Origin of the sequence: Ancylobacter sp. FA202 (assembly GCF_000380205.1) — a bacterium.
Classification (GTDB): Bacteria; Pseudomonadota; Alphaproteobacteria; order Rhizobiales; family Xanthobacteraceae; genus Ancylobacter.
Genome location: NZ_KB904818.1, coordinates 3,051,318 through 3,165,316, shown reverse-complemented (window position 1 = coordinate 3,165,316; position 113,999 = coordinate 3,051,318). Strand labels below are relative to the sequence as shown.

Genomic DNA, 113,999 nt, shown 5'->3' with positions numbered 1-113,999 from the left:
GCGCCTCCAGCGTGGCGAAGGATTCCGCCTCGGCCTCAATGCGATCTGCCAGTTTCAGCAGCATGTAGGAGCGCTCGGCCGGCGTGGTGCGCGACCAGGTGCGGAACGCCTTGTCGGCCGCGTTCACGGCGGCGTCGATCTGGTCCGGCGACGCCTCAGGCAGTTCGATCAGCGTTTCCTCGGTCTTCGGATTCAGCACCGTTTCCGGCGTTTCCGTGCCGGCGACGAAGGAAGAGCCGATCAGCATTTCGGTATCGGAAAGGGCAGTCATGGGCGTCTCCTATTTTCCAGCGCCGGCCACCGCCTCGCCATGGCGGGTGAGGTAATAGGCGGCGAGGATGGGCAGGAAAGTCACGAGGATCACGAGCACGGCGACCACATTGGTGACGGGCCGCTGCCGCGGGCGGATGAGCTCGGACAGCATCCATATCGGCAGGGTCGATTGCTGGCCGGCGGTGAAGGTGGTGACGATGACCTCGTCGAAGCTGAGCGCGAAGGCGAGCATGCCGCCCGCCAGCAGCGCGGTGCCGATATTGGGCAGCACCACGAGGCGGAAGGTCTGGAAGGCATCGGCGCCCAGATCCATCGACGCCTCGATCAGCGAGGGCGAGAGCCGGCGCAGGCGCGCCACCGCATTATTGTAGACGACGACGATGCAGAAGGTGGCGTGGCCGAGCACGATGGTCCAGACGGAGAACGGGATCTCCATCAACCCGAAGGCCTGGCGCAGCGCGATGCCGGTGACGATGCCCGGCAGGGCGATGGGCAGCACGAACAGCAGCGAGATCGGCTCGCGGCCGAAGAACCGCGCCCGCGCCAGTGCCCCGGCCGCCAGCGTGCCGAGGATCAGCGCCAGCAGCGTGGCGATGCTCGCCACCTTCAGCGACAGCCCCACCGCCGCCCAGATATCGGCCCGCCCCCAGACCACGCCGAACCATTTCAGCGTGAAGCCGGGCGGGGGGAAGGCGTAGCTCTTCTCTTCCGTGGTGAAGCAGTAGAGCAGGATGAACAGCAGCGGGATGTGCAGGAAGGCGAGCCCGCCAAGGGCGGCGATCTTGAGCGAGAGCGGGGCGCGGGTCATGGAAGGATGCTCCCATCGAGATTGCCGATACGCCCGACCTCACAGCGCATCGAACGCCCCCGTGCGCTTGGCGAGGGTGAGGAACACCGCCATGACCAGGATCGGCACCAGCGAGAAGGCGGCCGCCAGCGGGATATTCCCGGCCGTGCCCTGCAGCGTGTACACCGCCTGCCCTAGCACCAGCGCCGAGGTACCGATGATCTGCGGCACGATGTAGTCGCCCAGCGTCAGCGAGAAGGTGAAGATCGCGCCGGCCACCACGCCCGGCATCGCCAGCGGCAGGATCACCGTGCGGAAGACGAGGCCGGGCGCCGCACCGAGATCGCCTGCCGCTTCAATGAGATGCGGCGGCACCCGCTCCAGCGCCGCCTGCACGGGCAGTATCATGAAGGGCAGCCAGAGATAGGTGAAGGTGAGCACCATGCCGGTGTAGCTGACCGAGAGCGAGGGCCCACCGACCAGCGGCAGGTCCAGCCACGCCTCCAGCGCGCCGCCGAGGCCGACCTGGCCGGCGAACCAGCCTATGGCGCCTTCCTTGGCCAGCAGCAGCTTCCAGCCATAGACCTTGACCAGATAGCTCGACCACAGCGGCATCATCACGGCGAGATAGAACGCCGCCTTCACCTTCGGCCCGGCATAGCGGGCGGCGTAATAGGCGATGGGGAAGGCGATGATGGCGCACAGCAGGGTGACGGCCCCGGCAATTCCGATGGTTCGCAGCAGGATGTCGAGATTGGCGGGGCGGAAAAGCTCCAGCAGCGTCGCGGTGGTCGGCTCTCGGACGATGGTGCCTGAAAACTCATCTATCGAAAAAACCGATTGCCCGAGGAACACGAACAGGCTGCCGAGATAGACCAGCCCCAGCCACAGCAGCGGCGGCAGCAGGAGCAGCAGCGTCAGCAGCCGCGCCCGGCGCACCAGCACGTCGGAGAGGCGGCGCAGCAGCCCCTCGCGCGGGGCCGGCAGATCGAGGCTGGCAAGGCTCATTGCTCGCCCTCCATCGGCCGCACCGCATACCTCGGCACCGCGAGCCGGACGGTGGCACCCGCCATCACCCCCGCAGCCGTGGCGGGGATGGCGGCCGTGAGCGCCAGCCCCTCGCCCGTGAGCACGCTGACGCGGCGCACCGGGCCCTGATAGGACACGTCGGTGACGCGCGCTTCCACCAGCGCCGCGCCTTCCGGCACCGGAGCGCCGGGCGCGAGGAGCGCGATCTTCTCCGGCCGCAGGCTGGAAGGTCGCGCCGGCCCGCCCAGCGCCTGCGCCTGCGGTGCCTCCAGCACATTGGCCGAGCCGACGAAGCGGGCGACGAAGCGGGTCGCCGGGCGCTCATAGACCTCTTCCGGCGGCCCGACCTGCACGATCCGCCCCTCATTGAACACGGCGACGCGGTCGGCCATGGACAGCGCCTCGCTCTGGTCATGGGTGACGAAGACGAAGGTGAGGCCGAGCGCCCGCTGCAAGCCCTTCAGTTCGCTCTGCATTTCCTCGCGCAGCTTGAGGTCGAGCGCGCCCAGCGGCTCGTCGAGCAGCAGCACTTTCGGCCGCACCACCAGCGCCCGGGCCAAGGCGACGCGCTGGCGCTGGCCGCCGGAGAGTTGCGCGGGGCGGCGGGTTTCCATGCCCGAGAGCTTGACCATGGCCAGCGCCTCGCGGGCCATCCGGTCGCGCTCGGCTCGGCCAATACCCCGCACGCGCAGCCCATAGGCGACATTGTCGCCGACCGAGAGGTGCGGGAACAGCGCGTAGTCCTGGAACACGGTGTTCACCGCCCGGCGATAGGGCGGCAGGCCTTCCACCGTCTCGCCGAAAATCTCGATATGGCCGGCATCGGGCTGCTCGAAGCCGGCGATCAGGCGCAGGCAGGTGGTCTTGCCCGAGCCGGACGGGCCGAGCATGGCGAAAAACTCACCCGGCGCGATGGAGAGATCGACGCCATCCACCGCCCGCACCACGCCGAAATGCCTGACAACGCTGGCGAATCGAACGGCGGGAAGTGCGATGGGGGCGGCGTGGGCATGCATGAGGAAGATCCAGGGGCCGTTAGGAAGACTGGAAACAGGGCGCTGCGCGCGTTCTGCCGTGGTCGGGCGTTGATGGCCCCTCATGGCCGGGCTTGACCCGGCCACCCAGAATATGACGGCAAGCCGACAGCGGGCCTGGGTCCCCGGGTCAAGCCCGGTGATGAGGGCATTCGGGAGTGGGCGAGCCGCGCGGCGCGCCGCGAAGATGCTCGACGATGGGCCCCAGAACGCCCCTCCCTCAAAGCCCGGGCCTTCGCCCGGGCACCTCAGGATGACGTCGCATGGAGGAAGTCCTACCGCCCGCCGAGGACGGCGATGTAGTCCGACACCCAGCGGTAATAAGGCACGCAGCCTTCGGCCTGGGTGGCGCATTTGGCCACCGGCGTGCGCCAGAAATGGATGCGCTCGAACTCCTCCATGCCATTGGTCTTGCAGCCTTCCGCGCCCAGCAGCTCATTGCCCTTGCAGGCGGCGGGGACGGCGGGCACCGAGCCGAACCAGGCGGCGAGATCGCCCTGCACCTTGGGGCTCAGCGAGTGCTCCATCCACATATAGGCGCAGTTCGGGTGCGCGGCGTCGGCGTGCATCATGGTGGTGTCGGCCCAGCCGGTGGCGCCCTCGCTCGGAATGGTCGAGGCGATCGGCTTCTTCTGGCTTTGCAGCAGGTTGACCTGGAACGGCCAGGAGGAGGAGGCGACGACGCCCTCATTGGTGAAGTCGTCGATCTGGATCATGGCGTCGTGCCAGTAGCGCTGCACGATCTTGCGCTGCTGGCGCAGCAAATCGAGCGCGGCCTTGTACTGCGTCTCGGTCAGCTCATAGGGGTCCTTGATGCCCAGCTCCGGCTTGTGGGTCATCAGGTAGAGCGCGGCGTCGGCGATGTAGATCGGGCCGTCAAAGGCCTGGATGCGACCCTTATTGGACTTGCCGTCCGGCAGGGTCTGCTCCTCGAACACCACATTCCAGCTCTTGGGCGCTTCGCCCTTGAACGCTTCCGTGTTGTACATCAACACGTTGGAGCCCCACTGATAGGGCGTGCCGTAATGCACGCCGTTCACCGTGTGCCAGGGCGCGTCCTGCAGGCGCGGGTCCACCGTTCCCCAGCTCGGGATCAGCTTGGTGTTGATGGGCGCGACCTTCTTGCCGGCGATGAGGCGGAGCGAGGCGTCGCCGGAGGCGGTGACGAGGTCGAAGCCGCCCTCATTCATCAGCGCGACCATCTCATCGGAAGTACCGGCGGTCTTCACATTGACCTTGCAGCCGGTCTTGGTCTCGAATTCCGTCACCCAGTCAAAGGCCTTGTCGGTGTCGCCGCGCTCGATATAGCCGGCCCAAGCGACGATATCGACCTGGCCTTCGCCCTTGCCGACCGAGGTCATTTCCGCAGCAAAAACAGGGTTTAAGGCGAGAGAGGCGCTGGCGGCGAGCGCCGGCAGACGCAGATAATGCGAGAGGCGCGGCATGGTCTGTTTCCCTCTGTTCTGCGGGCTATAGCGGCCCTTTGGAATGAGTGTGACGCTGCGTCGGGCCCAGCGCCACACCAAAGATCAGAAGGCTGCTATCGGATAAACCGATGAGTAGGGAATGGGCAGATAGTGGCCGTGTTCCCCGCATGCCAGCCCTCAGGCCGGGCGTGACCCGGCCCGCTCCCGGCACGGCTGGGTCCCCGGGGCACGCCTGGGGATGAGGGCGGGAATGGGGTGCACGGAGCGCATCCTCTCCCCCGTGTCCCGGCCAAGCGGAGGCGCAGCCGAAGCGCGGAGCCGGGACCCCGCGGAAGACGCTTCAGCAATGCTCTGAGAGGTGGCAGCGAGAAGCCGCCCGCCCGCGCCCGGCCCCCTGGGCCCCGGATCGGCGCCGCACCAGCGCGGCTTGTCCGGGGAACGCATCTGCGAATGGGACCGCAGGCTTGCCCGGGGAACGCGGGACGGGCGCGGCAAACAAGGCCCGCCCCCTCTACCGCCCGCGCCCGCCATGGCGCGTGGCGGCGATGGAGACGAAGCCGGCGGCGGCGGGGGAGAGCGGCGAGCCGCGCCGCCAGGCGGTCGCCACCTCCACCGCCGGCACATTGTCGATCAGCGTGCGCGCCTCGATCTTGTCGCCTTCCAGCGACCAGGGCCGGTAGGTGAGGTCCGGCAGCACCGCCACCCCGGCGCCGGTCGCCACCAGCGAGCGCACCGCCTCCACCGAGCGGGTGCGGAAGGCCACCGGCGGGCGGATGCCGAGCCGGCGCCAGACGATTTCCGACGCCTCGGCGATTTCGTCAATGGTGAGAAGCACATGCGGCTCCTCGGCGAGATCACGCAGGCTGACCCGCTCCGCCGCCAGCGCCGGATGGCCGAGCGGCAGCCACACGCGATAGGGCGAGATTTCCACCGCCTGCGTCTGCAGCGCCGCCGAGTGCCGGCCGGGCGGCAGCACCATGACCGCGACATCGAGTTCGCCACCGACCAGCAGATGTTCGAGATAATCGCCGGCATCCTCCACCGCCTCCACCGCAACGCCGGGAAAGGCGCGGCGGAAGCGGGCGATGAGGTCGGAATAGATGTAGCCGGCGACCAGCGGCGTCACCCCGACGGCGAGGCGCCCGGTGAGCGCCGCCATCTCCGGCCCCGCCAGCGCCCGCCGCGCATCGGCGACATCGCTGAGGATTTTGCGCGCATGGCGCAGGAAATGATGGCCCTTGAGGGTGAGGTCGACGCCGCGCGCATGGCGCTCCAGCAGTTTGATGCCGAGGTCCAGCTCCAGCTCGCGCAGGGCCTCGGTCACGGTCGACTGCGAGATCGACAGCGTGTGCGCCGCCGAGGAGACGGAACCGTTCTCCGCCACCGCGACGAGATATTGAAGCTGGCGCAGCGAAAAAGCCATCGGAAGTTCCGGGGGGAGAGGTTCCCGGCGAGTGTAAGCGCCCGATTTCCCGCCTGCTAGTCAGGCCGATGAGGTGGACGATCAGGCCGATGAGAGCAAACAGGCCAGCGACGCACCCGGCGCGCTATTTCGCCAGCAGGCTCTTCAGCTCGAAGCTCTCATCGGCGGCCTGCGCCGGCGTGATCGCCGGCGTGCCGGCGAGCAGCCGGCGGCCGAGCATGTGGTCGGCGGGGCGGTTGACGCTCTCAATGGCGGTGAGCACGCCGTCGCGGAAGCGGAACACCGAGAAGCGGCGCGAGGCGGGGTCGCCGCGCAGCACCGCGCTGTCGGTGGCGGCGGCGAGGCCGACCATCTGCAGCTTGAGGTCGGCCTGGTCGCTCCAGAACCACGGCACCGCGTCGAAGGGGGACACCCTGCCGGTGAGCCGATGGGCGAGGCTGCGGGCCTGGTCGGCGGCGTTCTGCACCGATTCCAGCCGGACATGGGTGGTGCCGTCTTTTGCGGCGAAGCGGCTGGGATAGGCCACCGCGTCGCCCAGCGCTGATATGGCGGGATCCATGGTGGCCAGATGCGCGTCGACGACGATGCCGTTCGCCACCTCCAGCCCGGCGGCGGCGGCCAGTTCGACATTCGGCACCACGCCGATGCCGACCAGCACGAAATCCGCCGGGTGCACCGTGCCATCACCGGTGGCGACGCCGGTGACGTGCCCGCCCTCGCCTTCCAGCCCGACCACGCCGGCGCCGAGCACGAGCTTCGTGCCCATGGCAGCGTGGGCGTGGGCGAAAAACGCCGACATCTCGGGCGAGACGGCGCGGGCCAGCACGCGGCCGGCGCCTTCCAGCACCGTCACTTCATGGCCGAGCGCGCGGGCGACGGCGGCGAATTCCAGCCCGATGAAGCCGGCGCCGATCACCACCACGCGGCGGGCGACAGCGAGCTTGCCCTTCAGCGCGTCGGCATCGGCCAGGGTGCGCAGATAGTACACGCCGGCGAGATCATGCCCCGGCACGGGCAGCGGCCGGTTGCGGGCGCCGGTGGCGAGGATGAGATGGGCATAGGGCAGCGCCGTGCCGTCTTCCAGCAGCAGGCGCTGGCCGGGCCGGTCGATGGCGGTGGCGCGGGCGTTGACCAGCTCGATGCGGTGGTCGGCGTAGAAGGCGCCGGCGCGCAGCTCGATCTGCTCGATGCCGGCCTCGCTTTTCATATAGGCCTTGGACAGCGGCGGGCGCTGATAGGGCAGGCCCGGCTCGTCGCCGACAAGCACCAGCCGGCCCGCATAGCCGCAATCGCGCAGCGAGGCGGCGGCCTGGAAACCGCCCTGCCCGGCGCCGAGGATAACGATGCCCGCCTCGCTCATGAAGCCTTCCCCTCCTGCGCGACCAGCCGGTCGCGTTCCGCATAGATCGCCTCGCTCAGCCTTGCCATGAACTCGCGGTCCGGCAGGCCGGGCGGAATGGGCGGCAGATAGGAGACGGTGATGGTGCCCGGCCGGATGGCAAAGCTGCGCGCCGGCCAGAACAGGCCGGCATTGTTGACGACAGGCACAACAGGCAGGTCCAGCGCCTTGTAGAGCAGCAGCACGCCGCGATGGAACTCGGCCCGCTCGTCGACCGCGCGTCGGGTGCCTTCGGGGAAGATCAGCAGGTTGCGCCCATGTTCGCTGGCCTCGCGGCCCTCGCGGAACATCTTCTTCACCGAGGAGGCGCCGCCGGCGCGGTCGATGGCGATCATCGGCGAGCGCTTGAGGAACCAGCCGAACACCGGGATGCGGTACAGCTCTTCCTTCAGCACGATGGCGACATCGGGGATGAGCACGGCGGCGGCGATGGTCTCGAAGGCGGATTGGTGGTTGCCGACATAGAGCGCCGGCTCGGGCGGGCGGTTTTCCTCGCCAATGGTGCGGTAGGAAAGCCCGACGAGGCGCAATATCGCCAGCACCCCGCCGGCCCAGAAGCGCGAAAAGCGGCGGGTGGCGTGCGGCCGGTCGAGCCACGCGAAATAGGGAATGGTCGCGGCGAGCAGCACCGTCCACAGGACGAGCAGCAGGAGGAAAACGGACGAGCGCAGGCGGGCCATGGGCGGGGGGTCTCTGACGGGACGCGCCGGGTCTAGCAGATCGGGCGGGCGGACGGGAGGGGTGCGGGGGAGTCCGTTCCCCGCACACGCCTTCCCCCATGCGCGACGCCCTCCCTTTACGCGCCGTCATCCCCGGGCTTGACCCGGGGATCCACGTCTTCCGCCCGAGCCAAAGGTAAGGCGTGGATGCCCGGGTCGGGCCCGGGCATGACGGTGTGAAGGCGGAGCCCCGGAAGGCGTGGGTGCCCGGGCCGGGCCGGGCATGACGGTGTGACGGCGAGGCCCCGGAAGGCGTGGATGCCCGGGCCACGCCCGGGCATGACGGTGTGAGAGCGGGGCACCGGAAGGCGTGGATGCCCGGGCCGGGCCCGGGCATGACGGTGTGAAGGCGGAGCCGGGGGGATGCCGGCGGCGGTTTCCCCTGGGTCCCGGCGCGGCGCTTCGGCTACGCCTCCGCTGGGCCGGGACACGGGGTGCGCACATCGCCGCAGCGCTCCCGCACGGGGCCGTGACGCGGGGGCGCGACAGGTTCACCCATTGCCGGCCGGCGGTGGGGCGGGTTCCAGCAGGGCGAAGGCGTTGACGTCGAACATGCCGAAATCGGTGATCTTCAGATGCGGAATGACCGGCAGCGGCAAAAACGCCACCTGCAGGAACGGTTCGGCCAGCACCACGCCCAGCGCCTTCGCCGCCGCGCGCAGCGGGATCAGCGCGTCGTGCACCTCCTCGAACGAGGTGTCCGCCATCAGCCCGGCGACGGGCAAAGCGAGCTCGGCCGTCACCTCCCCGCCATCGGCCACCGCGAAGCCGCCGCGCATTTCGATGAGCCGGTTCACCGCCAGCGCCATGTCGGCCTCGTCGACGCCGACCACGGTGATGTTGTGGCTGTCATGGCCGACCGAGGAGGCGATGGCGCCGCGCTTCATGCCGAAGCCATGCACGAAGCCGCGGCCGATATTGCCGTTGCGCCCGTGCCGCTCGACCACGCAGACCTTCACCGCGTCCTTCTCAAGGTCCACCCGCTTCTCGCCATCGAAGACGGCCAGGTCGAGCCGCACATCCTCGGTGATGATGCGGCCCGGTACCACGCCGATAACGCGGGTGGCGCTCTCCGTGGCCGGGATGCGGAAATCCGCCGCCGCGACCTTCCGCGCCTTCACCGAATCCATGCCGACCGGGGCGACATGCCCGCGCGCGGCGAACAGTTCCGGCGTCACCAGCCGGCCGGCGGAGATGACCTGGCGGACCGAGCAGGCTTCCAGATTATCCACCAGCACGATGTCCGCCCGCCTTCCGGGGGCGATGAGGCCGCGATCGGTGAGGCCGAAGGCATTGGCCGCCGACCAGCTCGCCACCCGGTAGACATGGTGCAGCGGCGCGCCATGGCGGATGGCCTCGGCGATCATGTAGTCGAGATGGCCTTCCTCGGCGATGTCCAGCGGGTTGCGGTCATCGGTGCAGAAGGCCAGGAACGCCGAGGTGTCGGCCGAGATCAGCGGAATCAGCGCGTGCAGGTCTTTCGAGACCGAGCCCTCGCGGATGAGCACCGTCATGCCCTTCATCAGCTTCTCGCGCGCCTCCTCCAGCCCCGTCGCCTCATGCTCGGTGCGGATGCCGGCGGCGATGTAGCCATTGAGGTCGCGCCCGCGCAGCAGCGGCGCGTGACCGTCAATATGCCCGTCGGAGAACAGCGACAGCTTGGCCAGGCACCCCTCATCGGCGAACAGCACGCCGGGGAAGTTCATGAATTCGGCGAGGCCGATGCCGGAGCCATGGCCGCGCAGCAGCGCGAGATCGGGCGCGGCGAGTTCCGCGCCGGCGGTTTCGAAGGTGGTGGCGGGCACGCAGGAGGAGAGCTGGACGCGCAGGTCCATGAGCGTGCGCTCGGCGCAGCGCTGGAAATAGGCGATGCCCTCCGCGCCCAGCACATTGGCGATTTCGTGCGGGTCGCAGATCGCCGTGGTGACGCCGTGCGGCAGCACGCAGCGGTCGAATTCCAGCGGCGTGACCAACGAGGATTCGACATGCAGATGCGTGTCGATGAAGCCCGGCACGGCGAACAGCCCGGCGCCGTCGATCTCCCGCGCGCCGTGATATTCGCCATAGGTGCCGACGATGCGCTCCCCCACCATGGCGATGTCGGTGCGGGTGATGGCGCCAGTGATGACATCCAGCAGCTGGACGCCCTTGATCACGAGGTCCGCCGGCGCGGTGCCGCGCCCGGCCTCGATGAAGCGCGCGATTTCGGCCGGGCTTTGCGTCGCCATTGTCAGTCCTTCCAGGCGCTGGCGCTGTCGAGCCGGGCCATGTCCGAGCCGGTGAGCGCGAGGTCGGCGCTGGCGATGAGGTCGCCGAGCTGTTCCACCCGCGAGGCGCTGGCGATGGGGGCGGTGATGCTGGGGCGGGCCATGACCCAGGCCAGCGCCACCTGGGTCGGCGTGGCGCCATGGGCGGCCGCCACCGTGTCGAGCGCGGCGAGAATGCGCTCGCCCCTCGGGTTGAGATATTTCTCCACCAGCGAGGCCCCGCGCACGCTTTTGCCGGCATCGGCGGCGCTGCGGTACTTGCCGGTGAGGAAGCCGGCGGCGAGCGAGAAATAGGGGATGACGCCAAGGCCGCTGGCGGCGCAGACCGCCTCGATATCGGCCTCATAGCCGGCGCGGGCGTAGAGATTATATTCCGGCTGCAGCGTCTCGTAGCGCGGCAGTTTTTCGCGGGTCGACACCGCCAGCGCTTCGAACAGCCGGGGCGCGGTGAGGTTGGACGCGCCGATGATCCGCACCTTGCCGGCCCGGATCAATTCGTCATAGGCGCCCAGCACCTCCTCGAACGGGGTGTCCGGGTCGTCGAAATGCGACTGGTAGAGGTCGATATAGTCGGTCTGCAGTCGGGAGAGCGAAGCCTCGGCGGCGGCGCGGATATGGTCCGGGGCGAGGCTCACCTTGCCCTGCCCCATATCGGCGCCGACCTTGGTGGCGATGACGAGGCGGTCGCGATTGCCGCGCGCCTTCATCCATTTGCCGATGATGGCCTCGGATTCGCCGCCGGTGTGGCCCTCCGCCCAGCGCGAATACATGTCGGCGGTGTCGATGAAGCAGAAGCCGGCGTCGAACAGCGCGTCGAGCAGGCGGAAGGAGGTGGGCTCGTCGGCGGTCCAGCCGAACACATTGCCGCCGATGCACAGCGGCGGCACCAGAATATCCGAGCGTCCGAGGCGGCGCAGTTCCATTCGTCTCTCCTCCGGCGGTCGATGAAGCGGGACGTGGCGGACGCCGCAGGCAGTCAGGCCCCGGCGCGCGCCGCCCCGATGTTGCAATGCGGGATCTCTAGAGTGCGATCCGATCAGATTGAACCAATCTGATCGGATCGCACTCTAACTCTAAGATAGAGAACGCGTTATCCGATCAGCTTGCGATGCAAGCTGATCGGCGCGTGCTCTAGAACCCGTCCTCGTCAAGCGAACCGACCTCGATCAGTTCCACCTGTTCGCGCTGGCACACATGGCGCAGCTCGGGGGAGGATACGGTGTCGGTGACGAAGGTGTCGACCTCCGACATCGAGCCGATGCGCACCGGCGCGGTGCGCTCCAGCTTGGAACGATCCGCCACCAGGATGATCTGGCGGGCATTGTCGATGATGGCGCGGGCGACCTGCACCTCGCGATAGTCGAAATCCAGCAGCGTGCCGTCCTCCTCGATCGCCGAGGCGCCGATGACGGCGTAGTCGACGCGGAACTGGCGGACGAAATCCACCGCCGCCGAGCCGATCACCGCCCCGTCGGCATGGCGCACCGGCCCGCCGGCCATGATCAGCTCGATGCGGGGATGGCGGTAGAGCAGCGTCGCCACATTGAGGTTGTTGGTGATGACCAGCAGATCCTCATGGTCGGACAGGGCGCGGGCGACCTCTTCCGTGGTGGTGCCGATATTGATGAACAGCGAGGCGCGGTTCGGCACCATGCTGGCGGCGGCCTCGGCGATGGCGCGCTTGGCGCCCTGCGCCATGGCGCGGCGGGCCTCATAGGCGAGGTTCTCCACCCCCGAGGCGACGACGGCGCCGCCATGCACACGCGACATCAGCCGGCGCACGCACAGATCGTTGAGATCCTTGCGGATGGTCTGTGGCGAGACGACGAAACGGCTGGCGAGGTCCTCGACGCTCACCCGTCCCTGGGCGCGCGCGAGGCCGAGAATGTCCTGCTGGCGTGAGGAGATCGCGTTCATACGGCCAACGGCCTTTCTCCCGAAATGAACGATCGTCTTCTGCGGACGATTCGTGCTGCATCCTGCACAAGGAGGCCGGGCGCGGCAAACGCCTGTTTAGAGGCGCTGCAACATGAGCACGCTGGCGAGCCCGCCCGCCGCCGCGATGGCGGAAAGGCCGAGCGCCTGCGGCGCCTCGCGCGCCAGCTCGTGGAACTGGCGCACGGCGAGGATCGCGCCCGAGGCGCCGATGGGATGCCCGCGCGCCAGCGCCCCGCCGCCGCGATTGAGGGTGGTGGGGTCGAGCCCGCTGTTTCGGCAGTTCAGCAGCGCCTGCCCGGCCGAGGCTTCCATCAGCTCGACGACGGGAATGCGTGCCCAGTCCAGTTGCACACCTTGGTCGTGAAGAATGTCGAAATTCATAAGGCCGTTGTCATAGGCCGTGTCGATCAAGCCTTGATCGATCGCCTCCGGCGGGTTCTCCGGCGCGGCGCCGAAGGAGCGGGCATAAAACACCTTGCAGATCGGACGACCGGCCTGCCGGCGCCGCTGCGCCCATTCCCGCGAGGCCACCAGCACCATGGCGGCGGCGTCCGCCTCCACCGCGACGCCGGCCGCGTCCACCTCGCTCTCGCCGTCACGGTGCAGCACCGGCGCGCGGGCGCACAAGGCCGGGGTGAGCGCGCGGGTGAAGCTGTCGAAGGCAAGCCCCGCCACCGGCACGATTTCCGCTTCCAGCCGCGCCCGCGCTGCCAGCGCCTTGGCGTGGCTCTCGATGGCGAAGGCCGCCTGCCGCTCGCGGCTGTAGCCATTCGCCGCGCGGGCCAGAACCTCGATCATCTCAGGGTCGCGCGCCGGCCAGGGGGTGAAGGGCGGGCGGTCATAAAACACCGGCGCCTCGCCCTTCGCCTTCGGCCGGGTGGCGCGCAGGGGCGAGCGGCTGAAGCTCTCCACCCCGCCGGCGAGCACGAGCTGCGCCGCGCCCGATTCTACCAGCCGCGCCGCCAGCTGGATGGCGTCGAGCCCGGAACAGCATTGCGTGTCCAGCGTCAGCGCCGGCACGGTGGGCGGCAGGTTGGCCGCCAGCGCGGCGAGGCGGGCGACATTGCCGCCGCCCGACAGCGCATTGCCGAGGATGACGTGCTCGACGTCATCCGATGCCACGCCCGCATCGTCGAGGCAGGCGCGCAGCACCGGGGCGGCGAGGTCATACGCCTCGACCAGACGAAAGGCGCCGCCGCGCGGGGCCACCGCCGTGCGGCAGGCGGCGAGGATAAAGGCCCGGTTCATCGCGCGAACCTTTCCCGCGCGATCGCCTCCAGCGCCCTGAGATCCGCCTTGCCGCCCGAGGTGCGCGGCCAGTCCTCCAGGCTGAGGAAACGGCGCGGGATCTTCGCCGCCGGCAGCAGCCCCCGGCAGGCGGCGCGCAGGGCGGGCTCGTCCACCGCGCCGCGCAGCACGGCCACAAGCTCGACGCCGCGCAAATCGTCGGGCAGGCCGAACACGGCGGCTTCCGCGATGCCGGGCAGGCTGGCGAGCACGGTTTCCACCTCCTCGGGATAGACGTTCAGCCCCGAGGTGACGAGCATGCGCTTCTCGCGCCCATGCAGATAGAGAAAGCCGGCCTCGTCGAGCCTTCCATGGTCGCCAATGGTGAGAAAGCCACCCACGCGGCGGGTTTCCGGCGCGTCGCCGCAGGCATATCCCTCGAACAGCATCGTGCTCCTGACCCAGATCGCCCCCGCCTCGCCGGCCTTGAGGTCATGCCCCGCCGCGTCGCGGATGCGCAGGGTGACACCATAAGCGGGCCGGCCGACCGAGCCGGGCGGCACCGCCTCCCCCGGCCGGGCAATGGTGATGAAGCTGGTTTCCGAGGCGCCATAGAATTCGGCGATGCCGGCCTTGGGGAACAGCGCCAGCGTGGCGGCCCGCGTTTCCGCCCGCCATTTGGCGCCTGAGATCATGAGGAGGCGAACCGTCGGAAAGCTCTCGCCCGCCCCGGCCTCAATGAGCATCTGCAGCTGGGTCGGGGTGGCATAGAGCGCGGTGACACCATGCCGGGCGATGAGGCGCAGCGCCCGGCGGGGGTGGAACTGGCGCATCATCACCGCCAGCGCGCCGATGTGCAGCGCGTGGACGACACCATAGAGATGCAGCGACGCCGCCAGCCCGCCGGGCGCCAGCACCACATCCGCTTCGCTGAGGCAGAATTCGGCCGCGCTGGCGGCGAAGCTGTCGATCCAGGAGCGGTGGGAACGCCGGTAGCCCTTGGGCAGGCCGGTGGAGCCGGAGGTGAAGCCGACATAGAACGGCGCGTCCGGCGCTGGCGTGGGCGGGAACGGGGCGGAGGCGAGGTTGGGCAGGGCCTCCAGCGCCGGGGATTCCAGCGTCAGGTTTGGGGCCAGCGCGGCATCGATGGCGGCGCGGTAGGGTGCGGGCCAGCCGGAATCATAGACCAGCGCCTGACGGCCGCTGATGGCGCAGGCGAAGAAGGCTTCCACCAGTTCCGGCCCGTTGCCCATGGCCAGCGCCACGCCCTGTCCCGGCGCGGTGCGCGTCTCCAGATGCGCCGCGAGCGCACTGATGCGGGACGCAAGCGCGGCGCGGCTCACCACCTCGTCGTCGCAGACCAGCCCGGCGCGGGTGGGTGCCGCCGCCGCGAGGGCGGGCAGGCCGGCGCCGATGGTGTGGGTCATCGCCTCAGGCGTTGCGCGAGAGCAGCGCTTCCGGCAGGCCGCGCGCCACGGTCTGCGCGATCAGCGCCACCAGCACCGCCTTGATCGCGTCGCCGGGAATGAAGATCAGGCAGGCCTTGGTGGCATCCATCACCGACAGCCCGCCGACCAGCGCCAGGCCGGCAATGCCGAAGGCGTACATCACCACGATGCCGCCAATGACGGCAGAGATGAGCGCGGCGGGGAAGACCGGCGCCTTGCGCAGCGCCTGCATGAGCCAGCCGGCCACAAAAGCCACCGCGATCCAGCCGAAGATGAAGCCGACGGAGGGGGTGAAGAACACGCCGAGCCCCCCGCGCCCGCCGGCCAGCAGCGGCGCGCCGAGCGCGACGACGAACAGCAGCAGCACCATGGCCAGCGCCCCGCGCCAGGCGCCGAGCATCACGCCGGCCAGCATCGCCCCCATGCTCTGGGCGGTGATCGGCACGCCGGCGGCGAAGGGCAGATCGAAGCGCGGCAGCAGGCCGAGCACGGCGAAGATGGCGGCGTAGAGCGCGACCTGAACGAGGTTACGGTCTTTCATCGGCGGGTTCCTCGCGGCGCACCGCCCCGCGCGGCCAGCGCCTCGGCGGTGTGATGGGACAGTCTCAATGTCTGGATACAGAAAGGCGCGAGCAGGCGCCAGCCGCCGCGCTTGCCGGTGCGGGCGCGCCAGGACTCGTTCAGCGCCTCCCACAGGGCAAAGAGCAGCGGCACAAAACGGATCATCATCGCCACCGCCAGCGCCACCGCGCGCGGCGAGCCGCCGAACCACGCCAGCGGGGCCAGCAGCGGCTCGACCGCGTCCATCATCGCGTCCATGCGGGTGGTCATCGTCACCGCATTGGCCAGCAGCACCATGGCGAGGATGCGGGCCAGCACGACGAGGCCGGCGGCGACGTCGCCATTCCACCAATGGAAGGCGAGCAGGATGGCAAAGAGCGGCCAAAGCGGGCGCAGCAGCGCGATCTGCGCCAGCGCCGCCTTGCCGAGCGAGGCATAGAGCAGCAGCACGGCGGCGAGCAGGCCGGCCATCACCGGCAGGCTGTCGAGCGGCGCGGCGATGAGGCTGAGCAGCGCCAGCGCCAGCAGCTTCCAGCCGGCGGGCACGCCATGCAGCCAGGTGCGCTGGGCGAGATAGAGCGAGATCATGTCAGACCCTCGGCGAAGGCGCGGTAGGCGGGGATGATCGCGGCGGGGGGGCCGTCGCCGCGCACCTGCCCCTCATGCAGCCAGATCACCCGCTCATATCTAGCGAAGGCGTCGAGCTCATGGGCGACGAGGATCACCTGTTGCTCCAGCCCGGCGACCAATGTTTCCAGACGCCGGCGGGTGGGCAGGTCGAGGCTGGAAAACGGCTCGTCGAGAATAAGCACCGACGGCGTCATCACCAGCACGGCGATGATGCACAGAAACTGCTTTTCCCCTTCCGAGAGCGCGTGCACCGGCCGCTCGGCCCAGTGCACGCGCTGGAAGCGAGCGAGCGCCGGCACCGCCTCGCGCGCGGCCTCCCGGCGCGGCAGGCCGGCCTGTTCCAGGCTGAAGGCAATCTCCTCGGCGACGGTGGGGAAGATGATCTGGTGGTCGGGGTTCTGGAAGATGAAGCCGACCTTGCGCGGCAGGTCGCCCGCCTGCTCCTTCGCGTCCAAACCGTGCACAGTGACGCGGCCCTTCTCCGCCGAGAGCAGGCCGTTGAGCAGGCGCACCAGCGAGCTCTTGCCCGAGCCATTGGTGCCGATCAGCCCGACCCGGCGCTCGGTGATGTCAAGCGAGATGTCGTCCAGCACCACCCGGCCGCCGCGCGAGAGGGTGACATTCTCCAGGCGGATCAGCGGGGCGTGCGGCACGGGCGGCGTTCCGGGGCGGGATAGGGGCGGGCGAAGATCAGCGACGTGCCGCTTATCGCGTCGCGACGGGGCGGCTGTCGAGAGGGGCAGCCTCACGCCCGTCTCACGCCCCTTCCGCGCCGGCCCCGCCCCGCAGCAGCGCCAGGGCGAATTTGCGCAGGCGCGCGAAGGCCGCCGGCCCATCGCCGGCCCGCGCCCGGATCACCGCGCCCTCATAGGTGTCGATGATGTGCGCCGCCACCTCCACCGGATCGAGCGCGCGATCGACCTCGCCGGCGCTCTGGGCTTCAGTGATCAGCGCGGCGAGATCCTGCTCCCAGCTGGCGAAGACGTCCGCCAGCTGGGAGCGCAGCCCGTCATCCAGCGCCGGGGCGGCCTGGGCGAGCACGCCATAGAGACAGCCCGCCACCTCCGCCTCCGCCACCGAATCGCGCTCCACCTGTTCCAGATGGCGCGCAATCCGCGCGAGCGGGCTCAGGCTGGCATCGGCGAAAAGCTCCTGCCGCTGCCGGCGGTACTGGCCGGCATAGGCGTCGAGCACCGCGCCGGCGAAATCCTGCTTGCTGGCGAAGAAATGGTAGAAGGAGCCCTTAGGCACCGCTACCGACGCCAGAAGCGGGCCGATGCCGGTGCCGTCATAGCCCTGCTCCAGCATCGCCTTGCGTCCCGCCGCGACGATCCTGTCGCGTGTGGATGGCTTTTCCGTCATACTAGACGACCGGTCTACTGTTGCCTATCATGCGTCGGATCGGAACACACAGAGGCCTTCATGTCCATCACGTCCCGTGCCTTGCTGACACCCCGCGCGGCCGGCCTTGCCGTGGTGCTGTTCTCCACCCTGCTGTGGAGCCTTGTCGGCCTGTTCGTGCGGATGGCCGATCTCGATGCCTGGACGATCATCCTCTGGCGCTCGGTGTTCGCGGTGCTGGCGCTCGCGCCGTTCTGGCTGCTGGCCACCGCCGACAGGGCGCAGGCGCTGCGGGCCGGCGCCTCCCGCGCCAGCCTGTTCGCCATCGGCCTCGCCGTGGTCGGCAACATCGCCTATATCGGCGCGCTGCAGCTGACCTCGGTCGCCACCGTCATGACGATCTACGCCACGCTGCCCTTCGTCACCGCCCTTTTGGCCCTGGTGGCGCTGCGTGAAAAGCTGAGCCGGCGCTTCGGCGCGGCGGCGCTGGTGGCGGCGGTGGGCATCACCATCACCGCCGGCGCGGCGATCTCAGTGGGCGACAGCGCCGGCATCCTGGTCGCGGCGCTGATGACGCTGAGCTGGGGCGGGCTGCTGGTGCAGGCCAAGCGCTACCCGAAACTCGACCTGACGCTGATCAGCCTCGTCTCCGCCGTGATCGCGGCGGTGATCGCCCTGCCGCTGGCGTCGCCCGGCCTGCCCTCGGCCTATGCGCTGTTCGTCTGCGCGCTGCTCGGCGTGCTGACCTCCGGCCTCGCCAATGTGCTGACCCTGATGGGCGGGCGGCACATAGGCTCGGGCGAAACCGGCCTGCTGCTGCTGCTCGACGTGGCGCTCTCCCCGCTCTGGGTGTGGCTGGCCTATGACGAGCGGGTCGGCCCGCCGGCGCTGTTCGGCGGCGCGCTGGTGGTGATCGCCGTCGCCGGCTACCTGTTCACCGATGCACGGCGCCGGAGCGTGCCCTGCCCGGCGCCGTGAGGGCAAGCCGCCACTCACCTTCCGTGCCCGCCCCATGCGGGATCAGGAAGGGGGCGGAAAGCGCAGCCCGCCGGCAATGCGGTTCCAGGCATTGATGGCGGCGATGGCGACGGTGAGGTGCACCACCTCGTCAGACGCGAAAACCTCGCCGAACTGCGCCACCGCGTCCTCCGGCACCGGGCCGCCCGCCATGCCGGCAAGCTGCTCCGCCCAGGCCAGCGCCGCTCGCTCGCGCGGGGTGAACAGGCCGGCGTCGCGCCAGACCGCCACCAGGTCGATCTTCGCCGCCTCCACGCCGAGCCGGCGGGCGAGCGCGATGTGGAACGCCGTGCAGAAGGCACAGCCATTGATCTGCGACACCCGGATCTTGACCAGTTCGACCAGCCCCTTGTCGAGGCCGGCATCCACCGACTGGCTCAGCGCGCGCAGCGCGGCGGTGGCGGCGGGAGCAACGGCCTGAAAGCCGGCATAGGAGAACGGCGCCGCCGGGGCGCTCTCAGGAATCGTCATGGTGGCGTGAACCTGCGCGAGGAGATATTATCAGAGCACGAATATGATATCAGGGCTCTGATAATGCGCAACTCCCCCGACGCCGTGCCGCCTGCCCCGGGCGAAGGCAGGCGCGGCGCCGACGGCCATCTCGGCTATCTGCTGCGTCAGGCGGCGCATGTGCACCGCCTGCGCGTGGAAGCCCTGCTGAGCGATCTCGGCCTCACCTCGGCGCAGTTCTCGGCCCTGGTGATGCTGGAAGCCTATCCCGCCGCGTCCGGGGCGGACCTCGCCCGCCTCGCTCTGCTGACGCCGCAGACGATGAGCACCATCATCGCCAATCTGCTGAAGGCCGGGCTGGTGGCCCGTCGTCCCCATGCGGTGCATGGACGAATCCAGCAGATCGCCCTGACACCGGAGGGCGAGGCCCGGCTTAGCGCGGCCAAGGCGCGGGTCTATGGGCTCGAATCCGGCCTCCTCGCGGGCCTCTCGACCGATGAGGAGACAATCATTCGTCGCTGGCTGGCCGGCCTCGCGGCCGGTGCGTAGACGTCGCTTAGAGCATTTCGAGCGAGCGCTTGCGCGACGGCGGCGGGAAGGCGGCGTCCAGCGCGGCGAGGTCTTCCGCATCGAGCGCGATGTCGCTTGCGCCGGCATTCTCGCGCATATGGGCGGCGCGCGAGGCCTTGGGGATGACGATGTTGCCCGGCATGCGCAGCGCCCAGGCGAGCGCGATCTGATAGGGCCGGGCATTGTGCTTGGCGGCGAGATCGGCCAGCACGCCGGTGCTCTTCAGCCGGCCGCGCTCGATCGGGCTGTAGGCCATCAGCGGCATTTCATGTTCCTGCAGCCAGGGCAGCAGGTCCCATTCCGGCCCGCGCCGGGTGAGATTGTACAGAACCTGATTGGTGGCGCAGGCCTCGCCGCCGGGGGTCTCGTACAATTCGTTCATGTCGTCCGTGTCGAAATTCGACACGCCCCAGTCGCGGATCTTGCCCTGGGTCTTCAGCTGCTCGAAGCCGATGATGGTTTCCGCCAGCGGCACGCTGCCGCGCCAGTGCAGCAGATAGAGGTCGAGATGGTCGGTCTTCAGCCGCCGGAGGCTGCGCTCGCAGGCTGAGACCACGCCGGCGCGGCTGGCATTGTGCGGGTAGACCTTGGAGACGAGAAAAACCTTGTCGCGCAGCCCGGCCAGCGCCTCGCCGAGAAAGCGCTCGCAGGCGCCCTCGCCATACATTTCCGCCGTGTCGATCAGCTTCAGGCCGAGCTCGACGCCGAGGCGCACCGATTCGGTCTCCTCGGCCCGCGCCTCGGGGCGCTCGCCCATCATCCAGGTGCCGATGCCAAGCGCCGAAACCTTGCTTCCGCCGGGTAGAACCACCTTGCCGCTCATCATCCGCCTCCGTTGCAACCTTTGCCGGAGTGCCACTCCCGCGCCGCCGGCGCAAGAGTTGCCGGCGCAGCGACGCCGCCGCTTCCATGCTAATGTGCGGCACGCCGAACCCACCGCCCGGAACCCGATGCCGACCACGCCGAGCCCAGACCCGCGCACGAGCGCCGCCCCTTCCCACGCGCCGGAACCGGCGTTGGCGATCGGCCTGTCGGCGGTGATCGTGGCCGTGACGGGCGACGACCCCAAGGTGCTGACGCTGCGCCATGGCGACGGGCGCGATTCGCTGCCCTCCGGCCCGCTGGAGCGCGGCCACCGCACGCTGGAAATGGGCCTGCGCAGCTGGGTGGAGCGGCAGACGCTGCAGGAACTCGGCTATGTCGAGCAGCTTTACACCTTCGGCGACCGCGACCGCGGCGAGGACGGCACCCGCGCGCTTTCCCTCGCCTATCTCGCCCTCGTGCGCGAGGCCCGGCCGGCCGGCGACACCGACGCGGCGTGGCAGAGCTGGTACCGCTATTTCCCCTGGGAGGACTGGCGCGGCGGGGGGCCCGCCCCGCCGTGCTCGACACGCTCGAACACGGCCTGCGCGCCTGGGCAGCGGGGGCGGCGCAGGGACGGCTGAGCGAACGGCGGGCCGAGCGCATCGCGCTGGGCTTCGGCGGCGCCGGCGGCCATGAGGCGGGCTGGAACGAGGAGCGGGTGCTGGAGCGCTATGAGCTGCTCTATGAGGCCGGGCTGGTGGGCGAGGCGCTGCGCGAGCGCGGCTCCGACCGCATCGCCATCCCGCCCTCCGGCACCGAAATGCGCGAGGACCACCGCCGCATGCTGGCGCTCGCCATCGCCCGTCTGCGCGGCAAGATCAAATACCGCCCCGTGGTGTTCGAGCTGATGCCGCCGAGTTTCTCGCTCGGCCAGCTGCAGCAGGCGGTGGAGGCGCTGTCCGGCTCGCGGCTGCACAAGCAGAATTTCCGCCGGCTGGTGGAGCAGCAGCGGCTGGTGGAAGAGACCGGCGAGAGCACGGCCGAGACCGGCGGCCGCCCCGCCCGGCTGGTGCGCTTCCGCCGCGAAGTGCTGCTGGAGCGCCCGGCGCCGGGGGTGAGGTTGCCGGGAGGGTTCGGGCGGCGGTGAGGGTTAATCCCGCCCGTCGATCCATTTCGACAGGACCACGCGCGGGGCGACCTCGAAGCCAAGCTTCTCGTAGAAGGCGACGACGGCGGTGTTGGTCTCGCGCACCAGAAGCTGCACCTTCGGCACGTCGCGCGCCTGCAGCCACGCCTCCGCCGCGCTCACGATCTCCGCGCCGACGCCCTGGCGCTGGAGGATGGGATCGACGGCGACATAGTAAATCCAGCCCCGGTGCCCGTCATGGCCGACCATGGCAGAGGCGCAGACGCGGCCGCCTTCACGGCGGGCCACCAGCACCTCCGAATTCGCGCCACCGCGCGCGAACCGGAAATCGGCCGCCGGGTCATTATAGGGAACCGTGAGCCCGCAGGCCTGCCAGAGAGCGACCACCGCGCCCTCGTCGTCCATGCCGGCGGAGTCGATTTCAAGTGTCATGCGTTGCCTCACCGATCCAAATCCCATATCGCCCGATTTGTGACGAAGTGTTGACAGCGACTTATACTCAGTCCTAGCATAATGACGATCCGCCGGGCCCTGCTGCCCGGTCTTCTTTGGCCTGAGTTATACTCAAAAAGAGCATAATGGAGGACGCGATGCTGGACTTCGACGTCGCTGCCCATGCCGACCGCCCCGAGGCGTTTGTCCCGGGCCTGCCCGACGAGCGGCCCGCCCTGCCCGCGCTGCCGCATCTCTATGCGCGGGTGGCCAAGCACATCACCCCGGCGGAATGGCCGCTGATCGCCCGCGAGGTCGAGGCGATCGAGCGGCTGAAGCGGGAGCGCAACGCCGTGGTGCTCGGCCACAACTACCAGGCGCCTGAAATCTTCAACACGGTGGCCGACATTGTCGGGGATTCGCTGGCCCTCGCCCGCGAGGCGGTGACGGTGGATGCCGATGTCATCGTCATGGCCGGCGTGCATTTCATGGCCGAGACCGCCAAGCTGCTGAACCCGTCCAAGACCGTGCTGATGCCTGATATGGGCGCGGGCTGCTCGCTGGCCGACAGCATCACCGCCGCCGACATCCGCCTGCTGAAGCAGCGTTATCCCGGCGTGCCCGTCGTTACCTATGTCAACACCTCGGCCGAGGTGAAGGCCGAGAGCGATTATTGCTGCACGTCAGGCAACGCGGTGAAGGTGGTGCGCGCGGTGGCGAAGGAATGGGGCGTCAATCGCATCCTCATGCTGCCCGACGAATTCCTCGCGCAGAATGTGCAGAAGCTGGTGCCCGAGCTGGAGCTGATCGCGTGGAAGGGCCATTGCGAGGTGCATGAGCGCTTCACCCCGCAGGATATTCGCGATCTGCGCGAGAACCATCCCGGCGTCGTGGTGCTGGCACATCCGGAATGCCCGCCCGAAGTGGTGGCGGAGGCCGATTATGCCGGCTCCACCGCCGGCATGGCGGATTATGTGCGCGACGAGAAGCCGGCGCGGGTGGTGCTGATCACCGAATGCTCGATGGCCGACAATGTGGCGGTGAACCACCCCGACATCGAGTTCGTGCGCCCGTGCAACCTGTGCCCACACATGCGCCGCATCACCCTGCCGAACATCCGCCGGGCGCTGGAGACGATGACGACGCAGGTCGAAATCGACCCCGCGATCGCCGGCCGGGCCCGCCTCGCCGTCGAGCGCATGCTGGCGATCAGCTGAACGCCATTCGCTGAACGCACTTCGCCCGCTTATCGCACCTCGGAAGGGTCCGCTTGTGAGCCATTCGCGTGAGAACATCGTTGTCGTCGGCGGCGGGGTGGCCGGCCTTGCCACCGCGCTGCGGCTGGCGCCGCTCCCGGTGACGCTGGTCGTCGCCGCGCCGCTGGGGGCGGAGGCCGCCACCGGCTGGGCGCAGGGCGGCATCGCCGCCGCGCTCGGCGCCGACGACCGGCCGGATCTGCACGCCATCGACACGCTGGCCGCCGGGGCCGGGCTGTCGCAGCCGCTGGTGGCGCGCCGCGTGGCCGGCGCCGCGCCGGGGGCGATCGACTGGCTGGTCGGGCTCGGCACCCCGTTCGACCGCAACCCCAATGGCAGCCTCGCTTTGGGGCTGGAAGCCGCGCATGCGCGCCGGCGCATCGTCCATGCGCAGGGCGACGGCACCGGCCGCGTGGTGCTGGAAACACTGACCCGCGCGGCGCGGGACTGCCCCTCGATCACTGTCATGGAAGGCTGGCGGGCGGGCGAGCTTCTGGCCGACGCCAATGGCCGCATCGCCGGCATTGCCGCCCGCGACCGCGAAGGGCGCACGCTCACCCTCGCCGCCCGTGCCGTGGTGCTCGCCACCGGCGGGCTCGGCGGCCTCTATGGCGCCACGACCAACCCGCTCGGGGCGGTCGGCTCCGGCCTCGCTCTGGCGGCGCGGGCGGGGGCGGTGCTGCGCGATCTTGAGTTCGTGCAGTTCCACCCCACCGCGATGGCGGTGGACGGAGACCCCGAACGGGCGGCCTCTGGCGGCCCTGCGCCAATGCCGCTCGCCACCGAGGCGCTGCGCGGCGAAGGGGCCCGGCTGTTCAACAGCCGCGGCGAGCGCTTCATGGCCGAGGTGCCGGGGCAGGAACTCGCCCCGCGCGACGTGGTGGCGCGCGCGATCTTCGCTCAGCTCGCCGCCGGGGAGACCGTGGTGCTGGACGCCCGGATGAAGAACATCGACACCCGCTTTCCCGGCGTGGTCGCGCTGTGCCGCGCCCATGGGCTGGACCCGGCGCGGGCGCCGATTCCGGTGCGGCCGGCGGCGCATTACCATATGGGCGGGATCCGGGTGGATGTCGCCGGGCGCAGCAGCGTGCCGGGCCTGTGGGCCTGCGGCGAGGTGGCCTCCACCGGGCTGCACGGCGCCAACCGGCTGGCCAGCAATTCGCTGCTGGAGGCGCTGGCCTATGCGCAATGGATCGCGCAGGACATTGCCGGCGAGGACGCCGCGCCCGGCCTGGCGCGCGCGCCCTCTCCCGCTCGCCCGCGCTCCCCGGCCCGGGCCGAGATCCGCGCGCTGATGGACCGGCAGGTGGGCGTGGTGCGCGAGGCCGTGGGGCTGGAGGCCGCCGCCGCCCGGCTCGGCGCGATCGCCGACCGGGAGGGCTGCGACCTCTCGCTGGTGGCGCTGGCGATCACCGAGGCGGCGCTGCGCCGCAGTGAGAGCCGCGGCGGGCATTTCCGCGCCGACCACCCCGCCCCGGCGGCGGCCGCGCGGCATTCCGAGACGCGGCTGGCGGACGCGGCCGACGCCGTCGAGACCCGCCAGGTAGCGTGAGGAGTGGGCGTGGGCCCTGACACGAAAACCACGTCATGCCCGGGCTTGGCCCGGGCATCCACGCCTTCGGCACCGATAGCTGACGGGCAAGACGTGGAGGACCGGGCCAAGCCCGGTCCTGACGTTCCTTTTGCTGAAACGAGAGCATCATGACCCCTCCCCCCCTCCCCCGCCTGATGGTCGAGCCGATCGTGCGCGCCGCGCTGCTGGAAGATCTCGGCCGCGCCGGCGACGTGACGACCGATGCCTGCATTCCCGCACAGGCGCGGTTTCAGGCGGTGATCGCCTCGCGCCAACCGGGGGTGATCGCCGGCATCGACGCGGCGGTGATCGCCTTCGACCTGATCGACCCCACGCTGAAGGTCAGCGTCGAGCGCGGCGACGGCACTGAAGTGGCGCCCGGCGACGTGGTGCTGCGGCTCGACGGTTCGGCCCGTGCCATCCTCACCGCCGAGCGGGTGGCGCTGAACATCGCCTGCCGCATGTCCGGCATCGCCACCGCCACGGCGGGGCTGGTGGCGATCGCCCGCCAGCATGGCAAGGCGCAGATCGTCTGCACCCGCAAGACCACCCCGGGCCTGCGGGCGCTGGAAAAGCACGCGGTGCGGGCGGGCGGCGGCTCCAATCACCGCTTCGGCCTCGACGACGCGGTGCTGATCAAGGACAACCACATCGCCGTTGCCGGCGGCGTGGTGCCGGCGATCCGCGCGGCGAAAGCCCATGCCGGGCACATGGTGAAGATCGAGGTCGAGGTCGACACGCTGGCCCAGCTCGACGCCGCCATGGCCGAAGGCGTCGACGCGGTGCTGCTCGACAACATGACCCCCGTCCTGCTGGCCGACGCGGTGGCGCTGGTGGGCGGGCGGGCGCTCACCGAGGCCTCGGGCCGGGTCTCGCGCGAGACGGTGGGCGCTATCGCCGCCAGCGGGGTGGATTTGATCTCGGTCGGCTGGATCACCCATTCCGCCCCGATCCTCGACCTCGGGCTCGACGCGGCGGGGGTGTGAGGGGGGGGATTTGGCCCAATGCTTTTGCGCCGTGTCCCGGATCGCCCTCCGCTGACGCTCCAGGCGTCCGGGACACGGCGGCACGCCCCTTCCCCGGACAAGCCGCGCCTGCGAAGCGCCGATCCGGGGCCCAGGGGAAACTCTTCGGCAGATCTCTTTCCCACCCGGCGCGGCGCGAGGCGGCGTCTTACCCTCCTCCCCCTCCCAAGGTCGCAGGCTCAACTCGGCGCGAGCACGCCCGCCTGCCCTTGAATGAGGCATGCATTTGTGCGATGCATATAGCCGTCTGCTAGTGATCATGCGGGAGAGATCGACAGTCCCTCCCGGACAATTGTCGGCGCCGACGGAGCAACCCCCCAGGAAACTCTCAGGCACCACGGACCGCATGATCAGGACAATCTGGAGAGAGGCGTCGCGCCGGGTTTCCCCGGGGTAGGACGCCCACCGAAGGGGAAGCCCGGGATGGTTTGACGGCGCCGCCGTCTGTCTCGGGGCGAGCTCTCAGGTACCGCGACAGATGGGGACAGCCGGCCGGACGCCAAGCGGGGCACCGCGCGTCGGGCCATGTCGTCCTCAAGCGCGGGAGCCTCCCATGCGCCACATCGCCGTTATCGGTGCCGGTATCACCGGCGTCACCACCGCCTATGCCCTCCACCAGAAGGGCTATGACGTCACCGTCATCGACCGCCAGCGCTATTCGGCGATGGAGACCTCGTTCGCCAATGGCGGGCAGCTCTCCGCCTCCAATGCCGAGGTGTGGAACTCCTGGGCCACCGTGCTCAAGGGCATCAAGTGGATGTTCACGCCGGACGCGCCGCTGCTGATGAACCCCATGCCTTCCTGGCACAAATATTCCTGGATGGCCGAGTTCCTCGCCAATATCCCGAACTATGAGGCCAACACGGTCGAGACCACCCGTCTCGCCCTGCAGGCCCGCAACTACATGTTCGACATCGCCAAGCGCGAAGGCATCGACTTCAACCACGAGACGCGCGGCATCCTGCACATCTACCGCGACAAGGAAGCCCAGGATAACGCCCGCAAGGTGTCGGCCCTCTATGCCAAGGGCGGGCTGGAGCGGCGCGAGGTGACGGGCGAGGAAATCCGCGCGCTGGAGCCGACGCTGAAGGGCCATTTCTATGGCGGCTTCTTCACTCCCTCCGATTCCACCGGCGACATTCACAAATTCACCTATGGGCTGGCGGAAGTGTGCCGGCGCAACGGCGTGCGCTTCATCAGCGAGGCCAGCGTCGAGCGCGTGACCCACACCGGCACCGGCGCCGGCGGCACCGGGGTGGACGTGACCTTCTCGGTCGCCCCCGACGCCGAGGACGCGCTGCCCCGCCGCGAGACGCTGTCCTTCGACGGCGCGGTGGTCTGCGCCGGCATCGGCTCGCGCGCCATCGCCGCCGGGCTCGGCGACCGGGTGAACATTTATCCCGTGAAGGGCTATTCCATCACCGTCATGCTCGACGACGAGGAGAGCCAGGCCTCGGCCCCCTGGGTGAGCCTGCTCGACGACAAGACCAAGATCGTCACCTCGCGCCTCGGCAAGGACCGCTTCCGCGTCGCCGGCACCGCCGAGTTCAATGGCGAGAATCGCGACATCCGCGCCGACCGCATCCGCCCGCTGGTCGACTGGACCCGCAAGCTGTTCCCCGGCGTCAACACCGCGCGCGTCGTGCCGTGGGCCGGGTTGCGGCCGATGATGCCCGACATGATGCCGCGCGTCGCCGCCGGCAAGCAGCCGGGCGTGTTCTACAACACCGGCCACGGGCATCTGGGCTGGACGCTCTCCTGCGCCACCGCCGAGATCATCGCCGCCAAGGTGGCGGACGCGCTGCCGGTGGAAGCGCCGGCCCCGCTGCTGCGCCTCGCGGCGGAGTGAACCTCCCGCCGCGCGGGGCAAGACTGCCGCGCGCGGTAAGCAAGACTGCCGCGCGCTGTAAGACTGCCGCGCGCTGTAAGACTGCCGCGCGGCCTCACGACCGATCCCGCCGCCGGCGCGGCGGGGTGCCAGCACCACCCGTTTTCCGCCCCCCGCCCCGGCCGGCGTTTCCGCTCCAACTATCTAGGGTATGGGGTCTTCCGGGAGCCGACCCTTCCGGCTCCCGCCCCGCCTCCGGACGAACGCCGGGGGCGGGTTTTTTTATGCCGGGGGAAAGCCAACCACCTATGCCGGCCGGCGCGATCCCGTCCCGCCGGCCCTAGCCCTCCCCCTGATGACCCGGGGCGGCCTGCACAAGCTGGGTCTCCGGCGAGTGGACAAGGTTCAGATAACGTTCGAACTGCACCAGCACATCGGTGATGATCTGGTCGGGCGCCATGCCCATCACATCATAGCCGCGCCCGCCGCTGGAAAAGTATGTCCGCGCCTCATAGCGGTATTCCGGCTTGCCGGCTCCCGCCGTGAGGACCGTCGGCAGGCGGTGGGCCACTGCACTGACTCCATAGACGAAATCGCGCACGTTCTCGGCCGGGGAGCGTAGCGCGACGGCACCCTTTTCCTCGTCATGCACCTCGGCGACCCGTCCGCGGCGCGTCAGTTCCTGCGCGACCTGCTCCAGCGCGGGGCGCACCTGGGCCGCGATGAATCGCTCGATCTCGGCCTGCGTCGGCGCATGGAGGATCAGCGCGAGCCGGCGCTGCCAGGTGACGCCGGCCGCCGGGGCGCTCGGCACGGCGAAGGGCTGGCCGGCATGCGCCCGCTGCTGGGCGATATCGGCCCGCATCCCTGCGAACAGCGCCCATACCAGCGCCAGCATGACGAAGGTGAAGGGCAGCGCGCTGGCAATGGTGGCCGATTGCAGCGCACCCAGCCCGCCCGCCAGCAGGAGCCCGGCGGCGACCGCCCCCTCCAGCGCGCACCAGAACACGCGCTGGCCGGTCGTCGTCTGCGTCTCGCCGCCGGCCGCGATGGAATCGACGACAAGCGAACCGGAATCCGACGAGGTGACGAAGAACACGGCGATCAGGAGGATGGCCAGCGTCGAGGTGACAACCGGCAGCGGAAGGTATTCGAAGAACTGGAACAGCCCGACCGAGACATCCGCCGCCACAGCCTGACCGAGCTCGCCCGCCGCCACGCCTGTATCAATGAAGATGGCGGTGTTGCCGAAGACGGTCATCCAGAAGAAGGTGAAACCGGCCGGAATGAAGAGCACCGCGACCACGAATTCGCGCACCGTGCGTCCACGCGAGATGCGGGCGATGAACATGCCGACGAAGGGCGACCAGGAAATCCACCAGGCCCAGTAGAACAGCGTCCAGCCGTCGATCCAGGGCGTCGGCTCATAGGCGTAGATGTTGAAGGTGCGAAGCACGAGCGTATCGAGATAGAGCCCGATATTCTGCACGAAGTCGCGGAACAGAAGCGTGGTCGGCCCCATCACCAGCACGAACAGCATGAGCAGGATCGCGACGACGAGGTTGAGCTCGGAGAGGATGCGCACGCCCTTGTCGAGGCCGGTGACGACGGAGACCGTCGCCAGGCCGGTGATGACAGCGATCAGCGGCAGTTGCACCTCGGGACCGACGGGCAGTCCGGTGAGATAGTTAAGCCCGGCATTGATCTGGCTCACCCCGAGGCCGAGCGAGGTGGCGATGCCGAACATCGTGCCGACAATCGCGAAGATGTCGACCGCATGGCCGATCGGCCCGTTGATGCGCTCCTTGAGCAGGGGGTAGAGGCCGGAGCGGATGGTCAGCGGCAGGTTGTAGCGATAGCCGAAATAGGCCAGCGAAAGACCGACCACGGCGTAGATCGCCCAGGCGTGGATCCCCCAGTGGAAGAACGTCACCGACATGGCCTCGCGCATCGCCGCGATCGAGCGCGGCTCGGCGGTGGGAGGCTGCATGAAGTGGGTCATGGGTTCGCCGACGGCGTAAAACATGAGGCCGATGCCCATGCCCGCCGCGAACAGCATCGCGATCCAGGACGAGAACCGGAAGTCCGGCGTCGAATCGTCCGGGCCCAGCTTGAGCCGGCCGAAGTCTCCAAGGCAGAGCAGCAGCACGGCCGCGAGGAAGATGCCAACCGACAGCAGGTAAAGCCAGCCGAACCCCGCCAATATCCGGCTCTGCAGCCCCCCGAAGATCGCGCTGGCCTGTTCCGGAACGATCACGCCGACGGCAAGAAACAGAGCGATTATGAGGACGGACCCGAAAAAGACGGGCGGATTGATGATGAAAGGTCTGAACATCTTAAGCCCCTTCCGCGCCCCGGCCGCTAACCTTGCGGCATCAAGGCGACCTCGATGAGCCTCCCATTTAAGCAAATGATGAGCCCGCGCACACATCGGGCCCGGCGCGAATGGGGAAAAGTCGGGCCGACGCGGCCGGCGAGGCCGGGCCGATGCTGGATTTTGCGCCAATCGAACCGCTCGATGCCGCCCCTCTGCCCGCCCGTGTCCCGGACGCCTGCAGCGTCAGCGGAAGGCGCACCGGGACCCCGCGCAAACCGCTTCGGCAACGCCTTGCGCGACGAGAGGGGCAAGGCGGCGCCGCCCGTCGCCCTGGGCCCCGGATCGGCGCGACGCTGGTCCGGGGAACGGAACGGGTGCGGCTTGTCCGGGAACGACAGGCGCGGCGCGCCGGGACCCAGGCAGGCGGGGCGGCGGCTCAGAACACCAGCGAGCGGTGCAGCTGCATGCCGGCCCAGGCGCCGTCGGCGATGGCGAGGGTGAGCGAGTGCGGCACGCGGGCGGCATCGCCGCAGGCGAAAGCGCCGGGGATGCTGGTTTCCTTCGCTTCATTGGTGCCGATCTGCGTGCCGAACGGCGTCTCTTCCAGCGCGCAGCCGAGGCTTTCGGCCACCGGGGAGGACGGCCGGTTGCGCGGGGCGGTGAACAGGCCGGCGAAAGCGAGCCGGCGGCCATCGGCCAGCACAACGTCCGCATGCCCCTCCAGCCGCGCCAGCGGCGTTTCCTCCAGCGCGATGCCCTCTTCGGCGAAGGTGGCGCGCGTCGCCGCGTCGGGGGTGAAGGCGCCGTTGGTGAACAGGGTGACGGCGCCCCATTCCTTCACCATAAGTGCCTGATGCACCGACATCGGCCCGGTGGCGATGACGCCGAGGCGACCGCGATCGAGCTCATAGCCGTCGCAATAGGGGCAGTGGAACACGCTGCGCCCCCAGCGCTCGGCGAGCCCCTCGATGGCGGGTAGCTCGTCGCTGACCCCGAGCGCGAACAGCAGGCGCCGGCCGCGATGGAGCGCACCGGACGCGGTGGTGACGGTGAAATCATCCTTCGCGCCGGCGGCGTCCTGCGCCGCGCCCTCGACCCAGTCCAGCGTCGGATAGGCCTCAAGCTGGCGGCGGGCGGTGCGGGCGATCTCGGCCGGGTCGACCCCGTCCTGGCCGAGCAGCCCGTGCGAGGCGTGGGAGAAGCGGTTGCGGCGCAAGCCGGCATCGATGACCAGCACGCTGCGCCGGGCGCGCAGCAGCTGGAGAGCGGCGGCCATGCCGGCATAGGCGCCGCCGACGACGATGACATCATGCATATCAACTGTTCCCTTCGCGCCGCGCGGCATAGCGGCGGCTGAAATCGGCGGCGAGATCCGCCAGGGTGATCTCGCCGAGACGGGTGAGCAGCAGCGCCTCGGCTTCCATGAAGGCCTCGTCCAGCGCGGCATTGACCGATTGTTCGACAAGGCAGCCCGGCATGTCCTGCCGGTTGCCGATGGCGAAGATGGTGGGCTCGCCCAGCGTTTCGTGCAGCTGGCGCAGCGTGACCGTGCCGAGATCGGCGCTGATCCGCCAGCCGCCCTGCGGCCCCCGCGCCGAGCGCACCAGCCCGGCTTCACGCAGCAGGCCCATGGTGCGGCGGACCACCACCGGATGGGTGTGCATGCAGGCGGCAAGCTCTTCGGAGGTGATCGGCCCGTCCCGCTCCGCCATATGCAGCAGGGCGTGCAGAACCGAGGAGAGGCGGCTATCCCTTTTCATGTAACTTCGTTTATTACGAATTGGGCGAAGCGGCAAGTGCGGACGCCGCGCGCCCGTGTCCCGGCCAAGCGCAGGCGCAGCCGGAGCGCCGCGCCGGGACCCAGCGCAAAACACTGCGGCGTAAATCTCTTCGGCGAACCTAACGACGCGCCCGGTCCCCCTGGGCCCCGGATCGGCGCCGCGCGGGCGCGGCTTGTCCGGGGAACGGGGCGGCGCGGCCCTACCCTACAGCTTCACCGCCCTGAGCCGCAGCGCGTTGCTGATGACGCTGACCGAGGACAGCGCCATGGCCAGCGCCGCCATCATCGGCGAGAGCAGCAGGCCGAAGATGGGATAGAGCACGCCCGCCGCGATGGGCACACCGGCGCCATTGTAGAGGAAGGCGAAGAACAGGTTCTGCCGGATGTTGCGCATGGTCGCCTGCGACAAATGCCGGGCGGTGACGATGCCGGCGAGATCGCCATGCAGCAGCGTCACCCCGGCGCTCTCGATGGCGACATCGGTGCCAGAGCCCATGGCGATGCCGACATCGGCCACCGCGAGCGCGGGCGCGTCGTTCACCCCGTCGCCGGCCATGGCGACGACGCGGCCCTGCGCCTTCAGCCTCGAAACCACCGCCGCCTTGTCCTCCGGCGCCACCTCGGCCTCGACCTCGGTGATGCCGAGCCGGCGGGCCACCGCCTGCGCCGTCACCCGATTGTCGCCGGTGAGCATGACGACGCGGATGCCCTCCTTGGCGAGCGCGGCGAGCGCGGCCGGCGTCGTCGCCTTCACCGGATCGGCTATCGCCAGCGCGGCGGCGAGCTTGCCATTGATGGCGAGCAGCACCACGCTGGCGCCCTCGCCGCGCAGCTCGTCCGCGCGCTCGTGCAGCGGCGCGGGGTCGATGCCGAGTTCGGAGAGGAACGCCGCGCTGCCGATGGCGACGCGCTTACCCTCGACAAGCCCATAAGCGCCCTTGCCCACGGGGCTGTCGAAGCCGCGCACCTTGGGGATGTCGAGCCCGCGCCCCTCTGCCGCCGTGACGATGGCGTGCGCCAGGGGGTGCTCGGAGGGGCGCTCGACGGCGGCGGCAAGGCGCAGCGCCTCATCCTGCGTGAAGCCTTCCAGGGTGACAATCGCGGTGACGCTGGGCCGGCCTTCGGTGAGCGTGCCTGTCTTGTCGACCACCAGCGTGTCGACCTTTTCCATCCGCTCCAGCACCTCGGCGTTCTTCACCAAGAGGCCCATCTGCGCCCCGCGCCCGACCCCGACCATGATCGACATCGGCGTCGCGAGGCCGAGCGCGCAGGGGCAGGCGATGATCAGCACCGCGACGGCGGCGATCAGCGCATGGGCGAGGCGCGGCTCCGGCCCCACCATCGCCCAGGCGGCGAAGGCCAACAGCGCGCTGGCGACCACCAGCGGCACGAACCAGCCGGCGATGCGGTCGGCAAGGCGCTGGATCGGGGCGCGCGAACGCTGCGCCTGCGCCACCATCTGCACGATGCGGGCGAGCAGCGTGTCGCGCCCCACCTTCTGCGCCGTGATGACCAGCCCGCCGGAACGGTTCAGCGTGCCGCCGATCACCCGATCGCCCTCCCCCTTGCTCACCGGCATAGATTCGCCCGTGACGAGGGATTCATCGAGCGCCGAGCGACCCTCAAGCACGGTACCGTCGACCGGCACCTTCTCGCCCGGGCGCACCCGCAGATGATCGCCCACGACGATGTCGGCGAGCGGCACCTCCGCCTCGCTGCCATCGGCGTTGAGGCGGCGGGCGGTCTTAGGCGCGAGGTCGAGCAGCGCGCGGATGGCGCCGGAGGTCTGTTCGCGGGCGCGCAGCTCCAGCACCTGGCCGAGCAGCACCAGCACGGTGATGACGGCGGCGGATTCAAAATAGACCGCCACCGCCCCGTCGGCGCCGCGGAAGGCCGGCGGGAACAGGCCGGGCGCCAGCACGGCGATGAGGCTGTAGAGATAGGCGACGCCGGTGCCGAGCGCGATCAGCGTGAACATGTTGAGGTTGCGCGTCACCAGCGACTGCCAGCCGCGCACGAAGAACGGCGCCCCCGCCCAGAGCACGACCGGCGTCGCCAGCGCGAGCTGGATCCAGGCCGAGGTGACGGGCGGCACCAGGTGATGCAGCGCCGGCACCAGATGCGCGCCCATCTCAAGCGCGAACACCGGCACGGTGAGCGCGAGGCCGATCCAGAACCGGCGCGTCATGTCGATGAGTTCGTGGTTCGGGCCGTCATCGAGGCTGACCAGCATCGGCTCCAGCGCCATGCCGCAGATCGGGCAGCTGCCGGGGCCGATTTGCACGATCTCCGGGTGCATCGGGCAGGTATATTCCGTGCCCTCCGGCACCGGCTCGGCCGGGGCCTTGTCGCCGAGGTATTTTTCCGGGTTGGCGATGAACTTGGTACGGCAGCCCGGCGCGCAGAAATAATAGGTGAGCCCGTTATGCTCCGCCTTCAGCGTCGCTGTGTGCGGGTCCACATCCATGCCGCAGACCGGGTCCTTCGCCATATGCGCGGCGGGCGCGGCGTGCCCATGCGCGTGCGGATGTCCGGGATCGTGCGGATGCGCGGGAGCGGACGCAGCGTCATGATGATGACCGCCGCAGCAGGAGGCACCCTTGCCGGGCGCTGGCGTGCCGTGCGTGTGCGCCCCGTGATCGTGGCCGTGATCCTGATCCGCCATGTCGCTTCTCCCATACCCCTACGAGGTATCTGACACTTGCGATATATACCCCATGTGGGTATATGACAAGGATGCAGAACGACACACGCCTTGCCTGTCTGAAACGCCTGAGCCGCATCGAGGGACAGGTGCGCGGCCTCTCACGCATGGTCGAGGAGGACCGCTACTGCATCGACATCGTCACCCAGGTGGCGGCGGTGCGAGCGGCGCTGAAGAAGGTGGAAGAGGAAGTGCTGCGCGACCATCTCGGCCATTGCGTCGCCCACGCCATGGCGTCCGGCGACGCCGACGACCAGCGCGCCAAGGTGTCGGAGCTGATCGAGGTGCTCGGCAAGTTGCGGTGAGGAGCGGCCGCGCCCGGCCACGCCGTTCCCCGGACAAGCCGCGTCAGCGGCGCCGATCCGGGGCCGGGGGACCGGGCGCGCCCCCTTCCCGCCGCGTCGAAGAGTTGCCGAAGCGCTTGCCGCTGGGTCCGGCTCGCCTTCCGCTCACGTTCCAGGCGTCCGGGACACGAGGGCTGCCCGCGCTCCCCGGACAAGCGCCGCGCGGCGGCGCGCTGATCCGGGGCCGGAGCCGGAGGAACCGGGCGCCGTCAGCAGCCCGTCACGGGCATGAAATTGTTGGCGCGGCCATCAATTCGGCGCCGGGCGTCGCTGCCGCGAGCGTGGCGGGCGCCGTGGCCGCCGGTGCCGCGCCCGCCCCGGCGAGGGCGCGCCCCGGGCAGGTCGCCGTCAGCCCGAGCGAGGCGACATAGGAGGCGCGGATGGTGGTGTTGGCGAAGCGCGCGTTTTCGATATAGGCCCGCAGCGTCGCCGCCACGGCCTCGCGCGAGGGCTTTTCCATGCTCTCCCACTGGCTCTTCGGCACGCTGCCGAACAGAGCGATGGCGTCCCAGCCCTCAGGCCGGTTGATCGAGGAGACGGTGGAGGGGGTGTCGAGGTTCTTGTAGGTCCAGAAGCTCCAGCCGAGGCCGAAGCGCTCATTGAGCGTGCGGAACTTCTGGTTCCAGTCGTCATTCAGCTCGCCGGTCTCGCCGATGAAGATCGGCACCTGCCAGCGATTGCCGAAATTGACATATTTCTGGATCGAGCTGCGCTGCGGGCCGGCCCAGAACATGTGGTAGGTGTAGCCGAGATTATCGGCGAAGGGCGGGCCGAACACGTCGAAATTCGTGCTCCACTGCGCCCCCGCCAGCATGATCGGGTGGTTGGGATCGACCGCGCGGATCGCCTCCACCAGCTCGCGATAGAACGGCTCCAGCCGCGAATTCAGGAAATCGGTGTCGTGATAGGGGGTGATCGGCTCGTTGAGCAGATCATAGCCCAGCACCGCCGTCTCGTCCTTGTAGCGTTCGGCGATGGCGCGCCACATGGTGAGCGTGCGGCGCCGGTATTCCGGCACGTAGAAGGTGAGCGGGTAGCCCACCCCGTCATCATGGTTCACGCCGGTCTGCCCGCCGGGCGCGGCGTGGATGTCGAGGATGAGCTTGATGTCGTGCGCCTTGGCCCAGCCGACCAGCCGGTCGATGCGGGCCCAGCCCTCGCCATCGGGGTCCACCTGGTCGGGATTGGCGCGGTCGAGGAAGAACTTCCAGTGCAGCGGCACCCGGATGGTGGTGAAGCCGGACGCGGCGAGGAAGGCGACATCGTCCTCCTGGATATAGGCGTCGCGAAACTCCTTCCAGAAGCGCGCCGCCTCCTCCGGGCCGGCGAGATGTTCGATCACGTCCTCGATATCCTGCGGCGAGCGCTGGACCGTGAACTTGAACATATAGCCTTCCGGCAGCAGCCAGTTGCCGAAGCTCATGCCCTTGATGTTGAACGTCGATCCGTCCGGATTGACGAAGCGCGTGCCCTCCGCCCGGACGAAGCCGGGCACTGGCGCGGCGGGCAAAACCACGGGCGGCGCCGGCGCGGCCGGGGGCTCGGTCAGCGCGAGCGCCGGCACGGCGGCGAGGATGAGGGCGGTGGCGAGGGGAAGGGCGCAGCGGATCATGGACGGCAACCTAGTAAAGCCCGCGCGCGGCGGCAATCGCTGGAACACGCGCGGCGGGCCGCCCCGGCCGATTTTCACGCGACGTTGCGCCCGATCAAGCGCCGCTCGTCCGCAGGGCCTAGGCTGCCGGCAGGGAGATCATTTTGATGAACAGGCGGCAGATGCTCATCGCCGGGGCCGGCGGCGCGGCGGCGGCCACCGGCGGGTGGCTGGGATGGCGCGGGGTGGCCGGCAGCGCCAGCGCCTATGAACGCTACAGCGCGGCGCTGCGGGCGCCGCTGCGCGACGACCCGCCGGTTCTTGACCTCATCCGCACCGCCACGCTCGCGAGCGGCAGCCCGACGCTGCCGGACTGGCTTGGGGCGCGCGCCTTCGACCTGTTCGTCACGCCGGCCGCCGAGAACGAGAAATATGCCCGGCAGATCGATTCCTCGCCCGGAATCGCCATCTTCTTCGCCGAACAGGCTGACCGCGCGCACTGGATCGAGGTTGGCCGCGCCTGCCAGCGCTTCGCCCTCGCCGCCACCGCGCAGGGGCGAAGCTCGCATGCATCAATCAGGCGGTGGAGGTGGCGCGGCTGCGCCCGGAACTCGCCGCGCTCGCCGGCGCGCCGGGGCTGCGGCCGGACATGGTGATGCGTTTCGGCTATGGGCCGGCCCTGCCCTTCTCGCCCCGCCGCCCGGTGGCTGATGTGCTGGCGTGAGGCGCGCGGGGATCGTGCCGCACGGGCGGCTGCACGACGTTGCGACAAGGTGATAAGGTGCGGAGGGAGGGCGTCACATCCTCCTCGCTAGGGCGCACCCGAGCCGGACGGCAATTTCCCCGCAAGATTCTGGTATCACTTTCCGGCACCCTGACCAAGCGGAACAGCCGCTTGAGGCAGCACCTTTTAACAAAATGAGGGCGTGTGCGAGCGGCTCCGGGCCGCGGCGTCTTCGACCAGCGTGACCGCACGCCCCGCCGGACCGAGGACCGGCTGCGAGGCGCGGCGCTCTCCTCCCGGCCATCCCCCTTTCCGCCACGGTGACAGCGCGCGCGCGGCAGGCTAAGCGTGGGCCCCCCGCCCCGGCAGATCCTTACCTCCATGTCCTATCTCATCTACGCCGCCATCCTTGTCGCCGTCGTCGCTCTGTTCGCGCTGATCACCGCGCGCGGGCGGGTGCATCCGTTCATCGCTCTGGTGCTGGCGGCGTTCGCCTTCAATTATGGCGTCGGCTGGTCGCTGAGCTTTGTCGTGAAGTCCTTCGGCACCGGCTTCGGGCAGACGCTGGCGGCGCTCGGCGTCGTGGTGGTGACGGGGGCGCTGCTGGCGGAAATCGCCGACAGCACAGGCGCCACGGCGCGGCTGCAGCAGATGGCACGCGGCTGGCGCACCCGCTCCGGCCCGCTCGCCGTGCTCGGGCTGATCGGCGGCATGGCCTCCACCCCGGCGGCGGCGTTCGCGCTGCTGAACCCGCTGCGGCGCGGCATTGGCGGCGACAGCCCGCGCTCGGCGCTGACGCTCGGCCTCGCGCTCTCGGCCGGCCATGGCCTGCTGATCCCCGCCCCCACCGTGCTGGCGAGCCTGACCATTCTGCGCGCCGACTGGGGGCTGGCGGTGGCGATCGGCCTGCCTTTGGCGCTGATCGCCGGTGCGTTCGGGGCGCTGTTCGCCCGGGGCTGCGCCAGCGGCGCGCCGAACCCGCTCGACCCCGCCGCCGGCATGGTCGGCACGTCCCTGCACGCCCCCCGGCGCGGGGCGTTGGCGCTGCTGGTCGTCAGCCTCGTGCTGGTGGCGCTGCTGATCGTGCAGGCGCTGGGCGACATCGCCTCCGAGCCGTTCGGCGGCGGCAATGACCGGCACTTCATTCTGGCGCTGGGCAATCCGGTGCTGCTGCTGGTGGCGGGCGTCGGCCTGCTGCTGCTGCTGAGCTGGAGCTGGGAGAAGGGCGGCCTCTCGGAAGCCGGCTGGGCCGGCCGGGCGCTGACCAAGGTGGCGCCACTGCTGCTGATCCTGGGCGCCGCCGGCGGCCTGTCGAAGGTGGCGCAGGATGTCGGCATGGCTGACATGACGGCGGAATATCTCATTCCCCTCGCCCCGGCCTCCGGCGCGCTGGTGCTGGTGCTGCCCTTCGCCCTCGCCGCCGTGATCAAGACGCTGCAAGGCTCCTCGCTGGTCGCCGCGATCACGGCCGCCGGCATGATGATGGAGCTCGCCGCCCCGCTCGGGCTGGGCGATCCCTCGGGGCGCGTTCTGGCCGCGCTGGCGGTGAGCGCCGGCGCCATGACCGTGCCGCAGATCAATGACGGACTGTTCTGGCTGGTGACGCGGGCCGGGCGCTTCACCCCACCCGCCGCACTGGCGCGGTTCTCGGGTGGCGTGCTGCTGCAAAGCGGGGTGATCCTCGCCGGCCTCATCGCCCTTCGCGCCGCCACCGCCTGAGGAACTGCCTGTTTCGAGGACCCGCACTGATGCTGCGACGCCGTGACCTGCTGCTCTCCGCCCTTGCCGCCGCCAGCCTGCCCGCTCTGCCCCTGATGGCCCGCGCGCAAACCGCCGCCGCGCCGCTGCTGCCTGCCGGCACGCCGCGCCTGCCGGCGGAATTCGTCTGGGGGGCTTCCACCTCGGCGTACCAGATCGAGGGCGCGGTCGCGGAAGGCGGGCGCAAGCCTTCGATCTGGGACGTGTTCTCGCACACGCCCGGTCGCATCGCCGACGGCACCACTGGCGACGTCGCCTGCGACCACTATCACCGCTACCCCGACGACGTGGCGCTGATGGGCGATCTCGGCCTCCAGGGCTACCGCTTCTCCCTTGCCTGGCCGCGGGTGATGCCCGACGGCACCGGCCCGGTAAACGCGGCCGGGCTCGATTTCTACGACCGGCTGGTGGATTCGCTGCTGGCGCGCGGCATCCAGCCCATGGCCTGCCTCTACCATTGGGACCTGCCGCAGGCGCTGCAGGAACGCGGCGGCTGGCACAATCGCGACATCGCCCTTTGGTTCGCCGACTATGCCCGCGCCGCCGTCCAGCGACTCGGCGACCGGGTGAAGCCCTGGGCGATGCTGAACGAGCCCTCGGTGCACGCCATTTTCGGCCACGGCTTCGGCAATCACGCGCCGGGGCTGACCGGCTGGGACAGCTATGTGAAGGCGCAGCACCATCTCAACCTCGCGCAAGGCACCGGCATCGCCGCCGTGACGGGGCTGCATCCGGGGCTGAAGCTCGGCACCGTGCTGTCGCTGCAGCCGATCTTCCCCGCCTCGCAAGACCCGGCCGACATCGCGGCGGCCGCGCGCTTCGATGCCTGCTGGAACACGATCAATCTCGACCCGCTGTTCCATGGCCGCTACCCCGAACTGTTCGCGGAGGCCTTCGCGCCCCTGGTGAAGCCGGGCGACCTGGAGACGATCCGCGCGCCGATCGACTTCCTCGGGGTGAACTATTACGGCCCGTCCTACATCAAGCACGAGCCCAACGCCTTTCTCGGCCAGGCGAGCTGGGGCGCGCTGCCCCCGGACACGCCGACGACGCTGCTCGGCTGGCCGATCAGCGCCCAGGGCATGGTCGACGTGCTCGCCCGCCTGCGTGACACCTATGGCAACCCGCCGGTCTTCATCACCGAGAACGGCGCCTGCTACGAGGACCCCGCCCCGGTGGACGGCGTGGTGGCGGACCCCGCGCGCACCGAATATCTGCGCGCCCATCTCGTCGCCGCCGGCGAGGCGATCGCGCAGGGCTGCGCGCTGAAGGGCTATTATGTCTGGTCGCTGCTCGACAATTTCGAATGGGCGGAAGGCGAGCGCCGGCGCTTCGGCGTGGTGCGGGTGGATTTCGCCAGCCAGCAGCGCACGCCGAAGCAATCGGCACTGTATCTTTCCAGCCTGATGAAGGCCCAGCGAGGGCGCGCCGCGCCCTGAGGTACCCTGTTAACAGGCCGACATCCGGCCGACACATATGTCGGTCATTTGACGGCAAGCGCCCCAGCGGCCCTTCTATGTGCTACCTAACGCCACCGGGCCGAGACACGAGACAGAGCAGCCAGCATGCAGACAGACGATCCCGCCGTCGCCGAAATCGTCGACTTCATCTCCGGCGAAGTCGGGGTCGACAAGAGCCTCCTGACCCCGGAGACGCCGGTGGCGGAGCTGGGCATCTCCTCGCTCGACCTGATCGAGACCATCTTCAAGCTGGAGAGCCGTTTCGGTATCGAAATTCCCAATGACGGCCCGCTTAACGGCAATGACGTGACCGTGGGCACGCTGGTCAACCATGTCGCCGAGCTGCTGGCGGCGCAGAAGGGCAAGACCGCCTGATGAAGTCTCGCGTCGCCATCACCGGGCTGGGCTCGCTCTCGGCACTGGGCAATGACGTGGCCGCCCATCTCGAAGGCCTGCGCGCCGGCACGGTGGGCATTGGCGAGACGCGCGGCGTCGACGTCTCCTCGATGAAGACCAAGATTTCCGCCGAGGTGCGCGGCTTCGTGCCGGAAGAGCATTTCGAGCCGCGGCAGCTCGGCCTCATCGACCGCACGTCGCAATTCGCCGTGGTCGCCGCACGGCAGGCGCTGGCCGATGCCGGCCCGGCCTTCGAGGGCGTGGCGCGCCATCGGGTGGGCGCCATCTTCGCCGCCTCGGTCGGCTCGCACGCGGTGGATGACAGCTACCGCAAGCTCTATGCCGAGGGCGCGGCACGCCCGCACCCCTTCACCGTGCCGCGCGCCATGCCGAGCGGGCAGGTGAGCCATGTGACGATGGACCTCGGCATTCACGGCCCCGCCTTCGCCATCGCCTCCGCCTGTTCCTCGGCGGCGCACGCCATCGGCACCGCCTTTCACATGGTGCGTTCCGGCATGCTGGATGTCGCCGTGTCCGGCGGGGCGGAATCGCAGCTCACCTATGGCATGCTGAAGAGCTGGGAGGCGCTGCGCGTGCTTTCCCCGGATGGCTGCCGCCCCTTCTCCAAGGACCGCGCCGGCCTCGTCATCGGCGAGGGCGCTGGCGCCGTGGTGCTGGAGAACATGGACCGGGCCATCGCCCGCGGCGCCACCATCCATGCCGAGCTGGTCGGTTTCGGCATGAGCGCCGACGGCATGGACATCACCGCCCCCGACATGGCGAGCGCGGCCGCCTCCATGCGCTTCGCGTTGGAGGATGCCGGGCTGGCGCCGGAACAGATCGACTTTGTCAGCGCCCATGGCACCGCCACGGTGCTGAACGACAAGACCGAGGCCGGCGCGCTGCGGCTGGTGTTCGGCGATCATCTGGCCCGGCTGCCGGTGTCGTCGTCGAAATCGCAGTACGGCCACACCATGAACGCCTCCGGCGCGCTGGACTTTGTCACCACCGTGCTCGCCTTGCGCGAAGGCTTCCTGCCGCCGACCATGGGATTTCGTGAGCCCGACCCGGACTGCGCCCTCGACTGCGTGCCGAACGCCTCGCGTCCGGCGGCGATCGAGGCCGCGATCTCGTCAAGCTTCGCCTTTGGCGGGCTGAACGCGGTGCTGGCGCTGAAGCGGTTCGGGGGGTAGGCCTGCGGCATCGCCCTCTCTTCCTCATCCCCGGGCTTGACCCGGGGACCCAGCCGCCCCGCTCGGACCCGGCCGAAGACTGGGTGGCCGGGTCACGCCCGGCCATGAGGGCCGAAACGGGGAGCAGGGCCCTCACCCCTCCACCGCGAATTCCCCCGCCAGCTTCTCGCCCACCAGCGCCGCCACCGCGCCGCGCTGGGCGCTAAGGCGCGCGCGGCAGAAAGCGGCGATCTCGCGCGGCAGTCGGCCGAGTTCCTGCCGGCGGGCGATCAAAGTGAGATGCCGGGTCAGCCCCGGCCCGGGCAGCGCGTGGCAGGCGAGGCCGTCGAGCGGCAGACCGGCCTCCAAGAGGCAGAGCGGGGTGGTGACGGCGAAGCCCGCCCCTTCCACCACGGCGGCGGTGACGCCATAGGGCGTGTCGAACTCCAGCGGGCGCGGCAGATCGAGCCGCAGCCGGCGCAGATGCCGCTCCACCTCCATGCCGGTCTTGGAGCGGGCGGAAAAGCGCACCAGCGGCAGCGTGCGGGCCAGTTCCTCCAGCTCGGCGGCGCTGGCGGGGGCGGCGAGCGCCGCCGGCAGCAGCAGCAGATAGGGCTCGGTGAGCAGCGGCCAGCGCTCCAGCCCCTCGATCTCGTCGAGATCATCGGCGCCAACAAGCAGATCGAGCTGGCGGGTCAGCAGCGCCCCGGCATGCGAGGCGGTGAGGCCGGACAGCAGCGACACCTGCTCCGCCTTCTCGCCCAGCGCCCGGGCGAGCGGCGCCATCAATGCCCGCGAGAGCGAATCCACCAGCCCCGCGCGCAGCAGCGGCAGGCGGGCGTGCTCGGCCTCGCGCAGCAGCGGGGCGATCTGCCGGGCTTCCGAGAGCAGGGCGCTGGCCCGCTGGCGCAGCGCGCCGCCGGCGGCGGTGAGGCCGAGCGGGCGGGCGGTGCGGTCGAACAGGCCGATGCCGATGCGGCGCTCAAGGTCCGCCACCGCCTGCGAGATGGCGGGCTGGGTCAGGCCGAGCCGGCGCGCCGCCTGCGCCATGGTGCCGGCATCGCAGACCGCGAGGAAGATTTCCAGCGCCCTGAGGTCGAAGGGCAGCGTGTCGGCGGGGGGCATGGCTGGCGGCGACCCATTATGTCATGTCGTCATGCCCGGCCTTGGGCCGGCATGACGAGGTTGCCGATGAAGGCGTGAATGGCCGGATCAAGCCCGGTCCTGACGTTGCAGTGGAGGCACGGGATACTCCCCTCCGCTCATACGCCGTCATCCTGAAGTATCAGGCTGTACGCCGGGCGTTGAGGGATGCTCGCCACGTCGCGCCTGGAAACCCATCCTTCGAGGCTCGTTTCACTCGCACCTCAGGATGACGGCGCTCCTGACAGAATAGCTATAACCAAAACTTATATTATCACCAGATCGGCGTTGATCTATAGGTTTTCACCGTGTCTGGCACCGATCGTCCCCGAGCGAGCCCTCATGCGCTATTCCTTCCTCAGCCTCCTTGCCAATGGGCTTTCCGGGCAGTCCCGCTGGACCCCGGCCTGGCGCGACGCGGCGCCGAAGCCCGCTTATGACGTGATCATCGTCGGTGGCGGCGGGCATGGGCTGGCGACCGCCTATTACCTCGCCAAGGTGCACGGCATCCGCAATGTGGCGGTGCTGGAAAAGGGCGTCATCGGCTCCGGCAATGCCGGCCGCAACACCACCATCATCCGCTCCAACTATCTGCTGCCGGGCAATGAGCCGTTCTACGAATGGTCGATGAAGCTCTGGGAAGGGCTGGAGCAGGAGCTGAACTACAACGCGATGGTGAGCCAGCGCGGCATTCTCAACCTGTTCCATTCCGACGCCCAGCGCGACGCCTACGCCAGGCGCGGCAACGCCATGCGGCTCGCGGGTGTGGATTCCGCGCTGCTGGACAAGGCGCGTGTCAAGGCGATGTACCCGTTCCTCGACTTCGACAATGCGCGCTTTCCCATTCAGGGCGGGCTGCTGCAGGCCCGCGCCGGCACCGCCCGCCATGATGCGGTGGTGTGGGGTTATGCCCGCGCCGCCGACCGGCTCGGCGTCGACATCGTGCAGAATTGCGAGGTGACGGGGTTTTTGCGCGAGGGCGAGGCGATCGTCGGGGTGGAGACCACGCGCGGGCCGGTGCGGGCGGGCAAGGTCGCGGTGGCGGTGGCGGGCTCCTCCTCGCGCGTCGCCGGCATGGCCGGGCTCCGCCTGCCGATCGAGAGCCATGTGCTGCAGGCCTTCGTCTCCGAGGGTCTGAAGCCCATGGTCGACGGCGTCATCACCTTCGGCGCCGGGCATTTCTACATCTCGCAGTCCGACAAGGGCGGGCTGGTGTTCGGCGGCGATATTGACGGCTACAATTCCTACGCCCAGCGCGGAAACCTCCCCGTGATCGAGGATGTGTGCGAGGGCGGCATGGCCTTGATGCCGCGCATCGGCCGGCTGCGGCTGCTGCGGCACTGGGGCGGCATCATGGACATGTCGATGGACGGCTCGCCGATCATCGACCGCACGCCGGTGCCGGGGCTCTTCCTCAATGCCGGCTGGTGCTATGGCGGCTTCAAGGCGACGCCGGCCTCGGGCTGGTGCTTCGCCCATCTGCTGGCGAAGGGGGAGCCGCACGAAACCGCCGGCGCCTTCCGGCTCGACCGTTTCCGCACCGGCCATCTCATCGACGAGAAGGGAGTCGGCGCCCAGCCGAACCTGCATTGATGAGTGCCATTAGCGCCCTCCCCCTCACCCCATCCCTCTCCCCCACGGGGAGAGTGAACCGGCCGCCCTTCACCTCTCCCCGTGGGGGAGAGGTCGGATCGCCTAGCGATCCGGGTGAGGGGCTTCATCCCGAAGGTGCCGCCTGATGCGTATCCCCTGCCCCTATTGCGGCGAACGCGACGCCCATGAATTCGCCTATCTCGGCGACGCCACCCTGACGCGCCCCGACCCGGCGGCGGCGGAGGCGGAACAGGCGTTCCACGATTATGTCTATCTGCGCGACAACCCGGCCGGGGCGCATGAGGAGTGGTGGTACCACGCCAATGGCTGCCGGCAGTGGCTGCGCGTGGCGCGCGACACCCGCACCCACGCCATCGCAGCGGCCACGGCCGCCCGCGTTTCCGGAGAGCCGGCATGAGCGCGCCCAACCGCAACCGGCTCACCAGCGGCGGCCTGATCGACCGGGCGAAGCCGCTCGGCTTCAGCTTCGACGGCACCTCCTATCAGGGCTATGAAGGCGACACGCTCGCCTCGGCGCTGCTGGCCAATGGCGTGCGGCTGGTCGGCCGCTCGTTCAAATATCACCGCCCGCGCGGCATCGTCGCAGCCGGGGCGGAGGAGCCGAACGCGCTGGTGGAGCTGCGCTCCGGCGCGCGGCGCGAGCCCAACAGCCGCGCCACCGTCACCGAACTCTATGACGGGCTGGAGGCCACCAGCCAGAACCGCTGGCCCTCGCTCGCCGTCGATGCGCTGAGCCTCAACCGCTTCCTCCAGCCGTTTCTCGGCGCCGGCTTCTACTACAAGACCTTCATGTGGCCGGCTGCCTTCTGGGAGAAGGTCTATGAGCCGATCATCCGCCGCGCGGCGGGGCTCGGGCGGGCGGCGGACGAGGCGGACCCCGACCATTACGAGAAGGCCACCGCCTTCTGCGATGTGCTGGTCATCGGCGCCGGCCCGGCCGGGTTGATGGCGGCGCTCACGGCGGCGCGTTCGGGCGCGCGGGTGATCCTCGCCGACGAGGACTTCCTGCCCGGCGGCGGGCTGAATGCCGAGGCCGGCGATGTCGGCCGCAAGCCCGCCCCGGCCTTCGCCGCCGAGGTGGTGGCCGAACTCATGAGCCTGCCCAATGTGCGGGTGATGACCCGCACCTCCGTGTTCGGCGTCTATGATGGCGGCACCTATGGCGCGCTGGAGCGGGTGAGCGATCACCTGCCCGAGCCCGTCCCGTTCCAGCCGCGCCAGCGGCTCTGGCGCATTGTGGCGCGGCGTGCCGTGCTGGCGGCCGGCGCCACCGAGCGGCCGATCGTGTTCGGCGGCAATGACCGGCCCGGCGTGATGCTGGCCGGGGCGGTGGGCACCTATGTGCAGCGACACGCCGCGCTGCCGGGCCACAAGATCGCGCTGTTCGCCAATAATGACGGCGCCTGGCGGGCGATGCTCGCCGCCCACACCGCCGGGGCGCCGGTTGAGACGATCATCGACGTGCGCGCCGAGGTGGCGGCAGACCTCGCCCAGGCGGCGCGGGCCGAGGGCATCCGCGTGCTGACAGGGGCGCAGGTGATCGCCACGGCCGGCAAGACGCTCACCGGCCTCACCGTCGCCACCGCGTCGGGCACCGAGCGGATCGCCGCCGACACGCTCGCCGTCTCCGGCGGCTGGTCGCCCGCCCTTCACCTCACCTGCCACCATGGCGGCAAGCCGAGATGGGACGAGGGCCTAGCCGCCTTCGTGCCCGGCGCCTGCCCGCCCGGGCTGAGCGTCGCCGGCGCCGCCAAGGGAATTTTCGGCCTCGGCGCCTGCCTGAAGGACGGCGCGGCAGTGGGTGCGGAAGCGGCGCAGGCGCTCGGCTTCAGCGTTCCCGCGCTTGATGTGCCTGAAGTGGCGGACGCCCCCTTCGCCCTCACCCCGTTCTGGCATGTGGAGGGCTCGAAGGGCGCGGCGTTCGTCGATTTGCAGAACGACGTCACCGCCAAGGATATCGGCATCGCCCACAAGGAGGGCTTCCGCTCGGTCGAACTGCTCAAGCGCTACACGACGCTGGGGATGGCGACCGACCAGGGGCGGACCTCCAACGTCACCGGCCTCGCCATCATGGCCAGCCTCACCGGTGCCTCGATCCCCGAGACCGGCACGACGATCTTCCGCCCGCCCTATACGCCCGTCTCCATGGGCGCGCTGGCCGGGCACCATAGGGCTAAGGATTTCCGCCCGGTGCGCCTGACCCCGACGCATGAATGGGCGCGCGCGCAGGGCGCGGTGTTCATCGAGACCGGGGCGTGGCTGCGGGCGCAGTATTTTCCGCGCACCGGCGAGAAGGACTGGCTGGAGACGGTGTCGCGCGAGGTGACGGCCGTGCGCGCCTCAGTCGGGCTGATCGACGTCTCGACCTTCGGCAAGATCGATCTGCAGGGGGCGGATGTCGGCGCCTTCCTCGACCGGGTCTACATCAACGGCTTCGCGGCGCTCGCGGTGGGCAAGGCGCGCTATGGCGTCATGCTGCGAGAGGACGGCATGGTGATGGATGACGGCACCACCGCGCGCCTGGCGCCCGAGCATTATGTGATGACCACCACCACGGCCAATGCGGCCAAGGTGTTCCAGCATCTGGAATTCTGCCTGCAGGTGCTGTGGCCGGAGCTTGATGTGGCGCTGTCCTCCGTCTCCGAGCAGTGGGCGCAGATCGCTCTCGCCGGGCCGCGCGCCCGCGACGTTCTCGCCCGCGTGGCCGATGGCGATGTGTCCAACGCGGCGCTGCCCTTCATGGGCGCGATCGAGGGCTCGGTCATGGGCGGGGTGAAGGCGCGGCTGTTCCGCCTCTCCTTCTCCGGCGAGCTTGGCTATGAGATCGCGGTGCCGGCCCGCTTTGGCGCGGCGCTGGCGCAAGCGCTGATGCAGGCGGGCGAGGAGTTCGGCATCACCCCCTATGGCATCGAGGCGCTGGGGGTGATGCGGATCGAGAAGGGCCATGTCTCCGGCAACGAATTGTCCGGCCAGACCACGGCCGGCGATCTCGGCTTCGGCCGCATGGCCTCAACCAAGAAGGACTATATCGGCCGCACCCTCGCCGCCCGGCCGGGCCTGACCGACCCCGACCGGCCGGCCTTTGTCGGCTTCAAGCCGGTGGACCCCTCGCGCCGGCTGCGGGCCGGGGCGCATTTCCTCAAGCTCGGCGCGGCGCCCACAATGGCGAACGACCAGGGCTACATGACCTCGGTCGCCTATTCCCCGCATCTGCGCCACTGGATCGGCCTCGGCCTGATCAAACGCGGGCCGGAGCGGCTCGGTGAGCGGGTGCGCGCCTATGACCCGGTGCGCGGCGAGGAAATCGAGGTAGAAATCTGCGCGCCCGGCTTCATCGATCCGGAAGGAGTGCGCCTTCGTGGCTGACCATTCGTCTCACGATCCCCTCGCGGGCATCCCGTTCGACCGTGTGCCGCCTTCCGGTGATTATGGCGCGGGCGGGGCGGCGGGCGTTTCCGTCGCCACCACGGACACGCCGTTCATCGCGCTGGTGGTCGCCCGCAACGGCTTTGCCGCCAGCGTGGCGGGCCGGCTCGGCCGCGCCTTCGGGGTGGAGGTATCAGACCGGGCCAGCGCGGCCATTGGCGCCGCCTCCACCGTGGTAGGCACCGGGCCGGGGCGCTTCCTCGTGCTGTCGAAGATCGAGCCGGACCTCGCCGGCACGCTGCGCGCGCTGCTGGGCAATGAGGCGGCGATCACCGAACAAGACGACGCTTTTGTCACCTTCGACCTCGCGGGCGACAAGGTGCCCGACCTGCTCGCCAAGGGCGCGCTGATCGACCTCGATCCGCGCGTGTTTCTACCCGGCCATGCCGCCACCACGGTGATCGCCCATAGCGGCGTGACGCTGTGGCGGGTGCATGAGAGCGGCTGGCGCCTGCTCGTGGCGCGCAGCCTGGAGGCCAGTTTCACCCGCTTCCTCGTCGCCAGCGGCGCGGAATTCGGCCTGCGTCTGGAGAACGGAACGGCGGGACGAGGTTGACGGCGGCGCGCCGCGCGCTTTCCCCGTCACCGCTTCTCCCCTAGAACGGCCCGGCGCCTTCGCGGCGCACCGGCGTTTCGACGAGACAGACCCATGACCGACAGCACCGAACCCTGCATCCTCACCCTCTCCTGCCCCGACCGGCCGGGCATCGTCGCCGCCGTGGCGACCTTCCTGTTCGAGCATGGCGGCAACATTCTGGAGGCGCAGCAGTTCGACGCCACCGAGAGCGGGCGCTTCTTCATGCGAGTGATGTTCGACCGCGCCGCCGGCTCCGGACCGCTGGAGGCGCTGAAGGCGGATTTCGAGGCGGTCGCGGAAAGATTCGCGCTCGACTGGCGCCTGCGCCCGCGCAGCCAGAAGCGCCGGGTGATGCTGCTGGTCTCCAAATTCGACCATTGCCTCGCCGATTTGCTCTATCGCTGGCGCATCGGCGAGATTCCGATGGAGATCGTCGCCATCGCCGCCAATTACCCGCGCGAGACCTATTCGCATCTCGATTTCGACGGCCTGCCCTTCCATTACCTGCCGATCACCAAGGCGACCAAGATGGAGCAGGAGGCCCAGCTATGGGAGCTGTTCCAGTCGAGCGGCGCCGAAGTGGCGGTGCTGGCGCGCTACATGCAGGTGCTCTCCGATGGGTTGTCGGCCAAGCTTTCGGGCCGCTGCATCAACATCCACCACTCCTTCCTGCCCGGCTTCAAGGGCGCCAAGCCCTATCACCAGGCGCATGAGCGCGGGGTGAAGCTGATCGGCGCCACCGCCCATTACGTCACCTCCGACCTCGACGAGGGCCCGATCATCGAGCAGGATGTGGAGCGCATCAGCCATCAGGACACCGCCGAGGATCTGGTGCGCAAAGGCCGCGACATCGAGCGCCGCGTGCTGGCGCGGGCGCTGGCCTGGCACCTCGACGACCGGGTACTGCTGAACGGCCACCGCACCGTGGTGTTCCGCGACTGAGGAGGCCATCATGGTCGAGACCCGCCTGATCGACGGCAAGGCGTTTGCCGAGACGATGCGCGCCCGCCTCAAGGATGAGGTGGCGGCGTTTGTGAACGAGACCGGCGTGACGCCGGGCCTCGCCGTGGTGCTGGTGGGCGAGGACCCCGCCAGCGCGGTCTATGTCCGCAACAAGGGCAAGCAGACGCTGGAGGCCGGCATGGCCTCGATCGAGCACAAGCTACCCGCCGACACCGCGCAGGACGACGTGCTGGCGCTGGTGCGGGCGCTGAACGCCGACGACGCCGTGCACGGTATTCTCGTGCAGCTTCCCCTGCCCGCCCATATCGACGCGCAGGCGGTGCTCGCCACCATCGACCCGGCGAAGGATGTCGACGGCTTCCATGTGGTGAATGCCGGCCGGCTCGCCGTGGGGCTGGACGCGCTGGTGCCGTGCACGCCGCTCGGCTGCGTGATGCTCTTGAGGGACACACTCGGTAGCCTCGCCGGGCTGGAGGCGGTGGTGGTGGGGCGCTCCAACATCGTCGGCAAGCCGCTGGCACAACTGCTGCTGCGCGAGGACTGCACCGTCACCATCGCCCATTCGCGCACGCGCGACCTGCCGGGCGTGTGCCGGCGCGCCGACATTCTCATCGGCGCGGTGGGGCGCCCGGAGATGATCCGCGGCGACTGGATCAAGCCGGGCGCGACCGTGATCGATGTCGGCATCAACCGGGTGGCGGGCGCGGACGGCAAGGGCCGGCTGGTCGGCGACGTGGCGTTCGCGGAGGCGCAGGGCATCGCCGGCGCCATCACCCCGGTGCCCGGCGGCGTCGGCCCGATGACCATCGCCTGCCTGCTGGCGAATACGCTAACGGCGGCGCGGCGGCAGGTGGGGTGACGCGGCGCCGCTGCCGGCGCTTCAGATCGCCTGCGGGAAGTTGAACAGATTGCCCGGATCGACCGTCGCCTTGATGGCGGCGAGGCGCGGCAGGTTGGCGCCGTAATAGCGCGCGCGCCATTCGGCCAGCGAGGCGTCGGGGAAGTTGATGAACGCCCCGTGTCCCCCGGCCTGGACGACATCATGGTAGATCTCGTCCTGCCATTTCTTGGCGGCACGCACGATCTCGGGGCGCACCGTGTCGTGCTCACTCCAGCTCACCCCGGCCACGGCCAGCCACCGGCTGCCGCGATGGACAAAGGCGCTCGCCGCCGGCGCGACCTCGTTGATCCGCCCGCCGGTCTGGAAGAAGAACAGGTCGCCATGCGCGCCGGTGCCGGGCCAGCGCACCAGATGGTGGAAGGCCTTCTCCAGGAAGGTTTCGGACGGCGCGGTATCGAGAAAGGCCGAGCGCTCGCGGTACCAAGCCGGCGCGCCGGGCTCCATCAGGAAATTCTGCGCCTCCCAATAGGGCATCTCGCGGATGTCGGCGAATTCCGGCGCGGCGACCGCCATCACCGGCTGCAGCAGCTTTTCAAAAGCCTCCCGGTCGCCGGCGAACTGGCCGAGCAGCGTGATCGCCACCTGCCGCCCGCCCGCGTGGAGGGTCGGCGTCACGCCGGCAAGGCTGATACGGGTGCCAAGCGTCACCGGCGCGTCGTCGAGCGCGGCGAACAGGGCGCCCGCCACCTTACGTGTGTTCTGCCGCCAGACGATGCGGAAGGCGGTGACTTGGCGGTCGGCCGGCACGGTATCGAAGGTGAAGGAGGTGCTCACCCCGAAATTGCCGCCGCCGCCGCCCCGGGTCGCCCAGAACAGGTCCGGCTCCTCGGTGGCGGAAAGGGTACGCACCCGTCCGTCAGCGGTGACGATCTCGGCGCCGACAAGCATGTCCGAGGCGAGGCCGAGCCGGCGCATGTTGAAGCCGATGCCGCCGCCGAGCACGAAGCCGGCGACGCCGACCGTGGGGCAGCGGCCATGCGTCATCATCCGCCCGGACTGGCGCAGCGCATCGTAAATCGGCTGGTTGATCGCGCCGGCGCCCACCTTGGCCCGCCCGGTGGCGGGGTCATAGGCGATGGCGTTCATCGCCGCCATGTCGATCAGCAGGCCATGGGTGGTGGAGAAGCCGGCATAGGAATGGCCGCCGCCGCGCACGGCAAACGGCACTTCATAATCCTGGCACCAGCTCAGCACCTCGCCGACCATCTGCGGGGTGCGGCAGCGCACGATGCCCTCCGGCCGGACATGGCGGAAGCGCAGATTGTTGGGCAGCGCCTCGGAAGCGAAGCCGGCATCGGAGGGGCGCAGCAGCCCGCCATCGGTGATGCGGGCCAGCGCCTGCCAACGATCGACCGGCGGGCTCGGGGGCGGGACCGGCGCGGGGGTCGGCGCCTCTTGCGCCCGCAATGGCGCGAAGCCGGCCAGCGCGGCGCTGGCCGCCGTGCCAATGAGAAGACTGCGGCGGTTCAGCCGTGTCGGTACATTCATCAGGTCGCCCCCCGTGGCGCGGATACGGACCTCCGCAAAGCGGCCCCAGCGCCTTTTCCCCATGGGTCCCATATTGATGGCGACTTGTGAAGAGGATGGCGATAACTCTTAAAGTTGCATTACTCAATTACTGATTGCAGGCACTCGCCGCGAGCGTCCGGCCCGCCGGCGCGTCTCACACCCGCGTCATGCGGTTCCAGGCGTCAAGGCCGGCGATCTTGTAGGCTTCGGCGAGAGTGGGGTAGTTGAACGTGTTCTCGATGAAATAGTCGATCGTGCCGCGCAGGTTCAGCACCGCCTGGCCGATGTGGATCAGCTCAGTCGCGCCCTCGCCGACGATGTGGACGCCGAGCAGCCGGCGGGTCTTCACCGAGAAGATCATCTTCATCATCCCGCTGTTCAGCCCCATAATGTGGCCGCGCGAGGTCTCGCGGAAGCGAGCTATGCCGCATTCATAGGGAATCTCGCGCTTGCGCACCTCTTCCTCGCTCATGCCCACCGTCGACATCTCCGGCACCGAATAGATGCCATAGGGGAAGAATTCCGGCGGGGGCGGCGGTTCCAGCCCGAAGGCGTGGCAGGCGGCGACGCGGCCCTGCTCCATCGAGGTGGAGGCGAGGCTGGGAAAGCCGATGACGTCGCCCGCCGCATAAATGTGCGGCACAGCGGTCTGCAGCGTCTTCGGCTCGACGGCGATGCGGCCGCGATGATCGACGGCAAGGCCGGCGGCTTCCAGGTTCAGCCGGTCGGTGGCGCCGACGCGGCCGGCGGCGAAGAGCAGCATGTCGGAATGCACGGTGCGCCCGTCCGCCAGCTTGCACACCGGCCGCTCGCGCGCGTCGAGCGTGATCGAGGTGACGGCGGCGCCGAAGCGCAGCGCGACATTGCGATCGCGCAGCTCATGGACGAATTCCTCGATCAACTCCTTGTCGATGAAGTCGAGAAAGGTCGAGCGCGGCTCGATCAGCGTGACCGACACATCAAGCGCGCTGAAGATCGAGGCATATTCGACGCCGATGACGCCGGCGCCGATGACGGCGAGGCTGCGCGGCAGCCGGGGCAGGTCGACGATCTCGTCGCTGTCGAACACGCTCATGCCGTTGAAGGGCACATAATCGGGCCGGAACGGGCGGGTGCCCACCGCGATCAGCACATGGGCGGCCGTGACGGTGTCGACCTCGCCGCCCTCGCCGGTGATCTGGAGCGTGTGCGGATCGAGGAAGCAGGCCTCGCCGCGCGCGGTCTTCACCCCGTTGCGGGCGAACTGGTGCTCCAGCACGTCCACCTCGTGGTCGAGGGTCTTGTGCAGGCGGGACATCAGGTCGCCGGCGTCGATGTCCTGCTTGACCCGGTAGGAGCGGCCATAAAAGCCGCGCTCGCGCCAGCCGGAGAGGTTCAGCACCGTCTCGCGCAGGGTTTTCGAGGGGATGGTGCCGGTGTGGACCGAGACCCCGCCGACGCGGCGGCCCTTCTCCACCACCAGCACCGACTTGCCGATCTTGGCGGACTGGACGGCGGCACGGCGGCCGGAGGGGCCGCTGCCGATGACAATCATGTCGAAATCGTACATGGAAGCGCGGGACCATTCTGCTGGCGGCAGGAAATTACCGCCTATCGATGCACGATGAATGCCAAGCCTCCATGACGGAGGCGTAAGGCCGTGCAGGGTCGATCCTGCCGGCACGGGCTGGCTCGGGGCTTGCTTTCTCCGGCGGAACGGGTCCCATCGCGGGGCGAGCGGAGGGAACGGACGTGGTGAATGGCGGGCGGCGCAAGGCGGGCGGGGCGGCGGAAGAACCGGCCGAGGACCTGACCACCGGCTCGGGCGCGCCACTGGTGCGCGAGCGCACGCTGGAACAGGCGCTGGGTCAGCATGTGCGGGCGATCCGGCACGATCTCGACCTCACCGTCTCCGATCTCGCCAGCGCCGCCGGAATCTCGGTGGGCATGCTCTCGAAGATCGAGAACGGGCTGATCTCGCCCTCGCTCAGCACGCTGCAGGCCATTGCCGGCGTGCTCAACGTGCCGATCTCCACCCTGTTCACCACCTTCGAGGAAAAGCGCGACTGCTCCTATGTCCCCGCCGGTGGCGGGGTGCGGATCGAGCGGCGCGGCACCAAGGTGGGCCACCTGTACGAGCTGCTCGGCCATGCGGTGGGCGGCGAGGTGGCGGTCGAGCCCTATCTGATCACGCTGAGCGAGGAAGCGGTGCCCTATACCGGCTTCCGCCATGCCGGGGTGGAGTTCATCCACATGCTCTCCGGCGAAGTGAACTACCGCCATGGCGAGCGCACCTATCACCTCAAGCCCGGCGATTCGCTGCTGTTCGACAGCGCCGCCACCCATGGGCCGGAGGAACTGCTGGTGCGGCCGATGCGCTATCTCTCGATCATCATCTACCCCCGCGAGAGCGACCGCTGATTCCGCGAGAGCGCCTGCGGGTTTCTTCTCAAGAAAATATTATTCTCGGATTATTGACGCCCGCCCGGGGCGCTCCTAAAAGATTGGGCAAGGCCTTTGCGCCGTCCGCCCTCTCTTTTGCCTGCAGGAGTTTCCCGCCATGTGCGGCATTGTCGGCCTGTTCCTGAAGCAGCCGAAGCTGGAGCCGGAACTCGGCGCCCTGCTTTCGCAGATGCTCGACATCATGTGTGACCGCGGGCCGGATTCGGCCGGCTTCGCCGTCTATGGCGCCGGCACGCCCGGCTTTGTGAAGCTGACCCTTCGCGGCCCCGCCGGCACCGATTTCGCCGCGCTGGGGGACAAGATCGGCCACCCGGTCATCGCCCGCGACACCCATGGCGTGCTGAGCGTGCCGGTGGCCGAAGAAGCGACTGTGCGCGCCGCGCTCGCCCGCCTCGCGCCTGAGGTGCGCGTCGTCGGCGCCGGCACCCGCATGGAGCTCTATAAGGAAGTCGGCCTGCCCGCCGATGTCGCCAAGCGCTTCAAGCTGGAGACGATGAGCGGCACCCACGCCATCGGCCACACCCGCATGGCGACCGAGAGCGCCGTGACCACGGACGGCGCCCACCCCTTCTCAACCGGGACGGACCAGTGCCTGGTGCATAATGGCTCACTGTCCAACCATGCCGGCGTGCGCCGCCTGCTCGCCCGCGAGGGGCTGGAGGTGACGACCGAGAACGACAGCGAGGTGGCCGCCGCCTATCTCACCTACCGCATGCGCGGCGGGGATAGCCTGGGCGAGGCGCTGGAGCATTCGCTGGGCGACCTCGACGGCTTCTACACCTTCGTCGTCGGCACCGAGAGCGGCTTCGGCGTGCTGCGCGACCCGATCGCCTGCAAGCCGGCCGTCATGGCCGAAACCGATGATTACGTCGCCTTCGCCTCCGAATACCGCGCGCTCGCCGGCCTGCCCGGCATCGAGACCGCCCGCGTGTTCGAGCCGGAGCCGGCCAAGGTCTATTTCTGGGATCGTGCAGCATGAACCTGTCAGTGCAAACCGCCCCCGCGACCGACGGCGAAACCCGTGTCGACCTCGCCACCACCCCGCTGCGCGAGCTGAACGGCGCGCTGCATAAGCTCGCCGCCGACACCAACCAGACGCTGTGGACCATCGCCAACCCGGCCGGCCGCCATGCCATCGCCGCCGGGCTGGATGCGCCGATCACCGTCGAGATCGACGGGCCGGTCGGCTATTACTGCGCCGGCATGAACAAGAAGGCGCGCGTCATCGTGCATGGCAATGCCGGCGTCGGCGTCGCCGAGAACATGATGAGCGGGCTCATTCATGTGAAGGGAGACGCCAGCCAGGCCGCCGGCGCCACCGCCCATGGCGGGCTGCTCATCATCGACGGCAACGCCTCGGCCCGCTGCGGCATCTCGATGAAGGGCATCGACATCGTGGTGAAGGGGTCCATCGGCCATATGAGCGCCTTCATGGCGCAGGCCGGCACCCTCACCGTGCTGGGCGACGCCGGCGAGGCGCTGGGCGACAGCCTCTATGAGGCCAAGCTGTTCGTGCGCGGCTCGGTCGCCTCGCTCGGGGCCGACTGCATCGAGAAGGAGATGCGCGAGGAGCACAAGGCGCTGCTGGCTTCAAAGCTCGAAGCGGCCGGCCTTCTCGGCGAGGTCGATATCGCGGAATTCCGCCGCTACGGCTCGGCCCGCACGCTCTATCATTTCCACGTCGACAACGTGTCGAGCTATTGAGGGCGCGATGACCGACCACAGCAACACCCCGCGCACGGCGCCGCAGACCTTGCCCCGCGCGTCCGCCACCTTCGACGACTACACGCTCTCGGAAATCCGCCGCGCGGCGGCCACCGGCATCTATGACATTCGCGGCGGCGGCGCCAAGCGCCGGGTGCCCCACTTCGACGACCTGCTGTTCCTCGGCGCCTCGATGTCGCGCTACCCGCTGGAAGGCTATCGCGAGAAGTGCTCCACGGAAGTTCTGCTCGGCACCCGCTTCGCCAAGAAGCCGATCCAGCTGAAGATCCCGATCACCATTGCCGGCATGAGCTTCGGCTCGCTCTCCGCCAATGCCAAGGAAGCGCTCGGGCGCGGGGCGTCCGCCATGGGCACCTCCACCACCACGGGCGATGGCGGCATGACCAATGAGGAGCGCGGGCATTCCACCCAGCTCGTCTACCAGTACCTGCCCTCGCGCTATGGCATGAACCCGGACGATTTGAAGCGCGCCGACGCCATCGAGGTGGTGGTCGGCCAGGGCGCCAAGCCCGGCGGTGGCGGCATGCTGCTCGGCCAGAAGATCACCGAGCGGGTGGCCGGCATGCGGACGCTGCCCGTCGGCATCGACCAGCGCTCGGCCTGCCGCCACCCGGACTGGACCGGGCCGGACGACCTCGAAATCAAGATCGAGGAACTGCGCGAGATCACCGACTGGGAGAAGCCGATCTATGTGAAGGTCGGCGCCGCCCGTCCCTATTACGACACCGCGCTGGCCGTGAAGTCGGGCGCCGATGTGGTGGTGGTCGACGGCATGCAGGGCGGCACCGCCGCGACGCAGGAAATCTTCATCGAGCATGTCGGCATCCCGACGCTCGCGGCCGTGCGGCAGGCGGTGAAGGCGCTGCAAGATCTCGGCATGCACCGCAAGGTGCAGCTGATCGTCTCCGGCGGCATCCGCAACGGGGCGGACGTGGCGAAGGCGCTGGCGCTCGGCGCCGATGCGGTGGCGATCGGCACCGCCGCGCTGGTGGCGCTGGGCGACAACGACCCGCATTACGCCGCCGAATATGCGGCGCTCGGCACCCGTCCCGGCGCCTATGACGACTGGCACGAGGGCCGCGACCCCGCCGGCATCACCACCCAGGACCCCGAGCTGATGAAGCGGCTCGACCCGATCGCCGCCGGAAGGCGCCTCGCCAATTATCTCGCCGTGCTGACGCTTGAGTGCCAGACGATCGCCCGCGCCTGCGGCAAGAGCCATGTGCACAATCTGGAGCCGGAAGATTTGGTGGCGCTGACCATCGAGGCCGCCGCCATGGCCAATGTGCCGCTGGCCGGTACCGACTGGATACCGGGGCGGAATGGCGGATTCTGATCATCAACCCCGCGCCTCGGCGCGGGGTTTGCACGTCACGACGACCAACGAGCCCGAACGGGCCGGGGAACAGCGAAACCGGATTGCACCATGGCCAATGATCTCGCTCACGCCGCCAAAGAACTCGGCATCAAATATTTCCTGATCTCCTATGTCGACCTGTTCGGCGCGCTCAGGGCCAAGCTGGCCCCGGCGTCCGCCATCTCAGGCATGCAGAAGGCCGGCGCGGGCTTTGCCGGCTTCGCCACCTGGCTCGACATGAGCCCGGCCGATGCCGACCTGTTCGCGGTGCCGGACGCTTCCAGCCTGATCCAGCTGCCGTGGAAGCCGGAAGTCGGCTGGCTCGCCTCCGACCTCGTCATGAACAACGAGCTGGTGGCGCAGGCGCCGCGCAATATGCTGAAAGCCACGATGCAGGGCGCCGGCAGCCTCGGCTACCAGATGAAGACCGGGGTGGAATGCGAGTTCTTCCTCACCAATGCCGACGGCACAAAAATCTCCGACGCCGCCGACAACGCCACCAAGCCCTGCTACGACCAGTCCGCCCTGATGCGCCGCTATGAGGTCATCAAGGAAATCTGTGACTGCATGCTCACCCTCGGCTGGCGCCCCTACCAGAACGACCATGAGGACGCCAACGGCCAGTTCGAGATGAACTGGGACTTCGCCGACGCGCTGATTACCGCCGACCGGCATGTGTTCTTCAAATTCATGGCCCGCTCCATCGCCGAGAAGCACGGGCTGCGCGCCACCTTCATGCCCAAGCCCTTCATCGACCTGACCGGCTCGGGCTGCCACATGCACACCTCGCTGTGGGGGCCGGACGGGGCCAACCTGTTCGAGGACGAAGCGGGCGAACTCGGCCTGTCCGCCCTCGGCTACGGCTTCATCGGCGGGCTGATCCATTCGGCCGACGCGTTGTGCGCCTTCACCAACCCGACGGTGAACTCCTACAAGCGCATCAACGCGCCGCGCACCGTCTCCGGCGCCACCTGGGCGCCGAACACCGTCACCTATACCGGCAATAACCGCACCCACATGATCCGCATTCCCGATGCGGGCCGGCTGGAGCTGCGCCTGCCGGACGGCGCCGCCAACCCCTATCTCGCCCCGGCCGCCATGCTGGCCGCCGGCCTCGACGGCATCCAGAACCAGCGCGACCCGGGCAAGCGGCTCGACATCAACATGTACACGGACGGCCACAAGGTGAAGGGCGCCAAGAAGCTGCCGCTGAACCTGCTCGACGCCATCCGCGCGCTGGAGAAGTCGACCGTGCTGCGCAGCGCGCTCGGCGCGCCGCTGGTGGAGGGCTATTCCAAGCTGAAGCACGAGGAATGGAACGCCTATTCCCGCCACCTCACCCAGTGGGAGCGCGACAACACGCTGGATATTTGAGGCCGGCTGCGTGCTTCGAGGCCGCCCGGCGGGCGGCACCTCAGCATGACGGACGTTGCGCCGGCAGGGCTCTGTGGCCTGCGCCTGTCATCCTGAGGCGCCCGGCAAAGCCGGGCCTCGAAGGACGCAGGCGGCAAGGCCGGCCACGTCCCCTCCTGCGCCCCCCTCACTCCCGCACCGCGAACGGCACCACGTCGCGGCGGTCGGGGTCGAGCACGATCTCGCGGTCGAGCGGGGGGAAGGCGCGCTCCGGGCAGGCGGTGCGCGGGCAGATGCGGCAATTGACGCCGAGCGGTGCCACCGTGGCCGCCTTCAGGTCCAGCCCGTCGGCATGGATGAGCTCGCCGGCATAGGAAATCTCGCAGCCAATGCCGAGCGCGAAGCGGCGCTCGCGCGCGCCATGGCGCAGCGCCGGCTTGGAGGCGCCGCGCGCCAGGCAGAGATAGCGCACCCCGTCCGGCATCTCGCCGACCTGCACCAGCGTGCGGGCCGGCTGCTCGAACGCCTCGTGCACGTTCCACACCGGGCAGGCGCCGCCATAGCGGGCGAACTGGAAACGGGTGGCGCTGTGGCGCTTGATGACATTGCCGGCGCGGTCGACTTTCAGGAAATAGAACGGCACGCCCTTCTCCCCCGGCCGCTGCAGGGTGGAGAGGCGGTGGCACACCTGCTCATGGCTCGCCCCGGTCATGACGGCGAGGCGGTCGAGATCGTGCCGCGTCTCGCGCGCCAGCCGGGCGAAGCGGCGATAGGGCAGCAGCAGCGCGCCGGCATAATAGTTCTGCAGCGACAGCCGGCACACCTCGCGCGCCGTAGTGCTGCGGAAATCGGCCTCCCGCACGTGCCGGTCGATCAATTCGCTCTGCTCGAAGCGGGCGATGAGCGCGGCGAGGCGGAAGGCGCGGCTGGCGGGGTCGAGCGTGCGCGCCAGCGTCGCCACCCGGCGGTGGCGGTCATAGGCCAGCAGCGGCGCGTCGAGCTGGCCGGCGGGCGCCATTTCCACCGTGATGTCGTGGCGCTGACGCAGATGCGCCACCAGCACCGCCACCGCGTCGTCGCGGCCGAACAGGTCGAGCGCGGCGTTGCGCTCCTCGCCGGCGCGGTCGAGGCCGTCGACGTAATTGTCGATGTAGTGGAAATGGTCGCGCACCTCCTCATAGGGCGCGAGGTTGCGCGCCTCGTCGGGCGGCACAGCGCCATCCACCTCGCGCGCCACCGACACCACCGCGTCGTCCTGCGCGGCGCGGCGCTCCTCCAGCCGGCGCAGCGCCCCGTGCAGGCGCAGGAAGGCATGGGCGAAGGCGGGGGCGTGGGTGGTGGCGTTCTTCAGGTCCTGCAGGCTGGGCTCGATGCCGCGAAACACCGGATCGGCCAGCGCCTCGCGCAGATCGGCGACGATGCGGTCGAGATCGTCGGCACCGAAGCGGGTAATGTCGAGATCGAAGACGCGACTGATGGCGAGCAGCACGGCGGCGGTGACCGGGCGCTGGTTGCTCTCGATCTGGTTGATGTAGCTCGGGGAGAGCGCCAGCCGCCGGGCGAAATCCATCTGGGTCAGCCCCAGCCGCTCGCGCACATGGCGCACCGCATGGCCGGCGAAGACTTTCTTGGACATGATCGCCTCCCGCGGAACCATCTACAGAGCATCGTCATCCTGAGGTGCTGGCCGGAGGCCAGCCTCGAAGGATGGGCGCTCACGCGCACCCGGACGAACATCCTTCGAGGCTCGCTGCGCTCGCACCTCAGGATGACGGCGCGCAAGGCGGCGGCGTAGATCCGTCGATCTTGTGAAAATTTTACAACTTCACGATCCGCATTTTCACAGCTTATGTTTTCCGCCGCAAGCGCCTAGAACGGTTGCAACGGTCCGCATAAAGGCTGGGGGAGCGCCATGAAGCCTATTCTCGACGAGCTCGAACAGCGCCGCGCCGGCGCCCGGCTCGGTGGCGGCGAAAAGCGCATCGCGGCCCAGCACAAACGCGGCAAGCTCACCGCGCGCGAGCGGCTGGAGCTTCTGCTCGACACCGGCTCGTTCGAGGAATTCGACACCTTCGTGCAGCACCGCTGCACCGATTTCGGCATGGACAAGGCCGAGAAGATTCCCGGCGACGGCGTCGTCACCGGCTGGGGCACGGTGAACGGGCGCAAGGTGTTCGTCTTCGCCAAGGACTTCACCGTGTTCGGCGGCTCGCTCTCGGAAGCGCACGCGGCCAAGATCACCAAGATCCAGGACATGGCGCTGAAGACGCGGGCGCCGATCATCGGCCTGTTCGATGCCGGCGGCGCCCGCATCCAGGAAGGCGTGGCGGCGCTGGGCGGCTATGGCGAGGTTTTCCGCCGCAACGTGCTGGCCTCCGGCGTCATTCCGCAGATCTCCGTCATCATGGGCCCCTGCGCCGGCGGCGATGTCTATTCCCCCGCCATGACCGACTTCATCTTCATGGTGCGCGACACCTCCTACATGTTCGTCACCGGGCCGGAGGTGGTGAAGACCGTCACCAATGAGAGCGTGACGGCGGAAGAACTCGGCGGCGCCAAGGTGCACACGACCAAGTCCTCCGTCGCCGACGGCGCCTTCGAGAACGATGTCGAGTGCCTGTTGCAGATGCGCCGGCTGATCGACTTCCTGCCCGCCTGCAACCAGTCCGGCGTGCCGGTGTGGCCGAGCTTCGACGATGGCGAGCGGCTCGACCCCTCGCTCGACACGCTGGTGCCGGAACACCCGAACAAGCCCTATGACATGAAGGAGCTGATTTCAAAGGTCGTCGACGAGGGCGATTTCTTCGAGATTCAGCAAGGCTTCGCCCGCAACATCCTCACCGGCTTCGGCCGGATCGAGGGGCGCACGGTCGGCTTTGTCGCCAACCAGCCGATGGTGCTGGCGGGCGTGCTCGATGCGGACGCCTCGCGCAAGGCGGCGCGTTTCGTGCGCTTCTGCGATGCGTTCGAGATTCCCATCCTTACCTTCGTCGACGTGCCGGGATTCTTGCCCGGAACGGCGCAGGAATATGGCGGGCTGATCAAGCACGGCGCCAAGCTGCTCTTCGCTTACTCGCAGGCCACCGTGCCGCTGGTGACGGTGATCACCCGCAAGGCGTTTGGCGGCGCCTATGACGTGATGGCCTCCAAGCATATTGGCGGCGACGTCAACTATGCCTGGCCCACCGCACAGATCGCCGTGATGGGCGCCAAGGGGGCGGTGGAGATCATCTTCCGCGCCGATATTGACGATCCCGAGAAGATCGCGGCGCGGACGAAGGAATATGAGCAGCGCTTCCTCTCGCCCTTTGTCGCGGCCGAGCGCGGCTATATCGACGAGGTGATCACCCCGCGCTCCACCCGCAAGCGGATCGCGCGGGCGCTGGCGATGCTGGCGTCGAAGAAGGTCGAGGCACCGATGAAGAAGCACGATAATTTGCCGTTGTAGGCGTTCCCCGCCGGAACGCCGTCATCCTGAGGTGCGAACGCAAGCGAGCCTCGAAGGATGCCAACTGAGGCACGAGACGACCATCCTTCGAGGCCCGGCTGCGCCGGGCACCTCAGGATGACGACAGCACGAAAGCGAACGGTCAGGAACGCCCATGTTCTCCAAGATCCTCATCGCCAACCGTGGCGAGATCGCCTGCCGGGTCATCAAGACCGCCCGGCGCATGGGCATTGCCACCGTCGCGGTCTATTCCGACGCCGACCGGGACGCGCTGCATGTGGCGATGGCGGACGAAGCCGTGCACATCGGCCCCGCCCCCGCCGCGCAGTCCTATCTCGACGCGGAAAAGATCATCGCGGCGGCAAAGCAGACCGGGGCGGAGGCGATCCACCCCGGCTATGGCTTCCTGTCCGAGCGGGCGAGTTTCGCGCAGGCGCTGAAGGCGGCGGAGCTGGTCTTCATCGGCCCCAACCCCGGCGCCATCGAAGCGATGGGCGACAAGATCGAATCGAAGAAGGCCGCGGCGGCGGCCAATGTCTCCACCGTGCCGGGCTATCTCGGCGTGATCGAGGATGCCGACCACGCCGCCCGCATCGCCGACGAGATCGGCTATCCCGTGATGATCAAGGCCTCGGCCGGCGGCGGCGGCAAGGGCATGCGGATCGCCCATTCCCGCGACGAGGTGCAGGAAGGGTTCGACCGCGCCCGTTCGGAGGCCAAGTCCTCCTTCGGCGACGACCGGGTGTTCGTCGAGAAGTTTATCGTCCAGCCGCGCCATATCGAGATTCAGGTGCTCGGCGACAAGCACGGCAATGTCATCCATCTGGGCGAGCGCGAATGCTCGATCCAGCGCCGCAACCAGAAGGTGGTCGAGGAAGCCCCCTCGCCGCTGCTGGACGCCGAGACCCGCGCCCTTATGGGCGCGCAGGCGGTGGCGCTGGCAAAGGCGGTCAATTACGACAGCGCCGGCACGGTGGAATTCGTCGCCGGGCAGGACAAGTCGTTCTACTTTCTGGAGATGAACACCCGCCTGCAGGTGGAACATCCCGTCACCGAGCTGATCACCGGCATCGATCTGGTCGAGCAGATGATCCGCGTCGCGGCGGGCGAGGCGCTGACGCTCACGCAGGCCGACGTGACGCTGAACGGCTGGGCGGTGGAGAGCCGCGTCTATGCCGAGGACCCCTATCGCGGCTTCCTGCCCTCGATCGGCCGCCTCACCCGCTATCGTCCCCCGGCGGAAGGGGTGAGCGAGGGCATCACCGTGCGCAACGACACCGGCGTGTTCGAGGGCGGGGAAATCTCGCTCTATTACGACCCGATGATCGCCAAGCTGATCACCCACGCCCCGACGCGCGCGGCGGCGATCGAGGCGCAGGCGGATGCGCTGGACGCTTTCGCCATAGACGGCATCCAGCACAACATCCCCTTCCTCTCGGCGCTGATGACGCATGAGCGCTGGCGCGCCGGGCGGCTCTCCACCGGCTTCATCGCCGAGGAATACCCGGACGGCTTCCACGCCACCGCGCCGAGCGACAAGCTCGCCCGCACGCTGGCAGCGGTGGCGGCTGTCATCGACAATGTCGGCAATGCGCGGAAGCGGAAGATTTCCGGCCAGCTCGCCGGGCGGCCGGTCGTGTTCGAGCATCAGCGCGTGGTGCAGCTCGGCGGCTTGACGCTCGCCTGCGAAGTGGACCGCGCGGCGGGCGGCTTCATCGTCAGCTTCCTCGATGCGGCCGGCCGGCCGCTCTCCACCCATGAGCTGCGCTCGGGCTGGCAGCCGGGCGAGCCGGTGTGGAGCGGCGTGTTCGACGAGGAAGCGCTTGCCGTGCAGGTGCGCCCGCGCCTCAATGGCGTGGCGCTGGCCCATCGCGGCATCGCGGTGGAGGCCATTGTCTACACCAGGCGCGAGGCGGAACTCGCGGCGCTGATGCCGGTGAAGGAACAGGCCGGCAGCGGCAAGCACCTGCTCTGCCCGATGCCGGGGCTCGTCGTCTCCATCGCGGTGAGCGAGGGGCAGGAGGTGAAGGCGGGCGAGACGCTGGCCGTGGTCGAGGCGATGAAGATGGAGAATGTGCTGCGCGCCGAGCGCGACGCCACCATCGCCCGGGTGCACGCCAAGGCCGGCGACAGCCTCGCCGTCGACGCCGTCATCCTCGATTTCGCCTGAGGAGGGGAAATGGACCAGCCGGCGCTCGATCTCGACAGTTTTCCGCCCGCGACGCGCGCGGACTGGCTGGCGCTGGTCGAGAGCGTGCTGAAGGGCGCGCCTTACGACAAGCGGATGCTGACCCGCACGCCTGACGGTTTCAGCCTCGACGCGCTGCCCGAGCGGCGGCGCGACGCCGCCCCCATCGCCGGCCGCCCGGCCGGGGCGCCGTGGAAAGTGATCGCCCGGCTCGACCATGACGACCCCGCCACCGCCAATGCGCAGATGCTGGAAGATCTCAATGGCGGCGCCGACGGGGTGTCGCTGGTCTTCGCCGCCTCGCCCTATGCCGGCGGCTTCGGCCTGCCGGCGCGGTTCGAGGAACTGGCGGCGACGCTGGAGGGGCTGATGCCCGAGATGGCGACGCTGCGGGTGGAGGCCGGCGGTTTTCAGGGCCGCGACATCGCCCTCGCGCTGGCCCGGCTGTTCGAGAACACCGACCCCGCCGCGCTCGACCTGCGCTTCGGGCTCGATCCGATCGGCGATTTCGCCGCGCGCGGCGCTGCGCCGATCGACTGGGGCACGCTCGCCGCCCGGCTCGGCCAGACGGTGACGGCGCTGCGCGGGCGTGGGCTCACCGCGCCGATGGTGCGGGCGGATGGGCGGCTGCACCATGGCGCCGGCGCCACCGACGCGCAGGAACTCGCCGCCGTGCTCGCCACCGGTCTGGCCTATCTGCGGGCGCTGGAGGCGGCCGGCCTGCCGCTCGATGAGGCGGCGCGCAGCATCGAGGTGACGCTGACCGCCGATGTCGACCAGTTCGGCACCCAGGCCAAGCCGCGCGCCTTCCGGCTGCTCTGGCAGAACGTGCTGGAAGCCTGCGGGCTCGCGCCTTCTCCGGTCGCGCTGCACATGGAAACCGCGTGGCGCAGCCTCACCCGGCACGACCCGCATGTGAACCTGCTGCGCGGCACCCTCGCCGCCTTCGCCGCCGGGGTAGGCGGGGCGGACAGCGTGAGCGTGCTGCCCTTCACGCAGGCGCTCGGCCTGCCGGAGGCGGAAGCGCGGCGGCTGGCGCGCAACACCCAGCTCATCCTGATGGAGGAATCCAACCTGCACCGCGTCGCCGATCCCGGTGCCGGGGCGGGCGCCATCGAGGAGCGGACGGAAAAGCTGGCGGCCGCCGCGTGGGAACTCTTCCGCCAGATCGAGCGCGAGGGCGGCATGGTGGAAGCCCTCGAATCCGGTGCCTGGCAGGCGCGGCTCGGCGCGGCCCGGGCGGCGCGATTGAGGGACATCGCCACCCGCCGCCTGCCGCTCACCGGCACCTCGGAATTTCCGCTGCTCGGCGCGGCGGTACCCACCGTGATCGCCCCCGCCCGCCGCCGCGCCGCGCTTTCGCCGGCCGAGGGCGCGCTGATGTGCGAGCCGTTGAAGGGCGAGCGGCTTGCCGAGCCGTTCGAGCGGTTGCGCGCGGCGGCGGCGGCGGCGGCGGCGGCGGCACCGCGTGTGTTCCTGGCCAATCTCGGTACGGCGGCAGACTTCACCGCCCGCGCCGGCTTCGCCCGCGCCGCCTTCGAGGCCGGAGGGATCGAAGCGCCCGGGAATGACGGATTCACCGACACGGCCACGCTGGTCCAGGCGTTCCGCGCCTCCGGCGCCCGGCTCGCCTGCCTGTGCTCCTCCGATGCGCTCTATGCCGCCTCCGCCATCGAGGCCGCCGCCGCGCTGAAGGCGGCGGGCGCGCTGCGGGTGTATCTTGCCGGCAAGGCGGGCGAGGATGAACCCGCCCAGCGCGCCGCCGGCATTGATGGCTTTCTCTTCACGGGGATCGATCTCGTCGCCTTCCTTGAGGGTGCGCAGGCGGCACTCGGCATTGCCGTAGGGGTGGAACCATGAGCCCGGCCATCCGTTGCCCCAGGGGTGGCTCTCATGCCGCCATCAACCTAGGGACAGACCATGAAAACGCTGAATCACGGGTGGAAACGCGCCACCTGCGGCGCGGCGCTTTGGGGGGCGCTGCTGATACCGCCGGCAACGGCGCAGGAACTGGCCGCACTGAGCCTGCACGACGGCATCTGGGAGGTGTCGGCCGAGCCGATCTCGGGGCCGTGCGACAAGCGGCTGGAATTCAGGCTGGCGGTCGAGGACGGCCAGATCAGCTATGCCGGCGCCTGGCCAGTGGATGCCAGCGGCTCGGTGAGCGCGCTGGGCGCGATCACCATCCGCGTGGTGCGCGGCAACGAGACGCTCTCGGCCAAGGGCGTGGTGCGCGGCGATGTGGCGACCGGCAAATGGGAATCGCCTGTGAAGAACTGCACCGGTTCCTTCGTGGCGCGCCGGGCCTAGCCCTGCCGCCCATTGATGGGGAGGCCCGGCGATGAGCGCCATTCCCGACTTTTCCGCGCGGGAGTGGCAGAAGCCGCGCCCGCCCCTGCCCGCCGCCTCGGCGCAGAGCTGGACCACGCCGGAAGGCATTTTGGTGAAGCCGGCCTTTGGGCCGGACGACCTGGCCGGGCTTGGCTTCGTCGACAGCTTTCCCGGCATCGCGCCTTATCTGCGCGGGCCCTACCCCACCATGTACGCCACCCAGCCCTGGACCATCCGGCAATATGCCGGCTTCTCCACGGCGGAGGATTCCAACGCCTTCTACCGTCGCAACCTCGCGGCCGGGCAGAAGGGGCTGTCGGTGGCCTTCGATCTCGCCACCCATCGCGGCTATGACAGCGACCACCCGCGCGTCGCCGGCGATGTCGGCATGGCCGGGGTGGCGATCGACTCGATCTACGACATGCGCACGCTGTTCTCCGGCATTCCGCTCGACCAGATGAGCGTGTCGATGACCATGAACGGGGCGGTGCTGCCGATCCTCGCGCTCTATGTGGTGGCGGCCGAGGAACAGGGCGTTGCGCCGGAAAAGCTCTCCGGCACCATCCAGAACGACATCCTCAAGGAGTTCATGGTCCGCAACACCTATATCTACCCGCCGACGCCCTCGATGCGGATCATCTCCGACATCTTCGCCTTCACCTCCGCGCATATGCCGCGCTTCAACTCGATCTCGATTTCCGGCTACCACATGCAGGAAGCCGGGGCGACGCAGGATCTGGAGCTCGCCTATACGCTGGCGGACGGGGTCGACTATGTGCGCGCCGGCGCGGCGGCGGGGCTGCCGATCGACGCCTTCGCGCCGCGCCTGTCGTTCTTCTGGGCGATCGGCATGAACTTCTTCATGGAAGTGGCCAAGCTGCGCGCCGCACGGCTGATCTGGGCCAAGCTGATGCGCGATCTCGGCGCGAAGAGCCCGAAATCGCTGCCGCTGCGCACCCATTCGCAAACCTCCGGCTGGAGCCTGACGGCGCAGGACCCGTTCAACAATGTGATGCGGACCATGGTGGAGGCGATGGCCGCCACCCAGGGCCACACCCAGTCGCTGCACACCAATGCGCTTGATGAGGCGCTGGCGCTGCCCACCGATTTCTCCGCCCGCATCGCCCGCAACACGCAGATCCTGCTGCAGCAGGAAAGCGGCACCACCCGCGCCATCGACCCCTGGGGCGGCTCGTTCTTCGTGGAAAAGCTGACCGCTGACCTCGCCGAAAAGGCGCTCGCCCACATTGCCGAGGTGGAGGAACTGGGCGGCATGGCCAAGGCGATCGAGGCCGGCATTCCCAAGCTGCGCATCGAGGAAGCCGCCGCCACCACGCAGGCGCGGATCGATTCCGGCGCGCAGACCGTGGTCGGTGTCAACAAATACCGCCCGGAGCGCGAGACGCCGCTCGACGTGCTGCGGGTCGACAATTCGGCGGTGCGCGCCGCCCAACTCGACAAGTTGGCGCGGCTGAAGGCCGAGCGCGACCCGCAGGCCGTGGCCGGCGCGCTGACGGCGCTGGAGAATGGCGCGCGGGAAAATGCCAATCTGCTGGCGCTCGCCATCGATGCGGCGCGGGCCAAGGCGACGGTGGGCGAGATTTCCGACGCGCTGGAGCGCGTCTTCGGCCGGCACCGGGCGGATATCCGCGCCGTCTCGGGCATTTATCGCAGGGAGGCGGGAGCGATGGCCGACAAGGTGGAGCGCGTGCGCGCCCGCGTCGAGGCGTTCGCGCAGGAAGAAGGCCGGCGCCCGCGCCTGCTGGTCGCCAAGGTCGGGCAGGACGGGCATGACCGAGGGCAGAAGGTGATCGCCTCCGCCTTCGCCGATCTCGGCTTCGATGTCGATATCGGCCCGCTCTTCGCCACGCCGGAGGAGGCCGCCCGGCAGGCGGTGGAGAACGATGTGCACGTGATCGGCATCTCCTCGCTCGCCGCCGGGCACCTCACGCTGGTGCCGCAGGTGAAGGCTGCGCTGGCGGCGCAGGGGCGGCCGGACATCATGGTGGTGGTGGGCGGCGTGGTGCCGCCGCAGGATTACGAGGCGGTGCGCGCCGCCGGCGCCGAAGCGATCTATCCCCCAGGCACGGTGATCGCCGAAGCGGCCGAACAACTGGTCGACACCCTCGCCGCCCGGCTCGGCCATGCGAGGGCCGCGGCGGAGTAGGCAGCGCGCTGTCGCTCATTGCAGCGGCACACTGACTGCGGAAGCGGCAGATCGTGCGGGGACAGCGTTCGATCCTCCTCATGGCCGGGCCTGACCCGGCCAGCCAGAGCTGGCGGCTGGGTCCCCGGGTCAAGCCCGGGGATGAGGGACGTCGGGGTCTCGGATCGACGCGGACGGCAGGCCCTTGGAACAGTTGTTCGACCCTCCTCATGGCCGGGCTTGACCCGGCCACCCAGACCTTGCGGCCGCGTCTCTGGGTCCCCGGGTCAAGCCCGGGGATGAGGGCGGCGGGTGCGGGGCAGCTCCTGTCGCGCGCCCCTCGCCCCTTTGGCACGGGCATTGCTTACAGGCTTGTATACAAGATTGTCGCCAAGCGTGCGGGCCCAGCCTGATGAACCCAGCCACCGCCAATATCGAGGAAGCGATTCTTTCCGCCATCCTCGCCGGCCGCATCAATCCGGGCACGCGGCTCGGCGAGCAGAAGCTTGCCGACCTGTTCGGCGTTTCCCGCACCCGCGTGCGCGAGGCGATGATGCGGCTGGAGACGCGCGGCGTGGTGCAGGTGAGCGCCCGGCGCGGCTGGTACGTGGTCGAGCCCTCGGCGGAGGAGGCGCGCGAGGCGTTCCAGACCCGCCGCGTCATCGAGACCGGGCTGCTGCACTCGCTCCGCGAGGTGCCGCCCGACGTGCTGAAAAGCCTGAAAGAGCATGTCGCCATGGAGCGCGACGCGATCGGCGCGGGGGATGTGCACTCGCGCGCGTGCCTGCTCGGCGATTTCCACATCCATCTCGCCGACGCGCTGGGCAACCGGATGCTGACCGAGATCATCCGCGACCTCACCGCCCGCACCACGCTGATCTCGATGCTCTACCAGCCGACCGAGAAAGCCGAGGAATCCAGCCACGACCATGAGGACATCGTCGCCGCCATGGAGGCGGGCGACCTCGCCCACGCCGCCCGGCTGATGGATGAGCATATCGGCAAGGTCGAGGCGGGGCTGGACCTTACCGCCAAGCCCGACCCGCTGGCCGGGCTGCGCGCCCTGCTCTCGCCGGCGGCCTTCGCCGGCAATGCCCCTTCCGTGCCGCATACCCACGACCATCCGCACGACCATTCCCATTCCCACGGCCATCCGGCCACCAAGGAGGATTGACCGCATGAACCGCCGCCACCTCATCGCTTTCGCCGCCGGCGCCCTGCTGGCCGCCACCCAGATGCCCCTGCCCGCTGCCGCCGATGCGCTCGCCACCATCGAGAAGGACAAGGTGATCCGCATCGCCGTGCCGCAGGATTTTCCGCCCTTCGGCACGGTCGGCGCCGACATGGAGCCCAAGGGCTATGATGTCGACATGGCCAAGCTGATCGCCGGCAAGCTCGGCGTGAAGCTGGAGCTGGTGCCCGTCACCAGCGCCAACCGCATCCCCTATCTCCAGACCAACAAGGTCGACCTCGTCATCTCCTCGCTGGGCAAGAACGCCGAGCGCGAGAAGGTGATCGACTTCACCACCGCCTATGCGCCCTTCTTCAACGGCGTGTTCGGCCCGGCGGATGTCGCGGTGAAGGATGCGGCCGGCCTCGCCGGCAAGACGGTGGGCGTCACCCGCGGCGCGGTGGAAGACCTGGAGCTGACCAAGATCGCCCCGGCCGACCTCACCATCAAGCGCTACGAGGACAATAACGGCACCATCTCGGCCTTCCTGTCCGGCCAGGTCGAACTGATCGCCACCGGCAATGTGGTCGCCGCCGCCATCCTCGCCCGCAACCCGCCGAAGAAGCCGGAAATCAAGTTCCTGATCAAGAACTCGCCCTGCTTCATCGGCCTCAACAAGAACGAGCCGGCACTGCTCGCCAAGGTGAACGAGATCATCGCCGGCGCGAAGAAGGACGGCGCGCTCGACGCCATCTCGCAGAAGTGGCTCGGCGCCAAGCTGCCGGCGGAGCTGTGAGAGCGGGATTTGTGGGCGGTGACGGCGACCGCCTGCGTCCTTCGAGGCCCGGCTAACGCCGGGCACCCTGGGGATGACGACGGTCTGAACGCTTTCAACCGCCGTCATGCCGCGAAGCGGGGCTCGCCCCGCGTCTCGACGCACGCAGGCCCCCGCACTCCGCCGTGCCTCTGACAGTCTCTTCCCTTCCCCCTCATCAGCGGGAGTTCACGGGCATGAACTACACGTTCGAGTATGGCTGGCTGCTCGTCTACTGGCCGGTTCTCGTGAAGGGCATCGGCATCACCGTCGAGCTCACGCTGGTCGGCGGGGTGCTCGGCGTGATGCTGGGCATCGTCTGCGCCTGGGCGCGGGCGCTGGGGCCGCGCGGGCTGCGGCCCTTCGTGGCCGGCTATGTCGAGTTGATCCGCAACACGCCGTTCCTGATCCAGCTGTTCTTCATCTTCTTCGGCCTGCCGGCGCTCGGCGTGCGGATGGGCGAGCTGGAGGCGGCCAATCTCGCCATGGTGATCAATCTCGGCGCCTATGGCTGCGAGATCATCCGCGCCGGCATCCAGGCGACGCCCAGCGGGCAGTTCGAGGCCGGCGCGAGCCTCGGCATGAGCCGGATCCAGACCTTCCGGCATGTGGTGCTGATCCCGGCGCTGCAGCGCATCTGGCCGGCGCTGTCGTCGCAAATCGTCATCGTCATGCTGGGTTCGGCGGCGGTGTCGCAGATCGCGGCGGAGGATTTGACCTTCGCGGCGAACTTCATCCAGTCGCGCACCTTCCGCGCCTTCGAGGCCTATTTCGTCGCGACGCTGATCTATCTCGCCCTCGCCATCGGGCTGCGGCAGGCGCTGCGCGGGCTCGGCTGGACCCTGTTCCCGCGACGCACGGCACGGTGAGGGAGGCGAACATGGATGAATTCACCACCTGGGACATTCTGCGCAACCTGCTGCTGGCGGCGCGCTGGACCGTGCTCCTCTCGCTCGTCTCCTTCATCGGCGGCGGGCTGGTGGGCGCGGCGCTGCTGTTCGCCCGCATCGGCAGCGGGCGGATCGGCCCCACCTTCGTCAAGGCCTATGTCGAGCTGTTCCAGGGCACGCCGCTGCTGATGCAGCTGTTCCTCGCCTTTTTCGGCCTCGGCCTGTTCGGCATCGACGTGCCGGCCTGGCTGGCAGCGGCGGTGGCGCTGATCCTGTGGTCGGCGGCGTTCCTCACCGAGATCTGGCGCGGCTGCGTCGAGGCGATCGCGCGCGGCCAGTGGGAGGCCTCCTCCAGCCTCGGCATGGGCTATGTCCAGCAGATGCGCCACGTCATCCTGCCGCAGGCGCTGCGCATCGCCGTGCCGCCGACGGTGGGCTTTTCGGTGCAGGTGGTGAAAGGCACGGCGCTGACCTCGATCATCGGCTTCGTCGAGCTCTCCAAGGCCGGCACCGTCGTCACCAATGCCACCTTCGAGCCTTTCACCGTCTATGGGCTCGTCGCGCTGATCTATTTCTGCCTGTGCTGGCCGCTGTCCAAGTCTTCCCAGATCCTTGAGAGGAAGCTCAATGTCGCTCATCGAAATCACTGAGGTGAAGAAGCGCTTCGGCGACAACGAAGTGCTGAAGGGCATCAATATCGACGTCGCGCCCGGCGAGGTGATCGCCATCATCGGCCGCTCGGGCTCGGGCAAATCCACCCTGCTGCGCTGCATCAACGGGCTGGAGAACATCGACGAGGGCTCGATCTCGGTCGCCGGGGCGCAATTGCTGCCGGACGAGCTGCACCTGAAGGCGCTGCGGCTGAAGGTCGGGATGATCTTCCAGCAGTTCAACCTGTTTCCCCACCTCACGGCGGGGCGCAATGTCATGCTCTCGCAGATGGTGGTGAAGAAGACGCCGAAGGCGGAAGCCGAGGCAATGGCGAAGACGATGCTGGAGCGTGTCGGGCTCGGCCACAAATTCGACGCCTACCCGGACCAGCTCTCCGGCGGCCAGCAGCAGCGCGTCGCCATCGCCCGGGCGCTCGCCATGCAGCCCATCGCCCTCTTGTGCGACGAGATCACCTCCGCGCTCGACCCCGAGCTGGTGAGCGAGGTGCTGGCGGTGGTGAAGGAACTCGCCGGCGAGGGCATGACGCTGCTGATGGTGACGCATGAGATGCGCTTTGCCCGCGACGTGTGCTCGCGCGTCGTGTTCATGCATCAGGGCCGGGTGCACGAGATCGGCAAGCCGGAGGAGGTGTTCTCAAATCCGAAGACACCAGAGTTGCAGCAGTTCCTCGGCATGACGCACTAGATCAGTCGCGCGGGCCGGCGGCCAGCATCAGCGAGGCGGCGGCGTGGCGATAGGCGCCGCCGGAGCCGAACAGTTCCGCCACCCAGTCGACAAAGACCCGCAGCCGGCTGCTCAGATGCCGGTTCGGGGCGTAGACCACATGCAGCACGATGGGGCCGGCGTGCCAGTCTGGCAGCACCCGTACCAGCGCGCCCGATTCCAGATAGGGCCCCACCATCGGCTCGATGGTCTGGGTGATGCCGAGCCCGGCGAGGCCGGCGGCGAGATAGGCGGTGGAATCATTCGTCGCCATCGCATAGGGCAGGTGAAGCTCAAAGCTCTCCTCGCTGCGCACCATGTCGAACGATGCCGGCCGGCCGGTGCGGGCGTTGAAATAGCCGATGACGCGGTGGCCCTGGTGCAGGTCACGGGGATGTTCGGGCATGCCGTGGCGCTTGATATAGGCTGGGGCAGCATAGTGCATCAGCCGCACCTCGCCGATGCGGCGGGCGATCAGCGTCGGGTCCATCAGATCGCCGCCGCGAATGGCGCAGTCGACATTTTCCGCCAGCAGGTCGACCGTGCGGTCGGTGACGCCGAGATCGAGCTGGATGTCGGGGTGGCGGGCGAAGAAATCCGGCAGCGCCGGGATGAGGGCATAGAGCGCCAGCGAGGACGGCACATCCACCCGCAGCCGCCCCGAGGGCGTCGCCTGCGAGCGCGCCATCGAGCCGTCCAGTTCGTCGAGATCGGTCAGCAGCGCCACCGCGCGCTCATAATAGGCGGCGCCGTCCGGCGTCACCGCCACCCGGCGGGTCGAGCGGTTGAGCAGCTTGGTGCGCAGATGAGCCTCCAGCTGCTGGATCAGCTTGGTAACGGTGGGCTTGGGCATGTCGAGAAGATCGGCGGCGCGGCTGAAACTGCCGGCCTCGACCACGCGGGAAAAGGCCCGCATCGCGGCAATCTGGTCCATTTCTACCGTCCGATTATTTCCATACGTGAATAATGTTATCGCAGAACGGCTATTTTTTCGAGAGCCGGAGGGGATTAGCTTCCACCGCACTGCAACACAATGCATCGGCAGAATCGGGTGGCGGGCCGCGCCGGCAACCCGATGGTGGGCGTCATGACAGCATCATGGACCGAGGACCGGCTGGAGATCGAGGGAACCGCGCTACCGGCGCGGATCTATCGCCCCGCCACGCCCCTGCGCCCGACCCCGCTGGTGCTGCACCTGCATGGCGGCTGCTTCACCGATGGCGACCTCGATTGCAGCGCCAAGGTCTGCCAGATCATGGCGCAGGCCGGCGCGGTGGTGGTGTCGATCGACTACCCGCTGGCGCCCGAACATCCTTTTCCGGCGGCGCTTAACGTGTCGTTCAAGGCGCTCGGCCGGCTTTATGCCGAGCGGGCGACCTGGGCGGGGCGCGGCGCGCGGCTGTTCGTGGCCGGCGAGGAAGCCGGCGCCAATCTCGCCACCGCCCTCAGCCTGATGGCCCGCGACCAGCAGGCCCCGCCGCTGGCCGGGCAGATCCTGCTCTCGCCCATGGTCGATCCCAACCTCTGCTCGGGCTCCATCCACGCCGCCTCGGCCGGGGCGTCGGGGTGCAAATGGGCCGATGGCTGGCACCGTTATCTCGGCAGCGCCGACCGCGCCGCCCATCCTTATGCGGCGCCGCTCGGTTCGCGCCGGCTCGGCGGGGTCGCCCCCGCCCTCATCGTCACCACCGATGACTGCCCGATCCGCGACGAGAGCCTTGCCTATGGCAAGCGCCTGCGCGAGGGCGGCGTCACCGTCGAATGCCACATGCTCGAAGGCACGAACTGCTCGAACCAGAGCATGGACGAAGCCATCGAGGCTGCCCCGCTGTGGGAAGCGGTCCTGCGGGACCTGTTCAGCACCTTCCTGGCGGAGAATTCCGCCGCACCTGTTCGCACCGTTCGGGCCTGAGGGCCGGGAGATTCGTCATGAGTGACAAAACAATCGGCACCGATGCCGCGCGCACAGACATCGCGCACGCCGTCACCGCCCACGATACAGCACCCCGCGCCCCCCGCCTGAAGACCGCGCGCGGCTGGCGTGAGGCCGGGCTCGCCCTGACGCTTGCCATGCTGGCCACGACCGGCGCGGTGTTCGTTTCCTGGCCGAGCTCCACGGCACTCGCCACCGATCCCGCCCCGGCGGAAGCCGCCGCCCCGCCGGCCATGCCGGTGGAGGTCGCGGTGCTGAAGGTGCGCGACACCATGAAGTGGGACGAGTTCTCCGGCCGCCTGCGCGCGGTGGAGGAGGTGGAGGTCCGCTCGCGCGTGGCTGGCGCGGTGGAGAAGATCCACTTCCGCGAAGGCGCGCTGGTGAAGCAGGGCGACCTGCTCGTCACCATCGACCCCGCCCCGTTCCAGGCGGCGGTGACCCGGGCGGAATCGCTGAGCGAGGCCGCCGCCGCCCGGGTGGAACTCACCCGCAGCGAGCTGGAGCGCGGCAAGCAGCTGGTCGACAACCGCACCGTTTCGGTGCGCGATCTCGACCAGCGCACCAATGCCTTCCGCGAGGCGGAGGCGAATCTGCGCGCGGCCGATGCCGCCGTGCAGACCGCCAAGCTCGATCTCGGCTACACCGAGGTGCGTGCCCCGGTGGACGGGCGGGTCGGGCGGATCGAGGTGACGGTCGGCAATCTGGTGGCGGCCGGCGCCTCCTCGCCGGTGCTGACCAGCCTTGTCTCGGTCAACCCGATCTATGTCAGCTTCGACGCCGACGAGAACGCCGTCGCCGAAGCGCTGGCCTCGGTGGGCGATCACGATCTGGCGCTGACCGAGATCGACCAGATCCCGGTCGAGATCACCACCGCCACGACGGTCGGACGCACGGTGCGCGGCCATCTCCAGCTGGTCGACAACCAGGTCGACGCCGCCACCGGCACCTTCCGCCTGCGCGCGGTGTTCGATAATGCGAATGGCCGGCTCGTGCCGGGCCAGTTCGCCCGGGTGAAGATGGGCCGCGCCAAGACCGAGCCGGCGCTGGCGGTGAACGAGCGCGCCATCGGCACCGACCAGGACAAGAAGTTCGTCTTCGTGGTCGGCGACGACAACAAGGCCGTCTGGCGCAAGGTCACGCTCGGCCCGCCGGCCGACGGGCTGCGCGTCATCACCGAAGGACTGAAGGAAGGCGAGCGCATCGTCGTCAACGGCCTGCAGCGCGTGCGCCCCGGCGCCGTCGTCGCGCCCGAGGTCGTGCCCATGGAAACCGCATCCGCCGCGCCCGCGACGGACCCGACCACCTCCGTCGCCGCGCGCTGATCGCAGCCCCGACGCTCTGCCTCCTTGGGGGAGGACGCTATGAATCTGTCCAAATTCTTCATTGACCGGCCGATTTTCGCCGGCGTCCTCTCCGTGCTGATCTTCCTCGCGGGGCTGCTGGCCCTGCGGGTGATGCCGATCTCGGAATATCCGGAAGTGGTGCCGCCGCAGGTGATTGTGCGCGCCACCTATCCCGGCGCCAGCCCGAAGGTGATCGCCGCCACGGTGGCCACCCCGATCGAGGAAGCCATCAACGGCGTCGAGGACATGCTCTACATGTCCTCGCAGGCGACCACCGACGGCGTGATGACGCTGACCGTCACCTTCAAGCTCGGCACCGACCCGGACAAGGCGACCCAGCTGGTGCAGAACCGCGTCGGCCAGGCCGAGCCGCGCCTGCCGGAAGAGGTGCGCGCGCTCGGCATCACCACGGCGAAGAGCTCACCCACCTTCCTCATGGTGGTGCATCTCATCTCCCCCAATGACCGCTACGACATCACCTATCTGCGCAACTATGCGGTGCTGAACGTGAAGGACCGGCTGGCCCGCATCGGCGGCGTCGGCCAGATCGAGATCTTCGGCGGCGGCGACTATTCCATGCGCGTCTGGCTCGACCCGCAGCGGATCGCCGAGCACGGGCTTTCCGCCGGCGATGTCGTCAACGAAATCCGCGCCCAGAACGTGCAGGCCGCTGCCGGCATCGTCGGCGCCTCGCCCTCGCAGGCCGGTGTCGACCTGCAACTCACCATCAATGCGCGGGGCCGGCTGGAGACCGAGGAGGAATTCGGCGACATCGTCGTGAAAACAGGCGAGACCGGTCAGATCGTGCGCCTGCGCGATGTGGCCCGGCTCGAACTCGGCGCCGCCGACTACGCGCTGCGCTCACTGCTCGACAACAAGCAGGCGGTCGGCCTCGGCGTGTTCCAGGCGCCGGGCTCCAACGCGCTGGAAATCGCCGAGAATGTGCGCGCCACCATGGCGGAAGTGAAGAAGACGATGCCGGAAGGCGTCGACTTCGACATCGTCTACGACACCACCCGCTTCGTCGACGCCTCGATCGACGCCGTCATTCACACGCTGTTCGAGGCGGTGGCGCTCGTCGTGATCGTCGTCGTGGTGTTCCTGCAAACCTGGCGGGCCTCGATCATCCCGCTGCTCGCCGTGCCGGTGTCGATCGTCGGCACCTTCGCGGTGATGTACATCTTCGGCTTCTCGATCAACGCGCTGAGCCTGTTCGGGCTGGTGCTCGCCATCGGCATCGTCGTCGACGACGCCATCGTGGTGGTGGAGAATGTCGAGCGAAACATCGAGAACGGCCTGACCCCGCGCGCCGCCGCCTATCAGGCGATGAGCGAGGTGTCCGGGCCGATCATCGCCATCGCTTTGGTGCTGGTGGCGGTGTTCGTGCCGCTGGCCTTCATCTCCGGCCTGTCCGGCCAGTTCTACCGGCAGTTCGCCCTCACGGTGGCCATCTCGACCGTCATCTCGGCGGTCAACTCGCTCACCCTGTCGCCGGCGCTGGCGGCGCTGCTGCTGCGCGGCCACGACACCCCGCCGGACGCGCTGCAGCGCGTGATCAACTTCCTGTTCGGCTGGTTCTTCCGCGGCTTCAACTGGGTGTTCGCGCGCGGCTCGCGCGGCTATGGCAGCGGCGTGCGCGGCACGCTGAAGGTCAAGAGCCTCGTCATGGTGTTCTATGCCGTGATGCTGGGCGCCACCTGGTGGCTGTTCCAGGCGGTGCCGCCCGGCTTCGTGCCGGCGCAGGACAAGCAGTATCTCGTCGGCTTCGCCCAGCTGCCGGACGGCGCCACCCTCGACCGCACGGAAGAGGTGATCCGCCAGATGACCGAGATCACCCTGGCCCAGCCCGGCGTTTCCAACGCCGTGGCCTTCCCCGGGCTCTCGATCGCCGGCTTCTCCAACTCGTCCAATGCCGGCATCGTGTTCTCGGTGCTCGACCCGTTCGAGGACCGGCAGAGCCCGGAACTCTCCGCCGGCGCCATTGCCGGGGCGCTGAACCAGAAATACGGGGTGATCAAGGGCGCCTTCATCGCCATGTTCCCGCCCCCGCCGGTGCAGGGCCTCGGCGTCGTCGGCGGCTTCAAAATGCAGCTGGAGGACCGCTCAGGCCAGGGCTACGAGGCGCTGAACGACGTGACCAACGCCTTCATGGCCAAGGCCATGGCGGCGCCGGAACTCACCGGCCAGTTCACCACCTACCAGATCAACGTGCCGCAGATCTTCACCGATGTGGACCGCACCAAGGCCCGCCAGCTCGGCGTGCCGATCCAGTCGGTGTTCGAGACGCTGCAGGTCTATCTCGGTTCGCTCTATGTCAACGACTTCAACAAGTTCGGCCGTACCTACTCGGTGCGGGCGCAGGCCGACGCGCCGTTCCGCGCCCGGCCGGAGGACATCGGCAAGCTGAAGGTGCGCTCCAATAGCGGCGAGATGATCCCGCTCTCGGCGCTGCTGCGGGTGGAGACCACCGCAGGGCCGGAACGCGCCCAGCGCTATAACGGCTTCCTCACCGCCGATTTCAACGCCTCGCCGGCGCCCGGCTATTCCTCGGGCCAGGCGCAGGAGGCGGCGGCGCGGATCGCGGCCGAGGTGCTGCCGCCGGGCTTCGACTATGAATGGACCGACCTCACCTATCAGGAGATCCTGGCCGGCGACTCGTCCTACCTCGTCTTCCCGCTGGCGCTGCTGCTCGTCTTCCTGGTGCTGGCCGCCCAGTATGAGAGCCTGACCCTGCCGATCGCGATCATCCTGATCGTGCCGATGGGCCTGGGGGCGGCGCTGTATGGCGTCTGGCTGGGCGGGGGTGACAACAACATCTTCACCCAGATCGGCCTCGTCGTGCTGGTCGGCCTGTCGGCGAAGAACGCGATCCTGATCGTGGAATTCGCCCGCGAGCTGGAATTCATGGGCCGCAACCCGGTGGAGGCGGCGATCGAGGCCAGCCGCCTGCGCCTGCGGCCGATCCTGATGACGTCCTTCGCCTTCATCATGGGCGTGCTGCCGCTGGTGCTCTCCACCGGCGCCGGCGCCGAAATGCGCCATGCCATGGGCATCGCCGTGTTCGCCGGCATGATCGGCGTCACCTTCTTCGGGCTGTTCCTCACGCCCGTCTTCTACGTGCTGTTGCGGCGCCTGGCGGGCAACCGCCCGCTGCGGCAGCACGGCGAGGCTCATATCGCGCCGCTTGCGGCCGAGTGAGCCTTGCTGCCCGGCCGGGAGGCCACTTTCCTGTGCGTCGGTTGCCCCCTCGACGCGCCTGAGCCCAGCCTCCCGGCCGGTATAGTTCGACAAGGCCGGCCCCCGGTGACACATACGGGGGCCGGCATGTCGACAGGAACGCACAGCGCATGAAGCCCATAAAAGCCGACTGGACCGATGTGGTCCTCGTCTGCCGCAAATGCGCGAAGAAGCTTGATGGCGGCTTCGGCCCCGCTGCCGATCAGCCGCTGCCCAGGGCCCTGCGCGCCGCCATCGCCCGGCACGAGGGCGGCAAGCCGATGAAGAAGCCGCGACGCAAGGGCGCGCACGTCGCGGTGATCGAAGTGCCCTGCCTCGACATCTGCCCGAAGAACGCCGTCATCGTCATTCCCGCCGGCGCACCCGGACGCTGGCTCAGCGTGACGCGCGGCGCCGATCTCGACGCACTGCTGGCCGAAATCGCCCCGGCGAGGGACGAGGGTTGATCAGGCCGGTTTGCCCGCCGCCTTGTCCGCCGTGCCGGGCGGGTTCAGCGCCCAGACCAGCGCGGTCATGATGCTCACCCCGATGACGATGCCTACCAGCCGGTCCACCGGCGGAAACAGCGAGGTTGGCGGGCCCTTGTCGATCAGCGTGATGATGAAGGCGATCGCCGATTGCGTGCCGATATAGGCATTGGGCGTCTTGGACAGATGCAGCCGCGCGAAGGAAAAGATGCCGACAAACAGCATCGTCGCCCACCAGATCTGATCGGTCGCATCGAGCCCGATGACCAGCAGCCCCGCGACACCGCCGGCGATGCAGCCAAGGATGCGCTGCCAGCCCTTGTGACGGGTGGCGTTGGGGTCGGTGTCGACGACAATGAGGCTGGAAATCAGCACCTGCGGCAATTGCGGCAAGTCGAACTGCGACCAGACGATCACGATGACGATCGCCCCGAAGCCGGCGATCAGCGCCTGGCGCAGGGCATTCTCCGGCGTGGTGGCGACGGCCTGCGCCTTCAGCCGGGCATGGAGTTCGCCGGCATTGGGCCCCAGCGCCCAGCTCGCCAGCATGCCGCACACCACGCCGATGACGATCTCGTAGCAGCGATAATGCGCGAAGCTGTAGAGGTCCTGCGGCTGCACCATCGAGAACAGCATCACCAGCATGAAGGTGAGGCCGCCATAGAACCAGGCATAGCTGTAGACGCTGCGCTGCTTGCCATAGGTGCCGATCGCCGCCGCGGCGCCCACCAGCAGGGCCTGCTGGATTGGCAGCCCCTCCATCCATTGCGCGACGATGAAGCCGGTGCTCACCCCGACCAGCGTGCTGAGGACGCGCAGAATGCCCTTCGTCACCAGCGCGTCGCGGTCGGTATTGGCGATCATCATCACGCTCAGCGCCGCCCAATAGGGCTGGTCCAGCCCCATCGAGAGCGCGATATAGACCGCCGCCAGCACGCCGGTGGCGGTGGCGAAGGCCTGCCGGTCGACATCGCTGAGCCGTTCGGGGCGGGCTTCCTCCGCCATGCTCAGAACCAGATCAGGACGCGGGCATCGGCGCCGTTGAACAGGCCGAGACCCTCCGGCCAGTCGTCGAGCGTCACCTCGACCGGGAAGCGCCGGGGCAGCCGCACCCAGTCCGTGGTCGGCTCGACATAGGGGATGACCTGCGGGTTATCCGGCGAGCGGGCGACGCCGCCGGCAATGCCGCTCACCCTTCCCTCATGCAATACCCAAGGGTCGGAACCCAACGTCAGCAGCACGCGCTGGCCAAGCGCGATGCGGGCGAGATGGCGCTCGCTCACATTCGCCACCACGCGGCGGCGGCGATCGGTAACGATGGCGAGCACCTCGGAACCCGGGCGCAGATAATCGCCCACCCTTGTGACGAAGGGCGCCACGCGGCCGGCATCGGGGGCCGTCACCACGGTCTTGGAGAGGTCGTATTGCGCCTTCGCCACCGCGGCCTCGGCAGCGGCGATCGCCGCCTGCGCCACTGCCACCCGGCGCAGCGTCACCGCGAGCTGTGCCTCGGCGGAGGTGACATCGGCGCCGGCGGTGGCGACATTGCGGGTGGCGACATCCAGTGTCGCCTCGGGGGAATAGCCGTCCGTCTCCAGCGTCTTCACCCGGCCGAGCTGGTCCATCGCGTTGGTCTGCACCGCCTGCGCGGCGGTGACGCTGGCCTTGGCCGCGTTCACCTCGTCGCGCGCGAGGTCGAGATCAGCGCGGGCGGTAGCCAGCGCCGCCTGCGTTTCCTGCAGCTTAAGCGCATAGGGCGTTCGCTCGATCTCGAACAGCAGCTGGTTTTCCGCCACCGTCTGGTTGTTCTGCACGGCGAGCTTCGAGACCGGCCCCTCGATCTGCGCCGACAGGACGACAATGTCGCTCATCACATAGGCATCGCCCGTATAGGCGAAGAACCGCACGCTGGTCTCGTAAAGGGCGAACAGCCCGAGGACCACGCCGAGGATCAGCGACACCGGATGGCGTATGAGGCGGCTCAGCATAAAAGGCGCGGCTCCATGAGACCCGGCATGGAGCCGGCACATCGCCCATCATCGCGGCTTTGTCGCGCGCGCTCAATCCTCCCCCACTACCGCCGGGCGGCGTTTACGCGAAGCGGGGGAGCCTAGTGCCGCTGCTCCTCGATGGCGGGGAGCATCGGCTCCTCGTCGTCCTCGCTGCGCTCACGCGCGCCGGGATGCTCCTCGATCATCGGGCCCGGCGTGCTGGCGGCGGCGCGGGCGGCGGCGGTGCGGCGGGCGCGGGCGGGCGTGGCGAGTTCCTCCGCGCTCTGGTTCACCACCCGCAGCGGCGGGGCCATGCCCTTCTTGTCGCTGCCGAGATACACCGTCTGGTGCGGGTACGGCATCTCGATGCCGCGCACATCGAAGGCGGCCTTGATGCGGCGGTAGAATTCGCGCCGCACATTCCACTGGCCGAGCGGCCGGGTCTTGAAGCGGCCGCGCAGCTGGATGTGCGAGGGGTCCAGCGCCTCGACGCCCACCACCTCGAATGGCGCGGTGATGGTTTCCGCCAGCGGCCCGTTCGCCACCATGTCGGCGGCGACTTCCGCCATCAGCGCCAGCGCCTCATCGATGCTCTCGCGATAGGCGATGCGGACATCGACCACGGCATAGGCGAAGTCCTTCGACATGTTCTTCACCGTCTGCACCTCGCCGAACGGAATCGAATGCACATTGCCGTCGAAGTCGCGCATGTGGACGGTGCGGATGGTGATCTTCTCGACCAGGCCGGCATGGGCGCCGACCTCCACCACGTCGCCGACCGAGATGGTGTCCTCCATCAGGATGAACACGCCGGTGATGACGTCCTTCACCAGCGTCTGCGCGCCGAAGCCGATGGCAAGGCCGAGCACGCCGGCACCGGCCAGCAGCGGGGCGATGTTGATGCCGATCTCGGACAGCAGGATCAGCCCGCCAAGGGTGAGCAGCACGACGCGGAAGGCGTTCTGCAGGAAGGGCAGCAGCGTCTTCAGCCGGGTGGAGTTGGGATTGCCCGCCCGCAGGCGATCGGCGAAGGCGGTGGAGATTTCCCAGGCGATGAGGCCGACCAGCACCACCACGCCGATGGAGATGAGCCGCCCGACCGCCAGCCGCCCGCCCTCGGAGGCCAGCCGTTCGAAAGGCTGGGCGCCCCAGATTTCCAGCAGCACCAGCGCCGTGACCAGCACCACCAGCCCCTGCATGGCGCTGCGCAGCGCCGGCAGATAGCGGTTGGCCCGCGCCTCCAGCAGCGGATAGCGGGTGTTCATCTCGCCATTGAGCCGGAACACCCGGTCGAAGGCGCGCTGCATCAGCGCCGTCACCAGCGTGGCGAGGCCCAGCGCCAGCACCGACAGCAGCGTGGCGCGGGCAAGGAAGGCGAAGCCGCCATCGACGTCGAGCGTCCAGACCAGCAGGCCGGCGATCACATAGGCGATGGCGAGGACGTGCCAGAAATCTGCCACCGCGTCGCGCAGCCGCGCCAGCCTGCCCTCGCGGGCGCCGAGCCGCCGCAACCGTCGCGCCACCCCGCCGCGCACCTGCAGGATGAACACGATGCACATGCCGGCGACGAACAAGGCGAGCACGTTGCCGAGAAAGCGGTAGGTCGGCAGGGCCAGCCCCAGCACCCAGGCGGCGCGCAGCAGGAAATGACCGTAGACGAGGGTATAGGTGAAGCGGCGCACCCAGAGATAGCCATAGGCCGCGCCCTCATGGTCGAGCGGGAACAGCCGCATCTGCGGCGCGTCCGGCGTCAGCACCGCGCGGGCGCCGGCGAGGATGAGCCGCGCCAGCACATTGGCATTAATGACGGTGACGACGGCGAGGCGGACGATGAAGTTCAGCTCCACCAGCGCCAGCACGCCGAAGGCGGCCGCGGCGAAAGCGGCGATCGGCACGATGTCGATCAGCGTGCGCAGGGCCAGAAGCAGCGCGCGCATGAAGAAGCCGCGCCCGGGCCGCGCCTCGATCGCCCGCCGCAGCCGCGCCAGCGCCGCCTTGGCGATGTATTCGGCCAGCAAAGCGGCGGCGAGCACGGCGATGACCATCGTCACCGCCCAGCCGACACGCTCCAGCACCAGGGGATCGGACAGGTCGTCGAGCAATTGCCCGGCCTGCGCCGGCAATTGTTCGATCTCGCCCACCAGCGACAGCACCGAGCTGGAAAAGGCGCCGAGCGACTGGGTGGCGCCGGACAGCCAGTCGTCCCGGCCCGGCGCCGGGCTCTCCGCCGCCGGTTGCGCGGCTGTGCCGGCCTCGCTCTCCACCAGCGCCCGCAGCTGCGCGAGGAAACGGGTCCGAGCCGCCTCATCGCTCAGCGTGTCGAGCAGGGCACGCAGATCGCTGGGGGAAGCGGCGGGCGAGGCGGTGGGCGGCGGGGAGGCCGCCGGGGATGGCGGGGCGGCCAGCTGCGCGGCGGCCGGGGCCAGCCATAAGGGCGTGGCGAGAAGGGAGAGGGCGAGGGCGAGGAGCAGGCGGCTGAGGGCACGCAGCGGCATGAGGCCTTCCGTCGTTCGCGGCCCTTTCGGCGGTGAAGCCATGAGGACGCTGAGGTGAGGGAGCCGGAATGGCGGGTGCGGCTTTTTTAACGCGGCAGAGGGCAAATGGTTCCCGCCCATGGGCACGTCGCCCCGGCGAAGCGGCGCAATGTCGCTGCGGCCTTGCTCCTGTCACCTTCGTCGACACATTGGGGCGATCAAGTTCCGGCAGAGTGAGGGTATGGAAGCTTTATCCGCCGATGTGGTCGCGTTTCTCCAGGGCCACGACTATCTGATCCCGCTGGTCATCGGCCTGATCGCCTTCGGCGAATCCCTGGTCATCGTCGGCCTGCTGATCCCGGCGACAGCGCTGATGCTCGCCATTGGCGGGCTGGTGGGCACGGGCATCATCTCGCCGCTGCCGGTCATCGTCAGCGCTATTGCCGGCGCCATTGTCGGCGATGTCGTTTCCTACTGGCTGGGACGCTGGCTTGGGCCGCGCGTGGTGCACCGCCCGCCGCTGCTGCGCTACCGCGAGCAGGTGGCGCAGGCACGGCTGTTCTTCCGCCGCTTCGGCTTCGCCTCGGTGTTCGTCGGCCGCTTCTTCGGCCCGGTGCGCGCCACCATGCCGCTGGTCGCCGGCATGATGCGGATGGACCAGCGCCGCTTCCAGTTCGCCAATGTCTCCTCGGCCATCGTCTGGGCGCCTGTCATGCTCGCCCCCGGCTGGCTGGCCGGCAAGAGCGCCAGCGAGATGGGCGCGCACAGCCAGGGCGAATGGCTGGTGCTGATGGTCGGCATCACCTTCGTGATGCTGATCGCGACCTTTGTCGTGCTGCGGGTGATCAAGGGCCGCATTTCCAAGCGCCCCCGCACCCGCCGCCGGCCGGCCAGCGCGCCGATCGCCTGAGCCGCGTGGCTACCGGCGCGCGTCTTAACCATTTCGTAAGGATTCACCCGCCCGCCCGGCGGCTTGCGATATTATGGCGCCGAGTAGGCCCTTGACGGCCACGCCCGTGGCACGGCCGTCGGTGAGCGACAGCCTGGCCAAGGGCGGACGGGAACGCGCGATGATCGACAAGCTTGAGCCCTCCATCGACCCCATGCGGGCACGTGCCGGCGAGGATGCCGGCGGCGGCCCCCGCGCCCCGGCGGCGCCCTCCCCGGCCGCTCATCCCCCGGCCGCCGCCCGCGCCAAGGGCCCGCCGCAGGACCCGGTGGCGTTCCAGCGCTGGCTCGGCATCGAGCAGCTCAAGGTGCAGATGCGCCGGCTGGAGCTGGAGAACAAGCGGGCCGAGGCGCCCGCGCCCCGCGCCAGCCGCGCCGCCCTGCCGGTGCTCTATGGCCTGGTTCTGGTCATCCTGCTGGCGCTGGTCGCCTTCCTCGCCGCCCAGGTGCTGAGCCTGCGGGAGGATGTTTCCACGCTGCGCAGCGCCCAGGGCACGCTGGAAGAGCGTGTGCAGGCGCTAGAAATGCCGCCCCCCGCGCCGCAGGCGGCGGCTCCGCAGGCCGCAGCCCCGGCCGCGACGGCGATGGCCCCCGCCGCCCCGACGCCGGCCGCCCCCTCCAATGCCCAGCCCGCCCCGGCGACGCCGGGCACCGCTGCGACCGCCCCGGCGGATGCGCTGGTGCCGCTTGCCGGCACGACGCCGATGCCGGCGCCCGCTACGGCGCCGCCCGCCGTCCCGGCCCTGCCGGGCGCGGGCTATACGGTCCGCATCTTCGCGCCGATCAACACCGTGACCAAGGCGCGGGTCGAGGCCTTCACCGCCCCGCTGAAGGCGGCCGGCTTCGATGTCGTGGTTTCCGATACCGGGGTGGTGCAGACGACCAGCAACACGCTGTCCTTCCACGCCGGCAGCGCCGACATGGCCAATGAGGTCGCCGAGATCATCCGGAAGCGGCGGCCGGCGCTCGGGGTCGAGCTGCGGGCCTCGCCCTCGATTCCCGAGAGCGCGCGGCAGGTGCTGATCCTCAACCTTACGGAAGACGCCTTTGGCTGAGCCATCCCGCCCGAGGCGCTACGCCGCTCAGGCGGCGGCGCGTCCGCGCCGCGCGGTGCGGCCGACCTCGCGGATGGCGGCGATGTTGGCGCCATAGGCGTCCTTGCCGCCCTTGAACACGGCCGAGCCGGCGACCAGCACATTGGCGCCGGCGGCGGCGCAGAGCGCGGCGGTTTCCGGCGTCACTCCGCCATCGACTTCGAGATGGATCGGCCGCTCGCCGATCATCGCCCGCAGTCGGTAGATCTTCGGCAGCACGTCGGCGATGAAGGCTTGGCCGCCAAAGCCGGGATTGACCGTCATCGGCAGGATGAGGTCCACCTTGTCGAGCACATAGGCCAGCGCGCTCTCATGCGTCGCCGGGTTCAGCGCCACGCCGGCCTTCTTGCCGAGCGAGCGGATGAGCTGGAGGCAGCGGTCGAGATGGTGCGTCGCCTCGGCCTGCACGGTGATGATGTCCGCGCCCGCCTTGGCGAACGCCTCGATGAACGGCTCCACCGGCTCGATCATCAGATGCACGTCGAAGACCTTGTCGGTGTGCGGGCGCATGGCCTTGATGACATCCGGCCCGAAGGTGATGTTGGGCACGAAATGGCCGTCCATCACATCGAGATGGATCCAGTCGGCACCGGCGGCGACCACATCGTGCACCTCCTCGCCGAAGCGCGAGAAGTCGGAGGCGAGCATGGAGGGGGCGATGAGAACCATGGGGTTGTCTCCTGGCGAAGTCGCGTGACGAAATCCTGGCGCGGCGTCATCCCCGGGCTTGACCCGGGGATCCACGTCTTGGCTTCGGTCGACGCCTGAACAAAGGCATGGATGGCCGGGCCAAGCCCGGCAATGACGGTCAATTGGCGGGACGCAGCGGCGGGTAGCTGTCGATGCCGCCGGAAAACACCCGGCTGGCGAGGATATCCTCGGCGGTGATCGTCACCAGATCGTCCGCCGTCACCGGCCGGTCGGAATTGAACAGCCGGTTGGCCTGGCGCAGCCGGGCGCGGTCCAGCGCGTTGCGGATCGAACGGCCATTGGCGAAATGCGGCTGCTGCATGCGCAGCTCGACATAGCGCTTGAACGCCTCTTCCGCCTCGCGGCTCATGCGGTAGTTCATCGTGTCGAGGATGCGTGCGCCGATAGCGTCGAGCTCGCCGGCGGAATAGTCGGGGAAGTCGACATGGTGGGCGACGCGCGAGCGGAAACCCGGATTGGCGGTGAAGAAGCGCTCCATCCGGTCGGAATAGCCGGCGAGGATGACGACGAGGTCGTCGCGCTGGTTCTCCATCACCTGCAGCAGGATCTCGATCGCCTCCTGCCCGTAGTCGCGCTCGTTCTCCGGCCGGTAGAGGTAATAGGCCTCGTCGATGAACAGCACGCCGCCCATCGCCTTCTTGAGGATTTCCTTCGTCTTCGGCGCGGTGTGGCCGATATACTGGCCCACCAGATCGTCGCGCGTCACGGTGACGAGGTGGCCCTTGCGGACATAGCCGAGCCGGTGGAGGATTTCCGCCATGCGCAGTGCCACCGTGGTCTTGCCGGTGCCGGGATTGCCGGTGAAGCTCATATGCAGCGTCGGGCTCGTCGCCTCCAGGCCGAAGCGCCGGCGGGCGGTATCGACCAGCAGCAGCGCGCCGATCTCGCGCAGGCGGCGCTTCACCGGCACCAGCCCCACCAGCTCGCGGTCGAGCTGGTCGAACACCTCGGCCAGCCCGCTGGCGGTGAACTCGGCACGGAGGTCGATGGAATCAGGCACCTTCGGCGTGGCCTCGGTGGGGAGGGTCGGGTCGTCGATCACGGCGTCCATGGGAGCCTCCATTGGCGTTTTCGTCGTCCCGGAAGCGGCGCGGCCGCTCTCAGGGATCGCGCGCAGGAAGCGCGGCAGGACGCTTGATCGCGATCCCGGCTCTGCGCTTCGCTCCGGCCGGGATGACGGCCTGAGGCAGAGAAAGAAAAAGGGGACCGATGCCGGGCGCGGCATTCCGACATCGGTCCCTCGCGGCCGGGGAGGAAACCGGACGACCGCGGTTCTCCGTCGGGGGAGTAGTGGGAGACCGACGGATCAGTAGCGCGCGCCCTCCGGGCGGTTGGCCGCATAGGCGCGCGTCGTGTAGCGGATCGACCGGCCGTCAATCTCCTGGCGCTCCAGCACGAAGCCGGGCTCGTCAGCGGGACGGTCGGTGAGGAAGGAAAGGCGCAGCGATTCCCAGGTGTGGGTCGCGTCGAAGGCGCTGAGGCGGATGTAGTGCCGGCCCTTATAGGCCTTGCGGCACTCGTTCAGCTCGAACATCACGCCGGCCGCGTCCGGCACGTCGAACATCGGGTGGCCCCACAGCTCCCAATAGGTGTTGCGCGGGTGCGGGTCGTCGGTGAACTCGATGTTCACCGCCCAGCCCTTGTCGATGCAGTACTGGACCTGCTTGGCGATCTGCTCGTCCGTGAGGTCCGGCAGGAAGGAGAAGGCTCCCTGGGTCAGGCGCATGGTGGTGTCTCGCTCTCGTCATCCCGGTCGGCTGGAGGCCGAACCGGGATCGGGTTCCGGAAAGGGGTTTCCACGGTGGTCTCGCGATCCCGGATCGCGCCTGCGGCGCGTCCGGGATGACGGAAATCACTCCGCCGCGGTGGCCTGCGGCACGAAGTCGGGCGTGTCGGTGGAGGTGTAGTTGAAGGTCACGTCCTTCCACGTCTCCAGCGCCTGCTTCAGCGGCATGCAGTGGCGGGCGGCTTCCTTCAGGATTTCCGGCCCTTCGCCGAGCAGGTCGCGGCCCTCATTGCGGGCGAGAATCATCGCCTCCAGCGCCACGCGGTTGGCGGTCGCGCCGGCCTGGATGCCCATCGGGTGGCCGATGGTGCCGCCGCCGAACTGCAGCACCACATCCTCGCCGAGCAGGTCGATCAGCTGGTGCATCTGGCCGGCATGGATGCCGCCGGAAGCGACCGGCATCAGCTTGCGGGTCGAGGCCCAGGGCTGGTCGAAGAAGATGCCATGGGCGAGGTTCTGCGGCACGAAATCCTCGCGGCAGAGGTCGTAATAGCCCTTGGTGGTGTGGGGGTCGCCCTCCAGCTTGCCGACCACAGTGCCGGCATGGATGTGGTCGACGCCAGCGAGGCGCATCCACTTGGTGATGACGCGGAACGACACGCCATGGTTCTTCTGCCGCGTATAGGTCGAGTGGCCGGCGCGGTGCAGATGCAGGATCATGTCGTTGCGGCGGCACCACTTGGCCATCGACTGGATCGCGGTGTAGCCGATGATGAGGTCGATCATGACGATCGACGAACCCAGTGTCTTGGCGAACTCGGCGCGCTCGTACATCTCCTCCATCGTGCCGGCGGTGATGTTGAGGTAGGTGCCCTTGATCTCGCCGGACGCCGCCTGCGCCTTGTTCACCGCCTCCATGCAGTACAGGAAGCGGTCGCGCCAGTGCATGAACTGCTGCGAGTTGATGTTCTCGTCGTCCTTGGTGAAGTCGAGCCCGCCCTTCAGCGCCTCATAGACCACGCGGCCATAATTGCGGCCGGACAGCCCGAGCTTGGGCTTCACTGTCGCGCCGAGCAGCGGCCGGCCGAACTTGTCGAGCCGCTCGCGCTCCACCACGATGCCGGTGGCGGGGCCGTCGAAGGTCTTGATGTAGGCAACCGGCAGGCGCATGTCCTCAAGGCGCAGCGCCTTGAGCGGCTTGAAGCCGAACACATTGCCGATGATCGAGGCCGAGAGGTTGGCGATCGAGCCATTCTCGAACAGGTCGAGATCATAGGCGATATAGGCGAACCACGAGCCCGGCCCGTTCGGCACCGGGTCGACCCGGTAGCACTTGGCGCGGTACTTGTCGCAGGCGGTCAGGCGGTCGGTCCACACCACGGTCCAGGTGGCGGTCGAGCTTTCGCCGGCCACCGCCGCCGAGGCCTCGATCTCGTCGACGCCATCCTGCGGGGTGATGCGGAACACGGCGATCACGTCCGTGTCCTTGGGCTCATAGTCGGGCTGCCAGTAGCCCATCTTGCGGTATTCCATCACGCCGGCGCTGTAGCGGCTGCGCTTCTCCTCGGTGGGCTTGGTCTTGTCGATCGCGTTCATCGATCTTCTCCCTGTGCGTTCCGTCGGCGCGGCGCTGGAGCGCGCGCCCTTAAAATCTCGTTGGCAGGCTCCCCGTGGCGGGGAGGTGTTATTCCGCCGCCACCCGGGCGCCGCCGATCACTGGGTCGAGGCTGCCGGAGGCGTAGCGCTTGGCCATGGCGGCCAGCGGCAGCACCTTGATCTGCGCGGCGTGGCCGGCCGTGCCGAACTGCTCGAAGCGCTCGCGGCAGAGGTCGCGCATCGCGTCCATGGCGGGTTTCAGGAATTTGCGCGGGTCGAATTCGGACAGGTTGCCCTGCCCCACCTTGCGGAACTGCGCGGTCATGGCGAGGCGGCAATCGGTGTCGATATTGACCTTGCGCACGCCATGCTTGATGCCGCGCACGATCTCTTCCACCGGCACGCCCCAGGTCTGGGGCATCTCTCCCCCCGAGGCGTTGAACAGGTCCTGCAGCGCCTGCGGCACCGAGGAGGAGCCGTGCATGACAAGGTGCACGTTGGGCAGGCGGCGGTGGATTTCCTCGATGATGTTCATGGCGAGGATGTCGCCGTCCGGCTGGCGCGAGAATTTGTAGGCGCCGTGCGAGGTGCCCATGGCGATGGCGAGCGCGTCGACCCGCGTCGCGGCGACGAAGTCCTCCGCCTGGTCGGGATCGGTCAGCAGCTGGTCGTGGCTGAGCACGCCCTCCGCACCATGGCCGTCCTCCTGCTCGCCGGCGCCGCTTTCCAGCGAGCCGAGCACGCCGAGTTCGCCCTCCACCGAAGCGCCGACCCAATGGGCGGCATCGACCACCCGGCGGGTGATAGCGACGTTGTGGTCGTAATCCGCCGGGGTCTTGGCGTCCTCCCGCAGCGAGCCGTCCATCATGACCGAGGTGAAGCCGTGCTGGATGGCGGAGAGGCAGGTGGCTTCGTTGTTACCGTGGTCCTGGTGCATGCAGATCGGGATGGCGGGATACATCTCGACGAGGGCGTCGATCATCCGCGAGAGCATGATGTCGCCGGCATAGGAGCGGGCGCCCCGGCTGGCCTGCATGATGACAGGCGCGTCGACGGCCTGCGCCGCCTCCATGATGGCGAGGCCCTGCTCCATATTGTTGATGTTGAAGGCCGGCACGCCGTAGCCGTGCTCGGCGGCGTGGTCGAGAAGCTGTCGAAGGGTTATGCGGGCCATTGGCTCTTCCTCTGGCTCAAGCGCAGGTCAGGAGGTCGCAGGTCGCGTCGACCACCGCCTCCGGGGTGATGTTGAAGTGCCGGTAAAGCTCGCCGGCCGGGCCGGAGGCGCCGAAGCCCTCCATGCCGATGAAGCGTCCGCGCTCGCCGATCCAGCGGTCCCAGCCGAGCCGGGCGGCGGCCTCGATGGCGACGCGCGGGGCCGTGCCCAGCACGGCGCGGCGGTATTCATGGCTCTGGCGCTCGAAAAGCTCCCAGCACGGCATGGAGACGACGGCGGCGTCGACACCGCGCTCCGCCAGCAGATCCGCCCCCTTGAAGGCGATTTCCACTTCCGAGCCGGTGGCGAGCAGCGTCACGTCACGCCGGCGCTTGGGCTTGCGGGCGACATACGCGCCGTAGCCGGTGAGGTTTTCCTCGCTGTGCTCGGTGCGGAAGGTCGGCAGGTTCTGCCGCGACAGCGCCAGCACCGAGGGCGTGCCCTCCGCATGCAGAGCGAGCTGCCAGGCTTCCAGCGTCTCCACCGCGTCGGCGGGGCGGAACACATAGAGGTTCGGCGTCGCCCGCAGCATGGCGAGGTGCTCGACGGGCTGATGCGTCGGCCCATCCTCGCCAAGGCCGATGGAATCATGCGTCAGCACATAGACGACGCGCTGGCCCATCAGCGCCGAGAGCCGCATGCCGCCCCGGGCATAATCCGAGAACACCATGAAGGTGCCGCCATAGGGGATCGAGCCGCGGTGCAGGGCGAGGCCGTTCATTACAGCCGCCATGGCGTGTTCGCGGATGCCGTAATGGATGTAGCGGCCGGCATAATTGCCCGGCGCCACCGATTCCATGCCCTTGGTCAGCGTCAGGTTGGAATGGGTGAGGTCGGCCGAGCCGCCGACCGTGAGGTCGGTCGCCCGGTTGATGACGCCCAGCGCCATTTCGGACGCCTTGCGGGTCGCCACCTTCGGCGCGGTCTGCGACAGCTCGCGCTTGTAGGCGGTAAGCTTCTCATCGAAATCGGCGGGCAGGTCGCCCTCCATCGCCGCTTCGAAATCGGCGCGGCGGCCGGAGGCGGAAAGCCGCTTCTCCCAGGCGTCGCGGGCCTTGGCGCCGGCTTCGGCGATGTCAGCCCAGGCCGTCCGCACGCTGTCCGGCACCTCGAAGGGCGGATGGTTCCAGCCCAGCGCCGCGCGGGCCCCCTCGATTTCCGTCGCGCCGAGCGGGGCGCCGTGCACGGCTTCCGTGCCGGCCTTGGTCGGGGCGCCATAGCCGATGGTGGTGCGGCAGGCGATCAGCACCGGCTTATCGCTGGTGCGGGCCTCACCGAGCGCGTCGATCAGCGCGTGATGGGCGTGGCCGTCGACCCGCATCACCTTCCAGCCCGAGGCGGCGAAGCGGGCCAGCTGGTCGGTGGAGGTGGAGAGCGAGGTCTTGCCGTCGATCGAGATGCCGTTGTCGTCCCACAGCACGATCAGCTTGGAGAGCTTCAGGTGCCCCGCGAGGTCGATCGCCTCGTGGCTGATGCCCTCCATCAGGCAGCCATCGCCGGCGATGACATAGGTGTGGTGGTCGACCAGCTCGTCGCCGAAGCGGGCGTTGAGCATGCGCTCGGCCAGCGCCATGCCGACCGCCGTCGTCAGCCCCTGCCCCAGCGGGCCGGTGGTGGTCTCGACGCCGAGCGTGTGGCCGTGCTCGGGATGGCCAGCGGTGATGGCGCCGAGCTGGCGGAAGTTCTTGAGCTGGTCGGTGCCCATGTCGGCATAGCCGAGCAGGTGGTTGATGGCATAGAGCAGCATCGAGCCGTGGCCGGCGGACAGGATGAAGCGGTCCCGGTCCGGCCAGTCGGGGCGGCGCGGGTCGATCTTCATGAAGCGCGAGAACAGGGCGGTGGCGACATCGGCCATGCCCATCGGCATGCCGGGATGGCCGGACTTGGCCTGTTCCACCGCGTCCATCGCCAGCGCCCGCAGGGCGTTCGCCATGTCGTCATGGGGGATATCGGCAGGGTCCCGGTGGGGACGCAGCGCCGCAGAGTGGCTGGTCAACATGCTGTCCTCCCGTTTCACGCGGCGCGCCGCTTCTTCTCGACAAGGTTGAGGATCATCGGCGTGAGGATGAGCTGCATCGCGATGTCGAGCTTGCCGCCGGGGATCACGATGGAATTGGCGCGGCTCATCCAGGAGCCCTCGATCATCGAGAGCAGGTAGGGAAAATCGATGCCGCGCGGGCTCTTGAAGCGGATGACGACGATGGATTCGTCCGCCGTGGGGATCCACCGGGCGATGAACGGGTTCGAGGTGTCCACCGTCGGCACGCGCTGGAAGTTAATGTCGGTGTGGGTGAACTGCGGGCAGATGTAGTTCACATAGTCCGGCATGCGGCGCAGGATGGTGTCGGTCACCGCCTCGGTGGAATAACCGCGATGCGAACGGTCGCGGTGGATCTTCTGGATCCATTCGAGGTTGATCACCGGCACGACGCCGATCTTCAGGTCGGCATAGCGGGCAACGTCGATATTGCCGCTCGCCACCGCCCCGTGCAGGCCCTCATAGAACAGAAGGTCGGTCGGGGTCGGGATCGGCTCCCAGGCGGTGAAGGTGCCCGGCGCGCCGCCATATTCGGCCGCTTCCTTGTCGTCATGCACGTAGTGGCGGTACTTGCCAGTGCCGGTCTGGGAATAGGAGCGGAAGGTCTCCTCCAACTCCTCGAACAGGTTCGAATCCGGCCCGAAATGGCTGTAGTGATGATTGCCGCGCGAGGCCTCCTCGGACATGACGCGCTTCATCTCGGCGCGGTCATAGCGGTGATAGGCGTCGCCCTCGATATAGGCGGCGAGCACTTCCTCGCGGCGGAAGATCTGCTCGAAAATGCGCCGCACCGAGGTGGTGCCGGCGCCGGACGAGCCGGTGACGGAGATGATGGGATGATGGATCGACATGGGTCCTCTTCCCTCAGGCGCGCAGCAGGCCGCGGCGGCCGAACAGGGGCGAGCGCTCCGGCATGGCGGCGGCGTCGCAGTGGTAGCGGGAAATGCGTTCGACCTCGGCGCGCGAGCCGAAGACCAGCGGCACGCGCTGGTGCAGGCTCGCAGGAACAAGATCGAGAATCGGCAGCCGGCCATCGGTGGCGGCGCCCTGCGCCTGTTCCATCACGAAGGCGACCGGGTTGGCCTCGTAGACCAGCCGCAGGCGACCCTGGCCATAACCCCGGCGGGCGTCGCCGGGATAGAGATAGACCCCGCCGCGCACCAGGATGCGGAACACATCCGACACCATGGAGGCGACCCAGCGTGTGTTGAAATCCTTGCCCCTCGGTCCGTCCACCCCGGCCAGGCAATCCTCAATGTAGCAGCGGATTGCCACGTCCCAATGGCGCAGATTGGAGGCGTTGATGGCGTATTCCGCCGTTTCCGGCAGCACCAGCGCCCGCTCTTCGGCCAGCAGGAAGGCGCCGCTGGCACGGTCCAGAATGAAGATCTGCGTGCCGATGCCCACCGTCAGCACCAGCGCGGTCTGCGGGCCGTAGAGCAGGAAGCCGGCGGCGAGCTGCGCCCTTCCCGGCTGCAGCAGCGAATCGGCGCCGACATAGGGCAGGATCGAAAAAATCGTGCCGACCGTGGCGTTGCTGTCGATATTGGACGAGCCGTCCAGCGGATCGACCGCCACCGCGAGCGTGCCGGCGGCGTCCACCAGCACCGCCGCGTCGGCTTCCTCGGAGCCGAACAGGGCGACCGGCGCGCCCGCCAGCGCGGCGCGGACCAGATCGTCGGCGATCAGGTCGAGTTCCTTCTGGCTGTCGCCATCGGCGTGATAGCCGCGCACGGTGGCGAGCGGGCCGGCCAGCGGGCCGGCGGCGAGGAGCTCGGCGATCTTCAGGCCGGCGCCGGCCAGCGCGAGCACGGCGTCAGCGACGTCGCGACGCAGGGCGTCGGCCTGCGACCACCCCTCAAGGTGGTCCTGCAATGTCGGGCGTGTCATGGCGTTCCCCAGTTATGTTCTTGTGGGCTTGTGCCCTTTGGCGTGTCGTTTCCGTATGCCTTCGAGAGGGGACCCGAAGCGGCGGACGCCTTTTGTTGATGTCAGACTGCCTGAATTGCCGGCGTAAGGAAATTCGAATAATCTAACCAATCGCTTCAATTTAGCTGAAATGTAATGTTCCATGCGTAATGCCACGCTCAAGCAGCTGCGCGCCGTCGCCGCCATCGTCGAAACCGGCAGCGTCACCGGCGCCGCCAAGAAGCTGAACGTCACCCCGCCGGCGGTGACGATGCAGGTGCAATTGCTCGAACAGCATCTCGGCCTGCCGCTGCTCGACCGCGCCGGCGACCGCTTCCAGCCCAGCGCGGCCGGGCGCGAGATTCTCGCTGCCACCGCCCTCATCGAGCAGGCGCTGGCCGATTGCGGCGCGGCGCTCGATTCGATGAAGGGGCTGCGCTCGGGCCGGGTCTCGGTGGGGCTGGTGTCGACGGCGAAATATTTCGTGCCGGCGGCGCTCGGTGCCTTCACCCGCGCCCATCCCGGCATCGATGTGGTGATCTCGGTCGGCAATCGTGAGGCGATCATCGCCGGCCTGCGCTCGGACGCCATCGATGTCGCCGTCATGGGCCGCCCGCCACTCGACATCGAGGTCGACAAGACGCTGATCGGCGACCATCCGCATGTGCTGATCGCCCCGGCCGATCATCCCCTGCTCGGCCGGCGCATTCTTCCAACGGTGCTGGCCAGTTCGACCTTCATGTCGCGCGAACCGGGTTCGGGCACGCGCGGTCTGATGGAGCGGTTCTTCCAGCAATCGGGCATCGAGCCGCGCATCGGCATGGAGATCGATTCGAACGAGACGATCAAGCAGGCCGTCATGGCGGGGCTGGGCCTCGCCTTCATCTCCGCCCACACCATCGCGGCGGAAGTGGCGGATGGGCGCCTGGCTGTGCTCGATGTCGAGGGATTGCCGGAGGTCCGGCAATGGTTCGTGGTGAAGCGCTCGGCCAAGCGCCTCACGCCCCCGGCGGCGGCGCTGACGGAGTTTCTGGCCCGGCGCGGGCCGGAATTCCTGCCCGACACGCTGCATTTGCCCGGTGTGGCCGAGGCAAGGGCCGCGCGCGAGGCGGAGCGACGGGAAGCGCACGCGCCGGAGGGAGCGTAGCCCGCGCGGGCATCATCGGCGACCGCCGGGCACGACGGCGGCGCGAGGCCGTGGCAGAGGTCAGCCTCGGAAGGGGATTACCCCGCACGCAGGGCGCACCGGGCCCTCGGGCTTTCGCCTCTAGGCCCGGCCGCGCGTCACGGGGTTTTGGCGGCGCGGGGCGCCGTGGCGAGGAGTTCGCCGATCTCCTTGGCGTAGAACTTGGCCATGCCCAACGTCGCGTGGCCGCGCGTCTCGGCGCTGGCGGGGATGAGCAGCACCCGGCCATTCTTCACCCGCTTGATCTCGCGGTCCATGAGGCCGGTCTCGGGCGGGTTGCGCTCATCATCGGCGGAGTTGATGGCGAGCAGGGTGGCGGTGATCTTGTCCAGCCCCGGCGCGGCGTTGTAGTCGCGCGAGGCGTCCCACTGGTACATGTAATCGTTGGCGTCCACGGTGAGCGGTGCCTTCAGGCGGCTGTCGAGCAGCGCATCCGCCTTCTCCCGGGTCGGCGCCATGTTCTGCAGGGCGATGTTGCCGCCATTGGTGGCGATGCCGAAATACACATTCGCGACCTGCACCGCCTTGGGCTGCTCGGTGTAGTCGCCGCCCTTCCAGTCGGGATCGTTGCGCACCGCGTCGATGATCATGCGGCGCATCATCCAGTTGCGGCTCGACATTTCGGTCGGCTGCGAGGCCATCGGGACCACGATGTCCATCATGTCGGGGTATTTGGAACTCCACAGCCAGGCATGCATGCCACCCATGGAGTAGCCGATGATCATCCGCAGATGCTTGACGCCGAGCCCTTGCGTCACGAGGTCGTACTGGGCGCGGACCATGTCGTCGTAATTGTAGCGCGGGAACTTGGCGCGCAGGCCATCGGAGGGCTTGGCGGATGTGCCCGCACCGATGGAATCGGTGAGGATGACGTAGTAGCGGCTGGCGTCCAGCGGCTGGCCGGGGCCGAACAGTTCGCCGGCAAAGGCCGGGTTCAGCATCGAGGCGGCCGAGCCTGTCGTGCCGTGCAGGATAAGCACCGGCTCACCGGTCGGCTCCCCGACCGTGGTGTAGCCGAGCTTGAGTTCGGGCACGACCTCGCCGGTGTGGAACTTGAAATCCTTAGCGATCCACACGCCCGGCTTGGGGGCGGGGTAATCGGCGGCAAAGGCGGTGGCCAGTGAAGTGATCGCGACCGTGGCGGCAATCGCCACCCCGCGCAATCCGCGCATCATCATCGACATGGTAGCTCCGTTTCTTCCCTGAGACGTCGGGCTTGCTGCCCGGTTCTGATCGGTTGTCCCGGCCGAAACGAAGACTGCGACCCCAGCCGTTGGCGCGGCTGCGGGTGCCTCGATCAGGACAACCGTTGACATCCTTGGTCTTTCCGCACCAATTCGCAAGCACTTGAAAGCGCGAAGGGTCGAAAACGAAACGAAGCGAAACGGAAAGCGAGCCAGGACAGGCGCGGCTGCGCCGCACGGCCTAGGCGGCCTCTGACGCCTGAGCCAGCCGGTTCTGGCGCCAGCGCAGCAGCCCGGCGAGGCCGGCAAGGCACAGCGTACCGATGATGAGCAGGAAGGCGGCGGCCGCGACTGTCGGGCTCACATTCTCACGGATGCTGGAAAACATCTGCCGCGCCAATGTGCGCTGGTTCGGGCCGGCGACGAACAGGGTGATCACCACCTCGTCCAGCGAGGTGGCGAAGGCGAACACCGCGCCCGAAATCACCCCCGGCAAGGCGAGCGGCAGGGTTATGCGCCGGAACACCGTGGCCGGATTGGCCCCCAGGCTGCTCGCCGCCCGCTCGATCGACCCGTCAATGCCGCCGAGCGAAGCCGACACGCTGACGATGACGAACGGCACGCACAGCACCGCATGGGCGACGATGACACCGAGATAGGTGCTGGCAAGACCGAGCCGCGTATAGAGAATTTGCATGCCGACACCCAGCACCACCGCCGGCACCACCATCGGCAGCAGGAACATCACCCGCAGCAGGCTGGCAAAGGGCAGGCGGGCATTGCGCAGGCCGAGCGCGGCCAGCGTGCCGATGACGGTGGACAGCGCGGTGGCGCCGCAGCCGATGATCAGGCTGTTGATGATGGAGCGCCGCCAGGTCTCGCTGGTCTGCAATTCGACGAACCAGCGCGAGGAGAAGCTCTCGATCGGGTAGTTCAGGAACACGCTGGAATTGAACGCTAGCGGCAGGATGGCGATCACAGGCGCGACCAGAAAGAACACCACCGCGGCGCCGAAGACGATCTGGCCGGTGCGGAAGGCGGGGGAGTTCGCCGCCATCTCAGGCCCCCACCATGTTGGGCGAACGCGACAGGCGGCCATAGACGAGATAGAGCGCCGTGGTCGTCACCAGCAGGATCAGGCCGAGCGCGCCGGCCATGCCCCAGTTCGCGGTGCCGGTGGCGAAGAAGGCGATGACGGAAGAAATCATCTGGTCCTCCGCCCCGCCGACCAGCGCCGGGGTGATGTAGTAGCCGAGCGCCACCATGAACACGAGCAGCGCGCCGGAGGCGACGCCGGGCAGCGCCATCGGCAGCAGCACGTGCCAGAAGGCTCGCAGCCGGCTCGCCCCGAGCGAGGAGGCCGCCGGCATGAGATTACGCGGTATGCCGAGCAGCACGGAATAGATCGGCAGCACCATGAAGGGCAGCAGCACATGGGTCATGGCGATGACCACGCCGGTGCGGTTGAAGATCAGCTGCAGCGGCTGGTCGACAATGCCCACCGCGATGAGCGCCTTGTTTATCAGTCCCTCATTCTGCAGCAGGATCACCCAGGAGGCGGTGCGGACCAGCAGCGAGGTCCAGAGCGGCAGCAGCACGGCGAGCAGCATCACATTGCGCACCCAGCCGGTGCTGGCGGCGGCGATCATCGCGTAGGGCAGGCCGATCAGCGCGCACAGCAGCGTCACCAGCCCGGCGATAGTGAAGGTGCGGACCATGATGACGCGATTGGCCGAGGCGTCGGCGGTGATGCTGCCCTCGGTATCGCGCTTGAGATCGATGGCGGCCAGCAGGTTGCGGTCGGTGTAGTTCGGCATGGCCCGCTGCAGCGCCTGCCAGTAGCGCCCCTCGCCCCAGCGCGGGTCGATCGCCGCGAGGTCGACGGGCTGGCCGGGCGGCGCATCGCGCACGGCGGTGGCGGTGCGACTGAGCAGGGTGCGGAAGCCCGACACCTCGCTGTTGAGCCGCCGCACGGCATCGCCGAACGCCATCTGCTCGCTCGGCGCGCGCAGATCGGCAATGAGCGCGTCCTGCACCACCTTGGGCGGCACGCCCGCCCCATCCCAGGCGCCGATGGTGCTCGCGGTTTCCGGCATCACCTGCCGCACCGTGCCGTCGGTGACGGAGACGGTGATCATCATGACCAGCGGCCAGACGAAGAACGCCGCGAGAAACAGGAACAGCGGCGCCACCAGGAGGAGCGCCGAGACGCGGGCGCGTGCCGGGGACCCGCTCATGAAGCGCTTCCCGGCGCGTTATCAGGCGCGATCAACGTGCATTCGGAGGGCTCGAAGCAGGCGAAGGCCGTGCTGCCGACCGGCCCCACCGGCACCCGCCGCTGCACCTTGGCGACGAGGTCCAGCCCCGGCCCGGCCAGATGCGTGCGCAGATGATCGCCCTGATAGACATTGTCGGTGACGGTGACGGGAATGACATTGCCCGCGCCCGCCTCGCCCTGCAGGTGCAGGCGCTCGGGCCGCACCGAGGCGAGGATCGGCGCGCCGACCTCCACCGGGGCGAGCAGCGCGGCGCGCACGACCACGCCGCTGGTGAGCGCGACCTCGGCGATGCCGCCATCCACCCGCTGCACCACCCCCTCAAACAGATTGGTCTCGCCGATGAACTCGGCGACGAAACGGGTGCGCGGCCGGTCATAAATGCCTTCCGGCGTGTCGAGCTGCTCAATGCGGCCGCGATTGAAAACGGCGATGCGGTCCGACATGGTCAGCGCTTCGGACTGGTCATGGGTGACGAAGATCACCGTGAGGCCGAGCGTGCGGTGCAGGTCGCGCAGTTCGAGCTGCATATGCTCGCGCAGCTGCTTGTCGAGCGCGCCGAGCGGCTCGTCCATCAGCACCACGGTGGGCTCGAACACCAGCGCGCGGGTAAGCGCGACACGCTGCTGCTGGCCGCCGGAAAGCTGGGCCGGGCGGCGGTCCTTCAGATGGGCAAGGCGCACCATGTCGAGCGCCCGCGCCACGCGCGCGCCCGCTTCCGCCTTCCCAACGCCGCGCATGACGAGCGGGAAAGCGACGTTCTCGGCCACCGTCATGTGTGGAAACAGCGCGTAGTTCTGGAACACCACGCCCATGTTGCGCTTGTGCGTGGGCAGGTTCTCGATGCGGGTGCCGTCGAGCCAGATGGCCCCGTGCGAGGGGTGCTCGAAGCCCGCCAGCATCATCAGGATCGTGGTCTTGCCCGAACCGGAGGGGCCCAGCAGACTGACGAACTCCCCCTTGGCGACCTGGAGATCGAGCTTGTCGACCACCCGCAGCGGGCCAAAGGACTTCGTGACCTGATCGAAATGGATGAAGGGCGCCAACCGCAATCTCCGAGTGATGGCCTTGGCCCTGACGTTACCCGGCCGGGAAGCCCGCTCCAAGCGCGGGCCCGTCCCGGTCCCCGCCTTTCGGCGGTTGCGGGCGCCGGTCCCCGCCTTTGCCCGCACCAAGGGGCCTATTAGAGGCCGGGCCGCGCCCTCGAAAGGCGCGGCCCGGAAATGTAGCGTCGTCGGCGAGCCGGCGCGTGGCGCGGCCCGGAATTGGGGCGTCGTCGGCGGGCCGGCACGCGGCGCGGCCCGGAATTGGGGCGTCGTCGGCGGGCCGGCACGCGGCGCGGCCCGCCTGGCGCGCCTTACTTCGCCAGCCAGGCGTTGAAGCGCTTGGTCAGCTCTTCGACATTGTCGACCCAGAACGCGCCGTCCAGCGCGATGGCGCCGGTGAGGTTCGCCTGCGTGGTCGGCAGGTTCTTCTGCAGGGCGGCGGGAACCATCGCCGCGGCTTCCTTGTTCGGCAGGCCGTAGGCGATGTAGTCCGGCAGCTTCGACTGGTTGACCGGCTCGCTGGCGAAGGCGATGAAGTCCATCGCTTCCTTGGCGTTCGGGCTGTCCTTGAGGATCACCCAGCTGTCGATGGCGTAGATGCTGCCCGGCCAGACGCCCTGGAAGTTCTTGCCTTCGGTCTTGTTGATGCCGGCGAGGCGCCCGTTATAGGCGGTCGACATCACCACTTCGCCTGACGCCAGCAGCGAGAGCGGCTGCGCGCCGGCTTCCCACCACACGATGTTCGGCTTCAGCTCGTCCAGCTTCTTGAACGCGCGATCAACGCCTTCCGGCGTGCCGAGCACCTTGTAGACCTCCTCCGGCTTCACGCCGTCGGCCATCAGGGCGAATTCGAGCGAGTATTTCGGGCCACGGCGGAAGCCGCGCTTGCCGGGGAACTTGGTGGTGTCCCAGAAATCCGCCCAGGAGGTCGGCGCCGTCTTGAGCCGGTCGGCGTCGTAGCTCAGCATGGTCGACCAGACAATGGCGCCGACGCCGCAATCGCTCACGGCGGCGGGGAGGAACTTGTCCTTGCCGCCGAGCTTCGCCCAGTCGATCTTCTCATAGAAGCCGTCGGCGCAGCCGAGTTCCAGCTCCTCGGTCTCGACCTGCACCACGTCCCAGTTCGGCACGCCGGCCTTCACCTTGGCGGCGATCACGCCGATGCCGCCATCCCAGCTCTCGTCGAGCACCGGCTTGCCGATCTTCTTCGAGAACGGCTCGAAATAGATTTTCTTCTGGGCGTCCTGGTAGTTGCCGCCCCAGGACACGACGGTCAGGTCGCGAGCCGACGCCGTGCCACCGGCCACCATCAGGCCGAGGGCGAGGCTGGCGCCGCCGATCCGCAGAAGAGTCGATGTCGCCTTCATGGAATTTCCCCCTGTTGTCGCTTGTGTCAGCAGCAAAGCACGCCACCGGCATGGGTGACAGAACGGCACGGCCCCTACTGAGGGGTATGGTGAATATAATAACCGATTTTGCCCTGTTTTCGGGCGGAGAGCCGCCTAATAGGTGGGCGGGTTGATGGCGCTGACAATCTCGCTCGGCTCCTCAGCCACATTGCGGAAGCGATGCGGCAGCTTGCTGTCGAAATAATAGGCGTCGCCGGCATGCAGGATCTTTGAGTTGTTCTCCACCGTCACCTCCACGGCGCCGCGGATCACCATGCCCGCCTCCTGCGCCGTGTGCGAGAACGCCTCCCCGGTATCGGCGCCAACGGCATAGGTTTCGTGCAGCACCAGAATCTGCCGGTTGGGGTGATTGATGCCGATCACCCGATACGAGATCGCCTCGCCACTGCCGACTTCTGGCAGTTCCGAGGCCTCATAAAACGGCGAATAGGACGACATCTGCTGAAGCTCGGAGAAGAAGCCGACCAGCGTCGTTCCCAACGCCTCCAATATGGCGGCGAGCGTGTCGATGGACGGACTGATCCGGTCGCGCTCGATCAGCGAGATCGAGGAATGCGACACGCCGGAGCGCAGCGCCAGCCGGCGGATGCCGAGATTGCGGCGGCGGCGCAGCTCGCGAATTCCGGGTCCGATATGCGGCATGGGGGCCTCGTCTGCGTCGCACGATTTCCGGGCAAGGTGGAGAATATAATAGACAGCCCTGCCGCCGCCAATTGCCGGCATGAGCGGCGGGCCTCACCATCGGCCAATCCTCACAGGAAACCGCCATGCCCGCGCTCAGCCCCGACATCGCCGACCAGATCCACTCCGTCAAGGCGCCGCGCCCCGACGATGGCAGCGACTCCAGCCAGATCGCCGCCACCGTCAAGGAGGTACTGGAGGCGGTGCGCGCCCGTGGCGACGAGGCAGTGCGGCATTATTCCAAGCTGTTTGACAAGAGCGATGTCGGCTCCATTGAGGTGACGGCCGAAGAGCGCGCTGCCGCCCTCGCCGGCCTCGACCCGCAGACCCGCGCCGACACCGAATTCGCCATCGAGCGGGTGCGGGCCTTCGCGCAGGCGCAGCTCGCCACTATCCTGCCGCTGGAGATCGAGGCGCTGCCCGGCCTGCATCTCGGCCATCGGGTGATCCCGATCCAGCGCGTCGGCGCCTATGTGCCGGGCGGGCGCTATCCCCTGCTCTCCGCGCCGATCATGACCATCGTGCCGGCCAAGGTGGCGGGCTGCGACGAGGTGATCGCCTGCCTGCCGCCCACCGCGCACCCCGCCATGATCGCCGGCTGCCACCTCTCCGGCGCCGATCGGATTTTTCGCGTCGGTGGCGCCCAGGCGATCGCGGCGATGGCGTTCGGCACCGAAACCATTCCCGCCGTCGACAAGGTGGTCGGCCCCGGCAATGCCTATGTGAACGAGGCCAAGCGGCAGGTGTTCGGCCCCGTCGGCATCGACCAGCTCGCCGGGCCGAGCGAGATCTTCATCGTCGCCGACGAGACCGGCGATGCCGAGATGATCGCCACCGACCTGCTGGCGCAGGCCGAACACGACATCCGCACCCGGGTCGGCCTCATCACCACCAGCCGCGCGCTGGCGCAGGCGACGCTGGTCGAGGTCGAGAAGCAACTCGCCACGCTCTCCACCGCGCCGGTCGCCGGCAAGGCCTGGGCGGATTTCGGCGAGATCGTGGTGTGTGACAGCGAAGAGGCGATGATCGCCTATTCCGACCACATCGCTGCCGAGCATCTGCAGGTGCACACCGCCGATCCGCACGCCATGGCGGCCAAGCTGCGCAATTATGGCTCGCTGTTCATCGGCACGCTGGCGAGCGTGGTCTATTCCGACAAATGCTGCGGCACCAACCACACGCTGCCCACCATGGGCGCCGGCCGCTACACCGGCGGGCTCTGGGTCGGCTCCTTCGTGAAGATCTGCACCCATCAGTGGCTGGACGCGCGCGGCGTCGCCGCCGTCGCCCCGCCGGCCATCCGCCAGAGCGCCAGCGAAGGGCTGGAAGGCCACCGCCGCGCCGCCGCCTTCCGCCTTCAGGGCTGAGCGACGGCACGTCGAGCGCGCCCCCGTCCCCCGAGCCCTCGTAGGGACGGGGGCGCGTCTCGCTTCCTTGACGTCTCGACGATAGAAAGCCTCCAGGACCGGCCCGCGCCGGTCCTGGAGGCTTTCTGCTTTGGAAGGCCAACTGCGAAGGCACGCTCAGGAGGGCAGCTTACCCGCCACCTCAATGGAAGGGCGCGATCGCATCCGCGCTGTCGGTTGCGCGCTGTCGGTTGCGCGCTGTCAGTCGCGCTTGCCGCCGGTCAGCCAGGAGAGCAGCGGGTTCGTCGGTTCGGCGGATTTCGGCATCGCCTCGACCACGATCACTTCCTCCACATGCCCCTTCTTGAAGGCGGCCAGGAAGGCGTCGTAATCGGCGAGCGAGATGCAGCCATTGGAATCGCCGCGCGGCCCCAGAAGATAGGGGTGGAGCAGGAAACCATTGCGGCCATACATCTTGCCATCGCCCACCGGCGTCATCCGCACCGCCTCGGTGCCGTGGAACAGTGCCTCGCGCATGCGCAGCTTGTAGCGGTTGGGCGGGGTCGGCCCGAGCATCTTCACATGCACGTAGCGGGGATTGTCGAACTTGTCGCCATAGCCCGAATGCGCCTCCAGCTTCTTGCCGTTCGGCAAATAGAGCTTCTTGGCACGGATGTCGTAAATGGCGAACCGGTCTTCGCTTGTGGGGTAGCGCAGCTCGTCCTTCGGCGCCTCGGTGGCGGCGGGCGGCGCCTCCGGCTCGGCTGCGTCATCCTCTTCCATCGGCGGCGGAAGCGCGGCGATCTGCGCTTCCATGTCCGGCTTGCGCGGCGGGCGCGGCGCGAGGGTCAGCGTGTCTTCCGGCTCGTCGCCCGCCATCACCCGCCCGGCAAAGAGCGGGTTGGCCATGGGCAGCGGCACGGTGCTCACCGTCTCCATCGGCGGCACCACCTCGTCAGGGGCGGCGGCGACGGGGGCAGGACGCGCGATCATCGGCGCGGGATCGAACAGCCAGTGGGTTGGCGGCGCGAAGGCGCCCGCCGTCTGGAAATTACGGATGTCCATGACCGTAAAGGTCGGCGGCGGCGAGGGCTCATCCACCACCACGCTCGCGACGGCCGGGACGGGAGGGGCCGACATCAGCGGGGGATCGACCCGCGCGGCATCGGCCGGGGTCGGAATCGCGGTGTTAGAAATCCACGCGACGGCAACCGCCACGCCAACAAAACCCGCCGAGCCGATAAGGAACGAGCCAACTAGCCGCATAGGCATCTCTGTACAGATGACGGACGTTCGCGCACGACCCGCAGATCGTCCACGCCCGGCGTCAACCTTCGGTTGCACACGGCACCGGCGCCCAAGCCATTGTCCGCCGGTGGCCCCCAAGCCAAATCGTTCCTAGCCAAGTTTAGGTAATATTTCATTAATGCCACGCCGACAACCCGGCTCTGGCACCAACCCGTTGCCGGTGCACCGGCGCGTCCCTCGCTCCGCGACAGGCCGCGATCAAGCCTGAAAAGCGTAGCACAGGCGATGGCATCGACCCTAGTTTGGAACTACTAAAGACACGAATGCCGGCAGGTCCGCTGCCCGGCGAACCGACGGTGTCTTCGTGACCCCTCCCACTTTCCCCAAGCTTGCGCCCAGCTCGGACCCAACCCCTGCGACCCGCGCGGGGCAAGGGCGCACACCCGGACTTCGGAACCTGCTGCTGCCGGGCCTTCTGCTGGCGCTGGCGGCCGGGGGAATCAGCTGGGCCAGCGGGCAAGGCATGCTCGCCGAGCGCATCTGGGCCGGGGCGACGGCGCTGGTGCTCGCCCTGCTGGTCGTCCACATCCTCTCCAGCCTGCGGCGCGGCGAATTCGGCCTCGATCTCATCGCCGCCCTCGCGATGGGCGCGGCCCTCCTCTTCGGCGAAAATCTGGCGGGCGCCATCGTCGCGCTGATGTTCACCGGCGGCGAGGCGCTGGAGGCCTTCGCCCAGCGCCGGGCGGCGCGGGAAATGAGCGGCCTGCTGGCCCGGGTGCCGCGCACCGCCGCGCGCTATGAGAACGGCCGGCTGGCGGACGTCCCGCTCGACGCGCTGCGGCCTGGCGACCGGCTGCTGGTGCGGCGGGGCGAGGTGGTGCCGGTGGATGGCACGCTCGACAGCGCCCTTGCCGCGCTCGACCAATCGGCGCTGACCGGCGAGCCGCTGCCGGTTCGCCGGGCGCGCGGCGAGGCGGTAATGAGCGGCACGACCAATGCCGGCGACGCCTTCGACCTCATCGCCAGCCACGCGGCGGCGGACAGCACCTATGCCGGCATCGTCCGGCTGGTGGCCACCGCCCAGCAGTCGAAGGCGCCGATGGTGCGCCTCGCCGACCGCTATGCGCTCGGCTTCCTGGCGCTGACACTGGTCATCGCCGGGGCGGCGTGGGCGTTCAGCGGCGATCCCGTGCGCCTGCTGGCGGTTCTGGTCATCGCCACCCCCTGCCCGCTCATCCTCGCCGTGCCGGTGGCGATCATCTCGGGCATTTCGCGCTGCGCCAGGCGCGGCGTGCTGGTGAAGGAGGGCGGGGCGCTGGAGCGGCTGGCGGCGGTACGCACCGTGCTCATCGACAAGACCGGCACCCTTACCGGCGGCCGGCCGCGCCTCGTCGCCATCAAGGCGCGGGCCGGGCTCGCACCGGACGAGGTACTGCGGCTGGCCGCCTCGCTCGACCAGGCCTCCGCCCATGTGGTGGCGGGCGCGCTGGTGGAAGCGGCGGCGGATCGCGGCCTCGCCCTCGCCTCGCCGAGCGCCATCAAGGAGGAGCCCGGCGCCGGCCTCTCCGGGCGCGTCGAGGGTCATGAAGTGGCGGTGGGCGGTTGGGGCTTCGTCGCGGCGCGGCTGGCGGCGAGTGCCATCGATTCGGACATCGCGGCCGAGCGGGCGCTCTGGGCCGAACGCCCGAGCACGGTGGTGGTCGCCGTGGCGGTGGATGGCACGCTGGCTGGCGCGCTGCTGCTGGCCGACGCGGTGCGCGAGGAGGCGCAGGCGGTGCTCGGCGCCCTGCGCGCAATGGGCGTCACCCGTCTCATCCTCGCCACCGGCGACGAGACCGCGCGGGCGGAAGCGATCGCCGCCGGCCTCGGCTTCGACGCCGTGCTGAGCAACATGACGCCGCAGGACAAGGCCGCCGCCGTGGTCCGGGAACATTCCAACGGGCCGGTCATGATGATCGGCGACGGCGTCAACGACGCCCCGGCGCTGGCCGCCGCCGATATCGGTGTCGCCATGGGTGGAGGCGGTTCAGTCGCCTCCTCGGAGGCCGCCAGCATCGTCATTTTGGTGGACCGGCTCGACCGGCTGATCGACGCGATGTCGATCGCCCGGCGCTCCCGCGCCATCGCCGTCCAGAGCGTCGTCGCCGGCATCGGCCTCTCGACACTCGGCATGATCGCCGCCGCCTTCGGCCTGCTGGCGCCGGTGCAGGGCGCACTGCTGCAGGAGCTGATCGACGTGGCGGTGATCCTTAACGCGCTGCGTGCGCTGCGGGCGCCGCGAGAGAGCACGCCCGCCTGAAGGCGCGCCCGCCTCAGCCGAGAACGGAAATGACCGACCACCAGCCCCAGGCGGTGAGCAGCGACAGCGGCACGCCGAGCCCGATCAGCAGCGCCACGAGGTCGGGCTCCAGATCATGGTCCATCGCGATGATGCTGGCGCCGAGCATGGGCGGCATCGCCATTTCCAGCATCGCCACCTTGGCAACCGGATCGCCGGCCTGGCCGAGCGCCAGATAGAACAGGATGAGCAGCGCCGGCGCGACGATGAGCCGGTGGAACAGGCCGAGCGCGACGGCTCCGCCTCGTCCCGCCAGCCGGTCGAGCCGCAGCGCGAAGCCCACGGCCGCCAGCGCGATCGGGGTCAGCGTATTGGCGAGGGTCTCGATGAGCTGCGCCAGCCATTCCGGCCGGGCGAGATCATTGGTCGCGAAGGCGATCAGCACCGCATAGAAGGGCGGGAAGGTGGCGATGCGCTTTGCCACGACCGCGAGGTCGAGCCGGCCGGAAATCGCCACGGTGGCGACGGCGAGGCCCAGCGTCGACACGGCGAGATAGGTGCCGAAAAGGTCGATGACGATGCCGAGCCCCAGCCATTGGCTGCCGGCGAAGGCGGCGATCATCGGCAGGCCGACAAAGGAGGTGTTGCCCCAGCCCGCCACCAGCAGGATGGCGCCGGTGCGCTGGCGGGACCAGCCGAGCCAGCGGCAGAGCGGCACCAGCAGCGCGATAGACACGAGCACGCCGAGCCAGGGCGTCGCCGCCGCCAGCCACCAGTCCGGGTGCAGCGTCACCCCCTGCACGCTGTTGAGCGCCGCCGCCGGCAGCGCGACATTGATGACCCAGCCGCCCAGCACCTTGGTGGCGCTCTCCGGCAGCCGGCCGGACAGCCGCAGCAGCACGCCGATGGCAAGGCACAGAACGATCAGCAGAACTTCCGACATGGCCCGCGACCTCCCTGCCCGCTGTTTCCAGCGGTACCAAGGTCAGGATTGCCGGAAATCCCGCCGGACGTCACGCGGGCGGATTTCCAGATCGCCGCTCCACCCTGGGGCCGCTCACTGGTGTTGCCGAACGGCATCACTATATGAGCCCTGGCCGGGCCCTACCCGAAAGGGACAAGGGGACCGCCCCAGGAGAAACCCATGAACAAGACTGATCCCCGCCTGTGGATGTGGTCGGACGCGGTCGAGATGCTCAACCGCGCCGAGCGGATGCACCGGCAAATGTTCCAGCCGGTGGCGCGGCCCGAGGCGCCGGCGCGTCACCACGCCCCGTGCTGGGAACCGCCGGTCGACATGCTGGAAACCGACCACGAATTGCTTGTTCTCGCCGCCCTCCCCGGCGTCGACCCCGACCGCATGACCGTGTCGATCCAGAATGGCGTACTCACCATCGCCGGCGCGCGGGTGCTGCCGCCGGAGCTGCACCGCGCCACCATCCACCGCATGGAGCTGCCGCAGGGTAGGTTCGAGCGCCAGCTCGCTCTGCCGCCCGGCCGCTATGAGGTGAACCGCCCGCGCGTGGTCAATGGCTGCCTCGCCATCGTGCTGCGCAAGGTTTGAGGAGGGGGATTGAACCGATGACACATCCCGATTTCAACAGATATTCCCCGCTCCACATGGCCGATGCGGGCGGCAACGCCAGCGCCAGCAATGGCAATGGCAATGGCAATGGCAATGGCAATGGCAATGGCAATGTGCCTGACGACCAGATGATCCTGCTGCCGGTGCGCAATCTCGTGCTGTTTCCCGGCGTGGTGATGCCGGTGGCGGTGGCGCGCCCGGCCTCCATCGCCGCCGCCCAGCAGGCGGTGCGCGAGGGGCGGCCGGTCGGCATCCTCATGCAGCGCGACGCCAGCGTCGAGGAGCCCGGCCCAACCGACCTGCACCGCATGGGCGTGATCGCCAACATCCTGCGCTATGTCACCGCCCCCGACGGGACGCATCACCTGGTCTGCCAGGGCGAGCAGCGCTTCCATGTCGAGGAATTCGTGCGGGAAAAGCCCTTCCTCACCGCCCGCGTGACGCGGATCGAGGAGAGCGAGGAACGCAGTTCCGAGATTGAGGCGCGCTTCGTCCATCTGCAGAGCCAGGCGAACGAGGTGATGGAGTTGCTGCCGCAGGTGCCGGCCGAGCTGGTCGCCGCCGTGCGCGGCGCCAATTCGCCGGCCGGCCTTGCCGATCTCGTCGCCGCCTATGCCGACATCTCGCCCGACGAGAAGCAGGAGCTGCTGGAGACGGTCGACATCAGCGCCCGCATGGCCAAGATCTCGCGCCTGCTCGCCCACCGCATCGAGGTGTTGCGGCTGTCGCAGGAAATCGGCAAGCAGACCAAGGCGTCGCTGGACGAGCGCCAGCGCGAGGTGCTGCTGCGCGAGCAGATGGCGGCGATCCAGAAGCAACTGGGCGAGGATGGCGGCAACAGCCAGGAAATCGCCGATCTGGAAAAGGCGATCGCGGATGCCGGCATGCCGGAGGATGTGGAGCAGATGGCCCGCAAGGAGCTGGGCCGGCTGCGCCGCATGCAGGATTCCAGTGCCGAATACGGCATGATCCGCACCTATCTCGACTGGCTGATCGCCCTGCCGTGGAAGCTGCCGGAGACCGCGCCGATCGACATCGCCGAAGCCCGCAAGGTGCTGGACGAGGACCATTTCGGCCTCGACAAGATCAAGCGCCGCATCGTCGAATATCTCGCCGTGCGCAAGCTGGCGCCCAACGGCAAGGCGCCGATCCTGTGCTTCGCCGGCCCGCCCGGCGTCGGCAAGACCTCGCTCGGCCAGTCGATCGCCCGCGCCATGGGCCGCAAATTCGTTCGTGTCTCGCTCGGCGGCGTGCATGACGAGGCGGAAATCCGCGGCCACCGGCGCACCTATGTCGGCGCGCTGCCGGGCAACATCATCCAGGGCATCCGCAAGGTCGGCACCCGCGACTGCGTGATGATGCTGGACGAGATCGACAAGATGGGCTCCGGCATCCAGGGCGACCCGTCGGCGGCGATGCTGGAAGTGCTCGACCCCGAGCAGAACGGCACTTTCCGCGACAATTATCTCGGCGTGCCGTTCGACCTGTCGCGCGTGGTGTTCATCGCCACCGCCAACATGCTCGACACCATCCCCGGCCCGCTGCGCGACCGCATGGAGATCATCCAGCTGACCGGCTACACCGACCAGGAAAAGCTGCAGATCGCCCGGCGCTACCTGGTCCGCCGCCAGCTGGAGGCCAATGGCGTCACGCCCGAGCAGGTGGAGATCGACGACGAGGCGCTGAAGGCGCTGATCCGCGCCTATACCCGCGAGGCCGGCGTGCGCAATCTGGAGCGCGAGGTCGGCCGCGCCGTCCGCCATGTCGCGGTCGACATCGCCGAGGGCAGCGCAAGCCATGTGCGTATCGGCGTCGAGACGCTGCCTGAATTGCTCGGGCCGCCGATCTTCGAGGACGAGGTGGCGCTGCGGGTCAGCGTGCCGGGGGTGGCGACGGGCCTCGCCTGGACCCCGGTGGGCGGCGACATCCTGTTCATCGAGGCGACGCGCATTCCCGGGCGCGGCGGGCTGATCCTAACCGGCCAGCTCGGCGAGGTGATGAAGGAGAGCGCACAGGCGGCCTGGAGCCTGGTGAAGAGCCGCGCCGTCGAACTCGGCATCGACCCCGGCATCTTCGCCACCAGCGATGTGCATGTGCATGTGCCGGCCGGCGCCACGCCCAAGGACGGGCCGAGCGCCGGGGTGGCGATGTTCACCGCCCTCGTCTCGCTGCTCACCGGCCGCACGGTGCGCAAGGACACGGCAATGACCGGCGAAATCAGCTTGCGCGGGCTGGTGCTGCCGGTCGGCGGCATCAAGGAGAAGGTGGTGGCGGCCGCGCGGGCGGGCCTCACCCGGGTGATGCTGCCGGCCCGCAACCGGCGCGACTATGAGGACATTCCTCAGGATGCGCGGGACCGGCTGGAGTTCGTCTGGCTGGAGCGGGTGGACGACGCCATCGCGGCCGCGTTGGAACCGGACGAGGTTGCAGGCGAGGCGCGTGCGTTCAAGGCGGCGAGCTGAACCTGCCACGCCACAAGGGCCGTCCCGGGATACAGCCGGGGCGGCCTTTCTTCTGCCGCCCTGGCCGCAGATGACGCTGCGGGGAAAACGGGCTAGAGCACGCCCCTACCAGCTTGCAACGCAAGCCGATCGGATAATGCGTTCTCTGTCCTGGAGTTAGAGCGCGCCCTGCCTTGAATGCGTGAATGGACGTCGCCATGGAGAGTTTCTGGTCGACCTACTGGCCGCACATCGTGCTCGTCACGAGTGGTACGGTGGGCCTTGTCGCCGCCATCCACGCAGCGATGACCAAGGACGACGTGCGCGCCGCCATCGGCTGGGTCGGCGTCATCCTGCTGTCGCCGTTGATCGGCGCTTTCCTCTATCTGGTCGCCGGCATCAACCGCATCCGCCAGAGCGCGGCCGGGCGCCGGCGCGCCAGCCAGGACCGCCACCGCCGGCATGAGCGGGCGCCCGCCGCCATCGCCCTGTCGCCCAGCCTCTCGGCGATGAAGCGGCTCGGCGACCGTGTCTCCGCCTTCCCGCTGACCAGCGGCAATGCGGTGGCGATGCTGGACAGCGGCGACGAGGCCTATCCCGCCATGCTCGCCGCCATTGCCGGGGCGCAGCGGCATGTGGCTCTCTCCTCCTATATTTTCGACAATGACCCCGTCGGCGTTCAGTTCGCCGAGGCCCTGATCGCGGCGCATAAGCGCGGCGTGACGGTGCGGGTGCTGATCGACGCCATCGGCGCGCGCTATTCGCGCCCCTCCATCGTCGGGCTCTTGCAGGCGGGGGGCGTCGTCACCGACCTGTTCATGGGCAATCTGATCGGCCTGCGCCTGCCCTATGCCAATCTGCGCAGCCACCGGAAGATGCTGATCGTCGACGGCACGCTCGCCTTTACCGGCGGCATGAACATCCGCGCCCAGTTCACCCGCGCCCATGCCGGCGACAGCCCGGCCCGCGACACTCATTTCCGCGTCGAGGGAGCGGCGGTGGAGCAATTGCTCACCGTGTTCGCGCAGGACTGGGCCTTCACCACCGACGAGCATCTCGATGGCCCGGCCTGGGCGGAAGGCGACCATTCCACCCCGCGCGGCCCGGTGGCGGTGCGGGTGGTGCCCTCCGGCCCCGACCGCAACCTCGCCTGCGCCCATTCGATGATCATGGGCGCTCTCACCATGGCGCAGAGCCGGGTGCGCCTGTGCTCGCCCTATTTCCTGCCCGACCAGCAGCTGATCGGCGCGCTTTCTGTCGCCGGGCGGCGTGGGGTGGAGGTGGATGTCGTCATTCCCTCCGCCAACAACCTCAAGCTGGTCGATTACGCCATGACCGCGCAGCTCGACCAGGTGCTGGCGGGCGATTGCCGGGTGTGGCGGGCGGGCGGCATGTTCGACCATTCCAAGCTGATGGC

94 protein-coding genes, 1 pseudogene and 2 riboswitches (2 of these 97 cut by a window edge) are annotated in these 113,999 nt (G+C 68.9%); of the genes and pseudogenes, 46 read left to right on the top strand and 49 right to left on the bottom strand.

Annotated features, from left to right (window positions below):
- From A3M1_RS0114365 to A3M1_RS0114285, 17 genes are all read right to left on the bottom strand, one after another.
- Positions 1-271, bottom strand: the 5' portion of a protein-coding gene (locus tag A3M1_RS0114365; RefSeq protein ID WP_018389679.1) for a gamma-aminobutyraldehyde dehydrogenase. Its footprint begins 1,181 nt before the window's first position; the window shows 271 of its 1,452 coding nt (coding positions 1-271); the start codon lies at positions 269-271; its stop codon lies beyond the left edge, outside the window.
- Positions 272-280: 9 nt separating this feature from the next.
- Complete coding sequence (locus A3M1_RS0114360) at positions 281-1,081, bottom strand: ABC transporter permease (RefSeq protein WP_018389678.1); 801 nt, start codon at positions 1,079-1,081, stop codon at positions 281-283.
- Between the two features lie 39 nt (positions 1,082-1,120).
- A complete protein-coding gene (locus A3M1_RS0114355; RefSeq protein ID WP_018389677.1) occupies positions 1,121-2,068 on the bottom strand; it encodes an ABC transporter permease in 948 nt (315 codons plus the stop codon).
- Complete coding sequence (locus tag A3M1_RS0114350; protein ID WP_018389676.1) at positions 2,065-3,105, bottom strand: ABC transporter ATP-binding protein; 1,041 nt, start codon at positions 3,103-3,105, stop codon at positions 2,065-2,067. Before A3M1_RS0114350 ends, A3M1_RS0114355 begins: the two co-directional genes overlap by 4 nt.
- A 293-nt stretch (positions 3,106-3,398) precedes the next feature.
- Positions 3,399-4,568 carry an ABC transporter substrate-binding protein gene (locus A3M1_RS0114345; RefSeq protein WP_018389675.1) on the bottom strand — a complete coding sequence of 390 codons (1,170 nt, stop codon included), beginning with the start codon at positions 4,566-4,568 and terminating at the stop codon, positions 3,399-3,401.
- 493 nt (positions 4,569-5,061) lie between these two features.
- Entirely contained in the window at positions 5,062-5,973 is a 912-nt protein-coding gene (locus A3M1_RS0114340; RefSeq protein WP_018389674.1) for a LysR family transcriptional regulator, read from the bottom strand.
- A 124-nt stretch (positions 5,974-6,097) separates the two neighbouring features.
- A complete protein-coding gene (locus A3M1_RS0114335) occupies positions 6,098-7,333 on the bottom strand; it encodes an NAD(P)/FAD-dependent oxidoreductase (RefSeq protein ID WP_018389673.1) in 1,236 nt (411 codons plus the stop codon).
- Positions 7,330-8,052 (bottom strand): 1-acyl-sn-glycerol-3-phosphate acyltransferase, encoded by a 723-nt coding sequence (locus A3M1_RS0114330; protein ID WP_018389672.1) that lies wholly within the window; start codon positions 8,050-8,052, stop codon positions 7,330-7,332. Before A3M1_RS0114330 ends, A3M1_RS0114335 begins: the two co-directional genes overlap by 4 nt.
- Before the next feature lie 530 nt (positions 8,053-8,582).
- On the bottom strand, positions 8,583-10,319 hold the full coding sequence (ade, locus tag A3M1_RS0114325; protein WP_018389671.1) for an adenine deaminase: 1,737 nt from the start codon (positions 10,317-10,319) through the stop codon (positions 8,583-8,585).
- Between the two features lie 2 nt (positions 10,320-10,321).
- Positions 10,322-11,281 (bottom strand): aldo/keto reductase, encoded by a 960-nt coding sequence (locus tag A3M1_RS0114320; RefSeq protein WP_018389670.1) that lies wholly within the window; start codon positions 11,279-11,281, stop codon positions 10,322-10,324.
- Positions 11,282-11,489: 208 nt separating this feature from the next.
- Positions 11,490-12,275 (bottom strand): DeoR/GlpR family DNA-binding transcription regulator, encoded by a 786-nt coding sequence (locus A3M1_RS0114315; RefSeq protein WP_018389669.1) that lies wholly within the window; start codon positions 12,273-12,275, stop codon positions 11,490-11,492.
- Positions 12,276-12,371: 96 nt separating this feature from the next.
- Positions 12,372-13,544, bottom strand: a complete 1,173-nt coding sequence (locus A3M1_RS0114310; protein ID WP_018389668.1) for a beta-ketoacyl synthase N-terminal-like domain-containing protein — start codon at positions 13,542-13,544, stop codon at positions 12,372-12,374.
- Positions 13,541-14,950 (bottom strand): AMP-binding protein, encoded by a 1,410-nt coding sequence (locus A3M1_RS0114305; RefSeq protein WP_018389667.1) that lies wholly within the window; start codon positions 14,948-14,950, stop codon positions 13,541-13,543. Before A3M1_RS0114305 ends, A3M1_RS0114310 begins: the two co-directional genes overlap by 4 nt.
- 4 nt (positions 14,951-14,954) lie before the next feature.
- Positions 14,955-15,512 (bottom strand): biotin transporter BioY, encoded by a 558-nt coding sequence (locus tag A3M1_RS0114300; RefSeq protein WP_018389666.1) that lies wholly within the window; start codon positions 15,510-15,512, stop codon positions 14,955-14,957.
- Positions 15,509-16,120: an energy-coupling factor transporter transmembrane protein EcfT gene (locus A3M1_RS0114295; protein ID WP_018389665.1), complete on the bottom strand. Its 612-nt coding sequence runs from the start codon at positions 16,118-16,120 to the stop codon at positions 15,509-15,511. Before A3M1_RS0114295 ends, A3M1_RS0114300 begins: the two co-directional genes overlap by 4 nt.
- Positions 16,117-16,815, bottom strand: coding sequence for an energy-coupling factor ABC transporter ATP-binding protein (locus A3M1_RS0114290; protein WP_018389664.1), 699 nt, complete (start codon positions 16,813-16,815; stop codon positions 16,117-16,119). Before A3M1_RS0114290 ends, A3M1_RS0114295 begins: the two co-directional genes overlap by 4 nt.
- 103 nt (positions 16,816-16,918) lie before the next feature.
- On the bottom strand, positions 16,919-17,524 hold the full coding sequence (locus A3M1_RS0114285) for a TetR/AcrR family transcriptional regulator (RefSeq protein ID WP_018389663.1): 606 nt from the start codon (positions 17,522-17,524) through the stop codon (positions 16,919-16,921).
- 60 nt (positions 17,525-17,584) lie between these two features.
- Between A3M1_RS0114285 and A3M1_RS0114280 the strand changes: the two genes are divergently transcribed.
- Positions 17,585-18,481 carry a DMT family transporter gene (locus A3M1_RS0114280; RefSeq protein ID WP_018389662.1) on the top strand — a complete coding sequence of 299 codons (897 nt, stop codon included), beginning with the start codon at positions 17,585-17,587 and terminating at the stop codon, positions 18,479-18,481.
- Positions 18,482-18,523: 42 nt separating this feature from the next.
- Here the strand turns inward: A3M1_RS0114280 and A3M1_RS0114275 are convergent, their stop codons facing one another.
- The gene (locus A3M1_RS0114275) at positions 18,524-18,991 is read right to left on the bottom strand and encodes a carboxymuconolactone decarboxylase family protein (RefSeq protein WP_018389661.1); all 468 of its coding nucleotides are present in this window, start codon (positions 18,989-18,991) and stop codon (positions 18,524-18,526) included.
- Between the two features lie 63 nt (positions 18,992-19,054).
- Between A3M1_RS0114275 and A3M1_RS0114270 the strand changes: the two genes are divergently transcribed.
- A complete protein-coding gene (locus A3M1_RS0114270; protein WP_018389660.1) occupies positions 19,055-19,519 on the top strand; it encodes a MarR family winged helix-turn-helix transcriptional regulator in 465 nt (154 codons plus the stop codon).
- 7 nt (positions 19,520-19,526) lie between these two features.
- Here A3M1_RS0114270 and A3M1_RS0114265 read toward each other — a convergent pair whose 3' ends face one another.
- Positions 19,527-20,363: an aldo/keto reductase gene (locus A3M1_RS0114265; protein WP_018964081.1), complete on the bottom strand. Its 837-nt coding sequence runs from the start codon at positions 20,361-20,363 to the stop codon at positions 19,527-19,529.
- 127 nt (positions 20,364-20,490) lie between these two features.
- On the opposite strand from A3M1_RS0114265, the pseudogene A3M1_RS25090 reads away from it, so the two are divergent.
- Positions 20,491-21,491: pseudogene (locus A3M1_RS25090) on the top strand (hypothetical protein).
- A gap of 3 nt (positions 21,492-21,494) precedes the next feature.
- Here A3M1_RS25090 and A3M1_RS0114255 read toward each other — a convergent pair.
- Positions 21,495-21,923 (bottom strand): GNAT family acetyltransferase, encoded by a 429-nt coding sequence (locus A3M1_RS0114255; protein ID WP_018389658.1) that lies wholly within the window; start codon positions 21,921-21,923, stop codon positions 21,495-21,497.
- A 158-nt stretch (positions 21,924-22,081) separates the two neighbouring features.
- Between A3M1_RS0114255 and nadA the strand changes: the two genes are divergently transcribed.
- The 4 genes from nadA (at position 22,082) to A3M1_RS0114235 (ending at position 27,626) form a co-directional block, all read left to right on the top strand.
- A complete protein-coding gene (gene nadA, locus A3M1_RS0114250) occupies positions 22,082-23,140 on the top strand; it encodes a quinolinate synthase NadA (protein ID WP_018389657.1) in 1,059 nt (352 codons plus the stop codon).
- 55 nt (positions 23,141-23,195) lie between these two features.
- Positions 23,196-24,731 carry an L-aspartate oxidase gene (locus A3M1_RS0114245; RefSeq protein ID WP_018389656.1) on the top strand — a complete coding sequence of 512 codons (1,536 nt, stop codon included), beginning with the start codon at positions 23,196-23,198 and terminating at the stop codon, positions 24,729-24,731.
- 149 nt (positions 24,732-24,880) lie between these two features.
- Positions 24,881-25,738, top strand: coding sequence for a carboxylating nicotinate-nucleotide diphosphorylase (gene nadC / locus A3M1_RS0114240; protein WP_026221319.1), 858 nt, complete (start codon positions 24,881-24,883; stop codon positions 25,736-25,738).
- Between the two features lie 291 nt (positions 25,739-26,029).
- Positions 26,030-26,132, top strand: a riboswitch (glycine riboswitch).
- Position 26,133: 1 nt separating this feature from the next.
- Positions 26,134-26,259, top strand: a riboswitch (glycine riboswitch).
- A 71-nt stretch (positions 26,260-26,330) separates the two neighbouring features.
- Positions 26,331-27,626, top strand: coding sequence for a D-amino acid dehydrogenase (locus tag A3M1_RS0114235; protein ID WP_018389654.1), 1,296 nt, complete (start codon positions 26,331-26,333; stop codon positions 27,624-27,626).
- Positions 27,627-27,945: 319 nt separating this feature from the next.
- On the opposite strand, the gene A3M1_RS0114230 is transcribed toward A3M1_RS0114235, so the two are convergent.
- The 4 genes from A3M1_RS0114230 to A3M1_RS0114215 form a co-directional block, all read right to left on the bottom strand.
- Positions 27,946-29,940, bottom strand: a complete 1,995-nt coding sequence (locus tag A3M1_RS0114230) for a BCCT family transporter (protein WP_018389653.1) — start codon at positions 29,938-29,940, stop codon at positions 27,946-27,948.
- 418 nt (positions 29,941-30,358) lie between these two features.
- The gene (locus A3M1_RS0114225; protein ID WP_018389652.1) at positions 30,359-31,237 is read right to left on the bottom strand and encodes an NAD(P)/FAD-dependent oxidoreductase; all 879 of its coding nucleotides are present in this window, start codon (positions 31,235-31,237) and stop codon (positions 30,359-30,361) included.
- 1 nt (position 31,238) lies between these two features.
- A complete protein-coding gene (locus A3M1_RS0114220; RefSeq protein ID WP_018964084.1) occupies positions 31,239-31,682 on the bottom strand; it encodes an Rrf2 family transcriptional regulator in 444 nt (147 codons plus the stop codon).
- A 225-nt stretch (positions 31,683-31,907) separates the two neighbouring features.
- On the bottom strand, positions 31,908-34,367 hold the full coding sequence (locus tag A3M1_RS0114215) for a heavy metal translocating P-type ATPase (RefSeq protein WP_018389650.1): 2,460 nt from the start codon (positions 34,365-34,367) through the stop codon (positions 31,908-31,910).
- Between the two features lie 71 nt (positions 34,368-34,438).
- Here A3M1_RS0114215 and A3M1_RS0114210 point away from each other — a divergent pair, with 71 nt between their 5' ends.
- Positions 34,439-34,711, top strand: coding sequence for a metal-sensitive transcriptional regulator (locus tag A3M1_RS0114210; protein WP_018389649.1), 273 nt, complete (start codon positions 34,439-34,441; stop codon positions 34,709-34,711).
- Between the two features lie 259 nt (positions 34,712-34,970).
- Here the strand turns inward: A3M1_RS0114210 and A3M1_RS0114205 are convergent, their stop codons facing one another.
- Complete coding sequence (locus A3M1_RS0114205; protein WP_018389648.1) at positions 34,971-36,362, bottom strand: glycoside hydrolase family 5 protein; 1,392 nt, start codon at positions 36,360-36,362, stop codon at positions 34,971-34,973.
- A gap of 146 nt (positions 36,363-36,508) precedes the next feature.
- Between A3M1_RS0114205 and A3M1_RS26720 the strand changes: the two genes are divergently transcribed.
- The 5 genes from A3M1_RS26720 to A3M1_RS0114175 all read left to right on the top strand — a co-directional run bounded on the left by A3M1_RS26720 (position 36,509) and on the right by A3M1_RS0114175 (position 41,872).
- The gene (locus A3M1_RS26720) at positions 36,509-36,997 is read left to right on the top strand and encodes a hypothetical protein (protein WP_026221317.1); all 489 of its coding nucleotides are present in this window, start codon (positions 36,509-36,511) and stop codon (positions 36,995-36,997) included.
- Positions 36,998-37,446: 449 nt separating this feature from the next.
- Positions 37,447-38,784 carry a GntP family permease gene (locus tag A3M1_RS0114190; protein WP_018389647.1) on the top strand — a complete coding sequence of 446 codons (1,338 nt, stop codon included), beginning with the start codon at positions 37,447-37,449 and terminating at the stop codon, positions 38,782-38,784.
- 29 nt (positions 38,785-38,813) lie between these two features.
- Positions 38,814-40,262 carry a GH1 family beta-glucosidase gene (locus tag A3M1_RS0114185; protein WP_018389646.1) on the top strand — a complete coding sequence of 483 codons (1,449 nt, stop codon included), beginning with the start codon at positions 38,814-38,816 and terminating at the stop codon, positions 40,260-40,262.
- Positions 40,263-40,388: 126 nt separating this feature from the next.
- Positions 40,389-40,658 carry an acyl carrier protein gene (locus tag A3M1_RS0114180; RefSeq protein ID WP_018389645.1) on the top strand — a complete coding sequence of 90 codons (270 nt, stop codon included), beginning with the start codon at positions 40,389-40,391 and terminating at the stop codon, positions 40,656-40,658.
- Positions 40,658-41,872, top strand: coding sequence for a beta-ketoacyl synthase (locus A3M1_RS0114175; protein WP_018389644.1), 1,215 nt, complete (start codon positions 40,658-40,660; stop codon positions 41,870-41,872). Before A3M1_RS0114180 ends, A3M1_RS0114175 begins: the two co-directional genes overlap by 1 nt.
- Before the next feature lie 132 nt (positions 41,873-42,004).
- Here A3M1_RS0114175 and A3M1_RS0114170 read toward each other — a convergent pair whose 3' ends face one another.
- The gene (locus tag A3M1_RS0114170) at positions 42,005-42,976 is read right to left on the bottom strand and encodes a LysR family transcriptional regulator (protein WP_018389643.1); all 972 of its coding nucleotides are present in this window, start codon (positions 42,974-42,976) and stop codon (positions 42,005-42,007) included.
- A gap of 360 nt (positions 42,977-43,336) precedes the next feature.
- Here A3M1_RS0114170 and A3M1_RS0114165 point away from each other — a divergent pair, with 360 nt between their 5' ends.
- The 6 genes from A3M1_RS0114165 to folD all read left to right on the top strand — a co-directional run bounded on the left by A3M1_RS0114165 (position 43,337) and on the right by folD (position 50,433).
- Positions 43,337-44,587, top strand: a complete 1,251-nt coding sequence (locus A3M1_RS0114165) for a sarcosine oxidase subunit beta family protein (RefSeq protein WP_018389642.1) — start codon at positions 43,337-43,339, stop codon at positions 44,585-44,587.
- A 145-nt stretch (positions 44,588-44,732) separates the two neighbouring features.
- The gene (locus tag A3M1_RS0114160) at positions 44,733-45,005 is read left to right on the top strand and encodes a sarcosine oxidase subunit delta (RefSeq protein ID WP_018389641.1); all 273 of its coding nucleotides are present in this window, start codon (positions 44,733-44,735) and stop codon (positions 45,003-45,005) included.
- Positions 45,002-47,974, top strand: coding sequence for a sarcosine oxidase subunit alpha family protein (locus A3M1_RS0114155; RefSeq protein WP_018389640.1), 2,973 nt, complete (start codon positions 45,002-45,004; stop codon positions 47,972-47,974). Before A3M1_RS0114160 ends, A3M1_RS0114155 begins: the two co-directional genes overlap by 4 nt.
- Positions 47,967-48,590 carry a sarcosine oxidase subunit gamma gene (locus tag A3M1_RS0114150; protein WP_018389639.1) on the top strand — a complete coding sequence of 208 codons (624 nt, stop codon included), beginning with the start codon at positions 47,967-47,969 and terminating at the stop codon, positions 48,588-48,590. Before A3M1_RS0114155 ends, A3M1_RS0114150 begins: the two co-directional genes overlap by 8 nt.
- 93 nt (positions 48,591-48,683) lie before the next feature.
- Entirely contained in the window at positions 48,684-49,553 is an 870-nt protein-coding gene (gene purU / locus A3M1_RS0114145; protein ID WP_018389638.1) for a formyltetrahydrofolate deformylase, read from the top strand.
- A 10-nt stretch (positions 49,554-49,563) separates the two neighbouring features.
- Positions 49,564-50,433: a bifunctional methylenetetrahydrofolate dehydrogenase/methenyltetrahydrofolate cyclohydrolase FolD gene (folD, locus tag A3M1_RS0114140; RefSeq protein ID WP_018389637.1), complete on the top strand. Its 870-nt coding sequence runs from the start codon at positions 49,564-49,566 to the stop codon at positions 50,431-50,433.
- A 21-nt stretch (positions 50,434-50,454) separates the two neighbouring features.
- Here folD and A3M1_RS0114135 read toward each other — a convergent pair whose 3' ends face one another.
- Together A3M1_RS0114135 and sthA are read right to left on the bottom strand one after the other, a co-directional pair.
- Positions 50,455-51,963, bottom strand: a complete 1,509-nt coding sequence (locus A3M1_RS0114135) for an FAD-binding oxidoreductase (RefSeq protein ID WP_018389636.1) — start codon at positions 51,961-51,963, stop codon at positions 50,455-50,457.
- Positions 51,964-52,138: 175 nt separating this feature from the next.
- Positions 52,139-53,533, bottom strand: coding sequence for a Si-specific NAD(P)(+) transhydrogenase (sthA, locus tag A3M1_RS0114130; RefSeq protein ID WP_018389635.1), 1,395 nt, complete (start codon positions 53,531-53,533; stop codon positions 52,139-52,141).
- A 182-nt stretch (positions 53,534-53,715) separates the two neighbouring features.
- Between sthA and A3M1_RS0114125 the strand changes: the two genes are divergently transcribed.
- The 5 genes from A3M1_RS0114125 (at position 53,716) to glnT (ending at position 58,882) form a co-directional block, all read left to right on the top strand.
- On the top strand, positions 53,716-54,384 hold the full coding sequence (locus A3M1_RS0114125; protein ID WP_018389634.1) for an XRE family transcriptional regulator: 669 nt from the start codon (positions 53,716-53,718) through the stop codon (positions 54,382-54,384).
- A 139-nt stretch (positions 54,385-54,523) separates the two neighbouring features.
- Positions 54,524-55,405, top strand: a complete 882-nt coding sequence (locus tag A3M1_RS0114120; RefSeq protein ID WP_018389633.1) for a glutamine amidotransferase family protein — start codon at positions 54,524-54,526, stop codon at positions 55,403-55,405.
- Complete coding sequence (locus A3M1_RS0114115; RefSeq protein ID WP_018389632.1) at positions 55,402-56,130, top strand: protein glxC; 729 nt, start codon at positions 55,402-55,404, stop codon at positions 56,128-56,130. The genes A3M1_RS0114120 and A3M1_RS0114115 overlap by 4 nt, the downstream gene beginning before the upstream one ends.
- A 7-nt stretch (positions 56,131-56,137) precedes the next feature.
- Positions 56,138-57,487 carry an FMN-binding glutamate synthase family protein gene (locus A3M1_RS0114110; RefSeq protein ID WP_018389631.1) on the top strand — a complete coding sequence of 450 codons (1,350 nt, stop codon included), beginning with the start codon at positions 56,138-56,140 and terminating at the stop codon, positions 57,485-57,487.
- 90 nt (positions 57,488-57,577) lie between these two features.
- Positions 57,578-58,882 carry a type III glutamate--ammonia ligase gene (gene glnT, locus A3M1_RS0114105; RefSeq protein WP_018389630.1) on the top strand — a complete coding sequence of 435 codons (1,305 nt, stop codon included), beginning with the start codon at positions 57,578-57,580 and terminating at the stop codon, positions 58,880-58,882.
- Between the two features lie 166 nt (positions 58,883-59,048).
- On the opposite strand, the gene A3M1_RS0114100 is transcribed toward glnT, so the two are convergent.
- Positions 59,049-60,518: a short-chain fatty acyl-CoA regulator family protein gene (locus A3M1_RS0114100; RefSeq protein WP_018389629.1), complete on the bottom strand. Its 1,470-nt coding sequence runs from the start codon at positions 60,516-60,518 to the stop codon at positions 59,049-59,051.
- A gap of 255 nt (positions 60,519-60,773) precedes the next feature.
- Here A3M1_RS0114100 and A3M1_RS0114095 point away from each other — a divergent pair, with 255 nt between their 5' ends.
- The 10 genes from A3M1_RS0114095 (at position 60,774) to A3M1_RS0114050 (ending at position 73,205) form a co-directional block, all read left to right on the top strand.
- Positions 60,774-62,309, top strand: coding sequence for an acyl-CoA carboxylase subunit beta (locus A3M1_RS0114095; protein ID WP_018389628.1), 1,536 nt, complete (start codon positions 60,774-60,776; stop codon positions 62,307-62,309).
- A gap of 154 nt (positions 62,310-62,463) precedes the next feature.
- Complete coding sequence (locus A3M1_RS0114090; RefSeq protein ID WP_018389627.1) at positions 62,464-64,479, top strand: acetyl/propionyl/methylcrotonyl-CoA carboxylase subunit alpha; 2,016 nt, start codon at positions 62,464-62,466, stop codon at positions 64,477-64,479.
- A gap of 9 nt (positions 64,480-64,488) precedes the next feature.
- Positions 64,489-66,357, top strand: a complete 1,869-nt coding sequence (locus A3M1_RS0114085) for a methylmalonyl-CoA mutase family protein (protein ID WP_018389626.1) — start codon at positions 64,489-64,491, stop codon at positions 66,355-66,357.
- 60 nt (positions 66,358-66,417) lie between these two features.
- On the top strand, positions 66,418-66,807 hold the full coding sequence (locus tag A3M1_RS0114080) for a hypothetical protein (protein WP_018389625.1): 390 nt from the start codon (positions 66,418-66,420) through the stop codon (positions 66,805-66,807).
- Positions 66,808-66,838: 31 nt separating this feature from the next.
- A complete protein-coding gene (gene scpA / locus A3M1_RS0114075) occupies positions 66,839-68,995 on the top strand; it encodes a methylmalonyl-CoA mutase (RefSeq protein WP_018389624.1) in 2,157 nt (718 codons plus the stop codon).
- A gap of 391 nt (positions 68,996-69,386) precedes the next feature.
- Positions 69,387-70,148 (top strand): GntR family transcriptional regulator, encoded by a 762-nt coding sequence (locus tag A3M1_RS0114070; RefSeq protein WP_018389622.1) that lies wholly within the window; start codon positions 69,387-69,389, stop codon positions 70,146-70,148.
- A 4-nt stretch (positions 70,149-70,152) separates the two neighbouring features.
- Entirely contained in the window at positions 70,153-70,941 is a 789-nt protein-coding gene (locus A3M1_RS0114065) for a transporter substrate-binding domain-containing protein (protein WP_018389621.1), read from the top strand.
- Between the two features lie 215 nt (positions 70,942-71,156).
- Complete coding sequence (locus tag A3M1_RS0114060; protein WP_018389620.1) at positions 71,157-71,828, top strand: amino acid ABC transporter permease; 672 nt, start codon at positions 71,157-71,159, stop codon at positions 71,826-71,828.
- A gap of 11 nt (positions 71,829-71,839) precedes the next feature.
- Entirely contained in the window at positions 71,840-72,499 is a 660-nt protein-coding gene (locus A3M1_RS0114055; RefSeq protein WP_018389619.1) for an amino acid ABC transporter permease, read from the top strand.
- Positions 72,477-73,205, top strand: coding sequence for an amino acid ABC transporter ATP-binding protein (locus tag A3M1_RS0114050; RefSeq protein WP_018389618.1), 729 nt, complete (start codon positions 72,477-72,479; stop codon positions 73,203-73,205). The genes A3M1_RS0114055 and A3M1_RS0114050 overlap by 23 nt, the downstream gene beginning before the upstream one ends.
- 1 nt (position 73,206) lies before the next feature.
- Here A3M1_RS0114050 and A3M1_RS0114045 read toward each other — a convergent pair whose 3' ends face one another.
- A complete protein-coding gene (locus A3M1_RS0114045; RefSeq protein ID WP_018389617.1) occupies positions 73,207-74,157 on the bottom strand; it encodes a LysR family transcriptional regulator in 951 nt (316 codons plus the stop codon).
- Positions 74,158-74,310: 153 nt separating this feature from the next.
- Here A3M1_RS0114045 and A3M1_RS25075 point away from each other — a divergent pair, with 153 nt between their 5' ends.
- The 4 genes from A3M1_RS25075 (at position 74,311) to A3M1_RS0114025 (ending at position 80,182) form a co-directional block, all read left to right on the top strand.
- Entirely contained in the window at positions 74,311-75,135 is an 825-nt protein-coding gene (locus A3M1_RS25075; RefSeq protein ID WP_245261676.1) for an alpha/beta hydrolase, read from the top strand.
- A 158-nt stretch (positions 75,136-75,293) separates the two neighbouring features.
- A complete protein-coding gene (locus A3M1_RS0114035) occupies positions 75,294-76,478 on the top strand; it encodes an efflux RND transporter periplasmic adaptor subunit (protein WP_371258784.1) in 1,185 nt (394 codons plus the stop codon).
- 39 nt (positions 76,479-76,517) lie between these two features.
- A complete protein-coding gene (locus tag A3M1_RS0114030; RefSeq protein ID WP_018389614.1) occupies positions 76,518-79,697 on the top strand; it encodes an efflux RND transporter permease subunit in 3,180 nt (1,059 codons plus the stop codon).
- Between the two features lie 149 nt (positions 79,698-79,846).
- Positions 79,847-80,182 carry a hypothetical protein gene (locus tag A3M1_RS0114025; protein ID WP_018389613.1) on the top strand — a complete coding sequence of 112 codons (336 nt, stop codon included), beginning with the start codon at positions 79,847-79,849 and terminating at the stop codon, positions 80,180-80,182.
- On the opposite strand, the gene A3M1_RS0114020 is transcribed toward A3M1_RS0114025, so the two are convergent.
- The 3 genes from A3M1_RS0114020 to A3M1_RS0114010 form a co-directional block, all read right to left on the bottom strand.
- The gene (locus A3M1_RS0114020) at positions 80,183-81,208 is read right to left on the bottom strand and encodes an FUSC family protein (RefSeq protein WP_018389612.1); all 1,026 of its coding nucleotides are present in this window, start codon (positions 81,206-81,208) and stop codon (positions 80,183-80,185) included.
- A 2-nt stretch (positions 81,209-81,210) separates the two neighbouring features.
- The gene (locus tag A3M1_RS0114015) at positions 81,211-82,191 is read right to left on the bottom strand and encodes an HlyD family secretion protein (protein ID WP_018389611.1); all 981 of its coding nucleotides are present in this window, start codon (positions 82,189-82,191) and stop codon (positions 81,211-81,213) included.
- A 122-nt stretch (positions 82,192-82,313) separates the two neighbouring features.
- Positions 82,314-84,689 carry a mechanosensitive ion channel family protein gene (locus A3M1_RS0114010; RefSeq protein ID WP_018389610.1) on the bottom strand — a complete coding sequence of 792 codons (2,376 nt, stop codon included), beginning with the start codon at positions 84,687-84,689 and terminating at the stop codon, positions 82,314-82,316.
- Between the two features lie 220 nt (positions 84,690-84,909).
- Here A3M1_RS0114010 and A3M1_RS0114005 point away from each other — a divergent pair, with 220 nt between their 5' ends.
- Positions 84,910-85,578: a DedA family protein gene (locus A3M1_RS0114005; RefSeq protein ID WP_018389609.1), complete on the top strand. Its 669-nt coding sequence runs from the start codon at positions 84,910-84,912 to the stop codon at positions 85,576-85,578.
- Positions 85,579-85,738: 160 nt separating this feature from the next.
- Positions 85,739-86,671 (top strand): hypothetical protein, encoded by a 933-nt coding sequence (locus A3M1_RS0114000; protein ID WP_026221316.1) that lies wholly within the window; start codon positions 85,739-85,741, stop codon positions 86,669-86,671.
- Between the two features lie 27 nt (positions 86,672-86,698).
- Here the strand turns inward: A3M1_RS0114000 and rpe are convergent, their stop codons facing one another.
- From rpe to A3M1_RS0113960, 8 genes are all read right to left on the bottom strand, one after another.
- Complete coding sequence (rpe, locus tag A3M1_RS0113995) at positions 86,699-87,379, bottom strand: ribulose-phosphate 3-epimerase (protein ID WP_018389608.1); 681 nt, start codon at positions 87,377-87,379, stop codon at positions 86,699-86,701.
- Positions 87,380-87,518: 139 nt separating this feature from the next.
- The gene (gene cbbX / locus A3M1_RS0113990; RefSeq protein ID WP_018964086.1) at positions 87,519-88,472 is read right to left on the bottom strand and encodes a CbbX protein; all 954 of its coding nucleotides are present in this window, start codon (positions 88,470-88,472) and stop codon (positions 87,519-87,521) included.
- A 255-nt stretch (positions 88,473-88,727) separates the two neighbouring features.
- Positions 88,728-89,147, bottom strand: a complete 420-nt coding sequence (locus tag A3M1_RS0113985; protein WP_018389606.1) for a ribulose bisphosphate carboxylase small subunit — start codon at positions 89,145-89,147, stop codon at positions 88,728-88,730.
- A gap of 126 nt (positions 89,148-89,273) precedes the next feature.
- Positions 89,274-90,743 carry a form I ribulose bisphosphate carboxylase large subunit gene (locus A3M1_RS0113980; protein ID WP_018389605.1) on the bottom strand — a complete coding sequence of 490 codons (1,470 nt, stop codon included), beginning with the start codon at positions 90,741-90,743 and terminating at the stop codon, positions 89,274-89,276.
- Between the two features lie 88 nt (positions 90,744-90,831).
- Positions 90,832-91,917 carry a class II fructose-bisphosphate aldolase gene (gene fba / locus A3M1_RS0113975; RefSeq protein WP_018389604.1) on the bottom strand — a complete coding sequence of 362 codons (1,086 nt, stop codon included), beginning with the start codon at positions 91,915-91,917 and terminating at the stop codon, positions 90,832-90,834.
- Positions 91,918-91,933: 16 nt separating this feature from the next.
- Positions 91,934-93,955, bottom strand: coding sequence for a transketolase (gene tkt / locus A3M1_RS0113970; RefSeq protein WP_018964087.1), 2,022 nt, complete (start codon positions 93,953-93,955; stop codon positions 91,934-91,936).
- A 14-nt stretch (positions 93,956-93,969) separates the two neighbouring features.
- On the bottom strand, positions 93,970-94,845 hold the full coding sequence (locus A3M1_RS0113965; protein ID WP_018389602.1) for a phosphoribulokinase: 876 nt from the start codon (positions 94,843-94,845) through the stop codon (positions 93,970-93,972).
- A gap of 13 nt (positions 94,846-94,858) precedes the next feature.
- Positions 94,859-95,884: a class 1 fructose-bisphosphatase gene (locus A3M1_RS0113960; RefSeq protein ID WP_018389601.1), complete on the bottom strand. Its 1,026-nt coding sequence runs from the start codon at positions 95,882-95,884 to the stop codon at positions 94,859-94,861.
- A 181-nt stretch (positions 95,885-96,065) separates the two neighbouring features.
- On the opposite strand from A3M1_RS0113960, the gene A3M1_RS0113955 reads away from it, so the two are divergent.
- Positions 96,066-97,049, top strand: a complete 984-nt coding sequence (locus tag A3M1_RS0113955; protein WP_018389600.1) for a LysR family transcriptional regulator — start codon at positions 96,066-96,068, stop codon at positions 97,047-97,049.
- Between the two features lie 137 nt (positions 97,050-97,186).
- On the opposite strand, the gene A3M1_RS0113950 is transcribed toward A3M1_RS0113955, so the two are convergent.
- The 6 genes from A3M1_RS0113950 to A3M1_RS0113925 all read right to left on the bottom strand — a co-directional run bounded on the left by A3M1_RS0113950 (position 97,187) and on the right by A3M1_RS0113925 (position 103,645).
- The gene (locus tag A3M1_RS0113950) at positions 97,187-98,272 is read right to left on the bottom strand and encodes an alpha/beta fold hydrolase (protein ID WP_018389599.1); all 1,086 of its coding nucleotides are present in this window, start codon (positions 98,270-98,272) and stop codon (positions 97,187-97,189) included.
- A 241-nt stretch (positions 98,273-98,513) separates the two neighbouring features.
- Positions 98,514-99,329: an ABC transporter permease gene (locus A3M1_RS0113945; protein ID WP_018389598.1), complete on the bottom strand. Its 816-nt coding sequence runs from the start codon at positions 99,327-99,329 to the stop codon at positions 98,514-98,516.
- Between the two features lies 1 nt (position 99,330).
- Positions 99,331-100,509, bottom strand: coding sequence for an ABC transporter permease (locus A3M1_RS0113940; protein ID WP_018389597.1), 1,179 nt, complete (start codon positions 100,507-100,509; stop codon positions 99,331-99,333).
- Positions 100,506-101,594, bottom strand: coding sequence for an ABC transporter ATP-binding protein (locus A3M1_RS0113935; protein ID WP_018389596.1), 1,089 nt, complete (start codon positions 101,592-101,594; stop codon positions 100,506-100,508). Before A3M1_RS0113935 ends, A3M1_RS0113940 begins: the two co-directional genes overlap by 4 nt.
- Before the next feature lie 311 nt (positions 101,595-101,905).
- Complete coding sequence (locus A3M1_RS0113930) at positions 101,906-102,904, bottom strand: ABC transporter substrate-binding protein (protein WP_371258783.1); 999 nt, start codon at positions 102,902-102,904, stop codon at positions 101,906-101,908.
- A gap of 192 nt (positions 102,905-103,096) precedes the next feature.
- Positions 103,097-103,645 carry a cupin domain-containing protein gene (locus tag A3M1_RS0113925; RefSeq protein WP_018389594.1) on the bottom strand — a complete coding sequence of 183 codons (549 nt, stop codon included), beginning with the start codon at positions 103,643-103,645 and terminating at the stop codon, positions 103,097-103,099.
- 125 nt (positions 103,646-103,770) lie between these two features.
- Between A3M1_RS0113925 and hisD the strand changes: the two genes are divergently transcribed.
- Entirely contained in the window at positions 103,771-105,051 is a 1,281-nt protein-coding gene (gene hisD, locus A3M1_RS0113920) for a histidinol dehydrogenase (protein ID WP_018389593.1), read from the top strand.
- 240 nt (positions 105,052-105,291) lie between these two features.
- Here hisD and A3M1_RS0113915 read toward each other — a convergent pair whose 3' ends face one another.
- On the bottom strand, positions 105,292-106,296 hold the full coding sequence (locus tag A3M1_RS0113915; protein ID WP_018389592.1) for a DUF2778 domain-containing protein: 1,005 nt from the start codon (positions 106,294-106,296) through the stop codon (positions 105,292-105,294).
- Positions 106,297-106,801: 505 nt separating this feature from the next.
- Between A3M1_RS0113915 and A3M1_RS0113910 the strand changes: the two genes are divergently transcribed.
- Entirely contained in the window at positions 106,802-108,577 is a 1,776-nt protein-coding gene (locus A3M1_RS0113910) for a heavy metal translocating P-type ATPase (protein ID WP_018389591.1), read from the top strand.
- Positions 108,578-108,590: 13 nt separating this feature from the next.
- Here the strand turns inward: A3M1_RS0113910 and A3M1_RS0113905 are convergent, their stop codons facing one another.
- Positions 108,591-109,499: an AEC family transporter gene (locus tag A3M1_RS0113905; RefSeq protein ID WP_018389590.1), complete on the bottom strand. Its 909-nt coding sequence runs from the start codon at positions 109,497-109,499 to the stop codon at positions 108,591-108,593.
- A gap of 201 nt (positions 109,500-109,700) precedes the next feature.
- On the opposite strand from A3M1_RS0113905, the gene A3M1_RS0113900 reads away from it, so the two are divergent.
- From A3M1_RS0113900 to A3M1_RS0113890, 3 genes are all read left to right on the top strand, one after another.
- Complete coding sequence (locus tag A3M1_RS0113900; RefSeq protein ID WP_018389589.1) at positions 109,701-110,120, top strand: Hsp20/alpha crystallin family protein; 420 nt, start codon at positions 109,701-109,703, stop codon at positions 110,118-110,120.
- Positions 110,121-110,137: 17 nt separating this feature from the next.
- Complete coding sequence (gene lon, locus A3M1_RS0113895; RefSeq protein WP_018389588.1) at positions 110,138-112,603, top strand: endopeptidase La; 2,466 nt, start codon at positions 110,138-110,140, stop codon at positions 112,601-112,603.
- Positions 112,604-112,788: 185 nt separating this feature from the next.
- Positions 112,789-113,999: the 5' portion of a phospholipase D-like domain-containing protein gene (locus A3M1_RS0113890; protein WP_018389587.1), read on the top strand. 235 nt of this gene lie beyond the right edge of the window; only the first 1,211 of its 1,446 coding nucleotides appear in the window; its start codon is at positions 112,789-112,791; the stop codon falls past the right edge of the window.

What these genes read in the sequence shown, in the direction of transcription:
- A3M1_RS0114330 (WP_018389672.1), bottom strand. Translation starts at nt 8,052, where the DNA reads ATGGCCCGCCTGCGCTCGTCCGTTTTCCTCCTGCTGCTCGTCCTGTGG.
- A3M1_RS0114215 (WP_018389650.1), bottom strand. Translation starts at nt 34,367, where the DNA reads ATGGCGGATCAGGATCACGGCCACGATCACGGGGCGCACACGCACGGC.
- A3M1_RS0114270 (WP_018389660.1), top strand. Translation starts at nt 19,055, where the DNA reads ATGCGCAACTCCCCCGACGCCGTGCCGCCTGCCCCGGGCGAAGGCAGG.
- purU (WP_018389638.1), top strand. Translation starts at nt 48,684, where the DNA reads ATGACCGACAGCACCGAACCCTGCATCCTCACCCTCTCCTGCCCCGAC.
- A3M1_RS0114185 (WP_018389646.1), top strand. Translation starts at nt 38,814, where the DNA reads ATGCTGCGACGCCGTGACCTGCTGCTCTCCGCCCTTGCCGCCGCCAGC.
- folD (WP_018389637.1), top strand. Translation starts at nt 49,564, where the DNA reads ATGGTCGAGACCCGCCTGATCGACGGCAAGGCGTTTGCCGAGACGATG.
- A3M1_RS0114165 (WP_018389642.1), top strand. Translation starts at nt 43,337, where the DNA reads ATGCGCTATTCCTTCCTCAGCCTCCTTGCCAATGGGCTTTCCGGGCAG.
- A3M1_RS0113925 (WP_018389594.1), bottom strand. Translation starts at nt 103,645, where the DNA reads ATGCCGCATATCGGACCCGGAATTCGCGAGCTGCGCCGCCGCCGCAAT.
- A3M1_RS0113960 (WP_018389601.1), bottom strand. Translation starts at nt 95,884, where the DNA reads ATGACACGCCCGACATTGCAGGACCACCTTGAGGGGTGGTCGCAGGCC.
- A3M1_RS0114355 (WP_018389677.1), bottom strand. Translation starts at nt 2,068, where the DNA reads ATGAGCCTTGCCAGCCTCGATCTGCCGGCCCCGCGCGAGGGGCTGCTG.
- A3M1_RS0114275 (WP_018389661.1), bottom strand. Translation starts at nt 18,991, where the DNA reads ATGACGATTCCTGAGAGCGCCCCGGCGGCGCCGTTCTCCTATGCCGGC.
- A3M1_RS0114020 (WP_018389612.1), bottom strand. Translation starts at nt 81,208, where the DNA reads ATGGCGGAGGAAGCCCGCCCCGAACGGCTCAGCGATGTCGACCGGCAG.
- A3M1_RS0114025 (WP_018389613.1), top strand. Translation starts at nt 79,847, where the DNA reads ATGAAGCCCATAAAAGCCGACTGGACCGATGTGGTCCTCGTCTGCCGC.
- A3M1_RS0114055 (WP_018389619.1), top strand. Translation starts at nt 71,840, where the DNA reads ATGGATGAATTCACCACCTGGGACATTCTGCGCAACCTGCTGCTGGCG.
- A3M1_RS0114035 (WP_371258784.1), top strand. Translation starts at nt 75,294, where the DNA reads ATGCTGGCCACGACCGGCGCGGTGTTCGTTTCCTGGCCGAGCTCCACG.
- glnT (WP_018389630.1), top strand. Translation starts at nt 57,578, where the DNA reads ATGGCCAATGATCTCGCTCACGCCGCCAAAGAACTCGGCATCAAATAT.
- A3M1_RS0114110 (WP_018389631.1), top strand. Translation starts at nt 56,138, where the DNA reads ATGACCGACCACAGCAACACCCCGCGCACGGCGCCGCAGACCTTGCCC.
- A3M1_RS0113915 (WP_018389592.1), bottom strand. Translation starts at nt 106,296, where the DNA reads ATGCGGCTAGTTGGCTCGTTCCTTATCGGCTCGGCGGGTTTTGTTGGC.
- A3M1_RS0114285 (WP_018389663.1), bottom strand. Translation starts at nt 17,524, where the DNA reads ATGACGGAAAAGCCATCCACACGCGACAGGATCGTCGCGGCGGGACGC.
- sthA (WP_018389635.1), bottom strand. Translation starts at nt 53,533, where the DNA reads ATGTACGATTTCGACATGATTGTCATCGGCAGCGGCCCCTCCGGCCGC.
- A3M1_RS0113965 (WP_018389602.1), bottom strand. Translation starts at nt 94,845, where the DNA reads ATGTCGATCCATCATCCCATCATCTCCGTCACCGGCTCGTCCGGCGCC.
- A3M1_RS0113905 (WP_018389590.1), bottom strand. Translation starts at nt 109,499, where the DNA reads ATGTCGGAAGTTCTGCTGATCGTTCTGTGCCTTGCCATCGGCGTGCTG.
- A3M1_RS0114210 (WP_018389649.1), top strand. Translation starts at nt 34,439, where the DNA reads ATGCAGAACGACACACGCCTTGCCTGTCTGAAACGCCTGAGCCGCATC.
- A3M1_RS0114080 (WP_018389625.1), top strand. Translation starts at nt 66,418, where the DNA reads ATGAAAACGCTGAATCACGGGTGGAAACGCGCCACCTGCGGCGCGGCG.
- A3M1_RS0114065 (WP_018389621.1), top strand. Translation starts at nt 70,153, where the DNA reads ATGAACCGCCGCCACCTCATCGCTTTCGCCGCCGGCGCCCTGCTGGCC.
- A3M1_RS0114320 (WP_018389670.1), bottom strand. Translation starts at nt 11,281, where the DNA reads ATGGAACTGCGCCGCCTCGGACGCTCGGATATTCTGGTGCCGCCGCTG.
- A3M1_RS0114085 (WP_018389626.1), top strand. Translation starts at nt 64,489, where the DNA reads ATGGACCAGCCGGCGCTCGATCTCGACAGTTTTCCGCCCGCGACGCGC.
- scpA (WP_018389624.1), top strand. Translation starts at nt 66,839, where the DNA reads ATGAGCGCCATTCCCGACTTTTCCGCGCGGGAGTGGCAGAAGCCGCGC.
- nadA (WP_018389657.1), top strand. Translation starts at nt 22,082, where the DNA reads ATGCTGGACTTCGACGTCGCTGCCCATGCCGACCGCCCCGAGGCGTTT.
- A3M1_RS0114030 (WP_018389614.1), top strand. Translation starts at nt 76,518, where the DNA reads ATGAATCTGTCCAAATTCTTCATTGACCGGCCGATTTTCGCCGGCGTC.
- A3M1_RS0114345 (WP_018389675.1), bottom strand. Translation starts at nt 4,568, where the DNA reads ATGCCGCGCCTCTCGCATTATCTGCGTCTGCCGGCGCTCGCCGCCAGC.
- A3M1_RS0114280 (WP_018389662.1), top strand. Translation starts at nt 17,585, where the DNA reads ATGTCCATCACGTCCCGTGCCTTGCTGACACCCCGCGCGGCCGGCCTT.
- lon (WP_018389588.1), top strand. Translation starts at nt 110,138, where the DNA reads ATGACACATCCCGATTTCAACAGATATTCCCCGCTCCACATGGCCGAT.
- A3M1_RS0114225 (WP_018389652.1), bottom strand. Translation starts at nt 31,237, where the DNA reads ATGCATGATGTCATCGTCGTCGGCGGCGCCTATGCCGGCATGGCCGCC.
- A3M1_RS0114060 (WP_018389620.1), top strand. Translation starts at nt 71,157, where the DNA reads ATGAACTACACGTTCGAGTATGGCTGGCTGCTCGTCTACTGGCCGGTT.
- A3M1_RS0114015 (WP_018389611.1), bottom strand. Translation starts at nt 82,191, where the DNA reads ATGCTGAGCCGCCTCATACGCCATCCGGTGTCGCTGATCCTCGGCGTG.
- tkt (WP_018964087.1), bottom strand. Translation starts at nt 93,955, where the DNA reads ATGTTGACCAGCCACTCTGCGGCGCTGCGTCCCCACCGGGACCCTGCC.
- A3M1_RS0114255 (WP_018389658.1), bottom strand. Translation starts at nt 21,923, where the DNA reads ATGACACTTGAAATCGACTCCGCCGGCATGGACGACGAGGGCGCGGTG.
- A3M1_RS26720 (WP_026221317.1), top strand. Translation starts at nt 36,509, where the DNA reads ATGAACAGGCGGCAGATGCTCATCGCCGGGGCCGGCGGCGCGGCGGCG.
- A3M1_RS0114190 (WP_018389647.1), top strand. Translation starts at nt 37,447, where the DNA reads ATGTCCTATCTCATCTACGCCGCCATCCTTGTCGCCGTCGTCGCTCTG.
- A3M1_RS0114155 (WP_018389640.1), top strand. Translation starts at nt 45,002, where the DNA reads ATGAGCGCGCCCAACCGCAACCGGCTCACCAGCGGCGGCCTGATCGAC.
- A3M1_RS0114005 (WP_018389609.1), top strand. Translation starts at nt 84,910, where the DNA reads ATGGAAGCTTTATCCGCCGATGTGGTCGCGTTTCTCCAGGGCCACGAC.
- fba (WP_018389604.1), bottom strand. Translation starts at nt 91,917, where the DNA reads ATGGCCCGCATAACCCTTCGACAGCTTCTCGACCACGCCGCCGAGCAC.
- A3M1_RS0114010 (WP_018389610.1), bottom strand. Translation starts at nt 84,689, where the DNA reads ATGCCGCTGCGTGCCCTCAGCCGCCTGCTCCTCGCCCTCGCCCTCTCC.
- A3M1_RS0114265 (WP_018964081.1), bottom strand. Translation starts at nt 20,363, where the DNA reads ATGAGCGGCAAGGTGGTTCTACCCGGCGGAAGCAAGGTTTCGGCGCTT.
- A3M1_RS0114235 (WP_018389654.1), top strand. Translation starts at nt 26,331, where the DNA reads ATGCGCCACATCGCCGTTATCGGTGCCGGTATCACCGGCGTCACCACC.
- A3M1_RS0114135 (WP_018389636.1), bottom strand. Translation starts at nt 51,963, where the DNA reads ATGAATGTACCGACACGGCTGAACCGCCGCAGTCTTCTCATTGGCACG.
- A3M1_RS0114070 (WP_018389622.1), top strand. Translation starts at nt 69,387, where the DNA reads ATGAACCCAGCCACCGCCAATATCGAGGAAGCGATTCTTTCCGCCATC.
- A3M1_RS0114160 (WP_018389641.1), top strand. Translation starts at nt 44,733, where the DNA reads ATGCGTATCCCCTGCCCCTATTGCGGCGAACGCGACGCCCATGAATTC.
- A3M1_RS0114170 (WP_018389643.1), bottom strand. Translation starts at nt 42,976, where the DNA reads ATGCCCCCCGCCGACACGCTGCCCTTCGACCTCAGGGCGCTGGAAATC.
- A3M1_RS0114350 (WP_018389676.1), bottom strand. Translation starts at nt 3,105, where the DNA reads ATGCATGCCCACGCCGCCCCCATCGCACTTCCCGCCGTTCGATTCGCC.
- A3M1_RS0114360 (WP_018389678.1), bottom strand. Translation starts at nt 1,081, where the DNA reads ATGACCCGCGCCCCGCTCTCGCTCAAGATCGCCGCCCTTGGCGGGCTC.
- A3M1_RS0114000 (WP_026221316.1), top strand. Translation starts at nt 85,739, where the DNA reads ATGATCGACAAGCTTGAGCCCTCCATCGACCCCATGCGGGCACGTGCC.
- A3M1_RS0114050 (WP_018389618.1), top strand. Translation starts at nt 72,477, where the DNA reads ATGTCGCTCATCGAAATCACTGAGGTGAAGAAGCGCTTCGGCGACAAC.
- A3M1_RS0114205 (WP_018389648.1), bottom strand. Translation starts at nt 36,362, where the DNA reads ATGATCCGCTGCGCCCTTCCCCTCGCCACCGCCCTCATCCTCGCCGCC.
- A3M1_RS25075 (WP_245261676.1), top strand. Translation starts at nt 74,311, where the DNA reads ATGACAGCATCATGGACCGAGGACCGGCTGGAGATCGAGGGAACCGCG.
- nadC (WP_026221319.1), top strand. Translation starts at nt 24,881, where the DNA reads ATGACCCCTCCCCCCCTCCCCCGCCTGATGGTCGAGCCGATCGTGCGC.
- A3M1_RS0114335 (WP_018389673.1), bottom strand. Translation starts at nt 7,333, where the DNA reads ATGAGCGAGGCGGGCATCGTTATCCTCGGCGCCGGGCAGGGCGGTTTC.
- A3M1_RS0114295 (WP_018389665.1), bottom strand. Translation starts at nt 16,120, where the DNA reads ATGATCTCGCTCTATCTCGCCCAGCGCACCTGGCTGCATGGCGTGCCC.
- A3M1_RS0113910 (WP_018389591.1), top strand. Translation starts at nt 106,802, where the DNA reads ATGCTCGCCGAGCGCATCTGGGCCGGGGCGACGGCGCTGGTGCTCGCC.
- A3M1_RS0113940 (WP_018389597.1), bottom strand. Translation starts at nt 100,509, where the DNA reads ATGAGCGGGTCCCCGGCACGCGCCCGCGTCTCGGCGCTCCTCCTGGTG.
- A3M1_RS0114100 (WP_018389629.1), bottom strand. Translation starts at nt 60,518, where the DNA reads ATGGTTCCGCGGGAGGCGATCATGTCCAAGAAAGTCTTCGCCGGCCAT.
- A3M1_RS0114095 (WP_018389628.1), top strand. Translation starts at nt 60,774, where the DNA reads ATGAAGCCTATTCTCGACGAGCTCGAACAGCGCCGCGCCGGCGCCCGG.
- A3M1_RS0114045 (WP_018389617.1), bottom strand. Translation starts at nt 74,157, where the DNA reads ATGGACCAGATTGCCGCGATGCGGGCCTTTTCCCGCGTGGTCGAGGCC.
- A3M1_RS0114310 (WP_018389668.1), bottom strand. Translation starts at nt 13,544, where the DNA reads ATGAACCGGGCCTTTATCCTCGCCGCCTGCCGCACGGCGGTGGCCCCG.
- A3M1_RS0114230 (WP_018389653.1), bottom strand. Translation starts at nt 29,940, where the DNA reads ATGTTCAGACCTTTCATCATCAATCCGCCCGTCTTTTTCGGGTCCGTC.
- A3M1_RS0114115 (WP_018389632.1), top strand. Translation starts at nt 55,402, where the DNA reads ATGAACCTGTCAGTGCAAACCGCCCCCGCGACCGACGGCGAAACCCGT.
- A3M1_RS0113985 (WP_018389606.1), bottom strand. Translation starts at nt 89,147, where the DNA reads ATGCGCCTGACCCAGGGAGCCTTCTCCTTCCTGCCGGACCTCACGGAC.
- A3M1_RS0113950 (WP_018389599.1), bottom strand. Translation starts at nt 98,272, where the DNA reads ATGTCGATGATGATGCGCGGATTGCGCGGGGTGGCGATTGCCGCCACG.
- A3M1_RS0113980 (WP_018389605.1), bottom strand. Translation starts at nt 90,743, where the DNA reads ATGAACGCGATCGACAAGACCAAGCCCACCGAGGAGAAGCGCAGCCGC.
- A3M1_RS0114300 (WP_018389666.1), bottom strand. Translation starts at nt 15,512, where the DNA reads ATGAAAGACCGTAACCTCGTTCAGGTCGCGCTCTACGCCGCCATCTTC.
- A3M1_RS0113945 (WP_018389598.1), bottom strand. Translation starts at nt 99,329, where the DNA reads ATGGCGGCGAACTCCCCCGCCTTCCGCACCGGCCAGATCGTCTTCGGC.
- A3M1_RS0113955 (WP_018389600.1), top strand. Translation starts at nt 96,066, where the DNA reads ATGCGTAATGCCACGCTCAAGCAGCTGCGCGCCGTCGCCGCCATCGTC.
- A3M1_RS0114220 (WP_018964084.1), bottom strand. Translation starts at nt 31,682, where the DNA reads ATGAAAAGGGATAGCCGCCTCTCCTCGGTTCTGCACGCCCTGCTGCAT.
- A3M1_RS0114305 (WP_018389667.1), bottom strand. Translation starts at nt 14,950, where the DNA reads ATGACCCACACCATCGGCGCCGGCCTGCCCGCCCTCGCGGCGGCGGCA.
- rpe (WP_018389608.1), bottom strand. Translation starts at nt 87,379, where the DNA reads ATGGTTCTCATCGCCCCCTCCATGCTCGCCTCCGACTTCTCGCGCTTC.
- A3M1_RS0114120 (WP_018389633.1), top strand. Translation starts at nt 54,524, where the DNA reads ATGTGCGGCATTGTCGGCCTGTTCCTGAAGCAGCCGAAGCTGGAGCCG.
- A3M1_RS0114340 (WP_018389674.1), bottom strand. Translation starts at nt 5,973, where the DNA reads ATGGCTTTTTCGCTGCGCCAGCTTCAATATCTCGTCGCGGTGGCGGAG.
- A3M1_RS0114315 (WP_018389669.1), bottom strand. Translation starts at nt 12,275, where the DNA reads ATGAACGCGATCTCCTCACGCCAGCAGGACATTCTCGGCCTCGCGCGC.
- A3M1_RS0114180 (WP_018389645.1), top strand. Translation starts at nt 40,389, where the DNA reads ATGCAGACAGACGATCCCGCCGTCGCCGAAATCGTCGACTTCATCTCC.
- A3M1_RS0113900 (WP_018389589.1), top strand. Translation starts at nt 109,701, where the DNA reads ATGAACAAGACTGATCCCCGCCTGTGGATGTGGTCGGACGCGGTCGAG.
- A3M1_RS0113930 (WP_371258783.1), bottom strand. Translation starts at nt 102,904, where the DNA reads ATGGTGGCCGGTGGCACGGCGTCGGCTCGCGACCTGACCGTCGTGTCC.
- cbbX (WP_018964086.1), bottom strand. Translation starts at nt 88,472, where the DNA reads ATGGACGCCGTGATCGACGACCCGACCCTCCCCACCGAGGCCACGCCG.
- ade (WP_018389671.1), bottom strand. Translation starts at nt 10,319, where the DNA reads ATGGCGACGCAAAGCCCGGCCGAAATCGCGCGCTTCATCGAGGCCGGG.
- hisD (WP_018389593.1), top strand. Translation starts at nt 103,771, where the DNA reads ATGCCCGCGCTCAGCCCCGACATCGCCGACCAGATCCACTCCGTCAAG.
- A3M1_RS0114175 (WP_018389644.1), top strand. Translation starts at nt 40,658, where the DNA reads ATGAAGTCTCGCGTCGCCATCACCGGGCTGGGCTCGCTCTCGGCACTG.
- A3M1_RS0114090 (WP_018389627.1), top strand. Translation starts at nt 62,464, where the DNA reads ATGTTCTCCAAGATCCTCATCGCCAACCGTGGCGAGATCGCCTGCCGG.